The following is a 115,343-nucleotide window of genomic DNA, read 5'->3' as shown; positions in this document are numbered from 1 at the left end:
CTGACTCTGAGTTTATACGAACAAGTCCAGCCTCGATGTTATTAATAAACGGCAGGATATTGCCAATGTTTTTTGTAAAAATTGAAGCACTTAACCCATACTTTACATCGTTGGCTATATTAATGGCTTCTTCAACCGAATCAACTTGAAATAATGCTAAGACCGGGCCGAAAATTTCCTCCTGGGCAATTGTCATATCGCTGGTTACATTTTCAAACACGCTTGGCTCAACAAAGAATCCATCTTTTAAATTGCCACTTTCCAACCGCTTTCCACCAAAAATTAATGATGCACCTTCAGATACTCCCTTCTCAATATATGAAAGAACAGTACGTAGTTGGCTTTCACTTGCACAAGGTCCAAGCCATATACCTTCCGCTAATCCATCGCCAATTTTGATTTTTCCAACCTTTTCAAGCAGTTTTTCTTTAAATGTTTCATAGATTCCACTCTGAACAATAACACGGCTAGTTGCCGTACATTTTTGTCCGGTAGACCTGTATCCTCCGCTGATGGTTGCTTCAACCGCTTGATCAAGATCGGCATCATCTAAAATAATGACTGGGTTTTTGCCACCCATTTCTAGTTGGTATTTGGCTCCACGTTTAAGTGCCCCATGTCCTACTAACTTACCAACATTATCAGATCCGGTAAAAGTAATCCCGTTGATATCATGATGATCAATGATTCCTTGGCCGACTATAGATCCAGGTCCTGTCACCATGTTCACCACACCAGCAGGCAACCCAGCCGCTTGGAAGCATTCAATAATTTTTGCTGCTGTCACGGCTGTCTCTTGGGCTGGCTTGAACACGACTGTATTTCCGTAAACAAGGGCAGGTGAGATTTTCCAAATTGGAATTGCCACAGGAAAGTTCCAAGGCGTAATCACTCCTACAACCCCCAGTGGTACCCGGGTTGTGAACATTAAAGCATTTGGATCTGTGGATGGAATCACATCGCCCACTTTTCGAGATCCTTCACCAGCATAATAACGCAGAATGGCTACACCACGAGCTGTTTCTCCCTTGGCCTCTGGAAGAGTTTTTCCCATTTCGCGAGTCATGGTCTCGGCGATTTCATCTAAACGTGATTCCATAACATTGGCTATTTTAAAGAGATATTCTCCTCGGGAAGGTCCATCGAGTTTTTTCCATTGATTAGATGCTTGCTTGGCTGAATCTACCGCACGATCCAAATCCTCTGTCCCTGACTTTTGTACATACCCAACAACCTCATCTTTATTAGCGGGGTTAATGCTGGTATCTACTTGATGGGTGGAAGCCTCAATCCATTCTCCGTTTATAAAGTTCAAATAGGTATTTACCTTTGTTAATGTACTCATTAAATTTTGCCTCCTCAAACGTAAATTTTCATGTGGAATTATTCATAAATTAAGGTAATCTAATTACATTTCTACATCCCCTGCAAAAGGTGAATCTTTTTTCCTAAAACTATTAATCACTGCAAATATCAGGATTAGTATAGAAATGCTCAAAAGTACACCAGAGATTGGACGCGTAAATATTGCAAAAAAGTTTCCGTTTTCAATCTTAATCGCTTGTAATAAGGAGGTCTCCATTGCTTTTCCTAATACAAACGTCAATATAATTGGTGCCATTGGAATTTCTATTTTTTTGAAAAAATAACCAATAAGCCCGAAGACAAGAAATACACCAACATCCCATAAGCTGTTACTAACGGTATATGCACCTAACACAGAAATTCCAAGAATGATTGGGTAGAGTAATTTCGCAGGTACCATTGATATTTTTGCCCAAATGCCAGCCATAGGTAAGTTGATAAATAATAACATTACATTACCAACAAACATACTTGCGATTATGGCCCAAACAAAATCAGGTCTTTCTTGGAATAGTGCCGGTCCTGGTGTAAGTCCATGCATGATAAATGCTCCTAAAAGAATAGCAATAGTAGGAGAGCTTGGGATTCCAAGTGTGAATAAAGGAATTAGCGCAGCACCACAGTAGGAATTGTTAGCAGTTTCTGGACCAGCGACCCCTTCAATGGCACCTTTACCAAAACGTGAAGGATCTTTAGCAACCTTCTTTTCCAATGAGTAAGAAAGCATGGCAGGAATAACTGAATTTGTTCCAGGTATTAAACCAATCAAAAATCCTAATATTGATCCTCTTCCGATAGATTTCATACTAGGTTTCCATTCATCTCGCCGTGGTAAAAGGCCGGATATCTTAGGTGGTTTTTCATTTTTACTTATACTTTCCATGCCAAATAATATTTCGGAAAGACCAAATAGTCCCATTGCTACTGTAACAATATCCAAACCACTTAGTAGAAATGGTTCACCAAATGTAAATCGTGGGGTTCCGGAAATTGAATCTGTGCCGATTAAAGATAAACTTAACCCAATAAATGCTGCAATTAATCCACGAACTAATGATTTTCCCATCAATCCAACAACTGTTAGCAATCCAAAAACCATCAGGGCAAAAAATTCAGAAGGACCAAACTTTAACGCTATATTAGCCAAAAATGGTCCAATAAACACAAGACCAAAAATGGATAGTGTTCCCCCAATAAATGAACCAATTGCTGATATTCCAAGTGCGGTACCAGCTCTTCCTTGTTTTGCTAGTGGATATCCATCTAGGCAAGTGATAACGGAAGCAGCTTCCCCTGGGGTGTTAATCAAGACGGAAGTTACTGTTCCCCCATACATGGAGCCATAATATATTCCAGATAACATAATGATAGCTGATAACGGATCTAAACCGAATGTTAAAGGTATAAGCAGTGCTGTTGCTGTAGTGGGTCCAAGTCCTGGTAGTACTCCGACCAACATCCCCACAGTAACGCCAATTAAACAATAAAGAAGATTCCACCAAGTAAGTGCCCCTTCAAAGCCATTTAGTAAAAAACCTAATGATTCCATTGCTTTCCTCCCTACCAGCCCAAAACATTAACAGGTAATGGAACTTCAAGTATAGATTGAAAAATAAAGAATAAGAGTATTGAAATACTAGAGGATAAAGCTAGACTCATATACCACTTGAATTCTAGTATAAATACCAAAAATAATAATACTGAACTAGCAATTATGAATCCGGTAAAGTTTACGATTAATATAAATACAATCAAAGACGCTGGTACAAGAACAACACGCATTAACGATCTGCCTTTAGGGAGAATATCCTTAAAAAAGATCTTTTCTTTTTTTATAGATCCCAAAATTAAACCTATAGAAAGAATGATCAGGATACCGCTTAACCATAAAGGAAAGAATCCAGGTCCTGGACCAAACTCGGTATAATAATTAAGAGAAAGGGATTGGGCAAATATTACGGCCGAATATATTAAAACAGCAATGCCTCCCCAAAAGCCTGCGTTTTGGATTCTCACTTCTATCACATCCTTTTATGAATCTACCTTTTGTCCAAGGCTAAATAATAATGAAAGAATTACTTATATATCCCTTCAAGCAGTACAGTTGGGGGATATATAAGTAATGTAATGATCTATTCGAATGATTAAGTTATTGGCTTGCTTTAACCTTTTTAGCTAATTCCTCAAATATTGGTCTTTGTTCTTCTACAAACTTTGTGAAATTCTCAGTATTCATATATTGAATTCCTTGCCCACGTTCGTTCATAAAGTTAATGAAAGTATCAGTCTTCATAGCTTCAGCATAAGCATCTTGTAAGATTTTTACTGCTTCATCTGGAGTATCTTTCGGTACACCAAATCCTCTCCAAGTTCCAATGCTCACATCGATATCTTTTTCTTTTAAAGTTGGAACATCTGGGAACTTATCTAATCTTTCATCAGACATAACAGCTAGAATACGTAGTTTTCCGGCTGTAACTTGAGATGACACTTCTGGTGGACTTGAGATGAATGCTTGAATATGACCACCCATAGCAGCATTAACAGTTGGTGCAGAGCCTTCAAATGGGACATGGTTAAAACTGACTCCAGCGCTTTCTTCAAATGCGAAGGCAGATAAATGCCAAATGTTACCGAAACCAGAATTACCCAATGATATTTTCCCTGGATTTTTCTTAGCTGCAGCAACAAACTCTTCAATCGTCTTAAATGGTGAATCTGCAGGAACAACAATACTAGCAGGATCAAAATTAGCTAGAAGTACAGGTTTAAAATCATCAGGTGAAAATGAAGTCTCCTGAAGGATTGGTAAAGTGAATATTTCAGAAGTGTAGCTATGGACATTCAATCCATTAGGTTCATAATTGGCTGCCTCTCCAAAACCAATACTTCCACCTGCACCAGGTTTGTTAACTACAACAACATTTTTGTCTAGAATCTTTTCAACTTCCTGGGATAAAGTGCGCCAAGTGAGATCAGTCCCTCCGCCTGCTGCTACTGGAATAAGAAAGTTGACATCACCATTTGGTAATGTGGCAGCCTCTTCTGTTTTAGAGGAATCGCTTTTATTTTCTGCGTTTGAACTACTTTTTGAACACCCAGCAATATAAGCGCTTACAAAAATAACCATCAGTATAGTAAACAACCATTTTAGTTTTTTTCCCATAAAAACCCATCCCCTTTGTATTAAGTTTCCTTTGGTTCTAATTGAATTGGATAATCCCCTGTGATATCCTCAACCACTGCTTCCTTCACTTCTTTAATGTGAGCCTTTAATAATTCTGAAGCTAAATTCACATCTCGGTCGAGCATCGCATCTATAATCTCACGGTGCCTGATACTGGACTTATACGGTCTTTGCTGCCCTGTTGCACCAAGAATCCTAAACCAGTGGATATGAGTATCAATCATGTCCTTAACTTTTTGGATATACATGTTGCCTGAATAATCAAAGATAATTTTATGAATTTCAACATCGGTTTCAAAAAATGGATGATAATTTCCTTCAAAGATTTGTTTCTCAGCCTCAATGATGCGATTTTTCAAATCAAGTAACTTCTCTTTTGGAATATGAGGTGTAGACAACTGAATCGCCATCCATTCGATTGCCAGCCGTAAATCATAAACCTGGACAATTACATCTTTGGTTGGTGTAGAGACATAAGTTCCTGATCGAGTTTTGACGGTTACTAACCCTTCAAATTCAAGTTTATTTAGGGCATCCTTTAGAGGTGTTTTACTGATTTTATATTTAGTTTGAATTTCCTCAACATTAATCTTGGTGCCTGGAGAAATCTCATTTTCGATAATCTGTTTTTTTATAATTTCGTAAATCTGGTCTGAAATTGTTTGTTTATTAATCATTCGATTACAATCTCCTTCTTTAATGGGCTACCCATATTTAATCTTTTCTTGCATGCAATTATCAAGCCCCTTTCTTTGTAAAAAATAATGTTTGATTTTTCCGAATATTGACTTTATAATAAATCTGGAATCTGGTATCTGGAATTCCAGTTTTAGAATATCACCATTTTTCTAAATAGTCAAAATATTTTTTAGGAGGAATTTGTAATGAAAAATGTAAAAATTGGCGGAGTAATTTCAACAATTGTAACCCCTTTCAACGAAGACGATACCATTAACGAAGAAATGCTTAGAAAAGAAGTTAGTTATCTAGCAAACTCTGGAATTGATGGAATTTGCGCATGTGGTTCTACTGGTGAAGGGCATACTTTATCCGTTGAAGAAAGCGCTCGCATTTGTGAAATCGTAGTGGAAGAAGTAGCTGGACGAATCCCGGTTGTTGGCGGTATTATCCAAAACTCAACATATCAAGTAATCCAATATGGAGAAGCATTAAAGGCAGTGGGTGTAGACGCTCTCCAAATCACACCAACTTTCTACGTTTTTGATCCAGGGCACGACGGAATCATTAACCACTTTAAAGAACTAGGTGATGTTCTTGATATGCCAATCATTATCTATAACGTAATCCCTTGGGCTCAAATTCCAATTGATGTTGTTAAAGTTTTAGCCGATTTGCCACATGTTGTTGGAATTAAGCAAAGCGCCGGTAATATGAATTTACTCGCAGATCTACTTATTACAGTTAAAGGAAAAATTTCTATTCTAGCAGCAATTGATGACCTGCACTACCCTGCATTTGTCATGGGAGTTGATGGAACATTGGCTGCGATTCCAACTGTAACACCTAAGCTGACAGTTCAACTTTGGAAAGCTGTTCAAGAGGGAGATTATGAAACAGCTAAGAAATTACATGAAACCATTCTCCCAGTTTGGAACTCGATTAAAGAACCAAATATGCCATCAAAGCTTAAAGAAGCACTTCGATTACAAGGCAGACCAGTTGGGAAAGCACGTAATCCTATGCCTCCTGTAACCGAAGAGCAATCAGAGAAAATTGCATTGGCATTACAAAATGCAGGATTACTTACAAACAGTTACAGCTGATTGCGTCCAGTTCTTTGAAAGAAGGGGAAAAGATTGAAAAAATTTGTGAATAATCCAGAATACTTTGTTGATGAAATGTTAGAAGGATTACTTCTTGCACATTCTGATCAAATAAAAAGCGTTCGAAGCGATAATCGTGCACTTGTAAGAAAAGATGCCCCTGTGAAAAATAAGGTTGCCATTGTAACCGGAGGCGGTTCGGGCCACCTCCCTCTTTTTCTAGGGTACATAGGAAAAGGGATGTTAGACGGGGCTTCTGTCGGGGAAGTCTTTGCTGCCTCTAGCGTTCAGCAAATGTTGGATGCAACAAGAGCGGTTGATGGTGGAAAAGGAGTTCTCTATGTATACGGAAATTATGGCGGAGATGTCATGAACTTTGAAATGGCTGCCGAGTTAGCCGAAATCGAGGGAATTCGTGTCGAGAGTGTGGTAGGCAATGATGATGTAGCTTCAATGCCAAAAGAATATGCCGATCAGCGCAGAGGCGTAGCAGGAATTTTCTATTTATATAAACTTGCCGCAGCTAAAGCCGAAACAGGTGCTAGTTTAGATGAAGTGAAGGCAATTACCCAAAAAGCCAATCAATCTGTACGTTCTATGGGTGTAGCCCTCTCTCCATGCATTTTACCTGCAGTAGGAAAACCGAACTTTTCCTTGGGCGAAGGCGAAATGGAAATAGGCATGGGAATTCACGGTGAACCGGGGATAAAAAGAGGAAAGCTGGAATCAGCCGACAGTGTAGCGGAAACATTAATCACTTCAATATTAGCTGATTTTGAAGGTGAACAAGAGGTGAAGGAAGTTTCTGTTTTAGTTAACGGCCTTGGCGCTACCCCTTTAGAAGAACTTTATATTGTCTACAGAAAGGTCCATAACTTTCTAACTGAAAGAGGCATTAAGGTTTACAAAAGCTTTGTAGGCGAATATGCTACATCGATGGAAATGACTGGGCTGTCTGTATCCATATTAAACCTCGATGAAGAAATGAAGGAGCTTCTCAATACACCATTTGAAACTCCTTTTCATGTCCAACAATAATAGAGGAGATGACTAGATTGATTTATGTAGAGGATATTAAGGATATTTTTAAAGAAATTAGTGTATTGATTAATGATAATAAAGACTTTTTATGTCAACTGGATGGAAGTCTTGGCGACGGAGATATCGGAATCACGTTGTCTAAAGGATTTACAGCGATCAATACTACTAGCTTAGAATATAAAGAACAAGACATTGGTACTCTATTACTCTCCTATGGGATGGTAATGGCGGAGAAGGCTCCTTCCACTATGGGGACTTTACTGGCTTCCGCATTTCTCAAGACAGGAAAACAGTTTAAAGGACAAGACCACTTAACCCTAAATGGCCTCGTTACCTTCCTTGACACCATGGCTCAAGGAATTAAAGAACGCGGAAAAGCAGAATTAGGTGATAAAACGGTTCTTGATTCTTTGATACCAGCATGGGAAACGTTAAAGATATCTGCCGAAAATAACGAAAGTTTTCAACAGGCTTTTGAAAAAGCCTATAAATCAGCTGATGAAGGTATGAAAAATACGATTAATATGAAATCCCGTAAAGGCAGAGCTGCACGCTACCTGGACGATTCCATCGGAAAACAAGACCCAGGAGCAACAGTAGGTGCTTTGTTTATAAAAGGGATATTAAATTATGTAACGAAAAACCAAACGAAACTGGAAATCTCTAATACAAAGGGTTAATTAGTAAAAGGGAAATGTGGGCAGATTAGAAAGCCACATTTCCCTTTTTCTAATAGTAGGAGTTGAACTTGTTTAAAGTTACTGTCTATTGTGTACCTTTTTCATAGAAGAAGGCTGATTTCAAAATGTCATTTTTCAACGACCTTTTGAATCAGCCTTCTCTTCTTCAGTAAATTTTACATATTATCGGTGGGATTATTCACGTCCAACCGTAATTATTGAAAAACATAATGGGACTATAAAGATTACAAAGATTACTAGTGAAGTAAATAAAGGGACTGAAGTGAAAGTTTTTTTGCCTACTAGCTGAATTAGTAATTTTTAGAAAAGGGGGTCCCATGCTTTGATTTAGCAGTCTCATTTTGATGCGTCACGGTGAATGAGATACAGGTTTTTTCTAGGCTTGAGTCACCAGTGAAAAAAATAAGCGGAGGATTTCCGCTTATGCAAAGCAAAATGCCCCCATTTTCCCGTTTTTCGAGTCAATGGGGGATATGGCTTCCCCTTTTCGAATTCTAGCCGAAGCACTTCATTTTTAATGTCTGGTCCAGTTCATCCCCCAAGCCATCGATGTTACCAATTTGTGAAGTTTTAGAAAAAGCTTACAGTCTGTTTTTTAAGAACTGATATGCCATTTGATCAGCTTCGTTTCCCATTGTTGGACCATGATTAGCCTGGGAAGACGATAAGTACATCGCGTCCGCATTAGAAGAAACTAGGGCTTTGTATAGACTCTCGCTTTGATCAATCGGAATGAGAGGGTCCTTGCCACCGTGCAAAATCATCATCGGTGGACAATCGGCACCTACATATGTAATAGGACTGCATTTTTTTGCTAATTCTATATACTTCCAATCTGGGTCACCCGTATCGCCGCTTTCTAGCAATTGATTCAAATTTAATAACGATTTTCCAGGTTCAGTATATCCAAGAATTTGGGTTATCACATTATCCATAGATTTGTCTGCATTATCGACTTCTGTTCCAGTTAGATTCTTTATTGCCTCATCCGCGTAGTTCCTGAGGAGCGCTACTAGGTCGGTTGGAGCATAAAAAACTGTTGCTGCTCTAACTGCACTCGTATATTCTAGGTTACCGCCGACATCGCCTTCCATTTCACTGAAATTTGCGCTCATAGCGACCATTGCGGCTAGATGTCCACCAGCAGAGTTCCCCAACACTCCAATCCGTTCGGGATCGATATGATATTTCTCGGAATTTGCCTTCAAAAACCGCACTACTCCCTTGCAGTCATGGATACACGCCGGGAAAACAGACTGACTAGCCAAGCGATAGGATGGAGATACAATAGTAAATCCTTGCTCTACCAATCTTATAAGTTCTCGGCAATATACAGCTTTTTGAGTAACCTGCTTGTATTCTCCATACATCCATCCCCCACCGAAATAGTAAATGATGCATGGACCTGGCGTTTTCTGATTAAGATCTTGATAAATATCCATTTTCAGGGTGTAGGGCTCCCCATTATCCAGGGTTACCTCCGCAAAAGGAACATCTTCGTAGCGCGGTGGGCGCCCCGGTGGACATAATGGTTTTACTCTAGGTAGTTGCTGTTTCATACAATTTTCCTCCCTTTAAAAAAGTTAAAAGAAAGAGACCTTTGCCATCTAATTAAGCAAAGGTCTCACTAAGCATAGCTATATGCCAACAAAGCCGATGAAGTAATCTATGAAATGACGACTTTGTTTCACGCTATTCTCCAGTCTCTGTAGTGATTACTGCATCTCGACCCCTTAATCCAACTGTTCCTTCTATCACTTTATCAGCTTACAGGGAACACAATAATAGCACCTAAACATAGCGCAAAAATACGGACCAGGTACATAGGTACTGCGAACAACCAGAACTGTGGTAGCTTATATTTACCCATGCCTAAAATCATTGCAGGCATACCATCGACTGGCATGTACCCGCCGTTCCATCCAGCTATAACAACTGCAGTTGCAGCTGCCACAGGATTAAGTCCCAAACTCAAGCTGGTTGCAATAGCAATCGGTGCAAAGATGAATACAGAACCCATACTTGAACCAGTAAAAGTAGCACAGGTACTAGTTAGTAGTGCGAAGATCAAGATAAGAATGAATGGATTGACATTAGTTCCTAATGAACCCGCTACAACCTCCCCGACCATAGCCGTAAATCCTGAGTTAGCCAGAGCATCAGCAACACCGATAACACCAGCCATCATAAGGATTACAGGTGCACCCATATTATCTCGAACTTCCCTGAAGTCAAGTACGTTAATTATTAGTAAGAATGCCCCTGCAAGTCCAGGGATTACATAGGCAGCATTGCCCAACAAGTTCATAAGCATCATACCAACAACACTCAGGATAAATGCAGCGATGGTGCAGAATTCTTTCCATGCTGGCATAACCTCAACCGCAGCCGCCACCTCATCATATTCAGAATCTTCCGAAATAGGATGATCCGGTAAAAGACGATAAGCAACCAAACTCCATGCCAAGAAACCAAGAGCAAGGATGAAATTGACTACAGCAAATTTCGACATAGAAAGCCCGCCGGTATAACCTGACGTTTCCAGTACACTGACAGTAACACCATAGAAGAGTGCTACATTGAAAGGAATCAAAGCGTGGTTAGTAGCAAACCCCAAAGGCATCATCAGTTTGGACGTAGGCATTTTTTTATTGTAAGGGATAGTAGATATCAAGGATAGAATCAGTACATAATATCCAGTGGCACCGGCACCTGGAAAACTGGCACCAAACATAACTACCACGAGCAAAAGAGCATAGCTCTTATAACCGCCCTTCTTTACTAAAGCGAGCATAGAGGACTGAACCTTACCAATCAAACTAGTCCTCATTAGTCCCGCCATAACAACCATGAAGCCAGCGATCATGATAACGCTTGGGTTCACGAAGCCTGCGAAAGCCTCCTGAACAGTGGACAGACCGGTGACAACTAGCAGAAGGCAGGCAAAGATTGGTGGTGCGCCAAAGGCAAATTTATCTGACATGATCATGACAATCATTAGGGTCAAGATACCAAGGGCAAGAATCATTTGCAATGTCATTTATTGTTTCTCCTCTCATAAGTGATGACACTTTGCTATTCATTGTAGACATCAGGGTCTCTTAGTGAGCCTGAGTCAGTTATTGGGTAAGATTCTGTCTAAAGCCCGTTTTTTATGAATGAGTCTATCAAATATAATTATGTGATAACGTAATATTCTAACTTATCTCTCCAGAAGTGGGATTGTAGACGCCTTCATTTTCACGCTTTTCACCATATATATCTTCTACTGAAAAACTAGTATATTTAACACATATTCTATTCTTATATGCGTATACTAAATGCAAACGTCCCTCCGCATCTTGATAAATAGTAGGATATTCAAATTGTGAATTATTCGTTTTATTCTCTGCTCCAATGAAACCTTCTGCGTGTTCAATAATTCGACCAATTGGCCAAGTATTTCCGCCATCTTCAGAAACTGAAACCACTACAGGGTTTCTTAACCCAGGCCATGCTACTTTACCTTTTTCCGGATTATTAGCAGCGTTTGCATTATATGCAATAGCAATTGCACCGTTGTCCAGTTTGATTGCACTTATACTGGCATTATTATTTGGCAGGGTTGTTGGCTCAGGCGCTGTCCAAGAATCTCCATTATCCGTTGACTCACTTCTATAGATATAATCTGCAAATCTACTTCTCATAAATGCCACTAAATGACCATCTTCTAATTCAATAACATTGGCATGTACTCGACCGCTACTATCAGGCATGCGTACTTCTTTCCATGTTCGTCCCTCATCATCTGATACTTGAAATACGGTAGGATCGTTTGTAAGACCTAATTCTGAATCTTCACATACCCACGTGCTAAATATCCATCTGCCATTACTTAATACTTGTATAGCTTGTCGAACAAAAGTACCAGGCTGGCTAAATAATACTTCTGGTTCAGACCAATTTTCGCCATTGTCGTATGTCTTCTGATATTTAATAATAGACGTAAATTGCATATTATCTTTATCTGGTCGACGACCTTCCTGAGAAGTATAGATTAACCAGATTGATTTATCAGGGGCATGGAAAAAGGATGGGTTTTGCTCACTTCGCGTATCATCCTTCGAGATAATTTTTGGTTCATTCCACTCCCCCGATTCATGATTAAATTTTGATAATACAATTGAAATATCGGGACTGCCTTCAAATGAACCTGCAAACCATGCACACAATAAATCTCCATCGTCTAACTTAATAATCGATGGTGCATGTGCAGTTGGAAAAGGACCAGACGGAATTAAAGAAAAATCAATATTTGTATAAGCATCATGGTATAATTTACCGTTTGGAATGGACTCGTTTATTACTATTTTATTACTCATATTAATCAACCTAATCACCTTATCTTTCTAACTAAATTTCTATTTTATATACCGCTTTATATTTTCTCCAATAAGTAAGGGGTTACATTATTTTACAAAATTTTTTTTAAAAAAAGCTTTGATCGAGACCTCAGGTACGATGTCCATGGTCTATGTTTTCTGGGGGAACTTAAATTTATTCCTTAGTGCTAAATGTCCGAATGACATTACATGAGGTAATTTTTAAGCCCCCTGAAAACTCTTTTTGCATAATGGATATCCTACTTCTTAATTAAAAACTTTTTTTGGAGACAAATCAGCAGCAGATTGGATGGCTGCAAGCATACTTCTTTCATCCGCTATATTTTTACCGGCAATATCAAATGCAGTACCATGGTCTACAGAGGTACGAATAACACCACCATTTAAACCAACCGTGATATTAACACCCTCTTCTAAACCTAATACCTTTATTGGAACATGGCCTTGATCATGATAACATGCCACGACTAGATCAAAATCACCACGAACCGCTCGGAAAAACACTGTATCTGCAGGGTGTGGTCCGCTTACATTTATTCCTTCAGCAAATGCTTGCTCAATTCCCGGAACGAGTTTTTCTTCCTCTTCCCCTTCTCCAAACAAGCCATTTTCACCCGCATGTGGATTAATTCCGCAAACCGCGATGCTTGGATTTGTATAGCCCGCACGTGTTAATGTTTCGTGGGCAAGCTTCACCACTTTATACGTCCGTTCTGGCGTAATAGACTGAACCGCTTTAATTAGGCCAACATGTGTGGTCAAATGGATGACCATTAATTTGGGTGAAGATAACATCATGGAATAATCCACCGTTTCCGTTAATTCTGCAAGGATTTCGGTATGTCCCGGATATAGATGTCCTCCCTTGTGAAGGGCTTCTTTATTTAATGGTGCGGTACAGATCGATTGAATCTCCCCATTCTTTGCCAGTTCAACAGCCTTCTTCAAATATTGAAATGCCGCATCTCCCGCTTGTGGTGATAATTCTCCAAAAGGCAGGTCAGCAGGTAGTAAATCCAGATCGATACATTCAATTATACCAAATTCAAATTTGCTTTCAGTGACAGATTCAACCGTCGCAACGGTTAATGGTGATTGAGTGATACGAATGGCTCTTTCTATCATTTTCGCATCACCGATTACAACTGGTCTGCATATTTCGTAAACAGCTGGATTGCCCAATGCTTTCACGATAATCTCAGGACCCACTCCTGCGGCGTCGCCCATAGTAATTCCTATAATCGGCTTCATCATATTCCCTCCCATGAAGTTTATAAACGGCTTTCAACATGACTTCTTTTGAGCCAAAGTTCCCAGCCTTAGTGACTATTAATAACTCTTTGTCTGTGGATACCCGACCAAGCGGGATACCTGATTCTACTTCATCCAGTAAAATAAATTCATTCGCATTTAATTGAAGGAAAACTTGCTGAGCAGTATCTCCTCCAGTTAAAAATAGATACTTTAAATCATGAACAGTGATCATTTTTGCCGCCAATTCACCTAATACCATTGAAATGATATTACTGATTTTGACAGCATCATATCCCAGTTGCTCTCCAATTTTACGGGTTTCAATCACATTATTTGATGAGTATAAAACTACATTTTTCCCTTGCAAAATGGCCTCTTTAGCCCCAGACAGGATTCGCATTAATTCCATTTCCTTGTCTTCGTCCTGTAAAACCTTTGCTGAATCCATTTCCAGTCCGACAGTATCCGAATAGTTCAAAAGATGTTCCAACTGGGACCTCCCTGCTTCACTCACACTGCCAACAACCAAAAGAACAGGTTCATGATGAATAGGCAGAGGAAGCGTTTTTTGAACTTGTGTCATCCCGTAAATCTCCGGTAAATGATTCATTAAACCGGCAGAACCCACCCAAACAACGGAGAAATCGGTCTGGTGAATCAACTCCACTAACTTTTCCAAATCTGACTCTTGAACAGAATCAACCGTAATGTAAGAGATCTGATTGTTTTTACAGGATACCAGTTTGTCCATGATGGTACCATATCCTTGATGAATCTCTTCGAATGTAATATGCTCTACCTTGCGCTTTGATTGATTCTCTATTAATCTTTTAATCTCTGAATCCCTGACAGGTGTTTTTGGATCTTTTGCCACCTCGGTATTCTCCAATTTAACTGAATTCAGATAATGAATACCATTGATGACTTTCCGCCCATTCACCGGGAAGGCAGGGGCAATAATCACGAAATCAGGGGAAAAAGAATCATAGATGGCATTGATTTCCACCCCAATATTGCCCCTCATGGTTGAATCAATCTTTTTATAGACCAAGTCAACTGGTCCTGCTTTTATCGTGTCACATACCTTTTTTACTCTTTGGTAAGCCTCAAACCCGGTCACAGAGCGACTGTCTGTATTGTAAATAACTGCGTCATAGTCATCCGTTTTTTCAGAATGTTCCTGCACCACAACGGACACCTTTAAACCAAAACGGACTAGCTGCCCTCCACAATCACTTGCCCCCGTTAAATCATCCGAAATGACTGATATTCTCATAATCTGGTATTATAGCAGCTGGCGATAAATCGCTTCAATATCTGCTAAACTTAATTTTTTCGGATTATTATTTAATAAACGGGTGACTTGTGAGGCTGACACAGAAATTTCCGGTAATTCTTCTTCTTTAACACCATAGTTTTTAAGATCTTGAGGGATTTCCAACACACTAGTCCACTCAATGATTTTTTCCACAACTTTTTCTGCCAATTGGCTATTGGAAAGACCTTGAACGCTGATTCCCATAGGTTCAGCAACTAAAGCCAATCGGTCTGTTATCGCATCCATATTGTATTTCATGACATGTGGAAGGAGCATAGAATTTGCCACACCATGTGGAATTTTATATTTTCCTCCTAAAGGATAGGCCAGAGCATGTACGGCTGCTGTTCCTGCACTTGTTAACGCCATCCCGCCATACATTGAACCTACCAACATTTTTTCTCTTGCCTCGATCGATTCTCCATTTTGATACGCTTCCACAATGCTCGAAGAGATTAAACGGATTGACTCTAACGCAAACATGTCACTGATTGGATTTGCCTTTGTTGAAATAAAGGATTCTAAAGAATGAGTAAAAGCATCCATCCCTGTTGCAGCCGTGATTGGCTTAGGTAATTTCAGTGTGAGAACAGGATCAAGAATAACAAGGGTTGGCAGTAAATACTTACTTACAATTCCAATCTTTAATTCTTGGTCCGGCAGTGTGACAATCGCATTTGGAGTAACCTCTGCACCGGTTCCGGAAGTGGTTGGAATCAAAATCGTTGGAACCCCTGGATTCGCCACAAGGTCCGTTCCCAAAAGCTGCTCAACCGAAGCATCGTTCGTTCTTAACACGGAGAGAATTTTTGTTGTATCAAGAACACTTCCCCCGCCAATACCAATCAATACATCATAATTCTTACTTACCGTTGCTTCGAATACTTGTTCAATGTTCTCTAATGTTGGTTCTGGCAGAATGTTTGTATTCGTATCAGCCGAAATTCCTTTTGTCTCCAATTGACTAACTATTTGTTCGACAAAGCCCAAATCCACCATCGGCGGCTGTGTAATAATTAGCGCTGATTTTACCTCCACTCCCAGTAAATTCAGTTTTTCTCCAAGCAACTGGAGTGAGTTTGGTCCTGCTACAATATTCTGTGCAGTTTGAAATTGATAAATCGTTTGCATTTCCATCTACCTTTCTAATTCCGTTATTTGTGATTTACCTATCGTTATTTAACAATCGTTACTTTTTGTTGTTTATACAATTCCACCATTTCTGCAACCTTTACTAGTGCATCTCCTGATATCTCAGATACAGGCAATTTTGGCGGTCCTACTGGAACACTATAAAGTTCTACCGCTTTCTTTAATACAGAAGGCAAGGTACCGTATTTAAAGGTGTCACGAAGAGGCAGTAATTTTTGCTGATTTTCTTCCGCCGCTTCTATATTTCCCTCTAACCATTCGTTGTAAATTGCAACCACAATATCTGGAACCATGTTGGCTGTTGCAGCAACTGCTCCTTTACCACCAGCCTGTAAGGTTTGGAGAATCAAGGAATCTGTACCGGCAAAAACGGAGAAATCTTCATCCTTTGTTGCATTAATGTAATTCTCGATGTTTGCAAAGTTGCCGCTGCTATCTTTGATTCCTACAATATTTGGCACTTTAGCTAGTCGTGCAACTGTTCCAGGCTCAAGATTAACCCCTGTTCTAGCAGGGATATTATATAAAAGAACTGGAAGGGAAATACTCTCAGCTACCTTTTCGAAATGAACCGCCATTTCCTCCTGTGTTGTCGGTATAAAGAACGGAGTAATTAGGGATAAAGCATCCGCGCCCAGCTTCTCCATTTTTTGTGATAAATCAATTGCTTCCTCTGTGCTAATACCACCCGTACCCACGATTACAGGTACTCTTCCATTTACTTCCTCGATGACAATTCTGGCAACTTCTAATTTTTCCTCATTACTCAATAGGTGAAATTCCCCGTTTGTTCCAAGAATGAAGAGTCCATGTACACCTGAATCAATCAAATGGTTTGTTAATTGTCTTGTAACAGATTGGTTGACCTTTTGTTCTATCGTTAATGGTGTCACCATAGCTGGAATGATTCCTTTTAGTTCCATATCCATACACCCTTCTATTTTAAATGTTTATTTTTTAAACAGTTGTAATAACGTTTACATACTGAATTATAGATTGAAATGTTTGCTTTTTCAATTAATATGTTTAAAAAAATTACAAAAGCACCAAAACTGTTTAATTATTAAACAGTTTTGGTGCTTTATCTACAGTTCCTTTAATTTTCTCCATAAAGTGGTTCGGGTAATCCCTAACCTTTCTGCCGTTTTGGTTTGATTCATACCTTCTTCCAGCCAAACCTGCCTAATGATTCTCATTTCAATTTCCTCTAGCGTACCCGTAAGATTCAGCTGACCCATTTCCGTTTCCTCTAACTTTGTTTTTAAAATTTCATTTATATCCTCTTTTTCAATAAAAGGTCCATTTGCTAACAGCACAGCTTCATTTATCACTTGTTTCAATTGGGTTATGTTTCCCGGCCAGCTATAATTCTCTAACTCCCAAATGGCTTCATTCCGAATCCCGGCAATTTGTTTCCCGTATTTTGTATTAGATTCATTAATAAAAATACGAGCGATATGATCAATATCTTCTTTTCGCTTTGATAACGGTGGAAGACTTAAGGTCAATTGAGCCAGCAGATAGTACAAATCATGTAAAAAGGTACCGCTTTCAATCATGGTCAAAATATCCCCACTTGATGATGCAATAATGCGAGACCTTAGATTATTTTTTTTGAGATAGGTCATCAATTCCTTCTGATTGGATAAAGAAATTGAATCGATATTTTTAAGAAAAATAGTTCCATTATCATTAGAGACAAGCAGACCTTCGACTTCACTCAACAACAAGTTCCACTGATCTGCCGTTAAAAGAGAACAATTAATGGTCATCAGGGGAAAGGAGCGTTTGGAACTGCGATAATGGATATAATGAGCTAATTTTTCCTTCCCTGTTCCTTTTTCGCCGCTAATCCAGATCGATTCTTCTTTTTCACTATATCTTTCAGCTGATTGTATAACCATTTTCATTTGGTTACTTTTTATAAAAGAAGATTTAACCGGGCTGGAATTCATCAGTGAAGAAATAATGGTTATACCATCGGAAAGTCTTTTTTGATTGGATTCCACTCTTTGTAATCGAAACAAAACTAGTGATAGTTCAGATTCTTGTAATTTGGTCCCCTTTACCTTCCAAAAGACGTTGTTGTGTTCAATTAAAGATGTATATTCGCCTTTTGAGTTAACTTCTGTCACTGCCTCTTCGATTTTTATTGAAGCCTTAAAGGTTTTATTTAATTGTTCAGTGAAACAAGTATTGGAGTAGACATTATTGAATGTTGTGTCAAACACCACAACGCCTTCTTCTTCTTCCTGAAGAATTTGTTGTGCAATCGATAATTTTCTTCTAAGTATAGAAAAATAATTATGCATTTTTTTAGCATTTTGAAAAGCCTTTAGAATGCTTTCTTTACCCGAAGTAATTAATACCCCATTTAATCCAAAGTTCTCTGCTTCCTTCACGGTAATGACATCACCAATAATGACTTCATATCCCTTTTCAAGCAACTGCTTTAAAGTTGGCTTTACCTCCTCCTCCTTTGAAATAACATTGGAGGAAATATCAATTTCAAGTATTTGACAAACGGTTGCTGCTCCTTCCGATATCGGTGGAAAACCGACAATCGCTGCCTTACCAGGATAGTCTCTTACAAGGGTTAACACTCGGAGCATATCATATCCGGAAACTTCAATTTCAATAACAGGAATGGATACTTTCTTTTGGATGAGTTCTGCAGTACCCCCACGGCTAATAATAATATCGAACCCCTGATCTGCCGCACGACTGGCAAGTTCAACTCCTTTTTCTAAATCTCCAACCTCCACATGTATCTCAAAATCTTGATTACGTCCTAATTCTATGATTATTTCTTTTAACCCCTCATAGGGTGCAATCGCAAAAACCTTCACGTAACATCACCTTCTGTTGCATTATTAAACAATCTTTGTCTTTACTATACAAAAAATAAATAAAACTGTTTATTTATTATATCACTTTAGCACAAGTTCCACAGTGCCGTATCATTTTATGATCGTTTTTACTCGCACTATATTATCTGATTTTTTGGTTAACTTAATTTTGCTCCAGACATTTCTTTTAAAACAAATTAAAGAAGGGATCTCTAACACCATAGTGCAAGAAACCCCTTCCTTTATGTCTATATAGTAGTCAAAAGGACCTGTTTTTACTAAATCATCTCTCGACAATTTTCTTCCTGCTAAAGAGAAGCAAACGCTGTATTAACAACACGTAATACAATTCTAATCAAACGATTAGTTAATTCAAACCCTATTAATCAAACGCTTGATTAAAAAGCAAATGAACCCCTTTGTTATTTGGTTTCCTTCTTAATTTCAAGCGAGGCACTTGTCGAAAAATAGCCAAGATTTTCAGATTGCTCCTTCAATAGAACAAGAGAAACTAATAAAATACACAACCTGACAAACATCTACTATAAAAAATACCACCTAAACGTTTGATTAAAAATGCCTTAAACCCCATTAAAAAAGAACTTTCACTTGTTTTCTACGAAAAAACTTGTCGGTGAAAAATTCAGGGTGAAAAGCACCGGCATTTACCCTACATAAACCTGCACCTGATTACGTCCCTCTCGTTTTGCAGCGTACAAAGCTTTATCCGCTTTATTCAGAAGCTGATAAAGTGTTTCGTTTGTCTCATTCGATGACTCGGCTACTCCACTGCTGAACGTAACCGAAATCACTCCATCTGTGGTAATAAGAGGCTGTTCCTCGATAGCCTTGCGCAGCTGATTCGCAAACGTTTCGCCCTCAAATACTGTACAACCCTTCATCGCAAGAACAAACTCCTCTCCACCATACCGTGCAAACAGCATGCCTTCCTTCAACTGAGACCTGCAAATACTTACCACATGAACAAGCAATTGATCCCCAACATGATGGCCAAAGGTATCATTTACCTTTTTAAAATAATCAATATCCATCAAAATGATCGTGAAAGGTGCCGATACTTCTTTTGCTGCTTCAAAGTCTGGCACACTTTTTTGAAAAAATGCTCTTCGATTATAAATTTGTGTCAACTCATCATAATAGGCTTGCCGCTCTAATTTCACCTGCAGCCTTTTTAGCTCTGTAATATCAGTAAAAATAAGTAATAAACCTTTTCGATTATTCGCATGTTCCAATGCTGAAGTACGTACCTGATAAATACGCTTCTCATGATCCAACACTATTTCCACTTCTTCCGTGATCACGGCATTTTCTATTTTTGAAGGAAAAGGGGCTCCTGCTAGGTCATGCCAAACCTCAGCAAAGTCCATGCCAAACATGGATTTTGTTAAAGGCGGGAACATTCTCTTACACGACTGATTAAACTCAATGATTCGATAGGACTCATCCAGCACCATCACACCATCATTAATACTATTAAATATTGCGTCCTTCGCAATAGGCATAAGCGAAAACAATCGTGAGGAGTTAATCGCCCACAAATATAAAAGTGAAGACAGCCATAAGACCATTGGTACCGGATCAATCCCTGGAGGGGTGAATCCAATTAAATAAAGAAAAGCGGTTATCATAGGAACTAGTTGACCAAGCAACAACGATAGTAATTGCGGACGATACTCCTTAGCTGTCTCTCTCCAACGAGAAAGGACGAGGAAAAAGGCGACAAACATGCAGGCAAATGTAAAAACACCATGAATCATATACCATAAGCCAATCTCCTGGCGAACGAACGGAGCACCCAGGATAGGATCAATTTCAAATACACGATAATGTAAATGGTGCAAATCATTGGTAGCAACCATTACCAAACTAACGAAGGGTATGGTTAGAAACGAAATATACCATTTTTTCGATAGCTTAAAACCTAAATACTTCATGATGAACAATAGCCCTAAAGGGGAAGAAACTGGCATCCCAATATATTGAATGATCGTCCAAAACTTCAGTTGCGGAAGATCCGTAGCCATTAAACCAAAAGCAGCAGCAAAGCAATAAATCGTGATCGATGCTGTATAAACAATAAAAAATTGAGCAATATTCGTATACTTATGGCGTCTTAAAAATACGTTTAGACCTAAATATAAATTAAGTACTCCAGATGTACAAATAAGAGTTATGTAAGCTGTCAATTGCGAGTTCACGGTTTTATACCTCATTTTGGATAACACTTTTTACTTTACTGTAGCATAATAGAAAATATTTGTGGATGTTAATTGAATCCGAACTTGTTAAAGATGACGAAAAACAGTAAAAATTCCAGGGTGCCAGCACCCGGAGCGGGGAAGCAAAGGAAGTGTTAATCCCAAGATAGAGTTCTATCTGGCTTTCCTCTCTTCAATCGGTCTTTCAAAGTCTACCCGCAGGTGCGAGATACCCCTGCCCTTGACGCTTTCACTAGATCAAATACACCTTAATTACTTTATCAATTTTTGACAATTTTCTTTCTCCCAAGAAGAAACAAATGCAGCATTAATAGCACATAATGTAATTCTAATCAATCGATTAGTTAACTCCAATTCTACTAATCAAACGTTTGATTAATTAGGGAGTAAACTCTTTTGTTATACGAGTTTTTGCTTATTTTCGGGTGAGGAACTTGTCGAAAAAGAGGGATGATTTTTTGATTGCTCCGTCGAACTGAATTTCTTCCATCTGTTCTTCAGTAATCTGAAATTTGGTACGAAATCCATTATTAGCCGCTTCCCCTTATTTGTTATAAAAATCTGCCAGTGCTTTCAGCAAAACATAGTCGATAGCAAAGAGTATTATGACGATCATTAAAATTTTTCCTTGTTTGTCTTGAGCCTTGTACTCTTTAAATTGGTATACAATCATTAATATTAGGGTGAAAATAATGAAACTAGCAAAAAAGAGTGCACCAATCCTTTCAATAATTCCTGTAAAACTTTTATCCATGTACGGGGAAAAAATATAAGATAAGATAAAGAAAATTACTGTAGAAATTAAACTCCATGTTAATACACTCTTCCAAGTATTCTTTTCTGGTTTAATATTTATCAAATAATTGCTAGCATTTCTCAATCTTCCTTAAGAACTAGTTAAAAAGCCTAATAGGTCCGTAGTTATGCGAGAAAGCCACCTATGCTACAGTTCAGTTAATGGGAGGAGGTCATTTTTGAAAAGACAGTAGCCACGTTCAAATTAATTTAGTAGTTCCTTATGATTATAGTATAGTTGAATTCGAACGAAGATCATTATTTACGGGAAATTTTGAATGTTTATAAAAGAAAAGAGCCTCTCTTTATCAAATGAGAGGCTCAAATTAATTTATTATCTATCCTATTTATTTAGATAAAGCATTTTACCTGGAGACAGTTACTACAAGTCCCGCGCAGTCATTTTCACTTTTCGCCCAACCAATACCCAGTACAGGAATAAGCTGAAAGCGGTTATGAGTACGAGAACAAATAGGATATTACTAAACATGGAAGCCTCCGGTTGGCTTAGATACCCAAGTACATTGGAACGCATAGCGGAATGGTCCATCATCGCCGCAGTATAGGCAATTCCAATTGACATCGCAACATTTAGTGTTAAATTATAAAATCCAATGGCTGTCCCTGATTTTTCTTTTCCAATCGTGCTAATACATGATTCTAGCATTGGTGCGTACATCAACGCGAACGAACTAGAGAATACAATCATGGATAGGACAAAGACAATGACGGAGGTATTTACAAAGAAACCACCCAACAACAAACTGCCGATCATTCCAGTCATGGCGATCGTGATACATTGTCTGCTTCCGAGCACCTTTGCAATTTTACCAGAAAGCGCCCCTACAATCGCAGCCAATAGATAAGCTGGAATCAATAATAGCGAAATCGTATCTAACTTTAAGCCATAAAGCTTTTGAAGCAAAAACGGAAACAAGAAAATATACGCTAATTGGACTGAATAAATCACGAAGGCAACTCCGAGTAAGGAGATAAACTGCTTATTTTTAAAGAATGCTATCCCAATGAATGCTCTTGAATTCTTGCTGATATAAGCAAGAAATAAAGCAACCGCTGCCACAAATGCTAGAAAATAAACCCAATTGAAATCAGTAATATACAACAGCAGGGAGGCAGCAATGCCTGCAACCAGGAATAATCCTAATACATCCACATGACTGTTTTTCGTCTCTTCCTTAGGAAGGTATTTCAAAATAAACGGGAGGGTAAAGAGAGTGACTAATGGAACTAGGAAAAGAGTTGTCCAATGAAAATACGTAGAAACATAGCCCCCCGTTAATGCACCGATCACCTGTGATAAAGCAAAACTGCTTGTACTTAACCCCAAAAACTTCTTTTGTTCATGTACAGGCAAATGTTTCGTTACGAAGATTACATACAAGGTTTCAGCTGAAGCCAAACCTGCTGTTTGAATGATTCGTGAAACAACCACGAGTAAAAATGAATGTTGAAAAAGATAGCCCATTACGGAGCCCACACAAATTAAAATAATCCCGATGGATAGAAGCTTTCGAATACTAATGGAATCCGCCAAAGCAGCGTAAACCACTGCTCCAATTCCAATGACTAGCCCGGCTAAGGTTGCCTGCCAGCTCACAGTTGTTGCAGAAATATGAAAATCCTTTGCCATATCGATAGAAATAATTTTAAACGAATTATCAATGATTAAACATAATAGAAATAACAGAAGCATCACAGGTACAGCTTTTTTAACACTATATTCCTGAATTTCCGTTATGGTCGCATTTGCGCTAATGGTTGTCATTGCCGTTTCCCTCTCTTTTTATCAATGTCTATATCTCGTTCGTATACCTCTGGCATTATTCTTGTCTCGTGTCGTACTCAACTGCTTATTGTCATGCGCTTAAGCAAGTTCTAAGGCGATCTCCATCATATTCGTGAACGCAACTTGTCGTTCTTCCGGTGTCGTTTGTTCATGTCGAATCATATGATCACTTACCGTTAAAATCGTAAGCGCGTTAACCCCTGCATATGCAGCATTCATATAAAGACCAGCCGTCTCCATTTCTGCACATAGAATCCCCATTTTACGCCACTTTTCCACAGCTGTTTCATCGGCGTTATAAAAAATGTCGCTTGTTAGGACATTCCCAACATGAACCGGAAGTTCCTTTTGATCCGCTACCTTTTTTGCTTTTTCCAATAATGCAAAGGAAGCAATGTTGGAAAATTGTCCAGGGAGATTGTATTGATGTACGTACCGTGAATCGGTTGAAGCCCCCATGGCAAAAACAATATCATATAAGTTCATATGATCCTGCATTGCACCGCAAGTACCAATGCGAATCAAGTTTTTCACACCAAATACATGGATTAGTTCCCAAGAATAAAGGCTCATACTCGGCATCCCCATTCCTGTACCCATAACTGATATTTTTTTTCCTTTATACGTTCCTGTGTACCCAAACATATTGCGGACAGAATTGAATTGGACTGCATCCTCTAAATAGGTTTCTGCAATGAATTTTGCTCTTAATGGATCCCCTGGCAAAAGTATCGTTTCAGCAATCTCTACTCCAATTGGTTTGATATGCGCGGTTTCTTTTTGTCCGTTTGTATTCATCTGTATTCTCTCCTTTTTATCCTGTTTACTTGTAGTCTGTCCAAGGAATAGCAAAACAACTTCCACTTGTTTCCGCTTTCAATTCATTGTACAAAACTCATCTAAAAATATAAATTATTGTTTAGTTGTATAAAAACTTGTATATATTACAACAATAAAAATAATAGCATACTATCATTTGGTTCACAACTACCTTTCTACTAAAAATATGTCTTTTTTGCGTCAAAAAAAGCAATTCCCCATCCTGATATTAATGGGAAATTGCTCCTTATTTTATTACCGCCTCTATTTGGCTGCATTAATGGTTATTTGGCTAGATTCTGTTGGAATATAGAATTTATTATAAATAACAGGATATTTATCACTTATATATACGCCTTCAACGATTAAATCACAATCTTTATCGGTAGCTATCTCATATTTTAGTGAAGGGATGGAGTCGGAACGTTTAAGTTCAATGGTCGCAGAGTTTGCAAGTTCGTATATTTTTTTGTCGATCATCTCTAATAATTGTTGTTCATCCTGTAAATCTAAATATAATTCCGATACAGCTTCAATTGCCATGACTGTAAAGGCAAAGGCTACGGCTTGATCATTTCTTTTATACCAACGTTCAATCGCAACAACGGCGGTCATATTCCGATTTAGAACCTGCTTGGCGTAATCACTTATGAGTTCAATTCGAAATTGCATTTCGACATCATCAATTTTTCCTGAAAGGCATTTATATATGGGGTTTCCGAGCTTTTCTAAGCCCGTCATGTTTTTATTATGATGAAATTTTGTAATAAAATTTCCTTTTCCATGGATATTCTTAACCAAACCATCTTCCTGCAATCGTGATAATGCATGCCGCAGTGTCATCCGACTTACGCCAAAAAGCTTGGCCAATTCAGGTTCTGTCGGGAGCCTGCTGTCAGGAGGAAAAGTTCCATCCGTAATAAGTTTATACAATTTATCATAAACAACCGCAAACAATGGACGCTTGGTTTTCTGAAGATCCTCTGGTTTTATATTCATTCTCTTACACACCTTTAAATAAACTATTGGCCTATCCATACTTAATAACAAATAAACTATAAACTATATTCCGCACATTAATCAACTACCCTCCCTAATCCACAGGGAATCCACAGGGACGGTTCTCACTGTTTCACATGGAATCCATGTACCACAGGGACGGTTCTCACTGTTTCATAACGGGTAAATCTTGCAAAAAAAGCCATCAGAACCGTCCCCATAATCTAAAACTTTCAATATAACAAAATTCACATTAACTAAATAGAATAAAAAACTACTTATTTTTAAATAAACTCAGGTATTTTCCCATATTACATATATTCAAAATATTATGATAAATTAAAACGATATACAGGCTAGTATCCCTGTGTAAAAGGTCTGAGAGATGAATATATGAAAGATTGATTATTTGACCTTTATAGGTTAAAAAAGGAGGAATGTATAAAAATGAAAAAAAGAGCATTAGCAGTAGCTGTACTAATCATACTCTCCCTTATTACTGTTACAGTCGTTGGAGCAAAATCGTTATATGTAACTAAACCAGTACCAAAAGAGGAAAGACATTCTATTTCTGAAATTGTTCATCCTAATAGTCAGTGGGAAAAGGTGGCTGCCGGAAGTGGATTTATGGAGGGCATTAATTTCGATCGTAGCGGGAATATTTGGATGGTTAGTCCGCCTACAGGTGAAATTATTAAGGTCGAAGACGATAAGCTTTCAATCGTAGAAACATATGTAGGGGACCTCCCTGTAGGGACAAAGTTTCACAAGGATGGACGTCTTTTTATCACAGATGTTACTGGAAAACTTTACGCCTATGATCCAGTTACTAGAGAGCGCACGACCATTGTTGATTCTTACAATGGCAAACCTTTAAATGGACTAAATGACCTCGTATTTGACCAATCAGGCGGACTTTACTTTACAGAGCCAATGGGATCCAGTGCAACGAAACCAGTTGGCCGTGTCTTCTACCTGCCGCCGAATAGTAAAGAACCCATACTCTTTCAAGAAGGTATTGCTTATCCTAATGGAATTGCGATTTCAGCGAACGGTCAACGTGTTTATATCTCTGAATTCGCTACAAATCGAATTATCTCTGTACCTTCTAAAAATGCTAAAGATGCGCGTGAAACACCGTTTGTATTCGGTCAATTTGAAGGAGGAATCGGCCCAGATGGCTTGGCCGTCGATACAGAGGGCAATCTTTATGTAGCCCATTTCCAGGCTGGCGAAATTGTCGTACTTGATGCTAGTGGATTTAAATACGGTACCATTCGCCTGCCTAAGGATGCGGAGACTTTTACCACTAATCTGACTTTTCATAATGGATACCTTTATGTAACCGAGTCATTGAAAAATGAAGTCTGGCGAATTAAGGTCAAAAAGGAAGGTTTGCAGCCTTACGGGTTGCAATAGTTATTAATAATAGGGTTTATTACTGATAATTTATAGCCAGTAAATTATCTTTACTCCCTTCTACAAAAATCTCTCGGATTTTCTGGGGCTGACACAAAACCTTGTGACAGTCCCCTTTTTTGTTGTTTCAAGAGAGGATAACAAATTCTTTTTGTTTTTAATACTCGTGTCTATACTCTTCTTTTACCAGTTGGAAAGGAACCCGCACGGGATAACCTTTTGAAAAACGACCTTTTACTGCTGACGCTGAAAATAAAAAAAACCTTTGATTTATAAAATCAAAGGTCAAAGTTGGAACTTAGTGGTCTAGGCTAAGTCCATTATAGGAGGTCTAAACTCTGAAGAATTTAAACTATTATTATAGTAACATGTATTGCATTTTTATTCAATATACCTTATTTTTATGCAAGCGCTTTTTTTATTGCTTTTCCACCCACAGATAAAAGTTGGTTCTTTCACTAAAACATACGAGAAGCCACTTCCTTCATAATACTTAAAATGCCTACAGGTACATTTGGCACCTTTCTTTCCACTCTGATACTTACATTTAATAATCGGCGTTTTTTTTTCATGGCAGCTATGGCTGGCTTAATAAGGACAATTAGTTCAATATAACACTTTTTCAAAGTGAGGCCTTAAGTACTACAAGAGAAAACCCCATTTTTTGGATGTAAGTGATATGATAGATATATATAATAATAGAAAGGAGAATCAGGATGGACCAGAACATTCTATTTCGGAATAATGTGAAGATTAAAGGCAAAGGTAAACAATCAATCATTTTTGCTCCTGGCTTTGGCTGTGACCAAACAGTTTGGAAGTCAGTTGCCGAAGCCTTCGAAAATGATTACCAAGTCATTTTATTTGATTACGTAGGTTCGGGTCGTTCAGACATACATGCTTATGACTCGAAACGATATAGTAGTCTTGCAGGATACGCACAAGATGTACTAGATGTTTGTGCAGCCTTAGACTTAAAAGATACTGTATTTGTTGGCCACTCTGTTGGGAGCATGATTGGTATGCTAGCATCATTGCGTCATCCTGAGTACTTCTCTCGTCTCGTTATGATCGGCCCTTCTCCATGCTACCTAAATGATCCTCCGCATTATTACGGCGGTTTTGAAAAAGAGGAGCTTTTAGGCTTGATTGATATGATGGACAAAAATTACATAGGTTGGGCAAATGTTTTTGCCTTAACGGTAACCAATAATCCGGAGCTGCCAGAGGTTAAACGTCAACTGGAAGAACGTTTTTGTTCCACTGACCCTATTATTGCACGTGAATTTGCGGAGGCTGCTTTTTTCGCCGATAACCGCTCCGATTTAAAAAAAGTAACAGTACCGTCACTAATTTTACAGTGTTCCAATGATATTATTGCTCCATTAGCAGTAGGAGAGTATATTCATCATCATCTTCCTAATAGTATGCTAAAAATAATGGAGGCAACGGGACATTGCCCTCATATGAGTCATCCCGAGGAGACGATTCGCCTAATCACCCAATACCTGAACGAAGCATCTGTATCTGTAGAAGGTAGCTTAGTGGGTAGAGGGGTTAATTTTTGATGGACGAACAATTGAATCATGCACCTTGTGGGTTTCTAACTCTGTCAGAAGATGGACTCATTTTAGAAATTAATCAAACTTTGCTCAAGATACTCAATTACAGCCAAGATTCATTAATAGGACAGCATGTCAATTCTATCCTCACTGTCCCTGCCCGTCTGTTTTTACAATTCTATTTTTTTCCACTAGTAAAACTTGAACATCGGGTAGAGGAAATGTATATTTCACTAGAGACAAGTAAGGGAGAAGAGATTCCCGTTCTTATCAACGCTCTCCTAAAGAGGAAAGAGACAGTGGATTGTATTATTATTCCAATGCGTAAAAGGAACGAATACGAAAATGAATTGCTTCTGGCAAAAAAGGAAACCGAAAAAGCGTTAAAAGCAAAGCATGAAGCGATGGCGGAATTAGAGACCACCCTTAAAAAGCTGGAAATTCAAAAAGAAGCACTACTTGAACTGAACCAACAAAATCAAAAATATAAAATAGAAACAAAGAAAGAGTTAGAGCTGGCTAGAATCATTCAAGAAACATCAATAACCGAACCGATTAACAATGATTACTTTCAAATGGAAGTATTCTATAATGCCTCTGGTGAATTATCCGGTGATATCTATGGGATTTATCAAATTGACCCATATCGCTATGGAATCATTCTGCTTGATGTGATGGGCCATGGTATTTCTTCAGCATTAATCACAATGACGCTTCATTCTCTGTTTCAAAGATTGATTTCAGCAGGATTTACTGTTGATCTTGTGATGAAAGAACTGGATAGCCACCTTCACAAATTGTTTGATAACAACGAGGAGGCTAGGCATTATTCTACCGGCATCTATCTTTTAATCGATACAGAAAAACAAAAAATTGATTATGTCAATGCAGGTCATCCGCCTGCTTTATGGCAGGACCCTAACGGGACACAATATGAATTAAGTTCTACAGCCCCACCACTTGGAACATTTGAGGGTGTTGTATTTAAAACAAATACTTTTACCTACAAAAAGGGAGGCAGACTGCTCCTTTACACAGATGGTGTTGATCCCCTTGCTACAGACTATTTAGCTCCATTATTAAGGAAAACGACATCATTACCTTTATGTAAATTGAAAGAGGAAATTTTACAGGCCCTACATTATGAAAAAAATGTATATCATAAGAGCGATGACGAATCCTTTATTCTTGTTGACTTCAAATAAAATTCCATAACAAAAACAAATAGAGTAGGCGCATGAAAAATTCATGCGCCTATCTCAAAACCGGCCGTGAAACTCTCATCTCACCCATCTCCTATTATTCAGCCGCAGGCTTAAGGATACAGCAGCCCCCAAAGTCTACACTGCGTTTAAGTTTAAACGATTTGGCGGTCCCAGTGACGGTGAGCAGAAATAGCGGTTACAAAGTCCTCTGCAAACTCTCTCATTCCATCTCCAATTACAACGCCGGGACTGTTAATGAAATTTCCCGCTTGCAGCCATTTTATGCCTTCGTGTGTGGCACCAATCGGCTTGAAGTGAGAGAATGCCTCGTTAATAAAATAGGCTGCGTTTTGGTTAAACTTCTTACATTCAATATTTCCACCAACCGCATAGATAGCATCGAATAACACGGAATCCCCCGTTAAAAAAGTATGGTTAACTTCCAGCTCTGAACCATCAGAACCTTTGCATGTTCCGAGCTTATCACTAATGATTTCAATTTGAATGCCTTCTGCTATTAATGCTTTCAATACTTCCAATACATCAGCACCGTTAAAATCGTTGCTAATAATTACACCTACTTTACGTGTTTTAGGCTGTTTCTTTGTATTTATCTGGCTAAGTGCTGGTGATGATTTGATTACTTGTGAGACTTCTCCTTGAGCTTGAGGCTGGGTTGCACCGATTTCATCCGCAATAGCCATTGAGAGCTCTAAACTAACATTAGCAAACATATCGACCACCTGCTGCTGCACATATTTACTCTTTACTTTTCCCAGCTCAAAACTGAACGCGTCAAGGATGTGCGCTTTTTCAGTTTTACTCATACTGTTCCAAAACAGGCTAGCTTGAGAGAAGTGATCCTTAAAGCTTTCACTGCGGCCTCGTACCTTTCTGCCTTCTATTTTTTCCTGATAATGAACATACCCACCTTCTTCTTCAGTTGCGGGAATGGGTGTATTTGAAGCTAGTGAATTATTATGGTAGTTAACTTGCCCTTTGTTAATGGTTTGACGTCCATAGCCATCACGCTGATTATTATGGAACGGACAAACAGGTCGATTTATCGGCAGCTCATGAAAGTTTGGACCTCCAAGGCGAATTAATTGTGTATCTGTATAGGAAAATAAGCGGCCCTGAAGCAAAGGATCATTCGTGAAATCGATACCTGGTACAACATGACCTGGGTGAAATGCTACTTGCTCTGTTTCAGCAAAAACATTATCGACATTTCGATTCAATGTCATTTTCCCAATGATTTTTACCGGTACTTCTTCTTCAGGCCATAATTTTGTCGGATCGAGCACATCGAAATCAAATTTAAATTCATCTTCTTCCTCTATCATTTGGACACCTAATTCATACTCAGGAAAATTGCCGCTTTCAATTGATTCCCATAAATCACGGCGATGAAAATCAGGATCTTTTCCTGAGATTTTCTGCGCTTCATCCCACACTAGTGAATGAACGCCCAATATAGGCTTCCAGTGAAACTTCACAAAACGCGCTTTACCTTGATGATTAACAAATCGGAAGGTGTGAACGCCAAACCCTTCCATCATACGAAAGCTTCGTGGAATCGCACGGTCTGACATATGCCACATGACCATATGGGCAGTTTCTTGATTATTCGCGACAAAGTCCCAAAATGTATCATGAGCCGTTGCTGCTTGTGGAATCTCATTATGAGGCTCGGGCTTGAGAGCATGTACTAAATCTGGAAATTTAATCGCATCCTGAATGAAAAAAACCGGAATATTATTGCCAACTAGATCATAATTACCTTCTTCAGTATAAAATTTTGTCGCGAAACCACGGACATCTCTAACGGTCTCAGCTGACCCCCGTGAGCCTGCTACAGTTGAAAATCGAACAAACACAGGCGTTTTAACAGACGGATCCTGCAAAAAATTTGCCTTTGTATACTCTTTCATCGACTCATACACTTCAAACTCACCATGTGCAGCGTAGCCGCGTGCATGCACAACACGCTCTGGAATACGCTCATGATCAAAGTGGGTCATCTTTTCGCGAAAATGAAAATCCTCCATTAACGTCGGACCACGTTCACCTGCTTTTAAGGAAAACTCATCCTCCGAAACCTTTAATCCCTGATTGGTTGTCATTTGTTTGCCTTCATCATTAACCCGGAACTGCTCTAGCTGCTCATTTTTACTGTTTTCATTCACTTTCTTCCCCATGCCGTTCATGATCGTTCCTCCCTTTAGGTATTTATTATGTAGAAACATTACATAATTTCGTACCCTAGTAAGAGTTGGATTAAACATGTTTTTGCAAATTCTGTCACTTTGATTCTTGATTAATATCTCGACAGTTTTCTTCTCCCACGGAGTAGCAAACAAATAAGGTCAAACCCTCTTAATAAAAAAGAACTTTTACCAGTCTCTGATAAAAGTCTCGTCGAGTATATAGTTCCTTACTTACCGATCAGGATCATTCCTGGAACACAGTTCATTGAAATAGACAGTATATCAATTCCTTATAAATAAGAAGTCTTTTTGAGTAACCAGCGAAAGTGAATAAACGGAGGTTTTCCGCTTATTTACCGAATGTAGCTTGTTTCGGGGTATATAAGCGGAGGTTTTCCGCTTATTCAAAAATAAATTGCCTATTCTACCGCTTTTCGAACCAATAGGCGGAATCTCTCCGTCTATTAAGGCTAGTTTCCATGCTTTTTTCTGATTAAGCGGAATTCTTCCGTCTATATGTCAGATTGGGCGCTTAGCCTGTCTTATCCTCATTAAGAGCCACCCCAACCATAAGGGGAGGCATTTATTTACTTATGGTCAGGTTCACCGTAACGAGTCAAAATGAGGTTAGGCCTTACGAATAAATTCCCGAAACTGATCCATATTAAAGTTTTTTCCGGGGCAGGTTTTGGTTATATCCTTTAACTCACGATGACCTACCACTTGAGATACGGAAACACTGAATTCCTTCATTAAATAAGAACACAGTTTTTTTGCAGATGCTAGCTGCTCTTCTGTCGGATAGTCGATATCAAAATTTCCAGTCAAACAAATGCCTAGTGAAACTTCATTATAATGAAGAGCATGAGCTCCAACACTGTAACCTCTTCCCTTGATAATCTCACCATTTTCTTCAATAAAAAAATTATAGCCAATGCCGCTCCATTGACGTTCCGTTTGATGAAAGGAGTGAGTTTTAAAGACGTCCCAGCCCTGTTCCTGTGCATGATGAATAACAATATATTTCACTTCATTCTTTAATGGCTCCAGTGGTTCGGTAAATTTCAGATGAACATCCTTTACAAATTCGGGAGCTTTTAACATAATAACCTCCTAAAAATCAAGAAATACACAATCATGCTGAATGACTTGATTGTTGATTTGATCTAAAACACTTTCTGATTGATGATAGCGGAAGTGGTTCTCCCCATAAATTTCCCTTTTTATATGTAGACATTTTTCAATATGATTGATTACGACTGCCTGATCATCTAAAAGATAGGATAAGACCGAAAGATTATGGTAAACCTTTGCTGCTTCAGCTGATAGTTCCCCCACATTTTCAATGGCGATGGCTAATGCTTTTTGATAAAGAATACGGGATTTACGATATTTCCGCTGCCTTATATATATATTACCCAAATGATTAAGGGCTTGGCTAAAGTTAACATGGTTCATGTCAAAAACTTTTTTCCCTAACTTAATAACTTCAATTCCCATAGAAACAGCCAGCTCATATTCCTTTTTATCGTGATAAAAATAAACAAGACTAATATAAGCCGCGATCACCTTACCACCATCATAATTCTCAGGTCTTTTCCGAATTTCAATAGATTCTAAGTAAAGTGGCTCTGCCTCCTCAAGCCTTCCCAAATCCTGATAAAGCGTGGCAAGATTGTTGGCCGATAAGGCGACTCCTAGATGGTTTTCTCCTAAGATTTGCTTCCGAATTCGCAAAGAGCTCTGATACAATGGCTCCGCTTCCTCATATTTCCCCTGATTATGAAAGATTGTCGCCAGCCCATAATATGTTTTTGCGGTAAAGCTGTCATTTACCCCATATGCACTCTCCGCAATCGTAACAGCTTTCTCGAACAATTCTTCCGCTTCCGGATATTTTGTTTGTTTAAAATAAATAAAGGCCAAATCATACACAATGACGGCAAGCCACTTATTATTCCTCTCGATTGGTGTCTGTTCAAGAAATCCAATGAGCTGTTGGTGCAGAGGAATAGAGACCTCCCATTTTCCGTAGACAAAAAAACTGGAATCCTCTCTACGGAACCATTCTATAAATTCATCGATTGCCATTAAATCCTTCACAGCTAAACTAAACCCATGGAAGAATGACTCCCCCAGCCAAAAAGCGGGTTTTTCCACCGTTGATTTGAATGAATGCTGGCTGAGGAGTGAAGCAAAGTATTGATAAAGAAACAGATTCCCTTCCGTAAATTTATAATTACCCATAAAATCTCGAAGACTTTCACGCATTAAAGCATGCATTTCCCATCTTCCATCTGCACCTAATTTGATAAAGGAAAAATAAGTAAGGTCATCCAAATCATCATCATTAAATCCAATATCAAACCGTTTCATCAGGATGTTATATAATTCACGGTCCCAAGAACGGGTCAGGGCCAACAGCTCCAGTGCCCTTCGCTCCCCTTTTGTAAGATATCTCATAAAACGACTAAACAGTTTTTCCACATTTTTCTTAAATTGGAAATCCTCCTGAACAGGAGTCCTTTCCCTTGAAATTCTTTTATATAAATCTATTGAAAGCTCAATGGAGTAAGGCAGCCCCTCGGAATAGTCTAAAATCTTAGAAATAATCTCTTCCTCATGTATGCCATGCTGTTTTAAAATCTCTCTCCCATCCTCTTTCCTTAAGGAAGGAATTTCCTGTTGTTGAATGACCGCTCTCCAATTTTGGTCTATTTCCTCCCAGCGAAGCCTCTCACGCCCAAAGATCACCCATGTTACGTTAGGAGTGACTTGAATCCAATCTCGGATCCATTCGTCTACGTATGACTCATAGCCTTTTAACCGCTGATCTTGCCATAAAGCTTCGTATGTATCAATAAAAATATAGACATTGGTGGAAGTTCTCTCGATAAATCCCAACAAATCCTCACTGAAAATCTCAGGCAAGTATGAAAGAAGCTCTGAAGCTTCTTTTTCTGCTAATAAAGATAAATAACTCATCTTCTGTTCATCTAAATATCTTTTTATTAATTTATGACCTTTATGAAATAGATTATAGATTTTAGAAACAAGACTAATTCCTGGAATTTCCTCAATGGTATTGACGACGTCTAATAAGAAATCACTCTCATCTAATAGCGGAGCCGTTGATTCCTTTAAAGCCAGATGGGGGTATGCTTTATTCATATAAAGCGTATAGGCAATATCAAAGAAAGCAAAATTCATTTTATATTTTTTTCCCAAAGACTTTCTTAAATGGATAAGCGCATTTTCTTTTTCTTGATACCCTTTCGTCTCAAAATTCAAAACACATGCAGCATTATTTTGATTTTGCTCAATTCTTTTAACCATCTGTTTTCTTAAAGTGGTTTTCCCAATGCCCCCTACCCCATAATACATACAAACTTTATATGTTTCAGATGATAGAGGCGTTTGGTTTTCCTCAGCAAAGAAATCCATCATAATTTCATCTCGCCCAACGAATATATCATTAGACCCTTGAACCAACTTATCTGCTAAACTCCGCCTCTTAAACACCACTGTTACTTTCCCCCCATATTTTTCCGATCTCTTTTAAGAACCAATAGGTAATTTTTCCTCTATTCTGATTATATATGATTGGTAAGTAGTAGAATAAAAAAACTATATTACTATTTTCACATTTAAGTAGAAAAAGAAAAGAAGCATGAAATCACAAGAGATCTCATACTCCTTTAAGTCTTTACATTTACTAAATCCAAAACAGTGTATTACTCTATTTCTCTACTGTACACATAAAAACTCTTCATATAACTTTTCAGCGTCGTTTATTCCAATTAATGATTGGATTCGGTCCTCATTCGAAATAATTTCCGCAATTGCTTGTAACGCACCTAAATGGCTCTGTGAATCCTCGGCAGCTAAGGTAATAACAAGTCTGACTGTATCACTTTTTCCCTTGAAAGTTACAGGTTCCTTTACTAGCGTTACAGATAACTGCCTGCGAATGACTCCATCCTCCGGGCGTGCATGCAGAAGTGCTACATCAGGACACAGAACATAGTAGGCACCATGTTTTTCCGTCAACTCAATGATTTTCTTAGGATAATTTCCCGTGATGTACCCTTGATCTATTAAGTTTTTTGTGGATATATAGACAACCTCTTGCCAGTCCGTAACACAATCTAGAATTTGAACGTTTTCCTTTTGTAACATATCCGAAATCATCCCATAATACCTTCCCTTATTCATAATATGTTTTCATTTTAAGTAAGTGGGTATGCTTTTTGAAACGCTTTCAAAATATTCCACTTTTATCTAATACTCTCCACATAAGCTGATAACTTCGTTTCAAGTTCATTAATATCTGTCAATCTATCAAGCGGAATCGTATCCCCTGCTTTCAAGCATTCTTCATATACATCAGAAGAACAGATATATAAGTCTGCAGCTCCTGGAAAAGCATCATAAATACCAGCATGATTTACTTCAACATCACTCATGTTTAACTTATCCAATACCTTCTTTAAGTTCATTTCAACAATAAAGGATGAACCCATACCTGAAATACAGCAACATAGTATTTTACGAATTTTCATATAACTACTTCCCTTCAGATATATTTCTCTCAGTTATACCAGGTCTGCCGGAGGTCATTACTGACCAAACAATTGGAGCCAAGGATAGGAGAATAATAACAATGAATAGTCCGAAACTAGAAATGAATCCACCTATTTGTGTATTAAAAATACCTATAATAGCTGAATCCCCTCCGCCGAATGTTGTCCCTTCAACAAACACTTTACCAAATTTAATCAATAATGCTGGGAATAGGGCAATGATAAATCCGGTAAACACTGAGCCAATGATTACACCTCTTAAACCACCTTCCTGATTACATAGACACCCAGCTGTTGCACCATAGAAGAAAGCCGTAAACAACGTGGGAAGAATCAAAGGAAGTTCAAATATAGTTCCAATTAATAGAATTTGAACAAAAAATGCTGCCAGACCGCCTACCGCTGCACTAATGAAGCCAATTAAAACTGAATTTGGCTGATATGGATATAAGATAGGAATATCCAACGCTGGGATAGCATCTGGGATAAACTTTTCAGCAACACCCTTAAATGCTGGAACAAGTTCTCCAACCACCATTCGAACCCCTGCTTGAATTAAGTAAATAGCCACAGCAAACTGTGCACCATGCATAATCGAAAAAATGATAAAGTTTGTACCAGCAAATGTCTCTTTTGCTAAATCTGGTGCTTGAATCATAGATAATATGGACACTGCGATGTAAACAATAACCATTGCCAAAGTCAAGGAAACGGTTAAGTCGCGTAGAACATTCCATGATTTTGAAATTTTGATATCTTCTGCAGATTTTTCTTTATTCCCTGTTAGACGGCCGACAATCATGGCGAGCCAGTAAAAGACAGTTCCACTATGTCCAATTGCTAAATCCTTCGTACCTGTTACTTTACACACTGATTTGTAAATTAACGCAGGGAAAACCGCCATATACGTACCTGTTAGTAAACCGCCGCTAATGATGATCTGCCATAACGGCATGTTTATTGCGTTTAAAGAAATCGCACAAACAGTTGAGACCCACATAATCTCATGTCCCGTTAGGTAGATAAATTTAAATTTAGAAAATCGTGCTTGAATGACGTTAACAACCAGGGCGATTGCCATTATGCCTGATAGCGCTGCACCAAACTTTGCGGAAGCAACAGCAAAAGCAGATTCATTGACTGGAAGTGTACCAGATAAATCAAAGGTACCTGCCATCAGCTTATCCAAAGGAGTAAGTGACCCAATAACAACGCCAGCCCCTGCGCTAATGATACCAAAACCAACTATGGTCTTAATAGTTCCTTTCATCGTATCAGCTGCTGATTTTCTCTGAATAATCAGACCGACCATCACAATTAAAGCAATGAGAATCGTTGGGTTGGATAAGAATTGTACGATAAAATTCAATATAGCATTTAACATAATCGAACCATCATCCTCCACTAATTTACTATAAATATGCATATTTATTAATTACAGTATCGCAAGAATGAAGTAGAACAAATAGTCCAATCTATTTCATTATTATTTGTGCAATTATTTTGAGTATTTTGACTACTGTTATTCTGCCTCGCTATATGCTTTATTTAAAATCCATAAAAATTCTTCTTTATCCTTTGCTTCAACCAACTGGTCGATTACATCAGGTTTCTCAGCAATAAATGCAATATTCTGCAAGATGTGCAAATGGTCCCTTTGATTTGGTGATGCCAGTACAAAAAGAAATTTTATATCCTTCTTCCCCATAATATTTAATTCATTCTTATAGATACTTAATGACACACCTAATTTAGAAACACCATCTTTTGGCTGTGCATGGGCAATGGCAATCTGCGGACTAATGACGAAATAAGGGCCATACTGATGGGCTAAAGATATAACTGCTTCTATATAATCTTTACTTATACTTTTGGTTGCAATTAATACTTCTGCTGTTTTTCGGATTGCATTTTCCCAGTCTTCTTCAACCTCTTGATAAACTTGCACACCATAAAGTTCAATCATATTGATAAGTGTAGCCTGAGGAGCAATTGGGGTATTTAATAAGGAACCACCTGAATTTATATAGCGATTTAACTCTTTTCTTATTTTTATATAAACATCCTCATTTACGTTCCGTTTAACAATATCAAGGAGTATTTTTAATTGTCTACTATCCGTGTTAAATTCAATATTTAAAAGCGTCATTATGGAAGCAATATTAGCCTTATCCTCTGCGGTTAAAATGGGGTTTACCAGAATGATTGGAAACTTACAATCAAAGTTTATGGTTGATATAACAAAATCAACTTGTAATTCTCCAGCATAGGAATTCACTTCAGTAGGTTTTATCGTATCAATTACCACAATATTTTCAAATTGATTCTCAACTTCTGACTTTAGCAATCTGGAACTTGTTATACCATTTAGGCAGGAAAGCAGGACATTCGCGTATGTTTTATTCTTTTTCACCTTTTGCATCGCCGCACCAAAGTGCATCGTTAAATAAGTGATTTCACTTTCAAATATTGGATAGGGGAATTTATCCTTTAGCTTTATGCAGCAAACTTGAGTCATTTTAAATAAATCAGCATAATTCTCTTTTATCTCATTCTGCAATGGATTGATAGTAGGGAGGGATAGAAGGTAATTATAGTAAGAAAGTTTCAAATGTGCATAGATGGAATTTACTAATTCCTCATGTTGTTCAAATTTCAAACAGGAAACCAATTCAAATGTCCCAACGATCTCCTCCGCAAGAGCTAGCAGGTAATAGTCCTTATCCTCATTTTTTGTCAAAAAATCTCGGTTATTTGTATAATTTAAGAGATAGATCATTAAATAAATTCGCTCGTGTGTGTAAAGTTCGTTGAAATATTGGTCGATAATCTTTAATTCTTTTGAACCCATAATGAAATTTTGATTAACTACATTGAACTGATACGTATCGGGTAACTCACGGATTAATAATAATAAGTAGGAAAGTGCTATTAAATCATTTTCATTAACAAGTAAATTCTGTGCCATTGATACCTTTTTTAAATTGCTGATGTATAGATCAATGGTTTCACGATTAAAAATATCTAAACTAGCATAGTTGTTATTCTTCAATAGCTGTGTAAGATAATGCAAAAAAACTGACCTTTTTCGAAAGGTATCCCCGTCCACATAGTAGCCTTTCTTTTTAGAATTCCTTAATTTCAACTGATAGTCTTCGAGTATCTTTTTTGTCTCTGCTAAATCATAAAGTGTTGCATTTTTAGAGATTTCAAATTTTTGTGCTAATGATTCTAAGCGTATGATGTTGTGAGAACTGATTGTACTGCAAATAATATAGCCGATTCGATCGTCCTTATTGAGAATGGTATTTTTTTTAGTTAAATAGTTTTTGACGGCTTCAATTTGCTCAGGCTGAAGGAAATAGGATCCCCCATTGCTCGCCAATTCACCCACGCCCAGAGCTTTTAGTAAATATCTAACATTCTCCAGATCATAATAGACCATCCTTCTTGATGATTTTGTAAGCTTGGCGATTCGATCAACAGACATTGGTAATTCTTCGTTAACCAGCACCTGTAGAATATTCCTTGTACCTTTTGATGGTATGTAAACCGACATATTACTTACTCCTTACTACTAAATTTTCCAAAACGGTTGTATGATAGCTATAAATACTCCCATATACCACCCCTTCAGTGAGTACTGTTTTAAATCAACTCTACTTGTCTATCAGCACATGATTCTCTAATAATTAAATGTGCATTAAATACAATTCTTCTTTCCCCTAGAACGTTAGATTCATCATCTTTTGAATTGATTATTTCTATTAGTTTTTCAATAGCAACCGTACCGATTTTTTCTGTATCTTGTGTAACCATTGTCAAAGGCGGATTGACAATCTGAGCGAGTTCAAAATCATCCCACCCTACTACTGATAGATCGTTTGGAATACTTAACTTCATCTCATTGATGGTTTTCAGCATCCCTGTCACTAGCTGATTATTCAGTGCAAACAGGGCTGTCAAATCTGGATTATTATTTAATAATTCACTAGTAAATTGTCTGCCCTCTTCTACTGTTGCTTTTTCTCCAAACCGAATATATTGATCCCGAGGCTCAATGTTATGGTCCTTCAGAGCTCTCTTATAACCCTCTATCCGCCGGTGCATGGTACTCGTATTTGTGCCAGCAATGATCCCAATATTTTTGTGGCCCTGTCCTACTAAATATTCAGTGGCTTTATAGGCACCGAAGTAATTATCGGTCAGTACACATAGTTCTTGTAAGAATGGGAGTTCCCTGTCAATATATACGGTAGGAATCCTTCCTGAATAAAACTTTTTAGAAGCAGCATCTAGTACTGTATCAGGGCTTAGTGTTGTCGCAATGATTATCCCATCGATTTGTTTGCTGTATAATGTTTTCAAACACTCTAATTCCTTTTGCGAATCCTCATCTGTATTAGAAATGATAACGGTATATCCTAATTTAGCTCCCGCTGCTTCAATCGCATTGACAATCTCACTGAAAAAGGGATTGCCAAACCTTCCAACAACAACTCCAATGGTTTTTGTCCTTTTATTTTTCATACTTTGCGCGATTGAATTAGGTATATAATTTAATTCCTTTACCACTTTTAATACTTTCTCTTTCGCTTTTAAGGAAACGCTTCCATAACACCCAATTACTCTTCCAACCGTTGCTTGTGAAACGCCTGCTTTTTTAGCGATATCTTTAATTGTCACTTGCTTATTTAATTCTGTATTTCTCGGATCACCCATTTGGAACACCTTTCTTAAACATAGAATTGGTAACACTTTCTCTATTAATTGTTATATGTTTTCTATGCAAGAACGCACTTATTTACCCACTATGAAACATTGTTATTAGAGTAGCGATTCATTTTGATAACGTTATCATTTTAGACGAAAAAAATATACGATGATGTTCTCATTTATTTTGTCTAAAGATGAATAGTGGATTATGTATTAGGTATTTTTTCTATAAATTTATAATTTACTATTTATTATTAGTATTTAATATATTCTGGCATTATCCTTAAGTCAATAAATTTTTTGATAACGTTATCAAATTTTCTTTCTAAGAAATGGAGCAGCTAGGATTACCTTCGTCATCTTAACTGCTCTCACTATTAAACTTCCTTCACGGTTCTATTAAACTCCAAACTTACTTCTGCGAATTTGTTCATTTTTAGTGAAATTATTGACGGGTACATAATCTTTTAACGGCATGATTTTTTCATGAATGGCATCAATAATCCAATCCGCCTGCGGGAAGAAATGATTCTCATATTCATAAGCAGGAGTAATCCAGTTTCTCGCACCGATGACTACAGGGGGTGCATCTAAATCATCGAAAGCCAAATCCGTAATATTGCGGGCAAGATCATTTATAATCGATCCCCGTTCTACTGCATCACTGACAATGACGATTTTCCCTGTTTTCTTAACAGATTCAAGAACTTTTTCATAATTAAAAGGAACGACAGACCTAGCATCAATGATTTCAGCTGACAACCCAAACTTTTCTTCTAAAATTTCAGCAGCTTCCACTGCTTTGTATAAAGAAGCACCTATAGTTAGGATGGTGATGTCCTTTCCTTCTCTCTTTACATCTGGTTCACCAATCGGTATTTCATAATACTCCTCAGGAACTCCTTCAAGATGGAACATCTCGCCGATATCATAAAGGCTTTGACTTTCGAAGAAAATCACTGGATCAGTTCCGTTTAATGCCGCATTTAACAAACCTTTTGCATCATACGGTGTAGCAGGATACACTACCTTTAATCCAGGAATGTGTGCCACCAATGATGTCCACTCCTGAGAATGCTGAGCTCCATATTTTGAACCAACAGAGGTGCGGAGCACAACAGGCATTTTAAGCGTTCCAGCGCTCATTGCCTGCCACTTAGCCAACTGGTTAAAAATTTCATCCCCTGCACATCCGATGAAATCAGCATACATGAGCTCAACCACTACCCGCCCGCCAGAAAGGGCATAACCTACAGCTGAGCCTACTATGGCTGCTTCAGAGATCGGAGAATTGAATAATCGGTGATATGGAAGAGATTCGGTTAATCCGTTATAGACAGCGTATGCACCGCCCCAATCACGATTTTCTTCTCCATATGCGATTAAAGTCGGATCTGTATAAAACTTATCAATTAGAGACTCGAACAGAGCATCTCTAAGCTGGAGTGTTTTCAGTTTGGATACCGGTTTCCCATCCTGAATACCTACCCTTATTTTCTTTTTAATCTGTTTTATTCTCGGGTTTTCCTCTTTCGGGATCAGTACCTCACATTCCCGGTCTTCCATTTTTTCAATGCTTTGATTTGAAAACATAAGGCTTGAAATATCATCTGGATATTGGATTAAATCCATTTTTGGTGAAATCTCTTCATCAATTGCTAGTTTGTATAATTTTAACATCATATCTTTGATATTTAGCTCAATGCCCAAGAGGTTGTTTTCATTCTCCACCTGTTCAAGCACAAGCTGCTGCTTAAAATGAACAATTGGATCCACTTCCGCCCATTTTTGGAACTCTTCTTTGCTGCGATATCCTTGTGGATCAGAAGGTGAATGTCCAGTCAAACGATAAGTCAGTGTATCTAAAAGGACTGGGCCTTTCCCCTGCTCAAGAATCTCTTTTTTACGCTTGATGGCATCAATAACAGCAAGCGGGTTATATCCATCTACTCTCTCCGCATGCATTTGCTCTGGGTTGACCGCCGCTCCTACCCTCGCTAAAAACTGATATCCTGCTGTTTCCCCAACAGGCTGGCCGCCCATTGCGTAAAAATTATTGAAGAAGTTGAAGATAATCGGAAGGCCACCGCGATACTCCTCATCCCAAAGCAACTTAAACTGGTCCATAGCCGCCATGTTCATGGATTCCCAGACTGGCCCTCTTGCCATAGAACCATCGCCGATATTTGCAATGACAATCCCTTTTTTCTTATTTACCTTCTTATAGAGCGAAGAGCCCATCGCAATGGGTGCAGAACCGCCAACGATAGCATTGTTAGGATAAATCCCAAATGGTGAAAAAAAGGCATGCATGGAATTACCCAATCCTTTTGTCAATCCTGTTTCCTTTCCAAACAATTCTGCTATCGTACCATAGATAAGAAAATGTACAGCCAATTCTTTTGTGTTCTTGACATCTTTACAATGTTCTTCAATGATTCTTAGTATTTTGCCATCAAAAAAGTCCTCCATGATGTTCACTAATTGCGCATCAGACAATTTTTCAATCGCAGATAAGCCTTTCGCGATAATTTCACCATGACTGCGGTGAGATCCAAAAATAAAATCATTTTCATCTAACAAATACGACTGGCCTACTGTAGCTGCTTCCTGACCGATCGATAAATGAGCCGGACCGCTGTATTTATAAGAAACCTCTTGATAAATATTGGAAGTTCTTAAAGATAGAAGCATCGACTCAAATTCGCGAATCATAAACATGTCACGATAAATTCTCACAAGGTCTTCCTTTGAGTACAAGGATTTTTCTTCTGCAAAACTCTTATTATATTGATTTATCGGAATCGAATTAAATTTAATTTCAAGATTACTCCTCTGCTCCACTGGATCAAGCAATAAATTTTTTGGCATATCCTTTAACCTCCAATTTTAATATACTGATGGATTGCATCCTTAATCACTTCTGAAACAGAAGGATGCGGAAAGACAAGCTGTTCAATGTCACTCGTTCGCATTTCGGTTTCTAACATCATGGCTGCTCCATAAATGATTTCTGACGCGTAATTACCTAATATATGAACACCAATGATTTGATTGTATTTTTTATCAATTACTATCTTAATAAAACCATTACGGTCTCCTTGTTCAACTACATAACGCCCGCTATAATTTAATGGAAGGTTAACCTTTGCATAATCAATTCCTTTTGCTATAGCCGATTCCTCCGTTTCACCAACATAGGCAACTTCGGGCGTTGTATAAATAACCGCAGGAATGGAGTGATAACGCATTTGTTCCTTTTTTCCTAATATTGTTTGAATACAAACCTCAGCTTCACGGTAGGCTGTATGAGCAAGCATAGACTTCCCATTAAGATCTCCAACTGCATACACGTTAGGAATATTGGTTTGCCCCGTCTCATCAGTAGAAACACAACCTTTAATCGTTTCTACTCCTATAGCCTCAAGCCCCAGGTTTTCAATGTTTGGTTTTCGGCCCGTACAAACTAAAATGTATTCAGAATCTACTCGAAATGTTTTTCCCTGTTTTTCATACGTCACTTGATGTTGATCAATCGACTGGACCTTGGCATTAAGCTCAAATTGAATTCCCTTTTGCTTGAGTATTTTTAGAAAGGTGGAGGAAATTTCACTATCTATTGGACCGCCAATTTGATTTTGCATTTCAATCACCGTAACCCTGCTGCCGGTCTTAGCAAAATACTCCGCCATTTCAAGTCCTATAACGCCTCCTCCAATAATGGTTAAGGATTCAGGGATATCCGGAATATCTAATATTTCTCGGCTGGTAAGGGCAATACCTTGATCCAGTGCCTCCCTTATACCTGGAATCGGCGGGATAACAGAACTTGCACCGGTTGCTAAAAGCAGCCGCTTACCTTTCACCATTACATCCCCAATGCCAACTAGGAAACCATCTGCCTGCCGCCTTAATATTTGGCCATACCCTTCGATAACCTCTACACCACTTGCTTTCAGCTGGCTGCGGATTCCGCTTCTTAATTGGGCAGAAACTTCATTTTTTCTTTTAAGCACTTTTTCATGATGATATTCGACATTGCTTGCTGTAACACCAAGAACCTCAGAATGCAAGGCATGATGGTAAACCTTAGCAGATTGGAGTAGGGTCTTGGTTGGGATACACCCTTCGTTTAAACAAACCCCGCCTAATTTATCCTTTTCAATCAAGAGTGTTTTCAGATTATTAGAAGCCGCCTGCAGGGCACCATGATAACCCCCTGGACCGCCTCCAAGAACAATCAAATCATAAACCATTATTTTCATCTGCCCCTCTTTAACTAGGAATATATTACTTGGCTAATAATAGGTCGAAATGTTCGAGATTAGTTGTTAAATCCTTCAGGAATCTTGCAGCTGGTGCGCCGTCCAATGCTCTGTGATCAAAGGTTAAGGAAAGCCCCATTGCAGGATAAGTAATGTCTTTTTCTTCCGTTTGTTTTACACGATAAACAATGGTGTTTACGCCAAGAATTCCGACTTGCGGCGGGTTAAGTACAGGTGTAAACGACTCGATTCCAAAACTACCAAGATTCGTAACTGTAAAACTAGCACCTTGCATCTCATGTGGTAGAATCGTTTCATCCTTACATTTCTGTACCATCTCATTACTCGCTTTTGCTAATTCAACTAATGATTTGGTATTGGACTCCACCAAAGTTGGAACGATTAAGCCTTTAGGAGTATCGACAGCCATGCCCAGGTGCACTGATTCAAATACGAGTAAATCATTATCGACTAAATGGGCATTTAAATTTTTGTGATTCATTAGTGTCCTAGAAACAGCAAAGAGAATCATATCGTTAAGAGTCACGTTTTCCAGACCGAGACTTTCCTTTTGCTTCTTTACTTTGTTTCGGTAGGCAAGAATGGTTGTTGCGTCAAAAGATGATGTTAAGGTTAGTTGAGCAGAATTATGTAAGGAATTCATCATATTCTTCGCAATAACTTTTCTCATACGATTTAAAGGCTGAACTTTGTAACCTGCTTGATCGTTAGTTGGCGGCTCTTCTACAGCTTTTTGTTCACTTGGTTTCGTTGAAGTAGTGCCAGAAACATCTTGAACGGTTACCCTTCCACCTAAACCAGTAGCTTTATCATTCCTATCAACAAGGATTCCAGCTGCTTTTGCTGCACTTGTATACCTAGGAGCCTTTTCAAGTAAACGTAATACATCATTTTCGATAATTCTTCCTGATGCACCAGATGGCTCTGCGAACCGATAATCAAGATGAAGTCTTTCTGCTGTTCTCTTTGCTCTTGGAGAAATTTTAAGACTAGAAGTTTCAACTGGTTCAAGGTTCTGATCATTTGCAGCTGCTGTTTGTTGTGCCTGAACAATCAGATCTGGTTTATGTTCTTTTTCATTCTTAAGTTGCTCAGAGCCTGCAGGGTCTTCGTTTAAAAGTTTTGAGAAATCCTCCCCTTCTTCTCCAATCACACCGATAGGAGTCAGAACCGGTACCTCATCTCCTTCTTCATAAAAAACCTCCAGCAGCACCCCTTCTGCTTCCGCTTCCACTTCAAACGTTGCTTTATCGGTTTCAACGGTTAATATGGATTCACCTACTGAAACCTTATCTCCTTTTTTCTTAATCCACTGACCAATCAAACTCGTGTCTCCCGACAAACCCATTTTCGGCATTTTAATGGCTGTTACCATTTTTATAATTCTCCTTATCTATAAAAATATTTTTTCAGAACAACTTTATTGATAGATATTTGATGTACAAAACAAACGAAAGTGATGTAAGAACGTTAGGTTGTCATTACCACTATATTTAAAAAATTTTCATGGAATGCATTTTTGTAGCTTATATGTAGCTTACACATCCTAATATCAGGTTGTCATTACCACTTAACACAAATTTTAGAGCATTTCTTATATTTCGTCAACAAAATTTTTTGAAAATTTCAACGTTTATATAATCTATGCTCTACTCTGTTCGATCATACTACTTATTAAATTTCAATTTTGCTTTAAAACTGCTTAAATCTCCGCGGAACCTTGAAATGGAGTATTCAAACACATCGCCATTTTCAAGAAAAGCAATAGTTTTCACTAATTGAATAGGTGAATTAGGTGAAATTCCGAGATGTTGGTAATCATTCTTGTCTACAATCACTGCTTCCAGACTTCGTTCACCATAATCAATGTTTAAGTGATAACGATTATGCAAAATATCATATAATGAGTTTTCTGTAAGATTTTCCTTCTCTAATTCAGGTGCAAGATTACATGGAATATATGTAGATACGAGAACAACTGGCTGCTCTTCTACATATCGTAATCTTTCAAGGTGATAGTATTGGTTATGATTTTTTCTGAACAATGTATTAAGTTCCATCGTTCCTTCAATCACTTGGATAGTAAGAACCGCTGTTTTTGTAGCTAAACCCTTTTTTTCATTTTCTTCTGAAAAACTCGTAAGACTTTCAAGATACCATTGACTTCGTTTCGGTTTATTAACAAAGGTCCCATAACCTTGCTTTCTTACTAATAGCTGACTGTTAACAAGCTCATTAATAGCTTGACGAACCGTTGGCCTGCTTATTTGATAGAGTTCGATTAATTCTCGTTCTGATGGAATCATTTCTCCATCTTTAAGTTCGCCTGATTCGATTTGATTCTTTAAAATTTCTTTTAGTTGGTAATATAGTGGTACTGGGCTATCTTTTTGAATGGTAGAGATTTTATTATTCCACATCTGGATACCTCATTTCCCCACATAAAGACATCATGTGGTTATTACCACCTTAATTTATATTTTATTATTTGATATGTCAATAGGGAAGCAAATGAGGATGAATCTCTAAGGTCCATCTAAGATCGTAATTAAACAAAATGAAGGTGTTTCTTGCATCGCGTTTTGCAAGAGCACCTTCCATTTTTCATCGTTTAGCGTATTTATAATTTTTTAGATAAACCCGGTACCGGTTTAAATTTAATTCTGGTCTAAACCGTTCTTTAAAAAAAATTAACCCTTGACTTCCCAGATCGCTGCCGTCGTTCATGTATTCAATAGAAGAATTGACCTTATAGCTTTCTTTTACCAATTCACATAAAAGCAACTCCGATAGTCCCTCAACCTTATGGTCACCTTTCCTAAAACACGTCCAAGATTGACCCGTTGTCAAACAACCTCCTGATGTCATACCAACAATTTGATTATCAATTTCAACAACTAACACAATGTGATCCAACTCATCTGGGTACTTTAAGATTCCCTTAAAGTATGTACCATCAAATATGGATTCATTTTGCTGTTTTGCCCATAAATTATTAAATTCCATTACTTTTTGATAGTCAGTATCCCTATTATATTTTCGAATAATAGCTTGAGGATATTTACGATGGAATTTATTGATCTTTCTGCGGACGTATGCGAATTCCTTTCCAGCCAAGGTGATGAGTTTTTGAATACTATAATGCCTCTCAATCCCCAATAACTTTTTAGGATCGAAAAGTTGATTAAATTCCTTGCCGGATTGTAAAAATTGCAGTTGGGCTTCGTTAATAGTCCGTATTCTGCAATATATCTGATTTCCCGTTAATTTGTTCAACTGAAAGCAGTAAACCATGCATTTATATAGAACGTTAACGACGTGTTCTGCATCTCCTTTCCCCAAAGGCAGACAAACAAGAGAAAGATATTGATGATGCACATTATAAAAAAACGGCACTAACATACCATCAATGATTTTCCAGACCGTTTTCCTGTTTCTAGACTGTGAAGATGCCCATAGGTAAGCAAAGTTAGAGGACCAGACGGTGGCAGGATATTCGCTTTCCTTAATAAACTTATCAAAAATAAGTTTGTCGTTAAGGTCAATTTCATTGAACAGCCATTGGCCAATGAATCTCTGCTTTGGGTTTTTATTAGATTGATTCATATTCCCCCTCCTAAGCGTACCTTGTCTTAAATCCGTTCATATATTTTATGAAATAATCAACAAAAAGAGCTGATTTATTTCGTCATCAAGTCATGAATGTATCTTATGATTGGCTTTGCAACGACAAGTGGTCTTTTTATATCATATGAAAAGGAATCTTATTTGTATTGGACAGGTATAGGAGGAAAGACACTCAATTTTTTGACGGACAGGATAGTATCCACGGGTGTAAGCAGCCATTAATGTATTTCATTTCAATATGTCAAAAGGGTGCTTGTCTTTTTTAGGAACCTAGCACCCCATATCTCTTCCTATATTTTTTAAATTTTTACAAATACTATATTCATCTTGTTTTCTGATGGAGTGATTTGAGTGTCACGTAAAAAAGCTAGTTCGTTACATTTTGTCTTGTTATTTGTTGTTATGCTTATTCTTATTTGGTCCTTGATTAAACCTGAGGAAGGTTATAAGGTCTGGTTGATGGAGGTTTCACCTTCATTATTAGTTTTAATATTCTTGATCTCAAGATACAATCATTTTCGCCTTACCACTGTTTCCTATTGTCTTATTACCCTTCTTGTCATTTTAACGTTTATAGGAGGGCATTATTCTTATTCCAAAGTTCCTCTCTTTACATGGCTCAAAGATTATTTTGATTTAAAAAGAAACCACTATGATCGGTTTGGTCATTTCCTTAAGGGTTCTATGGTCATAGTTATACTAGAGATATTATTAAGGAAAACAGCTTTACTGAAAAGTAAAACAACAAATTTTATTGCTCTATGTATAACACTAGCAATCGGGGCTTTCTACGAAATCATCGAGTGGGCAAGTACAAAAATAGGAAAAGAAGGGAAAGCCACAAAAGATTTTTTAGGCATGCAAGGAGACATATGGGACTCCCAGTTGGATATGACATTTTTATTGGCAGGCTCCATTCTTTCGCTTTTATTCACAAAGATTCTTTATAAAGAATTGGAAAAACCTAGATAATAGTTGGTATCTAGGTTTTTTCACTCTTTATTGAGGTTGCTATGCTCTTCGTCGAATAAACTAAATTTAGGGGGTATTATAAATAAATCGACTTGAAATTCTCTAGCACCTGGGGTCATTGATAAAAGTATAAAGGCCCAGTGTCACTCGCCTACCATTCTTCCAAATCATTACTATTCCATAATTCATTAAATGTGTCGTTCATCGATGAGGCTAAATCAGAATCGGCAACGGTTAAGAGGATTTCTTGGCTTTCTTTCGCAGATTCCTTCGTATAGTTAAAAGAACCTGTTACAACAGTTTGAGATATACCTCCACCTGAAATACCCTCTATTTTTATAAGGTAATTTTCAATTGCCCTATACAATATTATAGGGTACAACCTTAAACAAACCTTAAATCCAAATGAAATGGAGTTTCCTTTGTTGTTATTCATTAGACAAAATGCCTTAATTATTATATCAATTTTTGACAATTTTCTTTCTCCCAAGGAGGAGCAAATGCAGTATTAACAGCACGTAATGTAATTCTAATCAATCGATTAGTTAACCCCCAATCTACTAATCAAACGTTTGATTAAATTGCGAATGAACACCTTTTGTTAAAGCGTTTTTGCTTGATTTTATAAAAGGAACTTGTCGTAATAAAGTGATTACTTTTTTGTCTGCTCCGTTGAACTGACAATAGAAACTAGAAAAGTACCCAATCAGATAAAATTCTACTATTTAAAATACCACCTAGACGTTTGATTAAAAGTCCTTTGATCCTTAAAAAAAAGAACCTTTACCAGTTTCTGATAAAAGTTTTGTCGATAATTTCTTCCCTTTTAACCAGATTGGAAACTCTTTGTATGTTGCCTGTGATTTGGATACAGCTCATTTAACCACCTAACCGGCGCTTTTAAGTTGTCGCTGCTGAAGAAGCAGCTGCTTGGTCAGCCTTCACACAATCAATGGCAACAACAAGCGCAATAATAATGGTCTCCATCTCTTCATTCTCTATTTGAACCTTGTAGCTATCTCCCCATGTGAACCATTCCTTGCTCACTTGACCTACGACTTCACCATGCTGTAAGACCTGGAAATCCATATCCCACCAATTCCCATGTACTTCAATTCCTGCCGCGTCAATCGTATACAGTGCTTTAAGGAAGGAAAACTCCTTCTTAATCGTTAAGACCTCTCGACCATTCACCTCAACAAAAAACTTCGGTAAAAAACTGAATGCCTTTTTTGTAACACGTGCAACTTCATCTCTAGTTGTATTCATAATGGAGAAAGTCTTGGGAATTTGCATAAAACTGCCCTCCACGTAATATACATCCTTCTCCTGCTGATCCTTTACTGTAAATTTACCACTAAGACTGAATACCTTCTGCTTAATATAAAGTTCCTTCATAGTATGCCTCCCTCAAATTTGAATTCGTAAAACGACATAATCATATCTTTATCAATGGTATTATATATGGTAAAAAGGTCGAACATGACTCCTATCCGAAAGGGTGTATGAAATTGTTGATTATCATTAGTTTTTTGGTGTTTGCTTTACTCGGAGGATACATCATTTTAAGAGCAAGTGGCACCATTATTTTTATTGGTTTTCTCATAGGATTAGCTGTCATCCATTTGGGGATATGGAAAAAGTATGGCCTGGTGATAATACTTGGAGTGGTTATAATGATACTTTCATTTCTACTACCTTATTTTATGTTTTTCAACTAATTACTAGCATTCTCAGCTTCCTTAAGAATTAGATAAAAAGCATACGAGGTTTGAAGTTATGCCAAAAAACTACTTAATGCTACAGTTCCATTTAAATAAGAAGTCTTATCCGCAATAGAGTACCCAGTGAAGTAAATAAGGGGAGGTTTCCGCTTATGCAGTCAAGTCCTAGATTTTGTGTAAATATACGAGATTTTGCGTTTAAATCAAATTTATTAAGGGGAAATACACTTCGGGAGCTATAAATAAGTTCCATTAGGGTCTCAAAAACATTGCAATACTCTTTTTAAGGAAAGATACAATGATGATTCAGTATTGCATCGCTAAAGAAACGTTTACACATCAAATTGACTGCTTTTGTAGAAATAAGGAATGAAGAGTTATTTTTACATCATACAAAAAAAGTTAAAGAAACTAGAGATTTTAAGGTGAAATTAGAGAGCTATATAAATAATGCAGTCATGGTACAATAATCAGGTGCTCTAAATCACGTCTCTGAAGGAGCGATACAAATGAACAATTTTTCTGATAGAGTGAGAGGTAATGAAAAACAGCTAATCATCCATCAGTTACTAAACATGGAATTTTATAAATCATCTGATGATCGTCAGTTATATGAATTAACATTACAAGAATTAAAACATGAGTATAATACGTATGTGATAAATAGGAATTTTGAATAAAGGAAGATTTAAATAATCGGAAGCTTCACACTTAAAACAATAATATGGGGGAATTTTGTACATATGGTTTGAATGAATCCTCATATTATTGTCAGCCTATTGTGCTTCACTTTTTAAGTCGATTAATGTGCCAACAACGAAAATTTATAGACTTTTATCCCTTTTTTTGTGTAAATGTATAATGATAAAGTGCAAATATTTTAAGACAGGAGTTTGTGGTAAATGATAGAAAAAGACACAATGACAAAGGTCGATATAATGGACAAATACATAGATTCTTATCAAGAAGAAATTACTAGTTCTGAGATTTGCAGCATTGTAAAGTCCATTTTTAAATTGGATTTAGAATCAAAACCTGTCCTACTTTCGTCAACAGAGGGCACCGCTAAAATGGCCATAGATTCAGGCCTTGCTCAATTCGGAAAGAATGTCTCAGGGGCGGAAATTCGTAAACTAATCAATCAAATTTTTGGCATTAACTTAGATGCGATATCCTCTTTAGATGGTTCAAGAATCTCTTTATTTTCAAAAGGTCAGTGGGTAATTCAACATGAACAAGACCTATTTGTTGTTCATACTGGATTAGGAGATGTCGATGTAAAAATTTTTCCTACCGACTATTTCTCGGAACAAACGGGATTAAACGAGCTGCCAGAAGACCTGCAGCAATCACTAACGAGTATTGGGTTCTACTACGATGAGAAAGTCGGGAGTTATTACTACTCAAATCCTTCTGGGGAAGCCATTCCAGATGCCTTTAAGGGGCAAACAATAGGAACGATCCTAACATTCATTCGCCATTCATATAAAAAAATCATATAGGGCTGCCCTATATGATTTTTTTGTAATTTTATTTTCCAAAAGAAGATAAAAATTTGACCCGATCTCCCATAGGAGGAGTATTGTTATCGACTAGAGCTACCTCTAGTACTGCAGGTCCATTTAAATCAATTAAGCTATTTATAACATCTTGATTGATATCTTCTAATTCAGTTACTCTGAAGCTTGGTATATTCATAGCCGCAGCAACCGCACTAATATTGATTGGTTCCTGTTCAAAAGATGAATGCGTCCTGCGGAATTGTAATGAATGTCCATGATAGACCATCCCTAAACGGGCATTATTCATCACAATAAACAAAATTGGGAGATTATATTCTTTTGCCGTTGCTATTTCCATCCCGTGCATGAAAAAGCAGCCGTCCCCTGTAATACATACAACAGGGCGTTTTGGATCTGCTAGTTTTGAACCGATCGCAGACCCAATCCCGCTTCCCATAGCGCCAAAATGCACATTAATATTATAGGTATCCGAATCTAACACCTTCATATGATGAATGACATAGGACATAAATTCACCTATATCAATGGTATACCTAGTGGATGCCGGTACATATTCTTGTATAGTTCGAAGGACATTTTTCGTGTTATATTCCACCATATTCTCAACTACATCTTTTTTCTTTTCAATAACAAGTTTAGTGCTTTTCTTTGGTAACCCTAAAGTCCTTAATTCTTCTATAAGGAATAATAAACTTAAATCTATATCACCTAGTACTGGCATATCAACCTTATATTTTCGATTAAATACGGACTGGTCAAAGTCCATTTGCACCGAGAAACGATCTCTTAAAAGATTACTATTATAATTATTGGTTGCTGTCTCACCTAAACTTGAGCCCACGATCAATATTGCTTTTCCTTCACCTTCATTAATTAATCTTGAAGCAGCTTCATGACCGGCAAAACCAAACACACCGACCAGAAGAGGGTGTTCCTCGGGGATATAGCCCTTTGCTTGCGGAGTTGTGACAATCGGCCAATTCAGCAGTTCTGCTAACTCTACTAAATGCCCAACAGAGTTTCTTATTCCCTGTCCTGCAAAAATATAACCTTTTTCCCTTTTTAATAGTTCTCTAGCCACATCTTTTATTGTGTCTAAATCAGGAACTATAGGTAATCTTTTAGGCGGATTCGGTATTTTGATATTTTCGACATTCGTGTGTTGCACATCAATGGGTATCGCAATGTGTACTGGACCTGGCACTCCGGAAATAGCTATTTCCGTTGCTAATGCGACTTCTTTGAGTACATCCTTTACATCATTAACGGTAACACTATATTTTGTAACGGACCTGAAGACTGGTTCTACGTCTAGTTCTTGTGATGCATTCAAGCCTACCGTATTAACAGGTACAGCCCCTGTAAGGAATAAAACAGGTAAATGCTCACGCATGGCATTGGCAGCACCTGTTACAAGATTTGTAGCACCTGGTCCGCTGCATCCTATCGCTACACTCAGCTGATTGGTGTATTTAGCATAAGCAGCCGCCATATAGGATGCTGCACCTTCATGCTTTGTGACAATCGGTGTTAGTTCAGGCATGTCATAAAGCTCATCAAAAAATGCATTTACGGAACCTGCTGGAATACCAAATATATGCTTAATTTCATTCGCTTTTAAATATTCTAATACGATTCGAGCTGCTTTCATGTTCTTTCCTCATTTCCTTATTATCTATGTCTCTATTAGGAAAAATATTTTTTTGCAATATCTTCAGCCATCATTGGCCTGCTGAAAAAGTATCCTTGCATCAGATAACAATTTCGAGCAGATAAAAATTCTACCTGTTCGGTTGTCTCAACACCTTCAGCAATAACGTCAAGGTTCAAATTCTTAGCCAAAGTAATGATGGTATTCGTAATGGCCGCATCATCTTTTGTCATATCCTGTACAAAGGATTTATCAATTTTCAATGTTGAAATAGGCAGGTTTTTTAAATAACCTAAAGATGAATAACCCGTGCCAAAATCATCAATCGCGATGTTTATTCCGAGTCCATTTAATTGCTTCATTGTTTTTAAGGTTAATTCAGTATTTTTAATGATTAAATTTTCAGTAAGCTCCAGATGTAAATACTTGGGAGCCAGCTCCACTTTCTTTAAGACGTCTTTTACGATAGAAAATAAATTACTCTGTTCAAACTGACGAACAGATAAATTCACGGACACGCTAATTAATGGATAGCCTTGATCATGCCATTCCTTTAATTGCCTGCAAGCCTCTTTTAAAACCCACTCACCTATGGGAACAATTAAACCGGTTTCTTCCGCAATTGGAATAAATTTATCCGGTGATATCATCCCATGTTCAGGATGGTTCCATCTGAGTAAAGCCTCTACACCCTCAATCATATTTGTTTTACAGTTTATTTGCGGTTGGTAATAGATAACAAGCTCTTCTTGTTCTAAAGCCTTATACAAAGCATTTTCAAATTTGATACTTTCAAAGGTTCGGGTATCCATCCCCTCACTAAAGAAATGATAGCTATTGCCTGATATTTCTTTTGATTTGTACATGGCCGTATCTGCATTTTTGATTAAGATTTCAGTCGAATCACCGTTATCAGGAAATATACTAATCCCAATACTTGTTTTCATATAAATTTCATTATCTACTAACGTAAACGGCTTAGAAAAAGAATCGATGACACGGTTCACTACCTTTAATACTGCATTTTCATTTTTAATATTTGGTAAATAGATGGTAAATTCATCTCCACCCTGCCTCGATACGGTTGCACTTTTTGGAACACAATCTCTTAATCGGTTTGCAACATCTCGCAGCAGCATATCCCCAATACTATGCCCTAGGGTATCATTCACCATCTTAAAACGGTCTAGGTCTAAGTACAGAACCGCTAATTTTTCTCCATTCATTTGTGCGTAGGTAAGCCCTTGATTTAGTCTGTCTTTTAAAAGAATTCTGTTTGGTAAATCTGTTAAATTATCAAAATAGGCATGATATTTAATTTCTTCCTCCATTTGTTTCCGTTGAGTGATATCTTTGAAGGTAACAACTTCCCCTACAATCTCATTCCCTTCCTTTATAGAAGAAATTACATATTCAACCGGAAAACTGGAATTGTCCTTTCTAAAAAATTTCTCATCTTCATAACATTGATTCCAATTTCCATCAAAACAAGATGAAGCATGATGTTCACTACTTATTTCGCTGTATTCAAAAATCAGACTGGCCGGTTTTCCGATTAATTCAGACTTTGTTTCATACCCTAACATGGAGGCACCAGCTGGATTACAGAAGGTTATATTTTTATTAAGGTCTAAACCGAATATCCCTTCGCCAGCGGAATTAAGAATTAATTCCTTCTCACGGCTAAGTTGCTGTAATTCAGTTATGACTCGTTCCAGTTCCTTATTTTTCACAGTAATTTCCGAGGTTCTCTCCTCGATCATGACTTCCTGCTTTTCCATATATAAAAGGTTTGATAGCGTGGAGGCTGTTGCGTCAACAATAGATTGTGACAGCTGTATTTGTGCTTCAGAATAATGCAAATCGCTATCACCTAGATTAACAATTGATACTTGCCCTAAAGCCTCGCCCATTGAAACCAAAGGTAGCATAAAGAGGCCCTTCATTCCAAAATTACGACAAACATCATGGTTTGGCCGTGGATCTGCATAGACATCTGGAATCAAGATTGGTTTTTTGGTTTCAATAACCTCTTGCATGACTCTATCATTGCTTTGGTCGATTTTTATCTTATTATGTGTCTTGATCCAATCTTCTTCTGTCCAGTCAGAATCCTTACTTAGCTTTGCCGGTCTAATTTTCCTCTCCGCTATAGGGTCTAGTAAATGAACGCCAGTATTATAATTGTCTAAGACCTTCCCTAAATAGGTAAAACAGGTGTCTAGACTTTCCTGCATCGTGGAACACATGGATAGCTCACGTGTCACATCTAGCAAAAGCTGCTTTTCGGTAATGAGGTTCTCTTTATGCGTTAAATTGTTCGCATTTTGAATGGCAACGGCCGCCATATTCACATAGGCCTCAACCGTTTGAATTTCCGATTCTGTTAGATTCATAGGAATTCCATAATCAAATAAAAAAACAAGACCAAATAGCTCTTCTTCAAAAGAGATAGGAAGAACAAATAAAGATTTAATTTGAAACCCTTCAACAGCCCGCGGATCCGGCCTGTTATCCTTTGATGTATCAGGAATGTAGATTGCTTTTTTTGTTTCAATCACTTCTTTTGCTAGTAAATCGAAATCTGTATCAATGACATGCATATCCAGAGTCCAACCATTAATAACCTCGGGTTTTCCTACATATCCTCTAAAAGTCCCATCCTTCTGCGGCAAATAAATACCAACAGAATCACATTGGACGATTTCTTCAGAAATTGCTATTGTTACTTGTTCCAATACTTCACGTAAATCCAGCTTCGTATTGATCATTTTGGTTATATTCGCAAGTCGAGAATACCTCGTTTGTTCCTTTAACATACAGATGAACTCCATTTCCTTGGCATTATCAGTTTGCACCGAAGTATGAATCCCTAAGTAAAGTCAATCAACACCCAACTTTTATACTATGCTTTTCATACTAATTCGACAAAATTATTTATATTTCTCATTTTATATTTTTTTCTGTAGATTTAATATAGAAATTATCAAAAAATCATAGGTCCAAAGGGACAGGAACCTCGGTCCAGGTACAGAAGATTCGTTGCCTATATGAATCCTTAAGTGAAAAGAGATAATTATTTAAAAGGTAAAATCCCCCTTTTACTCAAAAGGAGGATTTTACTTTGTTATTTTTGAGGTAAATTTTTAACCCCTTAGTTTATTAATTCTTTAGAGTTGGATACTCTCATTCTTGGTATAAAAGCTTTTTTAGCTTTATATTCTTTTTCCCAAAAATCGGCACCTTCAATTCCAACCTTTACTGGGTCAAAAACGGGGTCTTTACCAGCTTTCTTTTGCTTTTCATAATCGTTTAATACCTTTAAGGCCGGCTTTGTTAGAAATAAAAGGGTGATAAGATTTAACCATGCCATCGCTCCCAATCCAATATTGGCCATTCCCCATCAAGTGACGCTGTTTGCACGCTTCCAAAAAAGGCGATGACGACTAAAACAATTCTTAAGACCGTCTTAGGCCAAGCAGCAAAACTCTTTCTTTTTAGCATGATAAAAGCAAGGTTTGTTTCCGCTTTATAGTAATAAGACATGACTGTTGTAAAGCAAAAGAATAGAAGGGCAAGGGCAAGAAATGCAGCACCATATCCAGGGAATACTGAGTTAATCGCTTGTTGAGTGTATAAAGTTGGAGTTGAACTAACATTGAATGTATCGGTAATGATAATCATAAAAGCAGTTATAGAACAAAGTAAAATCGTATCAATATAAACAGAAAAACTCTGAACCAATCCTTGTTTAACAGGATGAGTTACTTCAGCAGCACCTGCTTCGAATGTTTCACTGCCTACCCCTGCTGCATTTGAATAAGCTCCTCTTTGAACCCCCCAAGAAATTGCCTGACCAATCGTCCCACTAATGGCAGCATCAGCTCCAAAGGCACTTGAAAAAATAAGGGAAAAAACCTGAGGTAATTGCGAAATGTTTAACATCACAATGATGATTCCGACTAAGGTATAACCAATTGCCATAAACGGTACGACGATTTCCGCTGCTTTTGCAATTCTTTTAACCCCGCCAAAAATAATAATAGCAAGAATACCTGACAATCCAATTCCAGTGATGACGGGATCGATTCCAAATGCTTCATCCATTGCAAGAGAGACAGTATTGATCTGTAAACCAGGCCATAAAACTCCCATCACGACCAAGGTAATAACGGAGAATAGTATAGCAAGCCATTTTATTTTTAACCCCTTATCAATGTAAAAAGGGGTACCTCCACGATATTGTCCATTTACTTTTCTTTTAAAAACCTGCGTAAGCATTATTTCAATAAACGAGGTAGCACCTCCTAAAAGCGCCATAACCCACATCCAAAAGACAGCGCCTGGTCCCCCCAACGCAATTGCGGTGGCTACACCAGCAATGTTACCTGTTCCAACTCGACTCCCCAGAGACATGGATAGTGCCTGAAAGGAAGATACACCAGATTTAGAAGAATGACCTTTAAACGTTTGCTTTAGAATATCCTTTATACTCCTTACTTGAACAAAACGAGTAACAATAGAATAAAATAACCCTAATCCTAAAAAAAGATAAACCAATATTGGACTCCAAAGGATCCCATTCAGCCAATCAACAACTTCTTTCATTTTAAATCTCTCCCTTTATAATATATTGAATATTCTGATTAAAAAACCTATATATGTCCTCTTCCATTTAATAGTTGTTTAAGTAACAATAACAAGAGGAGCCTGATATTCTGAAAAGTGACAATCACCTTTTACACTAAACCATCATCTCGACAATTTTTTTGCTAGCCAGAAGGAGCGAATCCAGTATTAACGGCAAGTAATCCATTTCTAATCAAACGATTAATTAACTTCATTTTTACTAATCAAACGCTTATGTAAATGTTGTATAAACCCCATTGTTCTATCAACTTTTGCTCAATTTAACGAACGGAACTTGTCAGAAAATTTTCGTGATTTTTTCAATTGCTCCTTAAAGCTGACAATAGAAACCAATAAAATCCACACCCCGACAAACTTCTTCTATACTAATACCCAACTAAACGTTTGATTAAACATGCCTTAAATCGTTCTGAAAAAAGAACTTTTTCCTGTTTTCGCGTAAAAATCATGTCGATTATAAATTCTCCTTTCGACCACCTTCAAACTTGTTGGCAATTTACGGGAGTTAGAGGAAATAACATGCAGAAAAACCAAGGTCACAAAAATCATTAATCAACTTCGTGAAAAATTCTTATTCTATTGCAAATGTAAAATTAGGCCTCACACAGCTGTTATGAATATCTCTAATTCTATTCAGAATGACAGTACGGTAAACAAATTTTAATATGGAATGCACTGATATTTTCCATCCATATTATTGTTTATTACACAAATAAAAATCACCCCTGTTCAAGGAGTGACTATACTGGGCTGATGCTGCTTCCTCATACATAATCCTATGTATAAAGCAGTATCTATTTCATCCATTTTATCTGAATCCAATTTCCTGCCTTCCAATCACCATTTTAGAGCGAGGGGTGACAGACACCAATTATACGATGATAGGCACTTTCAAAAAGTTCAGGATCAGGGTCTTTCCCGTTTATTTTTGGAACATCAAAGTCAGATAGGACGAAATGATGTTGTGGCTCGACATCGTGCCTGGCTAAACAGCTCTTCACACAAGATAATGGACATCCATCAATAGCAATAATCTCCCGCCCGGATTTTGCGGTTCGTACAAGCGGCTTCACATCTCCGCCAACTCCGGCAATACAGGACATTTCTGCTACCTTTTCTCGATCCATTTTAATCGCAATCATATTAGCCGTTTGTGCAGCCGAAGAACAACCAGAGCATGAATAGACAATCGGTAAATCAGTTCTTTTCATCACTGTACCTTCCCTCTCTCATATTTTTAACAGATTAACTATTTTGTCTATTATATTGCTCTTGGATTTCAGTGTCTGTGATATATTCAACAATTCAGACTAATTTAATTTATTATTTTGGCAAACTAGGATACAGTCTTAAAAGTTGCATAAATAGTTTTTTAACTTTTTGGGATCATATCAAATGACAACGATTTTATGAAACCTATTCCCGTTTTAATATATTCTCGTTCTTATCCTATGATTCTACTTACCCACGAGATCAACCAAGCAGAAGGAATTAACAAAAGATGAGCCAGTAATGTACCGAAAAATCTCGCTATCATTAGCCAAGCATACGTCTTGGCTATTTCCTCTGCTCCATTTTCTTTATTTAAGGCGCGTTCTGTCATTAAAGCGATTTGAGGATCTAGTAAAAGAGTTAAAAGAATCGTTGCGATCCCATTTACTACGCCTGTTGCCATATTGGCAGTTGTACCGTGTTCTGGAGTCAATATCGACGCATATAAAGCTGCCAATACACCAGAAGTATAAATAGCCGTAACCACCATATTAATGAGCATAATGCGTTTAGGAATTCCGCCAACACGAAGTCTATGTATCATTTGAAACCTGGGACGTCTTATATAAGAACTTGTTCTTTTTAATTTATGTATATTCGATGTTTTCATTAAAGCTATGGCTGAGCCTTCTATTTCCAAGCGTTCAATCATTAACATAGCTAGACGAGTACCCGTGGGATATAAGAATAGTGCGAACAGAGTACCGATAGAAGCTGAAAATAATATGATATGGAATATCCCTAGGACATCAATCGTTGAATCAGCTTTCGCTCTATCTACAATTACACCAATGATGGGAGCTTGAAACATATTCGAGGTACGCGCAATAAGTAAAACAATACCAGTAAGAGACAAAGCAACAGCAATCTTTTTTAGTCTTATTCCCCCTAAACGAATACTATATGTCAACGTTTCGGTTGCATGGATAATGATTGATAAGAAAATAATGATTATTAATTGTACAGTCAATTTATTCACCGTCTATATTCGTTTTATAACACACTCCATATTATACCAATGCACTATCTAGTACTACACCTTTTTCTCCGGTAAGTTCTATACAGTAGGTATACAGTAGGTATACAGTAGGGACGGTTCTTATGGTCCACATTGGTATCAAACAACTAGATAAGTCTCCATCTCTAATACCTAAACAACTCATTAAAAGCCATTAGAACCGTCCCTACGGTCATGCGGCCTCTTTATTTTTCATTGAAATCGCTTCTGCAACTACCTTTACTCCGCCTTTAGCGACTCCTCCAGCAACCCAGGTTACTGCTTTACTGAATCCTCGTAATACAACCATTGTCTTTTACTCCTATTTATCCTTATTTACGGAGTGAATGAATCAAGGTAGGAGTTTTTATGACCAAAACGACTAATGTTCTGGTGGATTTGCTTTCGTATAGTTTGTTTTGTTTACACGTCTTTTGTTCGCTATATTCATGGTGGTAAATTTCATTGACATGGAATTAATTTTAGCCGCATTCATGTTGGTTTTCCTCCTTATATTTAATCTTTATTTATCGACATGTCTATTAATTTTAGCCGCTTCGTGATGATTTCATTTACCTCCTTATCGGTTATTTCTGACATGTCTCTTATTTTAGTTGCATTCTTGCTGCTTACTCATACCCAAATTTTAATGCAATGTATAAACTGTTATGATTGTGTCATTCTTAACGATATACTTTACACCTTTATAAATAAAAGCGATTTCCTTTGAACCGTTTTCAGATTCTGTGATTAAAGTGACACTGCTTTTATTTATTTCTTTGTTTGCAAAGCTCTCTGCTTCTTTACGTCCCATGGATTTAACTCTATTCTTTATACGGTCAAATGCGTGGTCGGAAAGTTTTAGTTTTGCACGACTTTTCTTTTTCACTGGTGTTGCCTCCTAGTTAACCCTCTCCTTTTCATCATTCACTCCATTATTATTTTAGCCACTAATATTCAGTCTCTTTCAACTATTGGAAATTTATTTTCATGTCTTGGTGATATAGAGTTTGATAGGAGAGTTGTGTCAAGGTAATGGATAAACATCTAAGGAGTGAGCAAATGAATCAAAGGAACTTAACTGAAGATTATCGAAAGGCTATACTAGCAACTGCTAGTCAAATCAACTAGCAGGTAGTATCCGTTATCCATTTCTCATTCTTTGACTTGCTTTAAAGTTACGAATTAAAATGCTTGGCATAATACTATTACTCTCACCTTTCCAGCTTGCTTCATCTAAATTGCTTCCCAGTTATTTCTTCTGGATAATATACTCCTGTTCCCATAGAAAAACACCCTCCTAAAAATCATATTGTAATAATATGACTTAGGGGGTGAAAAGGAGAGGGTTTTGTGGTTAGTATCAAGGAGAAATTAATTTACTATGTTGCGCTAGGAGATTCACTTGCTGAGGGGACTACACCATTTGGTGAAAAAGGTAAAGGATACCCTGCATACCTAACAGATAAATTGAAGAATTCAGGTGCTATCCAATTTAACAATTTCGGAGTACCTGGATTTACTTCGGAAAATTTAAAGAGAGAGCTGCTTGAAAACTAGTATATGCGTGATGCTGTGAAAGCAGCAACTATAATGACAGTGAATATTGCCAGCAATGATTTTTTCTATGCTCTGCAAGAAAATCCGAATAGTGCAGGGGAAACGTTAAAGCAATTCGCCGAAAACATTTCTACTATTTTAAAAGAAATAGATCATCTCAACAAAGAGGTACAAGTCTATGTGTTGGGATACTATAATCCTTTTCAACGATTTACTGATAAGAAGAAACGTAAATTAACGAGAATACTGAATTTGGTAAATGACTTAACCAAAGGAAAAACAGAGGAAAGAAAGTATACTTTCGTTGAAACTGAACGCATCATAAACGAAAATTATGATGAGTGTTTGACCAATCCAGAAGATTTTCATTTAAGTTCAAAAGGATATCAACTAATAGCACATGAAATTTTTCAGCTGTTGCAGTGGAATAAAATACCATATGTTGGTTTTGAAAAGATTGAAAATAGTTTCAATTAATCACTATATTAGATATTATCCTAGCATCCCCCATTCATCCCTGTAAGAATGCAAAAAAAGGCTGTAGAAACAGCCCTTTTTAGCGCTTTGCTTTTTTGCAAATCAAACTATTTAACTTTATCTACCAGTTCAATAAGCATTTAGTTTATAAATGTTGACGTATTTGTATTATTGGGGTCACCATTCTCAACTAAAGCCAATGGCAGCCTAACCTCAACTGTAGTACCATGATTTTCTTTACTTTCAAATGTCAATGCTCCTTTATGTTGTTTGATAATCCTAAAGCAGAGCATCAACCCTAATCCTGTTCCTTTTTCTTTGTTGCTATAGAAAGGTTCTCCTAGTCTTTTTAATCGTTCTTCGCTTATTCCATTTCCATTATCCCTTACCTGAATGATGAGATGATCTTGATGGATATAAGCTTTGACTCCTACGAAACCATTTTCCTTTTTATCGGTTGCTTCAAAACTATTCTTGCAAAGGTTGATTAATACTTGTTTCATTTGATTGGCATCACACATAACCAATGGGAGGCCTGGTTCCATCTCAAATGATAAAGTCACATCATTAAGGAGCGTCTCTGATTCTAGTAATGTTTCAATTTCCTTTAACAATGAAGGGATATTGACTAGTTTAGGTTGGATTTCTTGTGGTTTGGCAAGTGAAAGAAACTCTTTTATGATCTCCTCAATCCGATTAAACTCGGTCAGGATGACTTCAAAGTATTCATGTTTGATGATGCCTTCCCGGAATAATTGGATAAACCCTTTAATAGATGTTAGAGGATTTCTGATTTCATGTGCGACTCCTGCGGCCAACTCCCCAACTAACGACAATTTCTCAGCATTCCATAGCATTTCTTCCGCTTTTCTTTTCTCTGTAATATCTTTCGCTATCACCATAATGTGTTCCAATTGGTCATTTTCACCTATGACTGGTGTTCCTGTACATTCAAATAATTTCCATTCACCATTTGCATGTAACAGCCTAACATCAACCTTCGCAGGTAATTTAGTCGTGATTACCTCCGTTAATTGATTCATAGTAGAGTCCAAATCCTCAGGATGAATGAGATTTAATGTACTACTTCCTTCAAAGTATTCTGGCGTATAACCAAGGATAGATTCGTGGGATGGGGATGCATAGATCCCTCTCCTATTTATATCGAATAAGATTATGAGATCTGTCATGTTTTCAGCAATCAACCGGTATTTACTTTCGCTTTCCAGCAAGGCTTTTTCAGCTTTCTTACGGTCGGTAATATCGATACATGAGGCAATTACCTCCACTACTTCGCCACCACGTTTAATTGGGCTTAACGCCGCTAGATATGAAATTCCATTCAGCTCATCTTCATAAATTACATGTTCTTCCCCATTCCACGCTCTCTGGTAGTAAACTTCCTTTTTCTCAGCTTTCTCTCTCGGAAGAAAATCCTTCAGCTGTTTTCCTACAACAAGACTCGGAATAAGGCCTAAGCGATACAGTAGTTCACCGCCACATAAGGTGTGAATAAATTTATCGTTTATATTTTTAAATTTAAATGTCATCCCCTGCTGCAGGCGAATCGTTTCATTTAATTCTTCCTTTGCGATACGTACCAATTCTTCAGACCACATGCGTTCATTAACATCTTGCGAGATTCCATATTCATTGACTACGTTTTGAATGTTCATGATAGTATGTTCTAATTCGTTTGCTGTAAGTGGCTTCGTAAATAGATACCCTTGTCCTTCTTCACAAAGATGTTCCTGTAGGAACACAAGCTGCTCCTTTGTTTCAATACCTTCCGCAACTACGTTTAAATTCAAATTATGGGCCATTGAAATAATAGCCTTTACAATCGTTTCATCATTCGGATTATTTTGCAGTCTCCGGATAAAGGACTGATCAATCTTCAAAGTATCCAAAGGAAACTTTTGTAAATAATTTAAAGAACTAAAACCAGTCCCAAAATCATCAATACTAATGCGAACTCCAATCCTTTTAAGCTTTTGTAAGGTTGAAATGGTGCGTTCTATATTCGCTGTTATGCTTTCGGTAATCTCTAATTCCAAGTATTGGGCCTCCAACCTTGTCTCGTTCAGGATCCTCGCAACTGTTTCATCTAAATTAGAAAGTGTAAATTGCTTAGCTGATAAATTGACAGAAATCGTGGTGGTAAAACCTTTTTGCTGCCACTCTTTATTTTGCTTACAAGCAGTATATAAAGCCCATTCACCAATAGGAATAATGAGTCCTGTTTCTTCGGCAATCGGAATAAAGGTTCCAGGTGGTACCTGTCCCCATTTTGGATGGCTCCAGCGGATTAAGGCTTCTACACCGACAATTTTTCCTGTTTTCAAACTCACTTTCGGCTGATAGTGAAGGAGTAACTCCTCTTTTTTAACGGCTTTATGAAGATCCATTTCGAATTCTAAGGGATTGATATTGAAAGCCTGATTCTTCGATGAATAAAACTTAAAATTATTTTTTCCTTCCTTTTTAGCTTGGTACATGGCAAAATCAGCATGCTTAATTAACGTTTCCACCGTTTCTCCATCTTCTGGGAATATACTGATCCCAATGCTCGGAGAAGTATAGATATCATAATTTTGAATCTTAAATGGAGCAGCTACAACATCCATAATTCTTCTGCACACCTTTGCAGCCACATCTCGATCAGCGTCTTTAAGAATAATAATAAATTCATCTCCACCTTGCCGAAAAACGATGTCTCCATCATTTAAAGAGGCGTTAAGCCGTTGGGCTACTTCTTTGAGCAATTCGTCGCCTGTATTGTGACCGAGGGTATCATTGACCACTTTAAATCGATCAAGATCCATAAATAAAACAGCCACTTTTTGGTCTCTGTTTGCAGCACTGACCAGTTCGCTTGTTAGACTTGAATTTAACTTATTGCGATTTGGCAAACCGGTTAAATAATCATGGTAGGCCATATGTTCAATGGCTATTTCTATTTCCACCTGTTTCGTAATGTTCTGAGCTAACCCAAAAACACCATTCACTTCTCCATTTACGAAAATAGGTACCATTGTCACATTTATATGAATGATCGAACCCTTCCTATCCACTATAGAGGTTCTAAAATTTTGTGCCTCTCCTTTTATGCATCGGGCAAAATGATCTACTACTTCTTCCAGTTTTTCAGGGACAATCAATTCCTTAAAATTCATCGGCTTTAATAGTTCTTCCTTACGATACCCCGTTTCTTCTTCACAAACAGTATTAAAGCTAGTAAAATGACCATCCAAATCAAACGAGTATACACTGTTGTCATTATGTTCGAAGAGCGATTTATACCGTTGGCCGTTTATAGCTAATTGTTCAAGTAAGATTTTCTTATCTGTAATGTCGATTCCAACCGCCATAATTGCTGGTTTTCCATTAAATAGAATTTTTGTTCCAGAGGCTTCTACATCAATGGTCTTTCCATCTAAGGTCAATAATTTACATTCGCTCGGGCCAACTTTTCCATTTACTAACGTTTCCTTAAAACGGTCCGATAAGATTTCCTTGCTTTCCGGATGAATAAAGTCAAATATCTCCCTGCCAACCAGCTGATTCTCATGAACGGCACCAAGCCCCTCTAATCCAGCACGATTGACCAGAACGATTTTTCCTTCTTGATGAACAAAGATAGCTGTTGGTGACACTTCTACTAAACTACGATATTGGTCTTCACTTTCTATTAGTGAACGATACCTGTTTTCGGTCATTTTAAGCTGCTCTTGTAATTTCAATGTCTCTCTTTTTTGTAAGGTAATGTCATTTACAGAACCGCTTATGGCGATCACCTTTCCCCCTTCATCTAAGATTGGCTGAGAACGATCCTGCACCCATCGAACTTTACCATCGGAACGAATGATTCGATATTCTACAACGGTTGACTCCCCTACTAATTGCCTGCTACTTGCATTTTCAATTATCCATTTGTCTTCCGGATAAACCGATTCTAACCATACTGTGGGATTCTCCATGAAATATTCTTGCGTATACCCGTATATGGATGCATTACCTTTAGATACCCATAAAGTATCTTCTAGTAAGTCTTTATACCAGATCGCTAGTCCAGGGTTATCGAATATTTTATGTAAGTTATTTTCATCGAATCGGGAAGCAATAAATCCAATATTCATTTAAATACCCCAATCTTTATGTAATAAAAAAAGAAGACTATTCCATTTAGAACTAGCCGATCAGGTCATATCATTATTCGGTAACCCGGCGATCATAGTTATGGTTTATAACCATAGACCCGTAGCTTTGCGTCCTCACCTTTCAGTAAGTTTGCCTTTATCGTATTTTTTTGTTTATTTCAGTATTTTCTGAGACTATTATCTATTATACAATTATTGATAATAAAATAAACCACCTACTATTTGGGGCTATTGGTAAAAAGGGCCAAAAGGGCCAAGGGGACAGGAACCTTGGTCCACTACACCAAGGAAGTCACTTTATAGTAAAATATGTATATATCATTTTGAATATAAGGAATGAATAAAAAAGAATGAATATGAATATTTCAATAGATTCTACTGTACCCAAACCAGACCCTAGCTTTTTGGATGCGATACTTGTGGCTTACTCACCCACTAGTCCGTATTTCTGGATTTCAATCGTTTATTGGATGATAGTTGCTTTCGTTATTCAAAGTAAAAAATATAAACTAGAAAAATTCGAAAAACTGGCTGCACTTTTTTCAGCACTTGGTTTGTATATATTGAGTACGATATTTTGTATTTCAAAAGCTTATACATTTACAATGGGAGAAAGTTGGGGAGATATTGGACCGCTTGGAGATTTAATTGGAGGAACGACAGTAGCATTTTTCACTTTGGCTTCACTTATGCTTCTTGTCGGAACAGTTCGGACACAAAGATCTGAAATGCAAACAACCAATGATATGATACATATTCAACAAGTAGAACAAACCTATTTTTCAGCAATATCATCCTTTATGGAACCGCGAAACCGATTAATTACCATGCCTTTAATGGATGAAAACAAGCCAATCCCATCTAAGTTAAAAAGTAATTTATTATGTGCACCTTGGCTAGATTCATCTCTGCAGCACCCAATTGCATATAGTAAAAATTATTCTGAGATTCTACCGCAGGAACTCAATCAATTAACAGTGCTACAATATAATAACTCGAGACTATATCAGATATTATTCTTACAATCTGTTATAAATAAACCAACGAAGTACATTCGGTTTTATGGGTTCACTTCCTGGTTTGATATTCTGTTGCTTATTCATTTTAAATCTAAAATAGAAACAGGGATCGAAGAAATCTATGATGAAATTAAGGACTTTATCGATAATTCAGGGATTCCTTATTACGAAAGTGCTGAAGCTATTCTTTCCGAAAATCAGGAGACAGTACCTTCTCAAATGTTTTCTTATTTCACCGACCACTTTGACGATCATTCAGTGGACATCGTGTTTAAGTGCTTTAATTTATCCATGCATGTCATAAAAAAGACTGATTCAGAAGAAGATGCTTTACGAATGGTAAAGGCAATACATTATGAAATCCCAGTTTTTGCAGTAAAGAATAAACAATCATTCTTTAAAGATTTACCAAGTACTTTACAAGCGTACATGACCATTCCACAAAGCACAGCATTCCTTCAGTTTTATGATGAATTCAAGTGGATTATTCGGTATTTAACAACGAATCTAAAGCACTATAACCCAAACCGTGCTGATTTCATTTCTAAATATCAACTATATTTAGATCACTTACGTAATAAACTGCTCGAAGAAGACTTACTATGCATCGCGATCTTTCTCGCAATTGAATACGATACAGCCTTATATAGCGGCTATCAATCTTGGGCAGATTCAAAGGTATTAAAAGACTTACAGGATAAACATCTCGACGTTCACCCTAAATATTTTGCTGTAGATTTGAATCATTCTGCACTTTCAATTGAAAGCCTCAAAATTGAAGCAACACAAAAAACAAAAGAAGCATTTATTTCGGCGTATAAAAAAGTTGAAGACGAAATAAATAGAGTGGCTCCGAAGATATTAATCGACAATCAAGCCATTATTCAATTACAAAATGACTTATTTGAATCCAAGTTCTTTACTAAGCTTAAAACAAATATCGATCTAGGGTGTATGAAAGAAACATTACTTCCCAATGAGTACATCAATAATAGGAATAGTAAGGATATAGAGATACGCTTAAAGAAAATGCTGCTTATGGATTATCAAGAAATCTATGACGTAATTACTCTAGACTAAAGTACATTCACAGGAATCTATATAAAATAAAACAGAGCTGATTGGTGCATTAGCTCTGTTTTTATATGGTTTAGATTGGAGGACCAAGGTTCCTGTCCCCTTGGTTCTCCCATCTGGCAATCCTTTTTCATTTAACTCTCCTTCATATACACTAGAAAAAGAATCATTATAGTGGTAGGTTCCCTTCGTGGCAGCATCCGCCTTACCTTCCACTACACCCATTCCGATGATTAAAACTGTTATAACAGAATTTAATAACCATTTCTTACTTGTCCCCATAAATACAAGACAAAGATTGATGATTCCTATCACCATACATAATGCTAAAAAAACGATCCCCTTTTCCACTATCACTTAAAACTCCTCCCATTTTTGATGTGAATTCAGCTTTACTCCCCAAATTTTCAATGATTACTTGAAAATACCATCTAGCCAGACTTATTATACTACGAATATATTACTGTGCAGAAAGTACTACATAATAAATTTAAAAATCATTGTACTTGTTATCAACGATAAGTATTGGGTGATAGTTTATATAAATCTATAAGTTTTTTTCAAAAAGAGCTAGTCAATTCTAGATTATTTGTCGATAATATTAATGCAGCTTGTTACTCCTAAGCAAGTTGCTAGTAATATTTCACTAGGGCTGTCCATATTAGACAGCTCTTTTTATTCAACTCGGACCAAAAAAGCAAGTTTTTCTTTGGTTAAGATCTGGGCTTAAAAGGAACCATCCAATTTATCAAATCATATTATGCAACTAAGATAAATGGAGAAGGTGGTTCTCATTAGGGCTTCAATGTATTTAGATTTTCTATCCAAATTTGGCGTTAGTGGAGCACATCCTGGTGGTATTAAACTAACAGAGGAAATATTTGAGAACGAAAAGATTAACAAGTTTTCTCACATCTTAGATGTAGGTTGTGGTACCGGCCAAACAGCTGCCTATTTAGCGGCACGTTATGGTGCAAAAGTAACAGGGATGGATATTAACCCCATAATGGTAGGAAAAGCAAAAAACAGAATGATAAACTACCAATTACCAGTGGAAATTATTCAGGGCTCGATAGGAATGTCCGTTACCAGACGGTCGATATGACTTCATTATTTCCGAATCTGTTCTTTCTTTTGTCAACAAGCCTAGTGCACTTAAGGAAATATTTCGATTATTAAAGCAAAACGGTCGGTTTATTGCAAATGAGCTTACCGTTAATAGGAGGATCGGTGCCAATTACGAGGAGGAAATTAAACGATTTTATGGGTTGGATTCAATCCTCATGGAAATGGATTGGATAACCTTATTTGAACAGACCGGTTTTAAAAATATAAAAACGTTTTCAAAAAAACCTTCTATCCTCCACAACCAGTCAACGCCTGAATTTCAATACTCAGAATATATTGAACCCGAATTATATGAGATCATGCTTCAACATTTGAATTTAATGGTAAAATATCAGGGAACTTTGGACTACAGAGTATTTTCATGTACGAAATAGACATTTAGAAACGTTCATATGGAAAACAACCATCATGAAAATGCAATTCATCTTTTAAAGAGAACTCAAACCCGATTAATGGACACCTAATAAAAAGTGCCCCTTAATCGGGTTTTTCTATGTCTCCTGAATGAAAACCCGTTTATAGCTTTCGTTACATAACTAGAGTAAGGATATAAGTAAATAAGAATAGACGAGCACTCAATGGTGCTCGTCTTTTATCTAACGTCGATGTTCCACAAGATCGATGGCCCCTAACACAATGTGTGCAAGACCGAATCCGAAAATCGTATTGGCTATCATTTTGTTAGAGCCTCTTTTTTGTTTTAAGGCATATCCAGTTGCTGTTACCGCCGTACCTAATACCGTTGGAATCAAGCCCTCGCGAATATTCATGAATATCCCTCCACATCGAAGTTAGTGGTGTTTATACACCAACTAATACTTTTCCCTTTTTGCTCATTAATTATTATTAATTAGTAAAAAGTAAAATTGGCTCCTTACAATCTCTTACCATTTTGGTTTACTATCTTTCAATAAATTTTCAAATACTAATTGGGATTCTCCATCATAATAATCGACAAAAACCACCTTAACTAATCGTTTAAATAAAACTGTCCTAAACCCTGTTAGATAACGAACTTTTAATTCTTTTCCGGGAAATTTATTGTCGAAGAGCTTCACACTTACCCGCAGCTATGTTTACAAACTCTTTCACCATATACTACATTTATTCACTAGTAGACATCTTTTGACAAAAATAAAACTAATTAAATGATTGATTAATTTGGACAGAAACCCTCAACACACAAGGAGTTCCTTCACCTCGATTGTGCGTGAAAGTCGAAAAAACCCCCTTGGACATCAAGGGAGTTCTAGTCTTAAAACTTTTTTAAAAATATATAAATACGATAAAAATGATAAATCCCCAAGTTATTAAGGATAAGAGTATTCCCCATAAACATCCTTTTGCGAAGGATTCATCATTTTCATTTAACTGCATTTAGTCCCAGTTCCCTTAACTTAGCCTCTACTCTTTTGGTTTCGTACCATTCAACGATCTTACGCTCTTTTGCAGTTAAGTATCCCTCTTTGCTTCTAGGTGCATTTTTCCTCATGTTTTTTCGATTCATTCTTCTCCTCCAATGTAATCGTACGGAGGTTTTTAAGTATTCGGCAACTGGCAGGCATAGTCCACAGACCTTAGCCCCTATAGTTTTGCGTAACCAACTTTCGATGGTGCTGCCCTTTCGTACGATTGTATTCTCATTATTAGTATAGAAAACTTTTGTAGTTTTAGAAAGAATTTTACCCGCATGCAGGTTTTACAAATCTCAAATCTTTAAATCGTTCAATGTTCATTCCCTACCACATCTGCCTATTAAAGCCATCAAATTCAAGTTGGTGATTATATTGTTCCTGAAGGTAATTTCAAAACCATCGGTAAGGATCATAAATATCTTGTCAATAAAGCCTGATACAATCGAATTGGCTGCGCAGTATCTTTACGTGTCATGGAAAATCTTAAAAAAGAAGGAAATTAGAATACCTTTATTAATCGCAAAATCCCCTTATCATCACGATAATGGGATCATTTATGCTCATTTGACAACTTCATGTGTGCTTAATCTCCACCCCCACCGCAGCTTAAGCAGGAACTACAAGAAGAACTGGAGCTACAAGAAGAACTAGAACTACAAGAGCTCCCCGACCCGCAGCTGGTACTACTTGATGAACCGTCGCTGCTAAGCTTCATATAACTTGAAAACTCATCATAATGAAAATAAGAAACAGATAAGAAAGGAACGAGCAATAAGTTATATTTTTGCTCCCTCCTGCCTTTTTTCAATTTTTCTTGTATAACCCTTTTTGTTTTAGCGTTCATCCATTCTTGGGAAGCACTTTTTACAAAATCTCGTTCTCGACAATATTCTCCTTACAAAGGTGAAATAACCTTGGTATGGCAGCCTTTGGAGTGATTTCAATCATATGACAACGATTTTTAGAAACCTATTCCCGTTTTTTACATTTTATCGTTCTTATCCAATGATTCTACTTACCCACGAGATCAACCAAGCAGAAGGAAGTAACAAAAGGTGAGCTAGTAATGTACCGAAAAATCTCGCAATCATTAGCCAAGCATACGTCTTGGCTATTTCATCTGCTCCATTTTCATTAATTAAGGCGCGTTCCGTCATTAAAGCGATTTGAGGGTCTAGTAAAAGAGTTAAAAGAATCGTTGCGATCCCATTTACTACGCCTGTTGCCATATTGGCAGTTGTACCGTGTTCTGGAGTCAATATCGACGCATATAAAGCTGCCAATACACCAGAAGTATAAATAGCCGTAACCACCATATTAATGAGCATAATGCGTTTAGGAATTCCGCCAACACGAAGTCTATGTATCATTTGAAACCTTGGACGTCTTATATAAGAACTTGTTCTTTTTAATTTATGTATATTCGATGTTTTCATTAAAGCTATGGCTGAGCCTTCTATTTCTAAGCGTTCAATCATTAACATCGCTAGACGAGTACCCGTGGGATATAAGAATAGTGCGAGCAAAGTACCGATAGAAGCTGAAAATAATATGATATGGAATATCCCTAGTACATCAATCGCTGAATCAGCTTTCGCCCTATCTACGATTACACCAATGATGGGAGCTTGAAACATATTCGAGGTACGCGCAATAAGTAAAACAATACCAGTCAGAGACAAAGCAACAGCAATCTTTTTTAGTCGTATTCCCCCTAAACGAATACTATATGTCAACGTTTCGATTGCATGGATAATGATTGTTAAGAAAATAATGATTATTAATTGTACAGTCAATTTTTTCACCGTCTATCTTCGTTTTATAACACACTCCAAATTATACCAATGCACTATCTAGTACTACACCTTTTTCTCCGGTAAGTTCTAAGAGCCTAAGGCATTCATATCTGTCAAATCCATATTGGGAAGCTGCTTGAATAGATAGCGAAGATAGTAGTATAGATTTAATCCATTTGCGATCGGTGTCTCCACAATACTGTATATGATGGCACTGGCATCCGGCTGTTGTTTCTAACTTCAAACCCTTACCTATCTATAAAGAAAAAGTGTATTGATTAAATTTCCAATATTTGAAATAATCGTTAAGATGCAGCATAGTGGAAACTGGTTGAATTTATTGGCGGGTTCTCAGTTCTTATAAGAATTGGTATATATCTATTCAAATTGATCTACGATAATATTTATGGGGGATAATAATGGCAGAAGAACAATTAATCATTCATGAAACTGATGAGGCTAACGAATCTGTTGAGGAAGAGGTAGATAGAAAAAAGGACAACTTTTTAAAAAGTTGGGACTTAGCAGTTTGGATTGCGCCATTTCCGATTATTGGTTATGCTATTTCATTTTCGTATGAGTACGGTGTTTCCATATTTTTTAAATATCCAATTTCGTTTATCAGTCTGGAACCTACACTCATAGCAAAAAATAGTTTATATGTGCTTATAATTTCAATTGTGTCAGTCTTAATTACTGGGATATTTCATACGGTTATTGGAGAAGAAGAAATAATAGTAAGAAACACAAAATATAGAAATTCTTTTCTGGGTATAATCACAATGTTTAACAGTCTGATTATTGCATGCTTATTTTTGGGACGTATTCCTAATGCTAGAGATCTAATAATATTCGGTATTCCTATTGCAATATTAATTACCATTGTGTATACGATATACCGAACTTCTAAAAAGAAAGCTTATATATTAAGGAGTATCTTTATACTTTTAATTGCAATTTTAATATTACCAGGGGTACTAGGATACTCAGAATCAGCCTCTAAAACATCTTATTATATCATTGAAGGAAAAGAGAAAAACTATATCGTGTTAAATATTGTGAAAGATAAAATGTTGATTGCTCCTGTTAATTTAAAAACCCGCACTTTCACACCAACTTACACCTTAATCGAGACAAAAACAGATTTTAAAACTCTGGATAAAAAAGATGGGGAACAACTGACTATTATTCCAGTCGTAACTGGTTCTTTATCTTTATCAATTGATGAAGTAAAAACAGCAAAAGAATTGCTTAAAAGTGGTGACTAATTATAAAGCATAAAATATGCTTTTGATTAGGTCTGTGATGAATCCAGTAGCAGCATGAATTTTCATTTCTAGTTAAGATATATCATTACTTAGGTTCATAAAGATTGGCAGTATTTTTCTAGTTCCAAGGTAATAATTGCGATTTTGACAATATTCTAAACCAAGGGTTCTCTTATGGAATGCAGGAAATTATAGGGTTTCTTGCAATTTTCTGAATGGTATACCCCGTTCTGTTTGGATGATGTACTCTTCCACGCCGTTGGAGAAAGAGATTTCTAGAATACCTCAGGGAGGGTTCAAAACAGCTGAAAAACATTTCTATAAATGGGAATTAGTATTTTTACGTAAAAAATAGAAAAGCCCCGTATTTAGTATAATGGAATTTTCCTCCCATAAAGCATTTACCAAAGATGTAGCAGCTGGCCCTTTTGATTCTATCTTTTTTTAATTGCTGGTCCAGCTGCCATACCCTCTAGACAATCTCCATGGTACGGGCATGCACCCTTAAAATGATCATCAGGATGACACCTTAAAAGGATATGACCCATTTCCGGATGATTGAAACCCCGTAAAAGCTTTCCGCCGATAACCGCTGTATCCCATTCCCCGTTCCAACGGTCATGTACAGACAGCTATCCAAACCTTGTGCAGCTCCCCAGATGTTTTCTGCTACAGTACATCAGTATGATATCCTATAGGATACTTTCTCCGGACCTTGGGGATGAACTAATTAGCAATATGTAGTACTTACTAATTCTATATTATGAACTGTCCACCTCCAGTGGAATCTGTCCACGAGCGGTGACAGGCACCAAAAAAACACCAAAAATGAGGACACCGAAAATGAATAAAGGCACCGTTTAAAAACGGTACCCTTTCACTTATTATAGTAATTCTTTTGCAGCTGCTACGATGTATTTTGGTGTTAGTTTGTAGAATTCTTTTAGGTATTCAAGTTTTCCTACTTGCCCAAATTGTTCCTTAACTCCAATCCGTCTCATCTTAGTAGGGCATTGTTCGCTTAGGACTTCTGCTACTGCACTGCCTAGTCCGCCGATGACGTTGTGGTTTTCGGCAGTAACAACAGCTCCCGTCTTCCCAGCGTACTTCACGATTAGATCCTTATCGATTGGTTTAATGGAGAACATATCTATCACCGTAGCTTCAATTCCCTCTTCATACATAAGGTCTGCTGCTTTTAAGGATTCTGCTACCATAATGCCGCTTGCGATAATGGTAACGTCGCCGCCTTCACGGAGAACTTTTCCTTTACCCTCTTCAAACACTTCATTCTCATCATAAAGCTTAACCGCATTCTTGCGGATGGTCCGGATGTAATGGATCCCGTATTCTTTTTCAATCTTCCGCAATAAGTACCGGAGCATGGTCGAATCACTAACTTCATATACGGTAGCTTGGGGAAGAAGACGAACAAGACCAAGATCTTCAAACGCCATGTGAGTGCCGCCGTTATGCTCGGCTGTTACCCCAGCATCTGATCCCAATATCTTAATATTGGTTTTCGCATAAGAACCTGAAACGAACAGCTGATCAAACGTCCTGCGAGTCGCAAACTGACCAAAGGTATGGACATAAGGAATCCTCCCTGTCAGAGATAATCCTGCAGCGACACCCATCATATTGGCTTCCATAATCCCGCCGTTAATAATTTGCGCCGGAATCTCCTTCACAATCTTATTCGTCGAAATCGCACTCATTAAATCTGCTTCTAAGGCGATGACATTCGGATTCCCCTTTGCCAGTTCCACTAACGTCTTCGCATACATTTGCCGCATTTCCACCTGTTCTAATTCGTAACGTTTGGATGGTGTTTCAATCATCATGACACAACCTTTCCAAGTTTATTTTCCAATTCCGCTATCGCGGCCAAAATGGCTTCTTCATCTTCCTTACTAGGACGAATATGATGGTTATCAGCCTTTTCTTCCAAATAAGGAACTCCCTGGCCTTTAATGGTATCCAATATAATCGCTATCGGCTGCTCTGACTGACGTTTTCCTTCTTCAATTGCTTCATAAATTTGTTCCAAGGTACGACCATCGACTCGCACTGTATAAAAACCAAATGCCTTAAACTTCTCCACAAAATCAAGTGGATCAATAATATCCTTCGTTAAGCCGTCTAGCTGTTTTTTATTGTCATCAACCAAAACAAAGAGTTGGTTCAGCTTGTGATGTGCTGCGAATTGAGCTGCTTCCCAGCACTGCCCTTCGTTCAATTCACCATCACCGACGATACAATACGTATAATTATCCATATTTGATAGTTTATGAGACAATGCGACACCAACCGCCGCTGAAATTCCCTGTCCAAGGGAGCCTGTTGTCATGTCCACACCAGGTGTTAAGTTCTTATCAGGATGAGAAGGAAGTGCGGTGCCATTTTGATTTAACGTATAGAGAACTTCTTCAGGAAAGTAGCCTTTAGCCGCCAGTGTCGCATAAAGAGCTGGCCCGCCATGGCCTTTTGATAGAATGAAGTAATCCCGATCTTCCCATTTCGGGTCCTCCGGATTAACCTTCATTACTTCACCATATAAAACCGCCAAGGCTTCAACAATGGATAAACTGCCACCATAATGCCCGAAACCGAGATGATACAATTCTTTTAATGTCTTTAGGCGAATTTCATCACGAAACGCTTCTATCTTTTGCAAATCCATTTTCTTTCCTCCTCTTTCAATCAAAAAGTAAGGGGTGCGAAAACACCCCCAATGCTCTAAGCTCCAACTTGTTTTGAATCAGATGCAGCTTTATCTTTTTTGAAAAAACCAAATAGCACAGCAAGTACGACAAGACCAATAACGGTAACACTAACACCTGTCGCGCCAAGAGAATTGGCAATATTGCCAAGTAGAATTCCGGAAGCTGCAAAGTCGGCATCAGAGAATGTTGTACTAGCAAAACCTAAATCTCCAAGAACTGGCATTAAGAATACAGGTAAGAAGGTAATCAACAAACCATTGGCAAACGATCCAATCGTTGCACCGCGTACACCGCCGGTTGCATTACCGAAAACGCCAGCCGTTGCACCTGTGAAGAAATGTGGTACAACACCAGGTAAGATAATTACGGCGCCTGCAAAACCAAGGATCGCCATACCAACGATACCACCAAGGAAACTACAGAAGAATCCAATTAACACCGCATTTGGTGCATATGGGAATACAATCGGACAGTCAAGAGCTGGCTTAGAGTTTGGAACTAGTTTAGTAGAAATCCCTTTGAATGCTGGAACAATTTCAGCCAGCACAAGTCGAACGCCTGAAAGGATAACGAAAACCCCAGCTGCAAATGTAACACCTTGAATAATCGAGAAAACAATATAATGAGTGCCGCCGCTAAGCTCTGCCTCCACATAAGAAGGACCCGCAAAGAGAGCAATAATCACATAAAGAATAACCATCGTTAACGAAATCGTTACAGAACTATCACGCAAAAATCCTAGACCTTTAGGGAACTTAATCTCTTCAGTTGAACGAGATCCCTTACCAACCACTTTCCCGACAAGACCAGCTAACACATAACCTAAGCTTGAAAAATGCCCAAAACCAACATTGTCGTTACCAGTAATTTTTCGCATAAAAGGCTGACAAATCGCTGGGAATACAGCCATGATTAAACCTAACGCAAGGGAACCAACAATAATTAATGGAACTCCTTTTAAACCTGAAACGACTAAGATAACAGCAAGCATACATGCCATATATAAAGTATGATGACCAGTTAAGAAGATATATTTTAATCTAGTAAAACGAGCAATTAAGATATTCGCTAACATTCCAAAGAACATAATAAACGCTGTAGCACTGCCATACTTGGTTAATGCCATCGCAACAATCGCCTCGTTATTTGGCACAACCCCGTTTACATTGAATGCCTCCTCAAACATTTTTCCAAATGGTTCAAGGGATCCAACGATTATTCCAGCACCTGCAGAAATTACGAGAAAGCCTAAGAACGTCTTAGTTGTTCCTTTTACAATATCACTCGCCGGTTTTTTCAATATAATCAGACCAACTAGCGATATTAATGCAACTAGAACAGCTGGCGTACTCAAAATATCCATCAATAATTTAAGAATTCTTTCGCCCATGGTAGAGGCCCCCTTCTACTTTATGATTAAAGCAAACCTTTTTCTTGAAGCACTTCCTTCAATTTGTTGCGAAGACCCTCCATATCAATAATGCTATCAATCACGATAACTTCTCCTAAATGCCCCATTCCTTCTGCAATATCCTTTGCTGCGATAAATAGATCGGCTGCATCCGGAGTGGCAGAACTAAGGTCAGAATGTTCGACTTCAATACCGCTAACACCTAACTCACCAAGAATTTGTTGTACATTCATCTCTAACATAAAGCTGCTTCCTAAACCTGATCCACAAACGGCTAAAATTTTCATTTGAATTTCCCCCTATAATTTATAATGAATTTTTAAAAATTAAACCAATGCCGAGTAACGCTCAAATAATTCAAGGATAGCTTCTGTCGTCTCAAGCTCTTTTAAAAGCCCAACATTGTTGCTCTCACTAAGAAGCTTCGTTAATTGAGATAACGCCTTAAGATGTGTCGTATTATCGATGGCCGCAATACAAAATATCAAGCGGACAGGATACCTTTCATCATTTAAAAAATAAACCGGCTCATCAAGCTTTAAAAAGCTCATGCCTACTTCATTTACTCCCAGTTCTGGTCTAGCATGTGGTATGGCTACTTCTGGCCCAATGACTACATATGGACCTAATGTTTTAATATTAGAAATCATTGCGTCAATATAAGTGGACTCAATCGCACCTGACTCGAGTAACGGATGGGCTGCTACTTTTACAGCCTGCTCCCAATTCGGCAGCTGCCCCACAATTTGAATCGTATCCTCTTTCAGTAAATCGCTTAACACTGGTTGGTTCCCCCTCTGAATATCTACCTTTTTGTGAAAGGTTAGTTGATTTAAAGCTGTGATTAATCCTTTTTCGTCATAGACATTCGCATAGCGTCCAATCGTCTGTATCAGCTCTTTTGTCGAGATATCATGGTACTCGATCCCGAACAGATGATGATACACTTCATTGACCAAGTTATTCTTTTCCGTTGGAGTCATAATCGGCTTTACATAAAAGCATGGCAGCTTTGACTCCAGCTCTACCGTCGAAAAGAGAAGATCATAGTGATCGACATTCTCCTTTTGATAGCCTTGTAACGACAGTGTTTTTTCGACGATGATCTCGGAGAAAAGTGATTCCAGCAGGTGTTTCACCATTAACGATGAGCTGATCCCACTTGGACAAACGACAATTGCTCGTTTCTTTTTTGGTACAACTTGCTTCGGCTTTTCTAGCAAGGCACCAAAATGAATCGTAATAAACCCAATTTCTTCTTCTGGAATTCTGATACTTAGCAGTGATCCAATTGGCTGAAGCAATTCTTTTACAATCGTATAAAGCTCTTGGTGTTCCCGTTTGATTTGGTCAAGCAGCGGATTCGTAATCGGAATCCGATATTTCATTCGAAAATAAGCTGGCTTAAAATGCTGATACAAGGTGTTGATGACTTCGTTCTTTTTCTCAAAAGCAATCGCCGCTTTATTTTCAAAATCAAATACAAGCTGTTCACATAATTTAAACAGTAGGTCCCAGTCTCCGTCTTGAAACGAGTAGTTTCCTAAGGACAGGCCAAGCAATTGGGTGGTGAAATAGTAGAGTTCATTTTCATCTTCCTCAAACTGCAGCGAATGAAATAACGTTTTTGCAACCTGCCACATGTGTTCCTTTTTTAGTAATTCAATTTCATCGCTATGAAACCTCACAAACTTTCTTTCTCGTTGACGGTAATAATAGAAAAGGAGAAAATACGTAAATTGATGCAGTCGTTCCTCGACAAAATGAAGATCGAACAGCTTTTCCATTTCAGTAAGCGAATCGTGAATGGCAGTTAATGGAATCCGCTCCGTTCGATCACTTACGAGATGGTCGATCAGTTCTTTATAATACGGAATGCGTATCAACTCAGCTAAATGATGCTGAACGAGTACCCGCTTATCCGACTCTGAACCTGAAAGATGGTAACCTTTTTGCCTAGAGTAGCGTATCTCAACCAGAAAGGACTGGTTCCTTTCATTTGCCTTTTTCACATCCGATATAACCGTGTTTTTACTTACCTGCAGAAGCTGTGTTAAATGGACCGATGAAATCGGCTCTTGCCGGATAAAAAGGTAAAGGTAGATGAAAATCAAACGTTCCTCTTCAGTTAAAATAAAATCGCGTTCCTTCTCTTCTAGTTGTTGTGTTCGAAAATAGTCAACTACCTCTTCCGGCATGACGATATATTGATGGCCCCTGTATGGAATGGCAGGAAGAGCTTTATCCTTCAACCAATGATTGACTTTCTCCAAATCATAGGATATCTGCCGCTTGGTTAATTGAGTTTGATCCATGACTTGATTCATGGTAGTATTCTTCACTTTTAATAGATGTTTCAATAAAAGTGCAGGACGTTTATCAATCATCATCGTGTCTCTACCTCCTGAAATAATCATATTATAAAACGCTTTCATAATGTTTAGTCATTGGGAACAATTGATGTTTGAACAATCTGACAAAATTGCGCTCATCTCGCCATCAGACAAATTTTTGTTCCATTATAGACAATTGTGAAAGATTTCACTATAGTAGTCTTAAAAAAAGCAGGTGAAAAGCTATGTATCTAATGGATTATCATCATCACACCAATCATTCCTTTGATTCCACCGCTAGTATGGTGGAAGTCTGTAAAAAAGCAATAGAAAACGGGATTCAAGAAATTTGCTTTACCGAGCATTTCTCCGTTAATCCACTTGCGCCAACCTACGGCCACATGGTTTTTGATAACTATTTACGTGAGATTCATGATTGTCAGGAACAATTCCAAGGCCAGTTAATCGTAAAGGCTGGAATTGAACTTTGCGAGCCCCATCTTTTAAAAGATCAATATGATGAAATTCTGCAGCCACTTAACTTAGATTTCATTTTAGGTTCCGTCCATAATCTCAACAACCAGAAGCTTCGCCTAGCCCTCAACGAAGATCAACCAACTGCCTATGAACGGTATTTTAATGAACTATATCACATGGTATCTGACTCTGATATAGATATCATCGCACATTTCGATTTAATGAAAAGATATGCTTATAAAGAACACGGTCTATATGTATTTCAAGAGCATCAAGAAATGATTGAGCAAGTATTGAAAAAGGCGATTGATAGAAATATAGGAATGGAGATCAATACCTCTGGACTCCGAACGGGTTTAAAACAAACATTACCATCGATCGAAATCATCCAGCTGTATAAAGAATTAGGCGGAGAAATTTTAACCATTGGATCAGACTCTCATACAGTAGAGGATGTTGGAGCTAACTTCAACGATGCCCTTTCATTAGCTAAAGATTGTGGATTCAACTATATTTATACATTTGAAAAAAGAAAACCGATACCGGTAAGAATACAGTAGGAATACAGTAGGGACGGTTCTCATGGTTATTCCTTTCGACAATATCCTACCCGCTAAGGAAGCATAAATTCCGTTTTGACAGCATTTAAAGCTATTCTAATTAAACGTTTAGTTAAAAAATGAAGCACGAGAACCGTCGAAACGTCCCCGTGCTTCTTATCATTAAAAACCAAGGTTATTCTTATAAATTGAGGCGGTGTCAATACTTATGTCTCCATTCCTTATGCAGCCTCTACCGACTGGATAACCTCTTCCCCCTCGGAAACTTAAAAAACGCTTAACCCTATACATGGCATTTTCACACCATTATGTAAAGTAGTTGTGTCTTTTTAAATTTGTTTGCAACCTATTTCCTCCTCCTTTTTATTGTCTCCATCCCCAATTTTTTTAAAAAAATAACAACGAGAACCGTCCCCATGATTAACGAGAACCGTCCCCATGATTACATGAATGAATGTAAAGACTAGTTACTAAAGAGATTAGAACCGTTTCCTAAAGGAAAAGGAAAAGAATTAATTTTTATTTGGCGACAAATGAATATAGAATTCTAAGTGTAAAGGATAACGTTATCTACTGTAAGGGTTTTCAAATAAAGAACCCGATTAAGAAAGATAAAAAAAGATGGAAGGTGAAGTGTTGGAAATCAAATCATTGATTAATGAAGACTTGATTGAGTTAAACTTGGTAGCTGCTACCCAGATAGAAGTGATTTCTCAATTAACTTCATTACTCAGTCAACAAGGAAGAATTAAATCTGAGACTGCGTTCATTGAAGGCGTACTGGAACGAGAGGGAGAATTTTCAACTGGGTTTGGAAATGGCTTTGCGATTCCTCACTGCAAAAGTGACACTGTAGAAACAGCGAGTATCATCATTGGGAAAACAGCAAACGGAATTGAATGGAATTCATTGGATGAAAAACCCGTGAACTTTATCATCATGCTGGCCATTCCAGCGGCAGAAGGTGGAACCACGCATTTGCAAATCCTATCTGCTCTATCAGGAAAATTAATGGACGACGAGTTCCGCGAGCAGCTTATGAACGCGACTCAAGCAGAACAAATTTTGAACTTATTAGATGACTTTATTACACAAAAAACTAACTAAGAAAAGGTGGACTTTATCATGAATATTCTTGCGATCACAGCTTGCCCAGCAGGAGTAGCACATACAAATATGGCCGCAGCGGCTTTAGAAATGACAGCTAAAAAAATGGGTCACAAAATTAAGGTAGAAAAACAAGGCGCGATGGGAATTGAAAATTCTATTTCAGCGAAAGATGTTGCAAACGCAGAAGTTCTTATTTTAGCCGTAGATACAGCGATTGCAAAATCGGATCGTTTTAGTTCGATTCCTACAGTTAAAGTACCAGTTGCGGAAGCAGTGAAAAATCCGCAAGGTCTAATCAATAAAGCTCTTGAGCTTGTAAAATAAAATAAGAGGAGATCTCAACGATGAAAAAATTCCTTGAAGAAGCTAAAACACATTTAATGACTGGTGTTTCCTATATGTTACCGTTTGTTGTTGCCGGAGGCTTGCTCTTAACGCTTGGTTTATTACTAGGTGGCGGCGAACAAGAAACTGGTTTTGCTAAAAAAGCAGTTGAAACTGGAGTCCTAGTTTTCAAATTAATGGTTCCTGCGATGGCTGGTTATATGGCTTATTCGATTGCAGACCGACCTGGTATTGCACCAGGTATGGTGGGTGGATTAATTGCGAATGAAATCGGCGCTGGATTCTTAGGCGGTATTGTTGCTGGTTTCCTTGCTGGTTATATTGTTAATTTAATTAAGAAAATTCCAGTGCACACTTATTTAGCGGCATTAAAACCAATTATCATGATTCCTTTATTAGGTGTGGGTGCCGTATCTTTATTAATGTATATCATTGGTCAGCCAATTGCCCTTGCTTCTAAAGGTTTAGAAGGCTGGTTAACATCACTAAGTGGTGGAAATTTATTAATTCTTGGCTTGATTATTGGTGCTATGATGGCGGTTGATATGGGTGGTCCTATTAACAAAGTGGCGTTCGCATTCTGTGTTGGGATGCTAAACGAAGGAATTTACGCTCCAATGGCTGCATGTTGGATTGGTATTATGACACCACCAATTGGACTAGCTCTTGCAACAAGACTTGCTCCTAAGAAATTCACAGTTGGAGAAAGAATGAGTGCACTTCCTACAACGATTATGGGTGCGACAGGAATTACCGAAGGTGCAATTCCATTTGCGGTAGGTGCTCCCTTGCAAGTTATTCCATCGATTGTGGTTGGTTCAGCTGTAGGTGGCGCATTAGCACTAGTACTTGGTGCGGAAGCTCCGGTACCAAGTGGCGGCGTATTTATTATTCCATTCTTCATTAAGCCAGTAATGTTCTTAATTGCCTTTGCAGTCGGGATTGTTGTAACGGCATTAATGACAGTACTCTTAAAAAAGAATATCGAAGAAAAAGAAGAAGTAGCTTAAACTCAAGAAGCTGTTTAAACTTATAAATCAAATTTCCATGAGGGTACTGTTACAGGACCCTCATTATCTTTATAAAAATTGTCCTGGAGGCTCCTATAATGAAATTTCATGTTATCTCTCATACACATTGGGATCGAGAGTGGCACCAAACCTATCAGCAATACCGTGTAAAATTAATCCGCTTCATGGATGAATTACTTGAACTCTTAGAAACGACCCCAGCTTATACTTCCTTTTTATTAGATGGACAAACCATTGTCTTAGAAGATTATTTAGAAATTAAGCCGAAAAATCGCGATCGAATCAGCAAGCTTGTTCAAGAAGGACGTCTAGTCATTGGACCTTGGTACATCCAGCCTGATGAATTTACACCAAGTGGTGAATCACTTGTACGGAATTTGTTAATTGGTCAAAGTATTGGTGATGAGTTTGGTCCTTCCATGCAAATCGGCTATTTGCCTGACTCTTTTGGGCAAGCAGCACAAATTCCACAGGTGTTAAGCGGTTTTGGTATGAACTATGCTTTATTCTGGCGTGGAATTACCAATGAAGAAACGGAAAAGACCGACTTCTGGTGGGTTGGTCCAGATGGTTCCAAGGTACTTGCAACGCATCTGCCGTTAGGCTATGGAAATGGTCGCATGCTTTCAACTGATTTAAAACAAAATTTAGAAATCATCAATGAGAATAATGAAAAGTTACAAGAAATGACTACTTCTAAAAATATGTTATTGATGTGTGGATTCGACCAAAGAAGTGCAAACAAATATCTTCCTGAGATTATCGCTGAACTAAATACTCATTATGCTGAGAATGGCAGTGATTTCAAGGTACGACTAAGCAAATTGCAGGATTATCTAGAAGAAGTTGAACGTTCAGCAGAAAGTCTCGATAACCTTTCTGGAGAATTTAGAAAAGGTAAAAATATGCGTGTCCACGTCAGCATCGCTTCAACGCGTTTAGATTTGAAAAAGAAGAATTTTGAAGTACAAAATTTATATGAGAAATATACAGAACCATTAAACTCTGTATCCTATTTACTTGGTGACCATTATGATAATGACATTATCAATAAAGGCTGGAAATACATGATGCAAAATCATGCCCATGATTCCATTTGTAATGTCTGTACCGATGCTACCCATCAAGAAATGGATATGAGGTATGAATTTGCGAAGCAGATTGGTGAGTCTGTCCAGAAAACAGCAACCAAAGAACTGCTGCGAAAAATCAATTTCCAAGATGAGGGTGTTCCACTCGTCGTCTTTAATACCCTCGGGCAAAAAAGAAAAAATCTCGCGGAAGCAACCCTGTATGTAACATCAAAGGAATTTACTATTGTGGACACTAAGGGCAACCAGGTTCCTTATCAGATTTTAGATATGAAAGAAGAGAATTTAAACGATAAGCAAATTGAAATTGGTGTGAAAAATGAGGATCAATTTGTTTTTACAACAAGAATTAAATTTGCTGCAGAAGTAGACGGCTTTGGGTTTAGTACTTACTACGTGAAAGAAAAAGCACCAATTGCCAATACGTATAGTGATGTTTACCAGAATGGCACGTTTTCCAATGAGTTTATGGAAGTAAGTATTGAAAACAATGGATCACTCACCATTAAAGAAAAGAAATCAGGCGCCATTTTTAAAGGGTTAAATGTTTTTGAAGAAGGTGGAAATGCGGGAGATGAATATGATTTCTCACCACCACATGAAGATATCTTAATCACAACGAAAGACGCAGCACCTGAAATCAGCGTGGTTCATAATGGACCTCTATATGCAAGTGTTAAGATTGTTTATAACATGGAATTCCCTGTTGATACAGATGTCAATGGACGTTCTGAAAATAGGAATGCTTCTACCATTGAGACCTATGTAAGTGTTAATCGTTATGACGATCGTGTTGATATTCAAACGGTGATTGACAATACCGTGAAAAATCACCGGATTCGTGCTCTATTTGATACAGGTCTTCAAACGAAGACACATATTGCGGACCAGCAATTTGGGACGATTCGTCGCGATAACTATTTAGAACAAGTGGAATATTGGAAACAGGAAAATTGGGAAGAGAAATATTACCCGATTTATCCGCAGCAAAAGTTTGTTGATGTTTCGGATGATCAAAAAGGGATTGCGATTCTAAATAAAGGTTTACCGCAGTATGAGATTTTACATGCAGATAAGCCAACGATTGCAGTAACCCTTCTTGCAGGAACCGATTATATGGGTAAGCAGGATTTGGTCGATCGTCCTGGAAGACGTTCAGGGTTACATGTGGAAACACCGGATAGTCTATTACTTGGCAGGCATGAAATGAACTATTCGATTGTCGCTCACACTGGTAATGAAATCGAGGCTAGTATAGCAAGTAAAGCTAGTGAATTCACTACTCCGTTTGTGACTGTTCCAGTAAATGAAAAGTCAACAGAGTCTGCCTCCTTAGAGGATCAATCTACGTTCATTCGCCTTGATGATTCTGGGTTGGCACTAAGCGCTGTGAAAAAGTCGGAGAATCATGATTGTTTAGTAGTTCGAATTTATAATACAACCAATCAACTGATTGAAACAGCAAAAATCGAAGTCAATCAAAGCTTTTTCAAAAATAGTAAACTCGTTAATTTGAATGAGACTCTACTTCCTGACAGTGATGAGCGAATTCAAATTGAGAACAATGAAATCAACTTGAAGGATATTCGTGCGAACGAAATCTTTAGTTTCCAATTATATTAAGAAAGTAAGGAAATCCCCCTAATTATTGAGGGAAACTCTTTCTTTTTAAATACGGAGGGGAAAAAAATGTGTGATAACTTAGTTGTTCTCCCAGATTATACACGTTCAGCTAACATGCTGGTTGCAAAGAATAGTGACCGGCCTGCATATGAAAGTCAGCCGCTTGTTTATAATCCACGCTCATCACAAAAGAATCAAGATCTGCTACCTTTAGCATATGTCACAATTCCACAAGTCGAAGAAACCTTTTTAACCATTGGTTCTTCCCCTTTTTGGTGTTGGGGCTATGAGCAAGGAATGAATGAATACGGTGTTAGTATTGGAAATGAAGCTATTTTTACAAAAGATTTAAAAGAAAGTGCTGCAGACCCAGGTAAACAAAAAGGAATTCTCGGAATGGAGCTTGTCCGCCTCGGCCTTGAAAGAGGAAAAGCGGCGAAGAGTGCTTTAGAGGTAATCACAAAATTAATAGAGCAATACGGCCAATGGGGAACTGCTGTTGTGGGAGAAGAAAAGCCTTATAATAATTCTTTCCTTATCGCTGATTCTAAGGAAGCATGGGTTTTAGAAACAGTTGACCACCAGTGGGCTGCTAGGAAAATTCAAAACAAATTCCATTCCATCTCAAATGAAATGAGTATTCGACAGCAGTGTGATTTAATGAGTGAACATTTTATTGAAAAGGCAGTTGAAGCTGGTTGGATGACTGGTGATGAAAAGTTTGATGCGGCCTATGCATACACAGATTTCACCAATGCACTTCAGGTTTCACATATTCGTGTGCAGCGTACAAAGCAATTGCTTGCTGAAAAAAGTGGACAGGTAGATGTGAACTGGATCAAGCGAATTTTACGTGACCATTATGAAGATACCTTCCTAGAAGGTCCATTTTTCAATGCTGCGCTTCCAGATTTTCAAACGATTTGTATGCATTCATCACCAGCTAATTTTACATGGGGAATTACCGCATCTTCTACAATCTTTGAACTTCCAAAGGATGAGTGGCAATTTCCAGTAATTTGGTGGTCCCCTGCTACTCCTTGTACAGGTCTCTATCTGCCAATCTTTATGTGTGAACAGGAATTCCCAGAAATGCTCTCAAATGCTGGAACCATACGAGTCAAGAGTATCGATCCTACACAATCAAACCATGATCAATCAGCAGAGGATTCTTATTGGTGGAAATTCCGTGATTTACTTGATGAATTAAAAGGGAATGAAAATGGAACTTTATATAGTAAGAATAAGGAAATTGCTAGAAAAGTATTTGATCCTTTAGAACAAAAGTGGTTAACGCTCATCCGTGACATTGAGGATGAAGCAGCCCTTCTGCATAAAATGGGTAAACGAAAAGAGGCAATCAGTCTAGTTACTTCTTTTTCAAATAAATGTTTAAGTGAAGCAGTTGAAGCAATAGAGGAAGTTCGTACGCTTATAAATACATTGGTGTTATCATAATATTTTCTTATTCGTTTTAGGGGAGTGTAAAGTATGTTCGTTTTAAGCAGTCGTCTCAAGTCATTAATCATAGAATTATTATCACATAAGGAACCTGTGACAAGTGAATACTTGGCCAAAATACTAGGTGTCACTTCCCGGACGATAAGAAATGATGTGAAAACGTTAAATCTCGAATTAAAAAAAATAGGTGTACAGATTGAGGCTAGTCGAGGTGTAGGCTATTATATTGACGCAGCTCTTGGTCAGCAGGTTACAGAGTTAATTGAAGAACTGTTTATGCTCCAGGAGGAGGAACAGGCACTTACACCTGTCCTTCCAGAGGAAAGAGTATTATATATTTTAAAAAGTATTATTATTGCGGATGACTTTATTGCGACAGAACAGCTGGCAACTGAATTATTTGTAAGTAAATCTACTGTGGATAATGATTTGAAGCAAGTTGAGAAGCTTTTGGAAAAGTATGACCTTAAACTTTTTAAAAAGCAAAACTATGGAATCAAGCTAGTAGGGAACGAAATGAATATTCGGTTTTGTTTATCCGAATGTTTAGCAAATATTAAAAATGAACAAGCCGAGCTAGAAAATGAGATTGTTGCAGATATAGATATTCATGAAATAAAGGACATTACCAAGTATTATATTAAAGAGCTTTCTTTCACGATGGCTGAGCTGCCGCTAAATAACTTAGTGATGCATATTGCTATTGCCATTCAGAGAATTAAGAAAGGGAAAAATGTTGAAGCTGGTTCCATTGAACTCGACCAAATGGAAGATTTGGTTGAATATGAGGTAGCGACTAAGATTGTAAAATCAATAGAAGAAAAATTTGCGATTAAAATTCCTTTAGGAGAAGTCGCATATATTACAATTCATTTACTCGGTGCAAAGCATTTTGAAGATAAAAATTTTCACGGATCAGACTTTGCCCCGTTGCTGGGTGAAAGCCACTATCAATTAGTGGTTACAATCCTCTCAGAAATTAATCGGGTATATCGAATTGATTTACAAGAAGATCGTGAGCTTATTTATGGATTAGGGCTGCATCTACGTTCGGCGATTAACCGTTTAAAATATCGAATGAACTTACGAAATCCGATGTTAACGGAAATTAAAAAGAATTATCCCTTCTCTTTTGAACTTGGCATTGTGGCGGCCGAAATCATACAAAATAACAGTGAGCTGATTGTAAATGAGGATGAAATTGGTTATATAGCTATCCATTTAGAAGCAGCAGTTGAGCGAATGAAAAACAAAAAGCGACGGCAGACGAAGCGAGTGGCCATTGTTTGTGCTTCCGGTTTAGGTACGTCCAAGCTTCTAGCAGCTAGTGTGGAAAGTGTTTTTCCGGGTATCGATATTGTTGGCACGTATCCCTCCTATTCACTTGGAGACATCAAACAAGATGAGGTAGATTTAATTTTAAGTACGATTCCAATAGGAAAAGAAAGTCCAATTCCAGCCCTTCATATCAATGCAATCCTAACGGAAAAGGATATTGAAAAGGTACGTGAACATATTTCTAGTAAGTTTTTAAATGAAGATAAAAATAAATCATTAAAGAAACTTCAAAACTTATTTAGTGATGAGTTATTTTTTACGGAGATTAATAAAAAAAATCCAAAGGAAATTATTCGTTCATTAAGTACGATCCTTAATATAAAGGGATATGTGGATGATTCTTTTCAAAATTCGGTGCTAGAGCGGGAAGAAATCTCTCCAACATCGATCGGAAACTTAGTGGCGATCCCACATCCGTTAAAACCGAATGCTCTTGGTTCATGTATCGCGATAGGAATATTAAAGAAACCGGTAAAATGGGGAGAACATACCGTCCAACTAGTGCTTTTATTGGCTTTGAATGAAAAGGATAAGGAAGAATTTAGCTCCCTATTTAATCATTTATGGAAACTGGTTCAAAATAAAAAATTAGTTTCGGAGCTTTGCTCGACGGAGAAATTCAAAGATTTTATCAGTCAATTTTACTCAATAATGTAAAAGGAATGAAAACGATGAAAGTTGTGATTGCGCCAGATTCATTTAAAGAGAGTTTATCTGCCCTTGAGGTGGCAAATGCAGTTGAGCTAGGATTTCGCGAAGTTTTTCCAGACGCAGAATTTGTAAAGGTACCGATGGCAGATGGCGGAGAAGGTCTTGTCCATTCTTTAGTCAATGCATTAGCCGGACAAGTGATTACACAAAAGGTAACAGGACCACTCGGTGAAAAAGTAGAAGGTTTCTTCGGCTTAATCCACGGTGGAAAAACGGCTGTCATTGAGATGGCAGCCGCCGCAGGTTTGCATTTGGTACCACCAGAAGAGCGAAATCCCCTAAAGACAACAACATTCGGTGTGGGTGAACTCATCTTAGCCGCCCTTGACTACAAGGTAGAACGAATTATTGTTGGACTTGGCGGAAGTTCGACAAATGACAGTGGTGCAGGGATGGTCCAGGCCTTAGGCGGGAAATTACTCGACGTGAATGGCTGTGAGATTGGCTTTGGCGGAGGAGCATTAGCAAATTTACATTCTATTAATTTAGAAGATTTTGATGAACGACTGAACGGAATTCAATTTGATGTTGCTTGTGATGTTCAGAACCCGTTACTTGGGGAAACTGGCGCCTCTGCCGTGTTTGGTCCTCAAAAAGGAGCAACAGCTGAAATGGTCTGTGAGCTCGATAAAAATCTTAGCCATTTTGCTAGTGTGATAGAAAGAGATTTAGGTAAGTCAATAAGTGAAATACCGGGTGCAGGTGCTGCAGGAGGTTTAGGTGCAGGACTACTTGCTTTCCTCCCATGTCAGCTACGAAAGGGAATTCAAATCGTAGTGGAGGCAACTGGCTTAGAAGAGCATATTCAAGACGCTACACTCGTGGTAACTGGAGAAGGTAAAATTGACAGCCAAACCATTTACGGAAAAACACCAATCGGCGTCGCCGCCGTAGCACAAAAACATAACATACCGGTCTTCGCTCTAGCTGGATCACTAGGTCCAGGCTACGAAGCCGTCTACCAACATGGAATCAACACCGTCTTCAGCATAGTCCCTGGAATTACCACACTAGAAGAAGCACTCAAAAACGCTTACCAAAACATCGTCAGCACAACAAGAAACATCGCTAGTTTACTAGCGATATAAGTTGTTAATACGGGAATCAAGAATGCTAATCAAGCAAGCACATTAAGTAAATATCTTTACTGTGGAGGTTATCATTTTGCTGCAACCATTATTTTTAAAACCAGTTTTTAAAGAACGAATTTGGGGCGGAACCGCATTAGAGACACAGTTTGGTTATGATATTCCTTCCAACCAAACAGGAGAATGCTGGGCGATTTCGGCTCATCCAAATGGTCCATCACTTATTGAAAGTGGTCCATATGCCGGAATGACATTGGACAAGCTTTGGAAAAAACAGCCCGAATTATTTGGGAATCCAAAAGAAGAGGTTTTCCCGCTATTAACCAAAATTCTTGATGCAAATGCAGATTTATCTGTTCAAGTTCACCCAGAGGATGACTATGCAAAAGTTCATGAAAATGGTGATTTAGGCAAAACAGAATGTTGGTATATCCTTGATTGCAAAGAAGATGCCGATATGATCTTCGGCCACAATGCGAAAACAAAAGAGGAATTAATCCAACAGATCAATGACGGAAAATGGAATGATCTGCTGCTCAGGGTAAAAATTAAGCCAGGCGACTTTTTCCATGTTCCAAGCGGAACCATTCACGCACTATGTGAAGGAACGCTCGTGTTAGAAACTCAGCAAAGCTCCGATACCACCTACAGGGTGTATGATTATGACCGTAAAGATAACGACGGGAATTTACGTGAGCTTCATTTAGACAAAGCCATTGATGTCACCACCGTACCGCATCAAGAAACAGGTGTCACTCCTAAAGTAGAAAAACGCGGAAATGCAACGGTAACGACGTTTGTAGAATCTGAATTCTTCTCTGTCTACAAATGGGTAATCAATGGAAAAGCAACGTTCTCATCCGGTAATCGCTACTTGCTCGTAAGTGTCATAAATGGAGACGGAACACTTATACATGCTGGTGAGCGTTATTCATTGAAAAAAGGAACACATTTCATCCTTCCAGTTGGTACTGGAGAGTTTGAACTCGTTGGAAATGTAGAATTTATTGTTTCCCATACAAAAATGCCGTAGAGACGGTTCTTTATGGGGACAATCGGAAGTTTTGCGCGTGAAAAGGCCCGACTAGCGGTTAGAAGCTAGTTGGGCCTTAATATTTTTATGGGTATTATAAAAAAGGGAGAGGCAGAAACCGACCGATGAAACTGGGAATTTTCGTCCGTTCTTAACAGCTTAACTAATTATTTTCACCAGAGGAAAATTTACATAAAACAAATCTGGACACCTGCTACAAATGAATCCCCTAATCCTATGGTATATTTAGGCTTATCAATATACTTGGTAGGAACGATTATAGTCTCACTTGCATAAATGCTCTTACCTATTATTTCTCGATTCCTTACTCCGTTTTCACTCAGAGGAAGCTCTAAAACTTTTGATATCTGTTCCTTAGAACCATACCAACCCACCATCGCTTTTGCAGTAGCAAGCATATTTCCATATATAAGACCGCTTTCGATGTCGTTCTCAAGCTTATTCCCTACATACATAGAATAATCTTTTGTATGTACAATTACGCCCTTGTTAATCCTTAAATTCTCTTTAATATATTTTATCCCTTCCACACATGAGAGGATATCTTCTATATTAATAGGGAAGTTATAGATATTTAGTATATAGGCCAATTCTTCTTCATTCATGCAGACAATATCCACTTCTGAATAGATTGTTTCTATACATAACTTTTTTATCGAATCACTGTGATAATGAGCATCCTCAAAAAACACAATACCTGATTCGTTATTAGCCTTATACTTTCTTACATGTTGTCTTACAAAATCTAATCGTTCTTGTAAAATTTCTTCATCTTTAATGACATTAAAACTAGAGAGCACATTACTACTGATATCTTTTGCATGCTCCTCGATATAATCAAAATATGGTTCCGAGAATGGTACTGTTTCGTTAACGGTAACTTTTGTAATAATCAAGCGATTCGATACTGGTATTGCGAATTCTTGATCACCTAAACGAATAACATCACCTTTTTTAAACTGTATAATGTAGTGTATTTCTTGTTCAGCTCTTTGTGTCACTTGGTTGGTATGAATCAACTCACCAGTTGAAGACACTGTATAGATGTGTGGAGAGTTAAGAATGTCACAAACTTCTTTTGAATCATCGGTCAGATGAATCATCGAGGGACATCCAATAGCAGCTAATGCCATTGCTGCTTGCGCTGAAGTTCCTCCTATACCATTCTCTGCAGGGAAGAAGTTTTCAATGATTTTGAAGTCTTCTATATCAACTTCGCCGCCAATTCCCTTCCTGCAGAAATACACTACAGTACGAATAAAATCCTGTACTGTGTGTATTACCTTTGATTCTCCCATTTTGCTTAAGTCCTCTCCTTGCATATATTCTTCAAGGAGCTTATTTAAGATATCAATCTTAAAGTCACATAAAATATCTAAATTACTTGTGTATCCCATCGCAGTCATTTTTCTACTAGATTTACGGATATTTATATTTTCATCCATTTTTTCATAAAGTTTGATATACTTCTCTTCTATTTTCATATTACATCCCTCTGTTTGTTATAGAATTTAAAACTTTAATTGGAGCTTACCGAATTTGGAACGTCATCCAACAAGCATCCATGTGATTTTCCTAGCTTTTAACAGATCCAGATGTCATCCCTGCAATGAAATATCTTTGGAAAAATAAGAATAAGAGTAATACTGGTAACGACCCAAGTACGCTCATGGCCATCATTTGGTTCCACTCGTAAGCATGCTGACCCATTAATAAGCTAATTCCTACTGGGACAGTACGAAACTCATTTGTCTTCGTTAAAGCTAAGGCAAATAGATATTCGTTCCACGCGAGCATAAAGGTATACATTCCTACAGAAACTAATCCTGGAATCGATACAGGAACCAAAACATTCCATAGTGCTCTAAATCTGGTTCCACCATCAATCATAACGGCTTCATCTAAGTCTTTTGGCAACGTATTAAAATATCCTGTTATCATTAAGATTGCATATGGTAACGTAAATAACAAATAGGTTAAAATCAGAGCACCATAGGTGTTATACAAACCAATGGTTACAATCAAACTCAAATATGGTATTAATAGAACGATCGGCGGTACTGCCTGAACACTTACAATAACTGTATTGATTACTTTTTTGCCCGGAAAGTCAAACCTGCTGAAACTATAAGAAGCTAGAATACTAACAATTAAAGTCAAAATGACAACAGTAATCGCAATTAAGTAGCTATTAATGAAAAATCTAATTTTTTCTGGATTATTGAAAATCTCTACGTAAGCATCAAATGTGAAATTCTCAGAAACCCACACTGGTGGCCATGCAAAGATTTCCGAGTTTGGTTTAAAGGAATTCAAAAGCATCCACAAGACTGGAAATCCTGCAAAGATTGCTCCTATAATTAATAGGGTGATAACGACACCTTTCATATACCATTTTCTTTCCCCTACCATCTTATTCCTGCCCCCTCTGATGTCGTACATAAATGATCGAAATGATTGTACATACGAATAGTAAAATTACTGCGCTAGTTGAAGCCATAGCATATTGATACTTACTAAATCCTAATTTATAAATAAATGTACTAAGCATCTCAGTCGCATTTATTGGTCCTCCACCAGTGGTCATCCAAATAAGTGCAAATTGTTGTATCGTCCATACAAAATCTAACAATATTAAGCTGATTAAAATTGGTTTTAACTGAGGAAGGGTAATATAGAAAAACTGCTTTACGCCGTTTGCACCATCAATCGCAGAGGATTCATAAAGATCTGATGATATTCCTTGAAGCCCAGCTAAAATGCTCATCATAAAGAATGGGTAGCCTGCCCAAATATTAATCATTGTTACCGCGAACAATGCAAAATCTCTTGAAGCTAACCATTCTATCTGATCAGAAGTTAAATTAAACTCTATTAATAGATAGTTAATGACACCATTTGGATTTAATAGCATCTTCCATAGAACCGCTATAACAGATGCCGTGAACATCCATGGTAAAGCGAAGATTACCCTGAATAAAGCTTTGGTTTTCGCACCAAGATATTTTGTATTTAATACCATGGCAAAGGTCAGTCCCAGAATCATATGTACAATTACACTGCCACCAACAAAAATCAATGAATTTCTTACAGCTTTTAAAAATCCTTTATCCGTCAATAGCTCTTTAAAGTTTTCCAAACCTACAAATTCGGGATTCTTATTAAGAATGACATTATCGTAAAATGAGTAACGGATAACTATATAAATAGGGATAACTAACAATACAACCATTAATAGAATTGTCGGTATAAGATATAGATATGGCTCGGAATTCTTCTTAAAAGATTGAACTTTTCTATTATACTGGAACTCTTTAATCGCTTTTGTTTTAGTTTCAGTTTTAGTTGCAGTTTCAATTGTCACCTGCCATTACCACCTTTCTAAACAGGGATGTATGTCAAACATACATCCCGTTTACTATTCAAGCATTTATTATTCAAATGATTCTTCCCATATACCCTGCGTCTCTTTTAACATATCATTTACTGACTTTGTATCTCCATCTAAATAAAGTTGTAGTTGTTCATCAAAAGATCTCATTAATTCTTCTGAAGTTGGAAGTCCAGTAAATTCGTTAACCGCATAACTGTTTTGATATAGTTCATAGGCTTTCACGAATAACTCATCTGCTGCTGAATAATCAGGTTCTGCGGTTGAGTTTCCTGGGAAGGCATTTGCTAAAACAGCAAGTTTTGCATTTACTTCAGGACTCATTAGATATTCAACTAACTTCATAGCTTCTGCCTTATGTTCGCTATTTTCTGCAACTCCAATACCCCAATTTGCTACGTCCATACCACTTTTTCCGCTATAACCATCTTTAACCGGTACTGGCATAAAATCAAAGTTTAAGTTTGGTGCTTCTTTTTTAATAGTTGTTAAGTGAGCTAGTGAATCAGTCATAAATGCTACACGTCCGTTTGTAAACTCTTCTACCATATCCGCTTCTTTCATAGCATATGCCCCTGGCGCTACTACTTTAGAATCAAATAATTCTTTTACAAACTCAACAGTAGCAGTCAAGTCTTTATTATTTGTCAAAGCAGGCTTACCATCCTTTAACATAGAACCGCCAGAAGCCCAAAGCCAACTCATAAAATTGTTTTGAATACCACTTGGAGATTCTGTAGACATTGGAATTGCCCATCCGGCCTTCCCAGTTGTCTTGGTAATTTTATCAGTTGCCTCTGTAAATTCAGACCAAGTTTTGGGAATTCCTGTAATCCCAGCCTCTTTTAGAATATCCATGTTTACATACATCGGATAGGCAAAGTTCACAACAGGAATCATATACGTATACCCATCAACTTTAATTTGATCGGATAACTGACTATCATCATATCCATCAGCATCCATTAATTCTGTCATATTTGCAATTGATCCTTGTTTAGCAAAATCATATACCCAAGAACCATCAAGACCAACCACATCTGCCATTGTTCCTGCCGCTGCACCAGCTGCAATTTGCGTTTTTGTATCAGCATATGGATTACTTAAAAGCTTTACCTTAATTCCTGTATCAGCAGTGAATTCGTCAACGATTTCCTGAAGTGCACCATCTGGCAATTCTACTCCCCACCATTGTTGGAACTCTAACGTAACTTCTCCATCTTTGCCTTCAGATTCGGAATCTTTTGTTGAGGTCTCTGATTGATTACAACCTACCAACGCAATCAACATACTCACGATCATTACAATAGATAATACACTTTTATTAAGCGCTTTCAAATTAAACATATAATAAAAACCCCCAATTTTTTGTGTTTCTTCTTATAATACTTTAGGCAGATTTGCCGAATTATCTTGAGGTTGATTAATATGAATCTAACGCAAACGAGCCTTCAGAAGTAAAAATCGTATATTTCTATTATTAAACTTATAATTGCGTTACTTTATACAAGTCTGCCTTGCCTGCCGAGCCAAACAAATGCATCTTTTTTGCAATAATCTCCATAGCTGCTTCGGTTGAACTTGGGAAAAGTGCATCCGGCTCATATCCATTTGGGTGGTTGTTCAATGTATTGCGAAGTTCTGTAAAAAACGCCCGCTTCATTTCACTGGAAAGGTTGATCTTACTAACACCGTACTTCGTGGATTCTCGAATATCCTCATCCGAGTTATCGGAACCTCCATGCAAGACAAGCGGAATATTCACTATTTCATTGATTTGAGACAAACGATCAATCTGAAGCTTAGGTTTCAGCGATTTTGGATAGAACCCATGAGAGGTGCCGATTGCGATGGCAAGAGTATCTACATTGGTACGCTCCACGAAATCTTTCGCCTGTTCCGGGTCTGTGAACAAAATCTCTTCTGCCCCACCTTCTGAACTTGTACCTGTATTCCCGATGGTCCCAAGTTCTCCCTCGACGGTAATATGTTGTGCATGAGCAATTTTCACGGCTGCTTTGGTTAGCGCTACGTTCTCCTCATAAGGTAAATGTGAGCCATCAATCATTACGGATGTAAATCCATTCCGAATAGCTCGAACAACATCATCGATATTGCCTCCGTGATCAAGATGAATCACGATAGGTACACTTGCTCGGTGCGCCGCTTCAACACAATATGCAGCAAACTCATCTCCCATAAGATTAATTTCATTTGGATGTATTTGAAGGATGGCAGGAGAATTTTCCCTTTCTGCCGTTTGAATGACCGCCCTTACAAATTCGCTATTAGCAATATTAAAGGCTCCCACTGCGAATTTGCCCTTATAGGCTACGCTAAGTAACTTTTCCATGGTTGTTAACATGTTTACACCTCACCATCTTTTTGTGTTTTTGCATGGTTAACCTTTAGTTGCTCCAATTTTCCTCACTCGCCCCCCTGCCATATCCTGCTAATTTATATTTCAAGATTAAGTGCATTGTGTTTTTTTGTCAATATGAAATATTCAAAATAAACAAAAAAATTAACACCGTATGTTTGAAAATTTGTTTATTTTGTTTATTTAATATTGATTTATTTGTTGAATTCTTATATAAATAAAATATATAAACAAAATAAATGATAGGAGAAAAATGATGTCTACTGAGAGACGACTTAAAAAACTTTCCGAATTGATCATAAAAAGAGGAAGCTTATCCGTTCAGGATTTGGTTGACGAATTTCAAGTATCAGATATGACCATTCGAAGGGATTTACAAAAATTGGAACAGAGCGGATTGTTCGAAAGATTTCATGGAGGAATCCGACATGTAATGGACGAACCGCCCATACAACGTGAGACACAATCAATAGAGGAAAAGAAAAGGATTGCTGAATATTGTTTAACGCGTATATCCTCCAACGATACGATCATTCTAGACTCTGGAACTACCTCTCATTATATTGCCACTGGATTGGCTGAATCACTTCTTGAGAATGTTACCGTCATTACGAACTCTCTCACCACAGCCTATGCCCTCCGGTATGCCCGGAATATTTCTTTATTTATGGCTGGCGGCGAGTTTAGGCAAAACTGCCAAGCGTTCCTTGGAAGTGGAACGAAATCGTTCCTTGAAGATTTGTACGTTAACAAAGCGTTTGTTGCAACGAGTGGTGTTGCCGAAAGCGGCTTTAGTGTATTCCACTTCTCCGACGCCGAAATTAAACAATCCATGCTTAAATGCAGCAAAGAAACGTACTTAATAGCAGATTCATCCAAGTTTGGGAAACGCTCAATGAATCTTTTCGCCCCCCTCGAAAGCGTCGATATGATCGTAACTGATAATAGTTTATCGGATTACTGGGTATCGGTTGTTGAAAATAAGGGTGTCCAATTAATCAAGGTGTGAGAGTTTAACAAAAAGCGCTGCGAAGCAATGATGACGCTGCAGCCTAGTAAATTACCAAACTTTGTATTTCGCAGGCTTTTGTCGAATATTGGCGAATTAAATTTCTTGAATTATTAAAAAATTAATTTTATAGTTAACCCAAGAAATTAAATTTCCTTGAATAAGAAACGAATAAAATTTAATTTCTTGGAGCTATTAAGAAATTTTTTTTCATCTCACTTAAAAACAATTGAGATTGAAAAAACAACAAAATAAAGAGGTGATCAATCTTTGAATGACCCCTAAAAAAATATGAATCATTTTTAGGGTTTTAATAGTAAGCGTATACAAATCTATTTATTAAAAGGAGAGATTACCTGTATGTTAATTACAATGAAAGAATTATTGACTGTTGCAAAAGAAAATCAATTTGCTGTAGGTGCGTTCAATGTTGCAGATAGTACATTTCTAAGAGCTGTGGTTGAAGAGGCTGAACAATTAAATTCTCCAGCAATCATTGCCATCCACCCTTCTGAACATGAATTTTTAACAGATGAATTTTTCTCTTATGTTAAACACCGTGTATATGAAAGCAAAGTTCCATTTGTGTTACACCTAGATCATGGTGGTTCTATGGAAGAAGTATTAAGAGCGATTCGTTGCGGATTTACATCGGTCATGATTGATGGATCTTTACTTCCATACGAGGAAAATGTTGCTGTAACGAAGAAGATCGTTGAAATCGCTCATGCAGTTGGTGTTTCAGTAGAAGGTGAGTTAGGAACGATTGGAAGTACAGGAAATTCAGTTGAGGGTGGCGTTACCGAAGTTACATATACAGATCCTGCAGAAGCTAGGGATTTCGTTAATAGAACAGGTGTTGATACATTAGCAGTGGCCATTGGTACTGCACATGGTATCTATCCAAAACATATTAAACCAGAGTTACAATTGGATATTCTCGAAGAAATTAATACACTTGTTGATATTCCATTAGTATTACATGGTGGTTCATCTAACCCAGATAGTGAAATTGCTCAATCTGTCAAACTAGGAGTTAGTAAGATTAATATTTCTAGTGATATGAAATACGCTTATTATAAAAAAGCACGTGAAGTTCTAAATACTACTGAATACTGGGATCCGAATGTTATCTATCCAGAATGTATTCTAGAAGCCCGTAAGGTCATCAACCATAAAATGCATCTTTTTAACTCTGTAGGTAAAGCAAGTCTTTACGACAAGGTGGTTACACCTAAAACAGTTGAAAAAGCGGTAGCTAGTAGCAGATATTAGTAATATCTTAACCAAAATAAACCCACAACAAGACACTTCACAATGCAATTCTCACAACTATATCCTACTTAGAATCTCACAAAATATGTATTAAGAATTAGCTTAATGAGAGGAGTTGATTTATTTGGCTAATGTGCAAACAAAGGACTATCAAGCAATCGTAACGAATATGCTTGCTGACACGGGTATTATCTTAACTCAAGCCGAACAAGAAGCGATTGAAATTGCAGACTTTGGCTTAAATAATCTCGAAGAAACGGGACTGCAATTAATTACTTATGTGAACACCGAGCGTTATTGTGCGAAAGACTTGGTTTTGTTTCCGAATCAAACCTGTCCAGAACATCGCCATCCACCTAGAAAAAATGGAGATCCTGGCAAGTTAGAAACGTTTAGATGCCGTAAAGGAACCGTTTATCTCTATGTAGAAGGAGAACCTACAGTATCACCGCTAGCTTCTCCTCCTGCAGAGGATCTCCCATACTATACGGCATTCCATGAAGTTGTATTGCATCCTGGGGAGCAATATACCATCCCAGAAAATACAAAGCACTGGTTTAAAGCGGGAGAAGAAGGAGCTATCATTTCTGAATTTTCATCTAATAGTGAGGATGAGTCAGATATCTTTACAGACCCACGAATTAAACGTGTCTAAGATTCATTAAAAATAGAAGAATTTACATGATACAATATAGGTGATGTACCTGTTTTTATATCCTAGTATATAAATACAGGAACATCACCCATTTCATTATTTTTAGAAGAATGCAATTTGGGTTGGTGATAGATTTACTGCTGGTTTACTTGTTGAATTTTTCAACTAAGATAAGCCTATTGGAGGAAAGGTATGACAACGACTAGGGAAAATAACTTATTAAATACTCTTAACAGTATTTATCCAACATTACATGATGCCGAGAAAAAAGTTGCTGATTATGTAATCAAGGAATATTTTAATGTCATTAATATGAGTGTTTCAGAGCTTTCCGAACAATGTGAAGTAAGTGAGGCAACGATTGTAAGGTTTTGTAAAAGAATTGGCTTAAAAGGATTTCATCATTTTAAAATATCTCTAGCAAGAGAGATAAATGAACAAGATGAAGTATCACATTCTCCGACTATAGATCTTAATAATATCTCGGAATCCATTCAAAATATCTTTGCTTATAAGGTGGATGAACTTAAGCAAACAGCTAAGTTCCTTGATTCACAAGCCATAAAAGAGTGCCTCGAGGTGATTGGAAGAAGTAGCTTGGTTCACTTTGTGGCTGCTGGAAACTCGATGCCTGCAGCAATGGATGGTGCCTATAAATTTAATCAAATTGGCATAAGGTCCATTGTTCATACAACACCTGAAATGCAAGTATCGCTTGCCCGTTCCTTAACAGAAAAAGATGTTGTGATTGGAATATCAAATTCTGGTGATTCTAAACTTCTTTTAGAAATCTTTGAGATTGCAAAAAAAAGAAAAGCGAAAACAATCTGTATTACAAACCATTTTAAATCACCTCTTTCTAGAATTTCAGACATTCAGTTAACAAGCATTACGAATGAAAAATTATTTTTTAAAGAATTTAGTTTCTCCAGAGTCCCCTCCCTTTCTGTGATAGATGCATTGTTCTTACTATTATCACGAGTTAATTATAATAGCTCTGTTGAATCAATTAGTGATTTAGAGCAAGCTTTAACTGACTATAAGTACTAAAATTATATATTTAAAGGATGATGGATTAATGCGATTAAAAGGAAAAAAAATTATAAGCCTTGTAGATCATGAATTTGAGGACTTGGAACTTTGGTATCCTGTGCTTAGACTTCGTGAAGAGGGAGCCATTGTAGATATTGTTGGCGATCAGGCCAATAAAAAGTACATTGGGAAGTACGGTGTTTCTGTTGAGTCTGATTTTGCCTATGAAGATGTGAAATCGGAGGATTATGATGCTATTTTGGTACCAGGTGGTTGGGCTCCTGATAAGATTCGTCGTTTTTCTTCCGTTTTATCCATCATTCAAGAAATGAATGATGCCGAGAAGCCAATTGGCCAGATCTGTCATGCTGGATGGGTGTTGATTTCTGCCAAAATATTAACTGGTAAGAAAGTGACTAGTACCCCAGGAATTAAGGATGATATGGAGAACGCTGGAGCCATATGGTATGACGAACCTGTTGTGACTGATGGACATCTCGTATCAAGCCGCCGTCCTCCGGATCTTCCTGATTATTTACGGGAATTCATAAGAGTATTGGAAGATAAAAATGAATAGAAATGAATAAAGCATGGATATCCATGCTTATTTATATAGTAGGATTATCACAGGTAATCGATGGTATTGTATTGTTTTCGTATTCTTAATTAGGTAAAAAGGACTTTATTCTAAAAGTATTTATAGGACATATTTCCAATTGGTAGATTTAATAAATAGTGTTTATTTAGTATAATGAATCAGGTCGTTTAGTATTTAAACTTTTAGTTTGGGGGTATTGTGATGTTAGGAGCAGTTGAAGCAGGCGGGACGAAATTTGTTTGTTCTGTCGGAGATGAAACAGGCAAAATTATAGAACGTACTCAGATATCTACAACAATACCTAAGGAAACGATGTCAAAGGTAATCGGTTTTTTTAAATCCTATGAGCTTCAGGCTATTGGAGTAGGTTCCTTTGGGCCCATAAATATAAACCGAGAAAGTGCCGGATACGGCTCTATCACCTCAACACCGAAACCAGGATGGCAGGATTACCCTATCGTAAAGACATTAGAAAAACAGTTCAGGATCCCAATTGGCTTTAATACCGATGTGAATGCGGCGGCGTTAGGCGAGGCTACACACGGGGCAGCGAAAGGGTTGGATAGCTGTTTATACATTACCATTGGAACGGGGATTGGAGCAGGAGCCATTGTCCAAGGGAAACTCCTACAAGGGTTAACGCATCCAGAAATGGGACATATTCTTGTTAGACGCCATCCACAAGATACGTATGAAGGAAAATGCCCTTACCACAAAGATTGTCTAGAGGGCCTTGCATCCGGACCAGCAATAGAGGAACGTTGGGGTGCAAAAGGAGTCGACCTAGTAGACCGTACGGAGGTATGGGAATTACAAGCCTACTACATTGCTCAAGCTCTTATGCAATTTGTGTTAATTCTTTCTCCAAAAAAAATCATCCTTGGCGGCGGGGTTATGAATCAAAAGCAATTATTCCCTTCTATATATAAGTATTTGAAAGAATTTGTTGCCGATTATGTCTATTTACCAGAGCTTGCTGACTATATTGTCAGTCCTGGGTTAGGGGACCATTCCGGAATTACAGGATCACTAATGCTAGCCAAGCAAGCACTTCAAGGAAATATCTAATACAGCGGAGGGTATCATTTTGCAACAACCATTATTTTTAAAACCGGTTTTTAAAGAACGAATCTGGGGCGGAACCGCCTTAGCAACGGAGTTTGGATATGACATTCCTACAGATCATACAGGAGAATGCTGGGCGATTTCAGCTCATCCTAATGGTCCATCCACTATTGAAAATGGTCCATATGCCGGAATGACTTTAGTTGAGCTTTGGAAAAAGCAGCCTGAATTATTTGGGAATCCAACGGGAGAGGTTTTCCCGCTACTAACTAAAATCCTCGATGCAAATGCTGATTTATCTGTCCAAGTTCATCCTGAGGATGACTACGCAAAAATACATGAGAATGGTGAGTTAGGAAAGACAGAGTGCTGGTATATCCTTGATTGTAAAGAAGGGGCAGAAATGATTTTCGGCCATAATGCCCAGACAAAAGAGGAATTAATCCAACTGGCCAATGACGGAAAATGGAATGAGTTACTTCGAAGAGTCAAAATCAAACCTGGTGACTTTTTCTATGTACCAAGCGGGACCATTCACGCCTTATGTGAAGGAACCCTTGTCTTAGAAACTCAGCAAAGCTCTGATACGACATATAGGGTATATGACTATGACCGTAGAGATAGTGAAGGGAATTTACGTGAACTTCATTTAGACAAAGCCATTGATGTCACCACCGTTCCCCACCAAGAAACCGGTATCACCCCTAAAATAGAGAGACACAAAAATGCAATCATGACAACGTTTGTAGAGTCGGAATTCTTCTCTGTCTACAAATGGTCTATTGATGGTAAAGCAACATTCTCAACAGATGACCGATACTTGCTCGTAAGTGTCATAGATGGAGACGGGACACTTGTTCATGCCGGTGAGCGTTATCCATTGAAAAAAGGAACACATTTTATTCTTCCGGTTGGCGCTGGAGAGTTTGAACTCGATGGAACTGCCGAATTCATTGTTTCCCATACGTAACCTTCGTTACGGGTACCACGTCTTCTAAGTATATCCATAGCGGTTTATGGTCCGAGCAAATAACCAGTACAGTAGGGACGGTTCTCATGGTTTTGGAGATATCAGGGACGGTTCGAAGCCACTGAATAAGACACCTTTTTTTAAGACGTTAAATTGCCACTAAGCTAATTTTTTCAATAATATGGTTATGCATGTGAGTTATAGTAGGTAATTAAGAGGATAGCTTAATTGCTATCCTCTTTAAATTTACGGCTAATGCCGTTAATTTTCCCGTGAGTGGACATGTTTTTTAGACCGTATTTTTAGTACGATCTAGCCTGTGGAAATTTTTCATTTCCCCATTCTTCCATTCTTGGCAAGTCCTTTTCTTATATTTCTCCGCTTTCTTTCATTAAACTGCGTTCTATTAACATAGGCGCCAGCATTGACTCGTACTGCTGGTTTTTAAGGTTTTTTCAGAATTTAGATAGTTAGTGCCTATTTAGTATCTTCATCACTTCGATATTCTAAGATATCTCCAGGTTGACATTCTAAAGCCTTACAGATCGCTTCTAATGTTGATAATCGAATTGCCTTTGCTTTTCCATTTTTCAAAATAGAAAGGTTCGCCATCGTGATTCCAACTCTCTCCGAAAGTTCGGTTACGCTCATTTTCCTTTTCGCCAGCATCACATCAATATTAATAATAATTCCCATTTCATTCACCTCAGACTGTTAAATCATTTTCTGATTTTATATCAATTGCTTGTTGTAAAAGCCTTTGGAGAACAGCAGCAAAAACTGAGATCACTATGGAAGCAAAGATTGGGACCATTCCGATGATGATGAGACCCGGGGCATCATCTAGATCCGCTACGAGATAAACAAAAGGTATAATTAGCACAAATAAGATGCTCATTGTGATTGCACATTTTTTTATTTTGTTTAAAGCCTTTACAGATTTTTCGGAGAAAGCTTCGTTCTTGTCAATATACCCCAAAAGCTTAAAAGCCTGATACAATGCCATGTAAAACGGAATGGCTGATATATACATACCTAATACAATTGGATATAGCATATGGGCATAATCTGGATTTACTGGATTTTTAGCTAACCAAGGCACTCCAAATATGCCTAAAGCAAGAACTGGGAGTCCAATAAGAATAACAGCTAGCTTTAAAAAAAGTGTTGTTCCTTGTTTCATTAAAAAGCACCTCTCTTATTTATTTAAAAAAATTTGTTTTAAGCCGCCACGTCTCTTCGAGTGAAAAGGAGCCAAGAAATCAGATTGAAGACAAGGAAATAGACAACGAGCACTGTGATAGAAAAGGACAAGGTCATTCCCTCTTGGAACGGCCGTCCACTCAGGTACTGAGTGAGATCAGTGTTGGCAAACAACAGGTACTTACTCCAATCGAACCGCTGCAGTGCCTCGAGAACAATATTCCCCGCAAACAAGGCGCCAATGGAAAACCCAATCGCCATCGCGCTGCTTCGAAAGGCAGACGAGATCATAAAGGCCAAGGTTACGTACATAACCGTGGATATACCGTTTAGCATATACGTTTTCCAAAGATTAAGGACCATACTCCTTTCGATGATTTTCCCTTCCGCATTCATACTAATCAGCGGTAGATCCATGTTTCCAAAGCCGTATAAGATTCCGTTCACGATAAAGGATACAACAAACAGAGTCACCAACAACAGCAAGCCGAACAACAGAAAAGAGATATATTTGGAGAGAAGGATCTTTGCCCGGCTAGCTGGTCTGATGAGCAGAAGCTTAATCGTGCCAGACGAAAATTCACCCGCTACACTGTCTCCAACAATAATAATCGTAAAAATGGTAATCACAATCATGAGATTGGCCGACCCATTCAGGCCATCCCACATTGTCCCGTCTGTAGAGCGAATATTGTGCTCTAGGTGATAGTCATTGACGGCAATTTGTTGCTCGTAGAACGTTCTGTCCTCTTTATTGAGCTCGGGCTGTTTCAGAATTCCGGACCATTGCTGCTTCTCCTGCTGCAGCACTTCCCGCCAGCCCTCTTCCTGTGCCTTTTTTCCATCGGAATGCCATTCAATGAAGTTGACAAAAAGCACAAAAGCAGCCATAAGTCCGACGAGGACCCACGTTCGCACCCTCCGGTAGATTTTCATATTTTCATTCAGTACTAGATTAACCAACTTGTCCACCCCCCGTTATTTCCAAGAAACGATCTTCAAGAGACTGAGAAACCCTCTGCACGCCATAGATACGAATATCGTTCTGCATCAGTCCCGCAAGAATATCCGGAATGCATTCCCGCTCGGTTGTGACCTCGACAATCCCCTTCTGAGCAAGCTTGACTCCTTTGACACCATTCATCTGTTTGATGGCCACCATTGCTTGTTCCGCAGGCTTTACTTGAATCTGGTACGTTTGCACTTTATCATCCTGCGTAAAATCTTGAATTGGCATCACATTGACGAGCTTTCCACGCTGGAGAATAGCAACGCGGTCGCACATGAGCTCCATCTCTGATAATAGATGGCTAGAGACGACAACGGTGATTCCTTCCGTGCGGGTCAAATGCCGCAAATAATCGCGTAGCTCACGTATCCCCGCTGGATCAAGCCCATTCGTCGGTTCGTCGAGAATCAGTAAGGATGGCCGGTGCAGCAGCGCCTGAGCAACTCCCAGACGCTGGCGCATACCAAGCGAGTACTTTTTGACTTTGTCATGGATGCGGTTTTCTAGCTTGACCAACGACACCACTTCATCAATCCGTTCCTTGGTTACCCCCGGCACCATGCGGGCATAGTGCACGAGATTATGGTAACCGCTTAGATATTTATACATTTCTGGGCTTTCCACGATGGCGCCAACATGTCGAATCGCTTGTTCAAACTCAGTTTTAATATTTTTTCCCTTAATCATGATCTGCCCATTGGTGATCGACATCAATCCCACGATCATCCGGATGGTCGTTGTCTTACCAGCCCCATTCGGACCAAGGAAGCCGAAAATTTCGCCTTGCGGCACCTCAAAGGTAAGGTCATCGACGATGGTGCGTCGGCCAATCCGTTTGGTTACATTACGCAAGCTAATAATAGGTTCATTACTCATAGTTCTCCTCCTTTATATGATGACTTTGGGCGTTTCGTTCTTTATATCACAAAGTTATATAAGAGCTTTTCGCTTATTTACTGTCTTATAGAAATTTAACACATAATTTATCGTTTTTCAATAAATTTTTATTTAAATTTACTCATTTTTTATTGCTAAACAGGTGTCATTAGGGACGGTTCTCATGGTCCTATTTCTTAGTAAAAGTAACCGCGAGAACCGTCCCCATTGTCCGTGGTTCGAAAGGCCATTGAGTTCATGAAGATTTTGAGAAAAAAGTGAAGGAAGTTGAAGGATCACAAATACTGGTACAAAGTAAACATCAGAAACATGCTTCGCTAGGTGTTTAGGATTTTAGCCAGGGACCATCCATCATTCGGATAGTCCCTGGCTTTGTTTTATGGGTCTCCTGACTATTTCGGAATTGCTATAATCAGCAATGGCGGTTATTGGCGTTACAACCTCGTTCTTTAATAATTAGCCCAAGTATTAGAAAAAAACCGCCTCTATTTATGATAAGGTTCACCGTAACGTATCTAAATGAGGTTTTTAATAAAAGATAAAAAAACAAAGTTATTAGATTTACTTACTAAATTTGCTTTATATGGTCTTATTTATATCTTGCAAACCTAACTGTATTATTACTTCAGTCTCCTGTAATAAATATTGATTCACTTGTTTCTTTGCATTTTTTTGTGTTCTAATTAAAATAGGTGTATATTTATTTATAATTTTCGTATTAGCTTGGAAAGGGAATTTAGGTATGATTAATAATACAGATGTTATAGAGAGATTGGGTTCACTGGTTGGGAGGGAACTGACGAGTGTTACTCTTCACGAAGTGATTTTTTGTGAAGATAAACATAAGAAAATTCTAGTTCGATTTAACCTTGGTAAACAAACCTATATTCATTATAAGATTAATAAACAAAACTCAGATACATATGCTGACATTTTGATTTCAGGTAATCCGAATACTTTTCGAATTGGAGTAGAAGAGAAGGATGGAAGTATCATTGTGATTTCCGCCCCGAGGGTCTCTTATCAATATTTATAGCTTCCAAAAGCCGTTTTCCGTACCGGAGAGCGGCTTTTGGAAGCTAAGTTAATAAGAGCTTTGTCGGTTTGGATATATAAGACTTAAAAAACCTCATTTACTTAGGGTAAGGTTCATTACGATTCAATCTAAATACCAATGTCCCTTCCCTAGTTCGCTCATTAAAGACTCCCTCAATGATCAGAATACCTCTACTTTTTCTAAAATAGGCATTTTCATTCCCGGAAATCCAAAATTCCCGTTTAATCCTTTTCAATTTTTGAACCATACAGCGAGCCTTATTCACAAAAGGTTAAAATAATCGTCCCTGCCCCTTGCCGACTAGAGAACTGATTGCTTGTGAGTGGGTCTGACCCCCGCCCCCGAAATCCCATTTAATACATAATTCATATATTCCTAAAATATCCTTCCCTTTGTGGTGACAGGCACCGAAATTTTGTAAAAATCTTATTTCCTACTCTTTTTCTGATATTGAATGAAAATTGATTTTTTTGTTCCAATTCGAACGCAATTTCAAGTTATTAAGCTTTTATTCTGCTTGAAAATGTATTTTCTCGGATTCGATAGATTACTTGAATACCGTTATGGTAGAGCTACCTAGGAATTAACCGGAAGCGCGCTGTCCAAAAAGGACTGCAAGTGGAACATTTTAATGAGTTAGTTGTCCAGTACACGCCGATGATTCATAAGATTATGCGAACATTACACATTTATAAGAATCATGAGGAATTCTATCAAACGGGGTTAATCGGGCTCTGGGAAGCCCAACTGAACTTCGATCCAAGCAAGGGAAGCTTCGCCAATTATGCTTATACGTCTATCAAAGGCAAAATGCTAGTTGAAATGAATCAATCGAACAAACATGAAGAAAGGATAATTTATCCCAAGGAAGAATTCTGGTCGATGATCGAAGACGTGAACCCAGAGAGTCTCCTTGAGATGGAAACTCTACTTACCTATTGTGAAGGGTTAACAGAAAAAGAAACAAAATGGGTGATAGCCAACTACAAAGACTGTCTGTCCATAAAAGACATAGCCAAAACAGAAAAAGTATCTATATCAGCTGTAAAACAGTGGCGAGTAGGGGCTTTAAGGAAATTACGGGAACAGGTTGAAATGCAAAATTAAACTCTTTTTACCTCCAGCAAAGTTCAATCCGATAAAACCAAATTAACTGTTTTGTTGGATTGAGCTTTTTTATATCAGACGGCGGCTGTTAACCATATTAACACCGCCTTTATGATTCCTGGATCGGGAACTTTACCAAACCAAAGACAAGCGGAAATTAAAAAAGAGGAAAAATACCTTTCTCCTCTTTTAACCTTCGTGCTTTACCGCTTTAAACTTTTAGTTTTGTGGGGGACTGTCCGACTGTCCCCGTTCCATAGTAAAAACATTTTTGTGAGATAAATCACAATTGGCTATCATTATTAATGTTATCGTTATTAATGTGGTTAGATAAAAATCACCTAGAAGTGGCCGATTTTTTTCTCACTAATCTTTGTATTATTTTATTCTTCTCATAAACGGAGTATATATATAGGAGGTTTTTACATGTCTCAAGAAAAATTGTCTGAATTAATTAGTCCTGATGCTGTCATTAATTTTGAAACTGGTGCAATTAAAGCAAGCACTTTGGATTCAATTATCAATCTATTACCATTTGAAATGGGTTTTTGCGATGCCAACGATATTTTCCGCTGGTATTCAAATAATCCTAACCGCGTGCATGGTCGCCGTAAAGAAGCGATTGGCCGCCATGTACTTGAGCTTCACCCAAAAGTGGCTCACCACGTTGAAAAACTGTTGAGTGACTTTCATTCAGGAACGCGTGACGAATGGGAATTTTGGTTCCCAAAACGCACTGGTGAAACTGGTCAAATTTATCAAAAATTCATGGCAGTACGTGATGAAAACGGAAAATATCTTGGATGCATGGATGTGACTGTTAACATCGACCTTTTCCAAGGAAAAGAAGGTAAACATACCCCTGAAACTATTGGCGAATTTATAGCTATTAAGCCTGAGTAAATAAACTTTTCCATTTGAGAAGCTGCTAAAAAACACACCGAATCCCCTAATTAAAGGGTTCCGTTTTGAGGTGCATGAACCTTATTTGACAAGGTAAATGACAATCAAATTGGCAGTTATAAATTGCATTGAAAAGAGTGCCTATTGAACTAAAATGGCACTCTTTTTTCACGTAATTAGCAGAATCATCTTAAGTATATGAAATATTTCAATTCATAAACTTTATCTACTATCAGTGGTTGCCTTTTTTGGTAAGGCTTTTTTCTTAAAGATTGTTGTTAAAATCTTAAAGTCGATTTTAATGTGGAATACGCTGTTTTGCTTTTTAGAATTAAGTTGGAAGGCTCTTTTCTCATTAATTTAGGCTATTCTCAATAAAAATAATGCTCAACCAATCATAGTGCTTATGTTAAGAACCGTCCCCTTTGCCCTGTTACGACCTAGGCTCGGCCGCACGGTCTGAACCCAAATTCATTGACTTTGACCCCAAAATCGAATTTTGTCGAAAAATAGTGACTTTTTACAAATATTATGTTTATAATATTAAGTATTTTGTTAAGGGCAAACTCACTGAAAGGTGAGGACGCAAAGCTATAGGGGCTTCTGTCCTAGGACCAGCCAGCCAGCTACCATTAATATAAAAAGGGGAATTTTTGATGTCAAAAAGTATGTGGCTCACACCTGAAGAGGCAATGCGGAAAAAGAAAATGAAGAAAACCTTACTTTATGTAGCTATTATGATTGGTACCGTCGTTCTTAGTGCAGCTGTGACGGTACTCGCCAACTCAATATAGATAATGATTAATGATATAGATTGATACTAGCATTATTATTTTAATCGGCATTTAGCCGATTTTTTTTTGACATTTATAACAAACCAAACCTATGTACACGAAACATTGGCTGTAAGGAGCATTGTTTTGATTTATACAAAATTTATCATTTGTAAAATTAATCAAACGTTTGATTAATTCGGAGAAAAACCAAGCAACAACTACGACTTCCTAATGTAATCAAGAGAATTGCCAAGACTTCAGCTGGATTTCCAATTCACTTGATGATTTCCCTTTTTATAATCCCTCGCTCCATAATTACGATTATTGTTTCTATCATGGTTATTAATGTGCCTTTTTCGTACCTTCACCTGTTTCTGATATACCCCCATCACCATTTTATTCTTTATTGTACAAAAAGTTTTTTTAAAAAGGCTAGACTTTTTCTGAGTGTTTGCCGATACTATTTATGTAACTTGCTAACTCCTAAGCAAGTACTAGTAATATTTCAATTGAGCTGTCCTTTTAAGGACGGCTCTTTGTTTTAAAGTGTAACTATAATAAAATATACAATCTCTCATTCATCGATAGGCTTCTTCGAAGCATGAGGACGGGTTTGTTATCACCAAAGGGTTTTCGGCACTTTTAATCAAATGATTGATTAGCACTGATTTCTTTTTATAAATCCGGTTCATACTAATCATGGACTAAGAGTAAAAAAGAACAGGTTTATTGCACTGCAATGTGCAATAAACCTATTCTTGTAATCTATTAATAATATTGACAATATCCAATCAGTGAAATAATAATGTATTCAAGAAAATACGCTATGTGACAGACAATTAGTTTTGGTAAGCCCTTTCATTCCGAAACACTTCTAACTGGCTGTCTCCCTTTTTTGCTGCGACCATAAGGCTCATGGTCAAGAGCATTGTAAAGGAACCAACTAATAAACCTGCAAGAAATATTAACATAATATTACCTCCTAATACTATTTTATAATTCGTAGGAAGGCGATCATATTCGGCACCTGGCTGGCCTAGTTTCAATAAACCTTAGCCCCTTATAGTTTTGCGTCACCATCTTTCAATGGATTTGCCCTTTCGAACGAACTATGTATTTACAAGTTTAATATATCATTAATTCCTAACACTTAATAGTACTATTAAAAATTTCAATATAATAAAAACACAAAAATAGATAAATTTCGACAAAATTTTTAAATCTATCTACTGTTACTTTTATGTTAATCTCCTTTCTGAAATCTATATCGTCTACTTTCGAAAGAGCCCAACAGGCACCCACTGAGGCCCTTATTACTCTTTTCTATATACCCCTTTAATCGACAAACTAAACATCTCTTAAATAACGTAAATGTTGAAATAACCACTGTAGAAGCGAATCTAATCAAACGTTTGGTTAACCAGTCAAATTACTAACTAAACGTTTAATTAAAAGTCGGAAAAGCCCTAGTGTTTCTAATAAATCTTCCATTTTTTTGAAAATTTCCTGTCGATGTAAGATCTCACTCTTTAATCAATTTCACCAATAAAAATGAATAAAAACTAATAATCTACAAAAACTCACAGGTTTCGTTGCCAATCAAACGTTTGATTAAAGCGGTCACGATCGCACTTAAATAATTCTATTTCATTAATATCTTGGTAGAA

Annotated in this window: 96 protein-coding genes, 2 pseudogenes and 4 riboswitches (1 of these 102 cut by a window edge); of the genes and pseudogenes, 35 read left to right on the top strand and 63 right to left on the bottom strand. The window is 37.6% G+C overall.

The genetic code is table 11. The features are described from left to right. The 5 genes from gucD to ABC255_RS02765 form a co-directional block, all read right to left on the bottom strand. Positions 1-1,345: the 5' portion of an alpha-ketoglutaric semialdehyde dehydrogenase GucD gene (gene gucD, locus ABC255_RS02785; protein ID WP_412991247.1), read on the bottom strand. It extends 122 nt beyond the left edge of the window; the window shows 1,345 of its 1,467 coding nt (coding positions 1-1,345); it begins with the start codon at positions 1,343-1,345; the stop codon falls past the left edge of the window. Positions 1,346-1,408: 63 nt separating this feature from the next. Beyond that, entirely contained in the window at positions 1,409-2,914 is a 1,506-nt protein-coding gene (locus tag ABC255_RS02780; RefSeq protein WP_412991246.1) for a tripartite tricarboxylate transporter permease, read from the bottom strand. An 11-nt stretch (positions 2,915-2,925) separates the two neighbouring features. Beyond that, positions 2,926-3,381: a tripartite tricarboxylate transporter TctB family protein gene (locus ABC255_RS02775; protein WP_412991245.1), complete on the bottom strand. Its 456-nt coding sequence runs from the start codon at positions 3,379-3,381 to the stop codon at positions 2,926-2,928. Positions 3,382-3,514: 133 nt separating this feature from the next. Continuing rightward, positions 3,515-4,531: a tripartite tricarboxylate transporter substrate binding protein gene (locus ABC255_RS02770; protein ID WP_412991244.1), complete on the bottom strand. Its 1,017-nt coding sequence runs from the start codon at positions 4,529-4,531 to the stop codon at positions 3,515-3,517. Between the two features lie 20 nt (positions 4,532-4,551). Next, entirely contained in the window at positions 4,552-5,229 is a 678-nt protein-coding gene (locus ABC255_RS02765; RefSeq protein ID WP_412991243.1) for a GntR family transcriptional regulator, read from the bottom strand. A 207-nt stretch (positions 5,230-5,436) separates the two neighbouring features. Here ABC255_RS02765 and ABC255_RS02760 point away from each other — a divergent pair, with 207 nt between their 5' ends. From ABC255_RS02760 to dhaL, 3 genes are read left to right on the top strand one after another with little or no spacing between them, the layout of a single operon-like run. Beyond that, entirely contained in the window at positions 5,437-6,336 is a 900-nt protein-coding gene (locus ABC255_RS02760) for a dihydrodipicolinate synthase family protein (RefSeq protein WP_412991242.1), read from the top strand. 33 nt (positions 6,337-6,369) lie between these two features. After that, positions 6,370-7,374 (top strand): dihydroxyacetone kinase subunit DhaK, encoded by a 1,005-nt coding sequence (locus ABC255_RS02755; protein WP_412991241.1) that lies wholly within the window; start codon positions 6,370-6,372, stop codon positions 7,372-7,374. 17 nt (positions 7,375-7,391) lie between these two features. After that, positions 7,392-8,057 (top strand): dihydroxyacetone kinase subunit DhaL, encoded by a 666-nt coding sequence (gene dhaL, locus ABC255_RS02750; protein WP_412991240.1) that lies wholly within the window; start codon positions 7,392-7,394, stop codon positions 8,055-8,057. 602 nt (positions 8,058-8,659) lie between these two features. Here dhaL and ABC255_RS02745 read toward each other — a convergent pair. From ABC255_RS02745 to ABC255_RS02685, 13 genes are all read right to left on the bottom strand, one after another. After that, entirely contained in the window at positions 8,660-9,637 is a 978-nt protein-coding gene (locus ABC255_RS02745; RefSeq protein WP_412991239.1) for an alpha/beta hydrolase fold domain-containing protein, read from the bottom strand. Between the two features lie 203 nt (positions 9,638-9,840). Beyond that, positions 9,841-11,106 (bottom strand): SLC13 family permease, encoded by a 1,266-nt coding sequence (locus tag ABC255_RS02740; protein ID WP_412998463.1) that lies wholly within the window; start codon positions 11,104-11,106, stop codon positions 9,841-9,843. Between the two features lie 169 nt (positions 11,107-11,275). Then, positions 11,276-12,439, bottom strand: a complete 1,164-nt coding sequence (locus ABC255_RS02735) for a sialidase family protein (protein ID WP_412991238.1) — start codon at positions 12,437-12,439, stop codon at positions 11,276-11,278. A 267-nt stretch (positions 12,440-12,706) separates the two neighbouring features. Then, positions 12,707-13,714, bottom strand: a complete 1,008-nt coding sequence (pdxA, locus tag ABC255_RS02730; protein ID WP_412991237.1) for a 4-hydroxythreonine-4-phosphate dehydrogenase PdxA — start codon at positions 13,712-13,714, stop codon at positions 12,707-12,709. Next, on the bottom strand, positions 13,659-14,990 hold the full coding sequence (locus tag ABC255_RS02725; RefSeq protein WP_412991236.1) for a four-carbon acid sugar kinase family protein: 1,332 nt from the start codon (positions 14,988-14,990) through the stop codon (positions 13,659-13,661). Before ABC255_RS02725 ends, pdxA begins: the two co-directional genes overlap by 56 nt. A 9-nt stretch (positions 14,991-14,999) precedes the next feature. Then, on the bottom strand, positions 15,000-16,163 hold the full coding sequence (locus ABC255_RS02720) for an iron-containing alcohol dehydrogenase (RefSeq protein ID WP_412991235.1): 1,164 nt from the start codon (positions 16,161-16,163) through the stop codon (positions 15,000-15,002). Positions 16,164-16,207: 44 nt separating this feature from the next. Continuing rightward, on the bottom strand, positions 16,208-17,107 hold the full coding sequence (gene dapA / locus ABC255_RS02715) for a 4-hydroxy-tetrahydrodipicolinate synthase (protein WP_412991234.1): 900 nt from the start codon (positions 17,105-17,107) through the stop codon (positions 16,208-16,210). 162 nt (positions 17,108-17,269) lie between these two features. Further along, the gene (locus tag ABC255_RS02710) at positions 17,270-19,033 is read right to left on the bottom strand and encodes a sigma-54-dependent Fis family transcriptional regulator (RefSeq protein ID WP_412991233.1); all 1,764 of its coding nucleotides are present in this window, start codon (positions 19,031-19,033) and stop codon (positions 17,270-17,272) included. A gap of 665 nt (positions 19,034-19,698) precedes the next feature. Continuing rightward, on the bottom strand, positions 19,699-21,252 hold the full coding sequence (locus ABC255_RS02705) for a histidine kinase N-terminal 7TM domain-containing diguanylate cyclase (protein ID WP_412991232.1): 1,554 nt from the start codon (positions 21,250-21,252) through the stop codon (positions 19,699-19,701). 565 nt (positions 21,253-21,817) lie between these two features. Continuing rightward, complete coding sequence (locus ABC255_RS02700; protein WP_412991231.1) at positions 21,818-22,027, bottom strand: hypothetical protein; 210 nt, start codon at positions 22,025-22,027, stop codon at positions 21,818-21,820. 423 nt (positions 22,028-22,450) lie between these two features. After that, positions 22,451-23,854, bottom strand: a complete 1,404-nt coding sequence (locus ABC255_RS02695) for an MFS transporter (protein WP_412991230.1) — start codon at positions 23,852-23,854, stop codon at positions 22,451-22,453. A 99-nt stretch (positions 23,855-23,953) separates the two neighbouring features. Then, on the bottom strand, positions 23,954-24,673 hold the full coding sequence (deoD, locus tag ABC255_RS02690; protein WP_412991229.1) for a purine-nucleoside phosphorylase: 720 nt from the start codon (positions 24,671-24,673) through the stop codon (positions 23,954-23,956). A 285-nt stretch (positions 24,674-24,958) separates the two neighbouring features. Next, positions 24,959-25,693, bottom strand: coding sequence for a GntR family transcriptional regulator (locus ABC255_RS02685; RefSeq protein ID WP_412991228.1), 735 nt, complete (start codon positions 25,691-25,693; stop codon positions 24,959-24,961). Between the two features lie 447 nt (positions 25,694-26,140). Here ABC255_RS02685 and ABC255_RS02680 point away from each other — a divergent pair, with 447 nt between their 5' ends. Next, entirely contained in the window at positions 26,141-27,112 is a 972-nt protein-coding gene (locus ABC255_RS02680) for an SMP-30/gluconolactonase/LRE family protein (protein ID WP_412991227.1), read from the top strand. 458 nt (positions 27,113-27,570) lie between these two features. On the opposite strand, the gene ABC255_RS02675 is transcribed toward ABC255_RS02680, so the two are convergent. After that, on the bottom strand, positions 27,571-27,738 hold the full coding sequence (locus ABC255_RS02675; RefSeq protein ID WP_412991226.1) for a hypothetical protein: 168 nt from the start codon (positions 27,736-27,738) through the stop codon (positions 27,571-27,573). A 90-nt stretch (positions 27,739-27,828) separates the two neighbouring features. Here ABC255_RS02675 and ABC255_RS02670 point away from each other — a divergent pair, with 90 nt between their 5' ends. Continuing rightward, positions 27,829-28,680 carry an alpha/beta fold hydrolase gene (locus ABC255_RS02670; protein WP_412991225.1) on the top strand — a complete coding sequence of 284 codons (852 nt, stop codon included), beginning with the start codon at positions 27,829-27,831 and terminating at the stop codon, positions 28,678-28,680. Next, positions 28,680-29,879, top strand: coding sequence for a PP2C family protein-serine/threonine phosphatase (locus tag ABC255_RS02665; protein ID WP_412991224.1), 1,200 nt, complete (start codon positions 28,680-28,682; stop codon positions 29,877-29,879). The genes ABC255_RS02670 and ABC255_RS02665 overlap by 1 nt, the downstream gene beginning before the upstream one ends. A gap of 152 nt (positions 29,880-30,031) precedes the next feature. Here ABC255_RS02665 and ABC255_RS02660 read toward each other — a convergent pair whose 3' ends face one another. From ABC255_RS02660 to ABC255_RS02600, 13 genes are all read right to left on the bottom strand, one after another. Next, positions 30,032-32,080, bottom strand: coding sequence for a catalase (locus tag ABC255_RS02660; protein ID WP_412998462.1), 2,049 nt, complete (start codon positions 32,078-32,080; stop codon positions 30,032-30,034). A gap of 636 nt (positions 32,081-32,716) precedes the next feature. After that, complete coding sequence (locus ABC255_RS02655; protein WP_412991223.1) at positions 32,717-33,193, bottom strand: peptidoglycan recognition protein family protein; 477 nt, start codon at positions 33,191-33,193, stop codon at positions 32,717-32,719. A 9-nt stretch (positions 33,194-33,202) separates the two neighbouring features. Next, positions 33,203-35,614, bottom strand: coding sequence for a tetratricopeptide repeat protein (locus ABC255_RS02650; RefSeq protein ID WP_412991222.1), 2,412 nt, complete (start codon positions 35,612-35,614; stop codon positions 33,203-33,205). A 222-nt stretch (positions 35,615-35,836) separates the two neighbouring features. Then, complete coding sequence (locus ABC255_RS02645; RefSeq protein WP_412991221.1) at positions 35,837-36,268, bottom strand: PTS sugar transporter subunit IIA; 432 nt, start codon at positions 36,266-36,268, stop codon at positions 35,837-35,839. Between the two features lie 98 nt (positions 36,269-36,366). After that, positions 36,367-36,651: a PTS sugar transporter subunit IIB gene (locus ABC255_RS02640; protein WP_412991220.1), complete on the bottom strand. Its 285-nt coding sequence runs from the start codon at positions 36,649-36,651 to the stop codon at positions 36,367-36,369. Positions 36,652-36,655: 4 nt separating this feature from the next. After that, on the bottom strand, positions 36,656-38,056 hold the full coding sequence (gene ulaA / locus ABC255_RS02635) for a PTS ascorbate transporter subunit IIC (protein ID WP_412991219.1): 1,401 nt from the start codon (positions 38,054-38,056) through the stop codon (positions 36,656-36,658). Positions 38,057-38,194: 138 nt separating this feature from the next. Further along, the gene (locus ABC255_RS02630) at positions 38,195-40,231 is read right to left on the bottom strand and encodes a BglG family transcription antiterminator (RefSeq protein WP_412991218.1); all 2,037 of its coding nucleotides are present in this window, start codon (positions 40,229-40,231) and stop codon (positions 38,195-38,197) included. 89 nt (positions 40,232-40,320) lie between these two features. Beyond that, positions 40,321-41,394 (bottom strand): LacI family DNA-binding transcriptional regulator, encoded by a 1,074-nt coding sequence (locus tag ABC255_RS02625; protein ID WP_412991217.1) that lies wholly within the window; start codon positions 41,392-41,394, stop codon positions 40,321-40,323. A 393-nt stretch (positions 41,395-41,787) separates the two neighbouring features. Next, positions 41,788-44,259: an alpha-ketoacid dehydrogenase subunit alpha/beta gene (locus ABC255_RS02620; protein ID WP_412991216.1), complete on the bottom strand. Its 2,472-nt coding sequence runs from the start codon at positions 44,257-44,259 to the stop codon at positions 41,788-41,790. Between the two features lie 5 nt (positions 44,260-44,264). Beyond that, positions 44,265-45,653 carry a dihydrolipoyl dehydrogenase gene (gene lpdA, locus ABC255_RS02615; RefSeq protein WP_412991215.1) on the bottom strand — a complete coding sequence of 463 codons (1,389 nt, stop codon included), beginning with the start codon at positions 45,651-45,653 and terminating at the stop codon, positions 44,265-44,267. 25 nt (positions 45,654-45,678) lie between these two features. Next, positions 45,679-47,049 (bottom strand): dihydrolipoamide acetyltransferase family protein, encoded by a 1,371-nt coding sequence (locus ABC255_RS02610; protein WP_412991214.1) that lies wholly within the window; start codon positions 47,047-47,049, stop codon positions 45,679-45,681. Between the two features lie 292 nt (positions 47,050-47,341). Further along, positions 47,342-48,094, bottom strand: coding sequence for a GntR family transcriptional regulator (locus ABC255_RS02605; RefSeq protein ID WP_412991213.1), 753 nt, complete (start codon positions 48,092-48,094; stop codon positions 47,342-47,344). Between the two features lie 184 nt (positions 48,095-48,278). After that, complete coding sequence (locus ABC255_RS02600; RefSeq protein ID WP_412991212.1) at positions 48,279-49,280, bottom strand: phosphatidylglycerol lysyltransferase domain-containing protein; 1,002 nt, start codon at positions 49,278-49,280, stop codon at positions 48,279-48,281. 372 nt (positions 49,281-49,652) lie between these two features. On the opposite strand from ABC255_RS02600, the gene ABC255_RS02595 reads away from it, so the two are divergent. Then, a complete protein-coding gene (locus tag ABC255_RS02595; RefSeq protein ID WP_412991211.1) occupies positions 49,653-50,273 on the top strand; it encodes a DUF2238 domain-containing protein in 621 nt (206 codons plus the stop codon). A gap of 151 nt (positions 50,274-50,424) precedes the next feature. Here the strand turns inward: ABC255_RS02595 and ABC255_RS02590 are convergent, their stop codons facing one another. Both ABC255_RS02590 and ABC255_RS02585 read right to left on the bottom strand, forming a co-directional pair. After that, the gene (locus ABC255_RS02590; protein ID WP_412991210.1) at positions 50,425-50,748 is read right to left on the bottom strand and encodes a phospholipase D-like domain-containing protein; all 324 of its coding nucleotides are present in this window, start codon (positions 50,746-50,748) and stop codon (positions 50,425-50,427) included. Positions 50,749-51,173: 425 nt separating this feature from the next. After that, positions 51,174-51,671 carry an LURP-one-related/scramblase family protein gene (locus ABC255_RS02585; RefSeq protein ID WP_412991209.1) on the bottom strand — a complete coding sequence of 166 codons (498 nt, stop codon included), beginning with the start codon at positions 51,669-51,671 and terminating at the stop codon, positions 51,174-51,176. Positions 51,672-52,506: 835 nt separating this feature from the next. Between ABC255_RS02585 and ABC255_RS02580 the strand changes: the two genes are divergently transcribed. Both ABC255_RS02580 and ABC255_RS02575 read left to right on the top strand, forming a co-directional pair. Beyond that, entirely contained in the window at positions 52,507-52,677 is a 171-nt protein-coding gene (locus ABC255_RS02580; RefSeq protein ID WP_412991208.1) for a Fur-regulated basic protein FbpA, read from the top strand. A gap of 222 nt (positions 52,678-52,899) precedes the next feature. Further along, positions 52,900-53,499 (top strand): hypothetical protein, encoded by a 600-nt coding sequence (locus ABC255_RS02575; RefSeq protein WP_412991207.1) that lies wholly within the window; start codon positions 52,900-52,902, stop codon positions 53,497-53,499. Positions 53,500-53,527: 28 nt separating this feature from the next. Here the strand turns inward: ABC255_RS02575 and ABC255_RS02570 are convergent, their stop codons facing one another. The 7 genes from ABC255_RS02570 to ABC255_RS02540 all read right to left on the bottom strand — a co-directional run bounded on the left by ABC255_RS02570 (position 53,528) and on the right by ABC255_RS02540 (position 62,979). Then, the gene (locus ABC255_RS02570) at positions 53,528-55,171 is read right to left on the bottom strand and encodes a thiamine pyrophosphate-binding protein (RefSeq protein WP_412991206.1); all 1,644 of its coding nucleotides are present in this window, start codon (positions 55,169-55,171) and stop codon (positions 53,528-53,530) included. 35 nt (positions 55,172-55,206) lie between these two features. After that, complete coding sequence (locus tag ABC255_RS02565) at positions 55,207-57,990, bottom strand: bifunctional diguanylate cyclase/phosphodiesterase (protein ID WP_412991205.1); 2,784 nt, start codon at positions 57,988-57,990, stop codon at positions 55,207-55,209. Between the two features lie 335 nt (positions 57,991-58,325). After that, on the bottom strand, positions 58,326-58,544 hold the full coding sequence (locus ABC255_RS02560) for an alanine:cation symporter family protein (protein ID WP_412991204.1): 219 nt from the start codon (positions 58,542-58,544) through the stop codon (positions 58,326-58,328). Further along, positions 58,532-59,779, bottom strand: coding sequence for an alanine/glycine:cation symporter family protein (locus ABC255_RS02555; protein WP_412991203.1), 1,248 nt, complete (start codon positions 59,777-59,779; stop codon positions 58,532-58,534). Before ABC255_RS02555 ends, ABC255_RS02560 begins: the two co-directional genes overlap by 13 nt. Before the next feature lie 887 nt (positions 59,780-60,666). Next, positions 60,667-61,032: a putative zinc-binding protein gene (locus ABC255_RS02550; RefSeq protein ID WP_412991202.1), complete on the bottom strand. Its 366-nt coding sequence runs from the start codon at positions 61,030-61,032 to the stop codon at positions 60,667-60,669. Between the two features lie 233 nt (positions 61,033-61,265). Next, on the bottom strand, positions 61,266-62,063 hold the full coding sequence (locus ABC255_RS02545; protein WP_412998461.1) for a lipid II flippase family protein: 798 nt from the start codon (positions 62,061-62,063) through the stop codon (positions 61,266-61,268). 673 nt (positions 62,064-62,736) lie between these two features. Then, positions 62,737-62,979 carry a hypothetical protein gene (locus ABC255_RS02540; protein ID WP_412991201.1) on the bottom strand — a complete coding sequence of 81 codons (243 nt, stop codon included), beginning with the start codon at positions 62,977-62,979 and terminating at the stop codon, positions 62,737-62,739. Positions 62,980-63,443: 464 nt separating this feature from the next. Here ABC255_RS02540 and ABC255_RS02535 point away from each other — a divergent pair, with 464 nt between their 5' ends. Together ABC255_RS02535 and ABC255_RS02530 are read left to right on the top strand one after the other, a co-directional pair. Then, complete coding sequence (locus tag ABC255_RS02535) at positions 63,444-63,650, top strand: SGNH/GDSL hydrolase family protein (RefSeq protein ID WP_412991200.1); 207 nt, start codon at positions 63,444-63,446, stop codon at positions 63,648-63,650. A gap of 3 nt (positions 63,651-63,653) precedes the next feature. Further along, positions 63,654-64,127 (top strand): SGNH/GDSL hydrolase family protein, encoded by a 474-nt coding sequence (locus ABC255_RS02530; protein WP_412991199.1) that lies wholly within the window; start codon positions 63,654-63,656, stop codon positions 64,125-64,127. A 140-nt stretch (positions 64,128-64,267) separates the two neighbouring features. Here ABC255_RS02530 and ABC255_RS02525 read toward each other — a convergent pair whose 3' ends face one another. Beyond that, on the bottom strand, positions 64,268-68,266 hold the full coding sequence (locus tag ABC255_RS02525; protein ID WP_412991198.1) for a PAS domain S-box protein: 3,999 nt from the start codon (positions 68,264-68,266) through the stop codon (positions 64,268-64,270). A 76-nt stretch (positions 68,267-68,342) separates the two neighbouring features. Then, positions 68,343-68,432, bottom strand: a riboswitch (cyclic di-GMP riboswitch). Between the two features lie 205 nt (positions 68,433-68,637). Between ABC255_RS02525 and ABC255_RS02520 the strand changes: the two genes are divergently transcribed. Further along, on the top strand, positions 68,638-70,386 hold the full coding sequence (locus tag ABC255_RS02520; RefSeq protein ID WP_412991197.1) for a hypothetical protein: 1,749 nt from the start codon (positions 68,638-68,640) through the stop codon (positions 70,384-70,386). On the opposite strand, the gene ABC255_RS02515 is transcribed toward ABC255_RS02520, so the two are convergent. Beyond that, positions 70,378-70,740 carry a hypothetical protein gene (locus tag ABC255_RS02515; RefSeq protein ID WP_412991196.1) on the bottom strand — a complete coding sequence of 121 codons (363 nt, stop codon included), beginning with the start codon at positions 70,738-70,740 and terminating at the stop codon, positions 70,378-70,380. The genes ABC255_RS02520 and ABC255_RS02515 overlap by 9 nt on opposite strands. A 448-nt stretch (positions 70,741-71,188) precedes the next feature. Between ABC255_RS02515 and ABC255_RS02510 the strand changes: the two genes are divergently transcribed. After that, positions 71,189-71,488, top strand: coding sequence for a class I SAM-dependent methyltransferase (locus tag ABC255_RS02510; RefSeq protein WP_412991195.1), 300 nt, complete (start codon positions 71,189-71,191; stop codon positions 71,486-71,488). 4 nt (positions 71,489-71,492) lie between these two features. Continuing rightward, positions 71,493-71,885: a class I SAM-dependent methyltransferase gene (locus ABC255_RS02505; protein WP_412998460.1), complete on the top strand. Its 393-nt coding sequence runs from the start codon at positions 71,493-71,495 to the stop codon at positions 71,883-71,885. Positions 71,886-72,107: 222 nt separating this feature from the next. Here the strand turns inward: ABC255_RS02505 and ABC255_RS02500 are convergent, their stop codons facing one another. The 3 genes from ABC255_RS02500 to ABC255_RS02490 form a co-directional block, all read right to left on the bottom strand. Then, complete coding sequence (locus ABC255_RS02500; RefSeq protein WP_412991194.1) at positions 72,108-72,281, bottom strand: asparagine synthase; 174 nt, start codon at positions 72,279-72,281, stop codon at positions 72,108-72,110. 593 nt (positions 72,282-72,874) lie between these two features. Then, positions 72,875-73,018, bottom strand: coding sequence for a hypothetical protein (locus tag ABC255_RS02495; protein ID WP_412991193.1), 144 nt, complete (start codon positions 73,016-73,018; stop codon positions 72,875-72,877). Positions 73,019-73,057: 39 nt separating this feature from the next. Next, positions 73,058-73,142, bottom strand: a riboswitch (cyclic di-GMP riboswitch). A gap of 782 nt (positions 73,143-73,924) precedes the next feature. Next, positions 73,925-74,722, bottom strand: a complete 798-nt coding sequence (locus tag ABC255_RS02490) for a lipid II flippase family protein (protein WP_412998459.1) — start codon at positions 74,720-74,722, stop codon at positions 73,925-73,927. A gap of 419 nt (positions 74,723-75,141) precedes the next feature. On the opposite strand from ABC255_RS02490, the gene ABC255_RS02485 reads away from it, so the two are divergent. Further along, positions 75,142-75,990 carry a hypothetical protein gene (locus ABC255_RS02485; RefSeq protein ID WP_412991192.1) on the top strand — a complete coding sequence of 283 codons (849 nt, stop codon included), beginning with the start codon at positions 75,142-75,144 and terminating at the stop codon, positions 75,988-75,990. Between the two features lie 437 nt (positions 75,991-76,427). Here ABC255_RS02485 and ABC255_RS02480 read toward each other — a convergent pair. The 6 genes and pseudogenes from ABC255_RS02480 to ABC255_RS02455 all read right to left on the bottom strand — a co-directional run. Then, a pseudogene (locus ABC255_RS02480) lies at positions 76,428-76,663 on the bottom strand (ROK family protein); the annotation flags it as partial. Positions 76,664-76,874: 211 nt separating this feature from the next. After that, complete coding sequence (locus tag ABC255_RS02475) at positions 76,875-77,831, bottom strand: transketolase family protein (RefSeq protein WP_412991191.1); 957 nt, start codon at positions 77,829-77,831, stop codon at positions 76,875-76,877. Further along, positions 77,831-78,673, bottom strand: a complete 843-nt coding sequence (locus ABC255_RS02470) for a transketolase (RefSeq protein WP_412991190.1) — start codon at positions 78,671-78,673, stop codon at positions 77,831-77,833. The genes ABC255_RS02475 and ABC255_RS02470 overlap by 1 nt, the downstream gene beginning before the upstream one ends. A gap of 56 nt (positions 78,674-78,729) precedes the next feature. After that, positions 78,730-80,106, bottom strand: a complete 1,377-nt coding sequence (gene ulaA, locus ABC255_RS02465; RefSeq protein WP_412991189.1) for a PTS ascorbate transporter subunit IIC — start codon at positions 80,104-80,106, stop codon at positions 78,730-78,732. 26 nt (positions 80,107-80,132) lie between these two features. Beyond that, positions 80,133-80,414: a PTS sugar transporter subunit IIB gene (locus tag ABC255_RS02460; protein WP_412991188.1), complete on the bottom strand. Its 282-nt coding sequence runs from the start codon at positions 80,412-80,414 to the stop codon at positions 80,133-80,135. Positions 80,415-80,453: 39 nt separating this feature from the next. Beyond that, positions 80,454-82,517 carry a BglG family transcription antiterminator gene (locus tag ABC255_RS02455; RefSeq protein ID WP_412991187.1) on the bottom strand — a complete coding sequence of 688 codons (2,064 nt, stop codon included), beginning with the start codon at positions 82,515-82,517 and terminating at the stop codon, positions 80,454-80,456. A gap of 188 nt (positions 82,518-82,705) precedes the next feature. On the opposite strand from ABC255_RS02455, the gene ABC255_RS02450 reads away from it, so the two are divergent. From ABC255_RS02450 to manA (ABC255_RS02410), 9 genes are all read left to right on the top strand, one after another. Continuing rightward, the gene (locus tag ABC255_RS02450; protein ID WP_412991186.1) at positions 82,706-83,497 is read left to right on the top strand and encodes a histidinol-phosphatase HisJ family protein; all 792 of its coding nucleotides are present in this window, start codon (positions 82,706-82,708) and stop codon (positions 83,495-83,497) included. Positions 83,498-84,133: 636 nt separating this feature from the next. Beyond that, on the top strand, positions 84,134-84,604 hold the full coding sequence (locus tag ABC255_RS02445; protein WP_412991185.1) for a PTS sugar transporter subunit IIA: 471 nt from the start codon (positions 84,134-84,136) through the stop codon (positions 84,602-84,604). Between the two features lie 18 nt (positions 84,605-84,622). Then, positions 84,623-84,931: a PTS fructose transporter subunit IIB gene (locus tag ABC255_RS02440; protein ID WP_412991184.1), complete on the top strand. Its 309-nt coding sequence runs from the start codon at positions 84,623-84,625 to the stop codon at positions 84,929-84,931. Positions 84,932-84,951: 20 nt separating this feature from the next. Then, positions 84,952-85,962: a PTS fructose transporter subunit IIC gene (locus ABC255_RS02435; protein WP_412991183.1), complete on the top strand. Its 1,011-nt coding sequence runs from the start codon at positions 84,952-84,954 to the stop codon at positions 85,960-85,962. A gap of 98 nt (positions 85,963-86,060) precedes the next feature. After that, a complete protein-coding gene (locus ABC255_RS02430; RefSeq protein ID WP_412991182.1) occupies positions 86,061-88,697 on the top strand; it encodes a glycoside hydrolase family 38 N-terminal domain-containing protein in 2,637 nt (878 codons plus the stop codon). A gap of 66 nt (positions 88,698-88,763) precedes the next feature. Then, positions 88,764-90,155 (top strand): C69 family dipeptidase, encoded by a 1,392-nt coding sequence (locus tag ABC255_RS02425; protein WP_412991181.1) that lies wholly within the window; start codon positions 88,764-88,766, stop codon positions 90,153-90,155. A 33-nt stretch (positions 90,156-90,188) separates the two neighbouring features. Beyond that, positions 90,189-92,153 (top strand): BglG family transcription antiterminator, encoded by a 1,965-nt coding sequence (locus ABC255_RS02420; protein WP_412991180.1) that lies wholly within the window; start codon positions 90,189-90,191, stop codon positions 92,151-92,153. 14 nt (positions 92,154-92,167) lie between these two features. Then, complete coding sequence (locus tag ABC255_RS02415) at positions 92,168-93,295, top strand: glycerate kinase (protein ID WP_412991179.1); 1,128 nt, start codon at positions 92,168-92,170, stop codon at positions 93,293-93,295. Between the two features lie 76 nt (positions 93,296-93,371). After that, positions 93,372-94,328 (top strand): mannose-6-phosphate isomerase, class I, encoded by a 957-nt coding sequence (gene manA / locus ABC255_RS02410; RefSeq protein ID WP_412991178.1) that lies wholly within the window; start codon positions 93,372-93,374, stop codon positions 94,326-94,328. Between the two features lie 188 nt (positions 94,329-94,516). Here the strand turns inward: manA (ABC255_RS02410) and ABC255_RS02405 are convergent, their stop codons facing one another. The 5 genes from ABC255_RS02405 to ABC255_RS02385 form a co-directional block, all read right to left on the bottom strand. Beyond that, entirely contained in the window at positions 94,517-95,833 is a 1,317-nt protein-coding gene (locus ABC255_RS02405; RefSeq protein WP_412991177.1) for an ADP-dependent glucokinase/phosphofructokinase, read from the bottom strand. A gap of 91 nt (positions 95,834-95,924) precedes the next feature. Next, positions 95,925-96,761 (bottom strand): carbohydrate ABC transporter permease, encoded by an 837-nt coding sequence (locus ABC255_RS02400; RefSeq protein WP_412991176.1) that lies wholly within the window; start codon positions 96,759-96,761, stop codon positions 95,925-95,927. Between the two features lies 1 nt (position 96,762). Continuing rightward, positions 96,763-97,713, bottom strand: a complete 951-nt coding sequence (locus ABC255_RS02395) for a carbohydrate ABC transporter permease (RefSeq protein WP_412991175.1) — start codon at positions 97,711-97,713, stop codon at positions 96,763-96,765. A gap of 69 nt (positions 97,714-97,782) precedes the next feature. Further along, on the bottom strand, positions 97,783-99,087 hold the full coding sequence (locus ABC255_RS02390; RefSeq protein WP_412991174.1) for an ABC transporter substrate-binding protein: 1,305 nt from the start codon (positions 99,085-99,087) through the stop codon (positions 97,783-97,785). A gap of 139 nt (positions 99,088-99,226) precedes the next feature. Beyond that, positions 99,227-100,105: a ketose-bisphosphate aldolase gene (locus tag ABC255_RS02385; RefSeq protein WP_412991173.1), complete on the bottom strand. Its 879-nt coding sequence runs from the start codon at positions 100,103-100,105 to the stop codon at positions 99,227-99,229. Positions 100,106-100,376: 271 nt separating this feature from the next. On the opposite strand from ABC255_RS02385, the gene ABC255_RS02380 reads away from it, so the two are divergent. The 7 genes from ABC255_RS02380 (at position 100,377) to manA (ABC255_RS02350) (ending at position 106,724) form a co-directional block, all read left to right on the top strand. Next, entirely contained in the window at positions 100,377-101,129 is a 753-nt protein-coding gene (locus ABC255_RS02380) for a DeoR/GlpR family DNA-binding transcription regulator (RefSeq protein WP_412991172.1), read from the top strand. Positions 101,130-101,489: 360 nt separating this feature from the next. Next, entirely contained in the window at positions 101,490-102,404 is a 915-nt protein-coding gene (locus ABC255_RS02375) for a ketose-bisphosphate aldolase (RefSeq protein ID WP_412991171.1), read from the top strand. A gap of 169 nt (positions 102,405-102,573) precedes the next feature. Next, on the top strand, positions 102,574-103,059 hold the full coding sequence (locus ABC255_RS02370) for a cupin domain-containing protein (protein WP_412998458.1): 486 nt from the start codon (positions 102,574-102,576) through the stop codon (positions 103,057-103,059). Positions 103,060-103,251: 192 nt separating this feature from the next. Next, positions 103,252-104,109, top strand: a complete 858-nt coding sequence (locus tag ABC255_RS02365) for a MurR/RpiR family transcriptional regulator (RefSeq protein ID WP_412991170.1) — start codon at positions 103,252-103,254, stop codon at positions 104,107-104,109. Between the two features lie 28 nt (positions 104,110-104,137). Continuing rightward, on the top strand, positions 104,138-104,668 hold the full coding sequence (locus ABC255_RS02360) for a type 1 glutamine amidotransferase domain-containing protein (RefSeq protein ID WP_412991169.1): 531 nt from the start codon (positions 104,138-104,140) through the stop codon (positions 104,666-104,668). Positions 104,669-104,887: 219 nt separating this feature from the next. Beyond that, positions 104,888-105,757 carry an ROK family protein gene (locus tag ABC255_RS02355; protein WP_412991168.1) on the top strand — a complete coding sequence of 290 codons (870 nt, stop codon included), beginning with the start codon at positions 104,888-104,890 and terminating at the stop codon, positions 105,755-105,757. 16 nt (positions 105,758-105,773) lie between these two features. Further along, the gene (manA, locus tag ABC255_RS02350) at positions 105,774-106,724 is read left to right on the top strand and encodes a mannose-6-phosphate isomerase, class I (RefSeq protein ID WP_412998457.1); all 951 of its coding nucleotides are present in this window, start codon (positions 105,774-105,776) and stop codon (positions 106,722-106,724) included. Positions 106,725-106,938: 214 nt separating this feature from the next. On the opposite strand, the pseudogene ABC255_RS02345 reads toward manA (ABC255_RS02350), so the two are convergent. From ABC255_RS02345 to ABC255_RS02325, 5 genes and pseudogenes are all read right to left on the bottom strand, one after another. After that, positions 106,939-107,103, bottom strand: a pseudogene (locus ABC255_RS02345) (IS5/IS1182 family transposase); the annotation flags it as partial. Between the two features lie 98 nt (positions 107,104-107,201). Further along, positions 107,202-107,420 carry a helix-turn-helix domain-containing protein gene (locus tag ABC255_RS02340; RefSeq protein ID WP_412991167.1) on the bottom strand — a complete coding sequence of 73 codons (219 nt, stop codon included), beginning with the start codon at positions 107,418-107,420 and terminating at the stop codon, positions 107,202-107,204. A gap of 10 nt (positions 107,421-107,430) precedes the next feature. Next, on the bottom strand, positions 107,431-107,907 hold the full coding sequence (locus tag ABC255_RS02335) for a DUF2975 domain-containing protein (RefSeq protein ID WP_412991166.1): 477 nt from the start codon (positions 107,905-107,907) through the stop codon (positions 107,431-107,433). Between the two features lie 38 nt (positions 107,908-107,945). Continuing rightward, entirely contained in the window at positions 107,946-108,890 is a 945-nt protein-coding gene (locus ABC255_RS02330) for an ABC transporter permease (RefSeq protein WP_412991165.1), read from the bottom strand. After that, positions 108,883-109,812, bottom strand: a complete 930-nt coding sequence (locus ABC255_RS02325; protein WP_412991164.1) for an ABC transporter ATP-binding protein — start codon at positions 109,810-109,812, stop codon at positions 108,883-108,885. Before ABC255_RS02325 ends, ABC255_RS02330 begins: the two co-directional genes overlap by 8 nt. A 763-nt stretch (positions 109,813-110,575) precedes the next feature. Between ABC255_RS02325 and ABC255_RS02320 the strand changes: the two genes are divergently transcribed. From ABC255_RS02320 to ABC255_RS02305, 4 genes are all read left to right on the top strand, one after another. After that, on the top strand, positions 110,576-110,869 hold the full coding sequence (locus tag ABC255_RS02320) for a hypothetical protein (RefSeq protein ID WP_412991163.1): 294 nt from the start codon (positions 110,576-110,578) through the stop codon (positions 110,867-110,869). A 639-nt stretch (positions 110,870-111,508) separates the two neighbouring features. Beyond that, positions 111,509-111,997: a sigma-70 family RNA polymerase sigma factor gene (locus tag ABC255_RS02315; RefSeq protein WP_412991162.1), complete on the top strand. Its 489-nt coding sequence runs from the start codon at positions 111,509-111,511 to the stop codon at positions 111,995-111,997. A 426-nt stretch (positions 111,998-112,423) separates the two neighbouring features. After that, positions 112,424-112,900 carry a PAS domain-containing protein gene (locus ABC255_RS02310; RefSeq protein WP_412991161.1) on the top strand — a complete coding sequence of 159 codons (477 nt, stop codon included), beginning with the start codon at positions 112,424-112,426 and terminating at the stop codon, positions 112,898-112,900. 550 nt (positions 112,901-113,450) lie between these two features. Then, positions 113,451-113,534, top strand: a riboswitch (cyclic di-GMP riboswitch). A gap of 22 nt (positions 113,535-113,556) precedes the next feature. Further along, positions 113,557-113,694 (top strand): hypothetical protein, encoded by a 138-nt coding sequence (locus ABC255_RS02305; protein WP_412991160.1) that lies wholly within the window; start codon positions 113,557-113,559, stop codon positions 113,692-113,694. Between the two features lie 821 nt (positions 113,695-114,515). Here the strand turns inward: ABC255_RS02305 and ABC255_RS02300 are convergent. Beyond that, a complete protein-coding gene (locus tag ABC255_RS02300) occupies positions 114,516-114,647 on the bottom strand; it encodes a hypothetical protein (RefSeq protein ID WP_412991159.1) in 132 nt (43 codons plus the stop codon). A gap of 48 nt (positions 114,648-114,695) precedes the next feature. After that, positions 114,696-114,783, bottom strand: a riboswitch (cyclic di-GMP riboswitch). Positions 114,784-115,343: the final 560 nt, after the last annotated feature.

The sequence above is a fragment of the Neobacillus canaveralius genome (assembly GCF_047237705.1).
GTDB classification, from domain to species: domain Bacteria; phylum Bacillota; class Bacilli; order Bacillales; family Cytobacillaceae; genus Neobacillus; species Neobacillus niacini_K.
Note: the sequence above shows the minus strand (reverse complement) of the source record. Positions and strands in the feature narration are given on the sequence as shown.

Coding starts and splice junctions, on each gene's coding strand:
- ABC255_RS02700 (WP_412991231.1), bottom strand. CDS start 22,027: ATGGATAAAAGTTTTACAGGAATTATTGAAAGGATTGGTGCACTCTTT.
- ABC255_RS02565 (WP_412991205.1), bottom strand. CDS start 57,990: ATGTTAAAGGAACAAACGAGGTATTCTCGACTTGCGAATATAACCAAA.
- pdxA (WP_412991237.1), bottom strand. CDS start 13,714: ATGATGAAGCCGATTATAGGAATTACTATGGGCGACGCCGCAGGAGTG.
- ABC255_RS02640 (WP_412991220.1), bottom strand. CDS start 36,651: ATGAAAATTCGTAAAATACTATGTTGCTGTATTTCAGGTATGGGTTCA.
- ABC255_RS02765 (WP_412991243.1), bottom strand. CDS start 5,229: ATGATTAATAAACAAACAATTTCAGACCAGATTTACGAAATTATAAAA.
- ABC255_RS02370 (WP_412998458.1), top strand. CDS start 102,574: ATGCTTGCTGACACGGGTATTATCTTAACTCAAGCCGAACAAGAAGCG.
- ABC255_RS02630 (WP_412991218.1), bottom strand. CDS start 40,231: ATGTCGGTTTACATACCATCAAAAGGTACAAGGAATATTCTACAGGTG.
- ABC255_RS02425 (WP_412991181.1), top strand. CDS start 88,764: ATGTGTGATAACTTAGTTGTTCTCCCAGATTATACACGTTCAGCTAAC.
- ABC255_RS02460 (WP_412991188.1), bottom strand. CDS start 80,414: ATGAAAATTTTAGCCGTTTGTGGATCAGGTTTAGGAAGCAGCTTTATG.
- ABC255_RS02780 (WP_412991246.1), bottom strand. CDS start 2,914: ATGGAATCATTAGGTTTTTTACTAAATGGCTTTGAAGGGGCACTTACT.
- ABC255_RS02610 (WP_412991214.1), bottom strand. CDS start 47,049: ATGGTAACAGCCATTAAAATGCCGAAAATGGGTTTGTCGGGAGACACG.
- ABC255_RS02660 (WP_412998462.1), bottom strand. CDS start 32,080: ATGGGGAAGAAAGTGAATGAAAACAGTAAAAATGAGCAGCTAGAGCAG.
- ABC255_RS02735 (WP_412991238.1), bottom strand. CDS start 12,439: ATGAGTAATAAAATAGTAATAAACGAGTCCATTCCAAACGGTAAATTA.
- ulaA (WP_412991189.1), bottom strand. CDS start 80,106: ATGGGCGAAAGAATTCTTAAATTATTGATGGATATTTTGAGTACGCCA.
- ABC255_RS02400 (WP_412991176.1), bottom strand. CDS start 96,761: ATGGTAGGGGAAAGAAAATGGTATATGAAAGGTGTCGTTATCACCCTA.
- ABC255_RS02760 (WP_412991242.1), top strand. CDS start 5,437: ATGAAAAATGTAAAAATTGGCGGAGTAATTTCAACAATTGTAACCCCT.
- ABC255_RS02380 (WP_412991172.1), top strand. CDS start 100,377: ATGTCTACTGAGAGACGACTTAAAAAACTTTCCGAATTGATCATAAAA.
- ABC255_RS02500 (WP_412991194.1), bottom strand. CDS start 72,281: ATGAATATTCGCGAGGGCTTGATTCCAACGGTATTAGGTACGGCGGTA.
- ABC255_RS02620 (WP_412991216.1), bottom strand. CDS start 44,259: ATGCCAAAAAATTTATTGCTTGATCCAGTGGAGCAGAGGAGTAATCTT.
- ABC255_RS02720 (WP_412991235.1), bottom strand. CDS start 16,163: ATGCAAACGATTTATCAATTTCAAACTGCACAGAATATTGTAGCAGGA.
- ABC255_RS02575 (WP_412991207.1), top strand. CDS start 52,900: ATGATAGAAAAAGACACAATGACAAAGGTCGATATAATGGACAAATAC.
- ABC255_RS02340 (WP_412991167.1), bottom strand. CDS start 107,420: ATGGGAATTATTATTAATATTGATGTGATGCTGGCGAAAAGGAAAATG.
- ABC255_RS02420 (WP_412991180.1), top strand. CDS start 90,189: ATGTTCGTTTTAAGCAGTCGTCTCAAGTCATTAATCATAGAATTATTA.
- ABC255_RS02685 (WP_412991228.1), bottom strand. CDS start 25,693: ATGAATATAAAACCAGAGGATCTTCAGAAAACCAAGCGTCCATTGTTT.
- ABC255_RS02390 (WP_412991174.1), bottom strand. CDS start 99,087: ATGTTTAATTTGAAAGCGCTTAATAAAAGTGTATTATCTATTGTAATG.
- ABC255_RS02570 (WP_412991206.1), bottom strand. CDS start 55,171: ATGAAAGCAGCTCGAATCGTATTAGAATATTTAAAAGCGAATGAAATT.
- ABC255_RS02510 (WP_412991195.1), top strand. CDS start 71,189: ATGTATTTAGATTTTCTATCCAAATTTGGCGTTAGTGGAGCACATCCT.
- ABC255_RS02725 (WP_412991236.1), bottom strand. CDS start 14,990: ATGAGAATATCAGTCATTTCGGATGATTTAACGGGGGCAAGTGATTGT.
- ABC255_RS02415 (WP_412991179.1), top strand. CDS start 92,168: ATGAAAGTTGTGATTGCGCCAGATTCATTTAAAGAGAGTTTATCTGCC.
- ABC255_RS02585 (WP_412991209.1), bottom strand. CDS start 51,671: ATGAAGGAACTTTATATTAAGCAGAAGGTATTCAGTCTTAGTGGTAAA.
- ABC255_RS02325 (WP_412991164.1), bottom strand. CDS start 109,812: ATGAGTAATGAACCTATTATTAGCTTGCGTAATGTAACCAAACGGATT.
- ABC255_RS02320 (WP_412991163.1), top strand. CDS start 110,576: ATGATTAATAATACAGATGTTATAGAGAGATTGGGTTCACTGGTTGGG.
- ABC255_RS02335 (WP_412991166.1), bottom strand. CDS start 107,907: ATGAAACAAGGAACAACACTTTTTTTAAAGCTAGCTGTTATTCTTATT.
- ABC255_RS02485 (WP_412991192.1), top strand. CDS start 75,142: ATGGCAGAAGAACAATTAATCATTCATGAAACTGATGAGGCTAACGAA.
- ABC255_RS02385 (WP_412991173.1), bottom strand. CDS start 100,105: ATGTTAACAACCATGGAAAAGTTACTTAGCGTAGCCTATAAGGGCAAA.
- ABC255_RS02530 (WP_412991199.1), top strand. CDS start 63,654: ATGCGTGATGCTGTGAAAGCAGCAACTATAATGACAGTGAATATTGCC.
- ABC255_RS02440 (WP_412991184.1), top strand. CDS start 84,623: ATGAATATTCTTGCGATCACAGCTTGCCCAGCAGGAGTAGCACATACA.
- ABC255_RS02665 (WP_412991224.1), top strand. CDS start 28,680: ATGGACGAACAATTGAATCATGCACCTTGTGGGTTTCTAACTCTGTCA.
- lpdA (WP_412991215.1), bottom strand. CDS start 45,653: ATGAAAATAATGGTTTATGATTTGATTGTTCTTGGAGGCGGTCCAGGG.
- ABC255_RS02475 (WP_412991191.1), bottom strand. CDS start 77,831: ATGATTGAAACACCATCCAAACGTTACGAATTAGAACAGGTGGAAATG.
- ABC255_RS02745 (WP_412991239.1), bottom strand. CDS start 9,637: ATGAAACAGCAACTACCTAGAGTAAAACCATTATGTCCACCGGGGCGC.
- ABC255_RS02550 (WP_412991202.1), bottom strand. CDS start 61,032: ATGAAAAGAACTGATTTACCGATTGTCTATTCATGCTCTGGTTGTTCT.
- ABC255_RS02680 (WP_412991227.1), top strand. CDS start 26,141: ATGAAAAAAAGAGCATTAGCAGTAGCTGTACTAATCATACTCTCCCTT.
- ABC255_RS02605 (WP_412991213.1), bottom strand. CDS start 48,094: ATGTGGAATAATAAAATCTCTACCATTCAAAAAGATAGCCCAGTACCA.
- ABC255_RS02655 (WP_412991223.1), bottom strand. CDS start 33,193: ATGTTAAAAGCTCCCGAATTTGTAAAGGATGTTCATCTGAAATTTACC.
- ulaA (WP_412991219.1), bottom strand. CDS start 38,056: ATGTTAAATGCTATATTGAATTTTATCGTACAATTCTTATCCAACCCA.
- ABC255_RS02525 (WP_412991198.1), bottom strand. CDS start 68,266: ATGAATATTGGATTTATTGCTTCCCGATTCGATGAAAATAACTTACAT.
- ABC255_RS02310 (WP_412991161.1), top strand. CDS start 112,424: ATGTCTCAAGAAAAATTGTCTGAATTAATTAGTCCTGATGCTGTCATT.
- ABC255_RS02405 (WP_412991177.1), bottom strand. CDS start 95,833: ATGAAAATAGAAGAGAAGTATATCAAACTTTATGAAAAAATGGATGAA.
- ABC255_RS02580 (WP_412991208.1), top strand. CDS start 52,507: ATGAACAATTTTTCTGATAGAGTGAGAGGTAATGAAAAACAGCTAATC.
- dapA (WP_412991234.1), bottom strand. CDS start 17,107: ATGGAACTAAAAGGAATCATTCCAGCTATGGTGACACCATTAACGATA.
- ABC255_RS02455 (WP_412991187.1), bottom strand. CDS start 82,517: ATGATGATTGATAAACGTCCTGCACTTTTATTGAAACATCTATTAAAA.
- ABC255_RS02670 (WP_412991225.1), top strand. CDS start 27,829: ATGGACCAGAACATTCTATTTCGGAATAATGTGAAGATTAAAGGCAAA.
- ABC255_RS02300 (WP_412991159.1), bottom strand. CDS start 114,647: ATGTTAATATTTCTTGCAGGTTTATTAGTTGGTTCCTTTACAATGCTC.
- ABC255_RS02625 (WP_412991217.1), bottom strand. CDS start 41,394: ATGGGTGATCCGAGAAATACAGAATTAAATAAGCAAGTGACAATTAAA.
- ABC255_RS02555 (WP_412991203.1), bottom strand. CDS start 59,779: ATGAAAGAAGTTGTTGATTGGCTGAATGGGATCCTTTGGAGTCCAATA.
- ABC255_RS02740 (WP_412998463.1), bottom strand. CDS start 11,106: ATGATTCTTGCCCTTGGTATCTTGACCCTAATGATTGTCATGATCATG.
- ABC255_RS02520 (WP_412991197.1), top strand. CDS start 68,638: ATGAATATGAATATTTCAATAGATTCTACTGTACCCAAACCAGACCCT.
- ABC255_RS02695 (WP_412991230.1), bottom strand. CDS start 23,854: ATGACAACCATTAGCGCAAATGCGACCATAACGGAAATTCAGGAATAT.
- ABC255_RS02430 (WP_412991182.1), top strand. CDS start 86,061: ATGAAATTTCATGTTATCTCTCATACACATTGGGATCGAGAGTGGCAC.
- ABC255_RS02470 (WP_412991190.1), bottom strand. CDS start 78,673: ATGGATTTGCAAAAGATAGAAGCGTTTCGTGATGAAATTCGCCTAAAG.
- ABC255_RS02600 (WP_412991212.1), bottom strand. CDS start 49,280: ATGAATCAATCTAATAAAAACCCAAAGCAGAGATTCATTGGCCAATGG.
- ABC255_RS02560 (WP_412991204.1), bottom strand. CDS start 58,544: ATGGCATGGTTAAATCTTATCACCCTTTTATTTCTAACAAAGCCGGCC.
- ABC255_RS02360 (WP_412991169.1), top strand. CDS start 104,138: ATGCGATTAAAAGGAAAAAAAATTATAAGCCTTGTAGATCATGAATTT.
- ABC255_RS02305 (WP_412991160.1), top strand. CDS start 113,557: ATGTCAAAAAGTATGTGGCTCACACCTGAAGAGGCAATGCGGAAAAAG.
- ABC255_RS02435 (WP_412991183.1), top strand. CDS start 84,952: ATGAAAAAATTCCTTGAAGAAGCTAAAACACATTTAATGACTGGTGTT.
- ABC255_RS02770 (WP_412991244.1), bottom strand. CDS start 4,531: ATGGGAAAAAAACTAAAATGGTTGTTTACTATACTGATGGTTATTTTT.
- ABC255_RS02450 (WP_412991186.1), top strand. CDS start 82,706: ATGTATCTAATGGATTATCATCATCACACCAATCATTCCTTTGATTCC.
- ABC255_RS02495 (WP_412991193.1), bottom strand. CDS start 73,018: ATGAATCGAAAAAACATGAGGAAAAATGCACCTAGAAGCAAAGAGGGA.
- ABC255_RS02365 (WP_412991170.1), top strand. CDS start 103,252: ATGACAACGACTAGGGAAAATAACTTATTAAATACTCTTAACAGTATT.
- ABC255_RS02375 (WP_412991171.1), top strand. CDS start 101,490: ATGTTAATTACAATGAAAGAATTATTGACTGTTGCAAAAGAAAATCAA.
- deoD (WP_412991229.1), bottom strand. CDS start 24,673: ATGAATACAAACGGACAAAAAGAAACCGCGCATATCAAACCAATTGGA.
- ABC255_RS02645 (WP_412991221.1), bottom strand. CDS start 36,268: ATGTTACAAAAGGAAAACGTTCAAATTCTAGATTGTGTTACGGACTGG.